The organism is Scytonema sp. PCC 10023, assembly GCF_963920835.1.
Classification (GTDB): Bacteria; Cyanobacteriota; Cyanobacteriia; order Cyanobacteriales; family Nostocaceae; genus Kalymmatonema.
On sequence record NZ_CAWUDP010000005.1, the window covers coordinates 1 to 115343 of the forward strand.

General features: G+C 43.9%; 82 protein-coding genes, 1 tRNA gene, 3 pseudogenes and 1 CRISPR repeat array (1 of these 87 running past the window's edge). Of the genes and pseudogenes, 42 read left to right on the plus strand and 44 right to left on the minus strand.

The annotated features are described in order from the left end of the window. Positions 1 to 346: 346 nt before the first annotated feature. The 3 genes from ACM0OZ_RS04585 (at position 347) to ACM0OZ_RS04595 (ending at position 9603) form a co-directional block, all read left to right on the plus strand. Complete coding sequence (locus ACM0OZ_RS04585; RefSeq protein WP_414581639.1) at positions 347 to 1210, plus strand: NYN domain-containing protein; 864 nt, start codon at positions 347 to 349, stop codon at positions 1208 to 1210. A 263-nt stretch (positions 1211 to 1473) separates the two neighbouring features. Further along, positions 1474 to 2055, plus strand: a complete 582-nt coding sequence (locus ACM0OZ_RS04590; protein ID WP_414581640.1) for a hypothetical protein — start codon at positions 1474 to 1476, stop codon at positions 2053 to 2055. 333 nt (positions 2056 to 2388) lie between these two features. Continuing rightward, positions 2389 to 9381: a CRISPR direct-repeat array (repeat unit 36 nt; unit sequence GTTTCCAACTAATCCGATTTAACCCAATCGGTAGGG). A 75-nt stretch (positions 9382 to 9456) separates the two neighbouring features. Continuing rightward, complete coding sequence (locus tag ACM0OZ_RS04595; protein ID WP_414581641.1) at positions 9457 to 9603, plus strand: hypothetical protein; 147 nt, start codon at positions 9457 to 9459, stop codon at positions 9601 to 9603. On the opposite strand, the gene cas2 is transcribed toward ACM0OZ_RS04595, so the two are convergent. From cas2 to ACM0OZ_RS04635, 8 genes are all read right to left on the minus strand, one after another. Next, entirely contained in the window at positions 9600 to 9875 is a 276-nt protein-coding gene (gene cas2 / locus ACM0OZ_RS04600; RefSeq protein ID WP_414581642.1) for a CRISPR-associated endonuclease Cas2, read from the minus strand. The genes ACM0OZ_RS04595 and cas2 overlap by 4 nt on opposite strands. Beyond that, entirely contained in the window at positions 9876 to 10994 is a 1119-nt protein-coding gene (gene cas1 / locus ACM0OZ_RS04605) for a CRISPR-associated endonuclease Cas1 (protein WP_414581643.1), read from the minus strand. A 203-nt stretch (positions 10995 to 11197) separates the two neighbouring features. Further along, positions 11198 to 12166 (minus strand): group II intron reverse transcriptase/maturase, encoded by a 969-nt coding sequence (gene ltrA, locus ACM0OZ_RS04610; protein ID WP_414581644.1) that lies wholly within the window; start codon positions 12164 to 12166, stop codon positions 11198 to 11200. Further along, the gene (locus ACM0OZ_RS04615; RefSeq protein WP_414581645.1) at positions 12159 to 12758 is read right to left on the minus strand and encodes an HD domain-containing protein; all 600 of its coding nucleotides are present in this window, start codon (positions 12756 to 12758) and stop codon (positions 12159 to 12161) included. Before ACM0OZ_RS04615 ends, ltrA begins: the two co-directional genes overlap by 8 nt. A gap of 32 nt (positions 12759 to 12790) precedes the next feature. Further along, the gene (locus tag ACM0OZ_RS04620) at positions 12791 to 14299 is read right to left on the minus strand and encodes a TIGR03985 family CRISPR-associated protein (RefSeq protein WP_414581646.1); all 1509 of its coding nucleotides are present in this window, start codon (positions 14297 to 14299) and stop codon (positions 12791 to 12793) included. A gap of 305 nt (positions 14300 to 14604) precedes the next feature. Then, the gene (locus ACM0OZ_RS04625; RefSeq protein WP_414581647.1) at positions 14605 to 14796 is read right to left on the minus strand and encodes a hypothetical protein; all 192 of its coding nucleotides are present in this window, start codon (positions 14794 to 14796) and stop codon (positions 14605 to 14607) included. A 42-nt stretch (positions 14797 to 14838) separates the two neighbouring features. Further along, positions 14839 to 15273 carry a hypothetical protein gene (locus tag ACM0OZ_RS04630; RefSeq protein WP_414581648.1) on the minus strand — a complete coding sequence of 145 codons (435 nt, stop codon included), beginning with the start codon at positions 15271 to 15273 and terminating at the stop codon, positions 14839 to 14841. Between the two features lie 92 nt (positions 15274 to 15365). Beyond that, positions 15366 to 15503, minus strand: a complete 138-nt coding sequence (locus ACM0OZ_RS04635; protein WP_414581649.1) for a hypothetical protein — start codon at positions 15501 to 15503, stop codon at positions 15366 to 15368. Positions 15504 to 15597: 94 nt separating this feature from the next. Here ACM0OZ_RS04635 and ACM0OZ_RS04640 point away from each other — a divergent pair, with 94 nt between their 5' ends. Next, positions 15598 to 17232, plus strand: coding sequence for an alpha-D-glucose phosphate-specific phosphoglucomutase (locus ACM0OZ_RS04640; RefSeq protein WP_414581650.1), 1635 nt, complete (start codon positions 15598 to 15600; stop codon positions 17230 to 17232). 682 nt (positions 17233 to 17914) lie between these two features. On the opposite strand, the gene ACM0OZ_RS04645 is transcribed toward ACM0OZ_RS04640, so the two are convergent. Beyond that, positions 17915 to 18535 (minus strand): tetratricopeptide repeat protein, encoded by a 621-nt coding sequence (locus ACM0OZ_RS04645; RefSeq protein ID WP_414581651.1) that lies wholly within the window; start codon positions 18533 to 18535, stop codon positions 17915 to 17917. 119 nt (positions 18536 to 18654) lie between these two features. Between ACM0OZ_RS04645 and ACM0OZ_RS04650 the strand changes: the two genes are divergently transcribed. Both ACM0OZ_RS04650 and ACM0OZ_RS04655 read left to right on the plus strand, forming a co-directional pair. Continuing rightward, a complete protein-coding gene (locus ACM0OZ_RS04650; RefSeq protein WP_414581652.1) occupies positions 18655 to 19473 on the plus strand; it encodes an SDR family NAD(P)-dependent oxidoreductase in 819 nt (272 codons plus the stop codon). A gap of 636 nt (positions 19474 to 20109) precedes the next feature. After that, positions 20110 to 21330, plus strand: a complete 1221-nt coding sequence (locus ACM0OZ_RS04655) for an acetate kinase (protein ID WP_414581653.1) — start codon at positions 20110 to 20112, stop codon at positions 21328 to 21330. A 187-nt stretch (positions 21331 to 21517) separates the two neighbouring features. Here ACM0OZ_RS04655 and ACM0OZ_RS04660 read toward each other — a convergent pair whose 3' ends face one another. The 7 genes and pseudogenes from ACM0OZ_RS04660 to ACM0OZ_RS04690 form a co-directional block, all read right to left on the minus strand. After that, the gene (locus ACM0OZ_RS04660; RefSeq protein WP_414581654.1) at positions 21518 to 21955 is read right to left on the minus strand and encodes a DUF6918 family protein; all 438 of its coding nucleotides are present in this window, start codon (positions 21953 to 21955) and stop codon (positions 21518 to 21520) included. Positions 21956 to 22660: 705 nt separating this feature from the next. After that, positions 22661 to 22786, minus strand: a complete 126-nt coding sequence (locus tag ACM0OZ_RS04665; protein ID WP_414581655.1) for a helix-turn-helix domain-containing protein — start codon at positions 22784 to 22786, stop codon at positions 22661 to 22663. A 136-nt stretch (positions 22787 to 22922) separates the two neighbouring features. Further along, positions 22923 to 27077 carry a non-ribosomal peptide synthetase gene (locus ACM0OZ_RS04670; RefSeq protein WP_414581656.1) on the minus strand — a complete coding sequence of 1385 codons (4155 nt, stop codon included), beginning with the start codon at positions 27075 to 27077 and terminating at the stop codon, positions 22923 to 22925. Positions 27078 to 27207: 130 nt separating this feature from the next. After that, positions 27208 to 33120: pseudogene (locus ACM0OZ_RS04675) on the minus strand (amino acid adenylation domain-containing protein); the annotation flags it as partial. 194 nt (positions 33121 to 33314) lie between these two features. Beyond that, positions 33315 to 34022 (minus strand): DUF6875 domain-containing protein, encoded by a 708-nt coding sequence (locus ACM0OZ_RS04680; RefSeq protein ID WP_414581657.1) that lies wholly within the window; start codon positions 34020 to 34022, stop codon positions 33315 to 33317. Between the two features lie 1225 nt (positions 34023 to 35247). Further along, a complete protein-coding gene (locus ACM0OZ_RS04685; RefSeq protein ID WP_414581658.1) occupies positions 35248 to 36351 on the minus strand; it encodes an RNA-guided endonuclease InsQ/TnpB family protein in 1104 nt (367 codons plus the stop codon). Between the two features lie 13 nt (positions 36352 to 36364). Further along, on the minus strand, positions 36365 to 37024 hold the full coding sequence (locus ACM0OZ_RS04690) for an IS607 family transposase (protein WP_414581659.1): 660 nt from the start codon (positions 37022 to 37024) through the stop codon (positions 36365 to 36367). A 511-nt stretch (positions 37025 to 37535) separates the two neighbouring features. Between ACM0OZ_RS04690 and glgP the strand changes: the two genes are divergently transcribed. Continuing rightward, the gene (gene glgP / locus ACM0OZ_RS04695; protein WP_414581660.1) at positions 37536 to 39749 is read left to right on the plus strand and encodes an alpha-glucan family phosphorylase; all 2214 of its coding nucleotides are present in this window, start codon (positions 37536 to 37538) and stop codon (positions 39747 to 39749) included. Between the two features lie 244 nt (positions 39750 to 39993). Beyond that, entirely contained in the window at positions 39994 to 43263 is a 3270-nt protein-coding gene (locus ACM0OZ_RS04700; protein ID WP_414581661.1) for a thioester reductase domain-containing protein, read from the plus strand. Between the two features lie 44 nt (positions 43264 to 43307). Here the strand turns inward: ACM0OZ_RS04700 and ACM0OZ_RS04705 are convergent, their stop codons facing one another. The 7 genes and pseudogenes from ACM0OZ_RS04705 to ruvB form a co-directional block, all read right to left on the minus strand. After that, a complete protein-coding gene (locus ACM0OZ_RS04705; RefSeq protein ID WP_414581662.1) occupies positions 43308 to 43613 on the minus strand; it encodes an FkbM family methyltransferase in 306 nt (101 codons plus the stop codon). Positions 43614 to 43627: 14 nt separating this feature from the next. Next, positions 43628 to 44167, minus strand: coding sequence for an FkbM family methyltransferase (locus tag ACM0OZ_RS04710; protein ID WP_414581663.1), 540 nt, complete (start codon positions 44165 to 44167; stop codon positions 43628 to 43630). A 41-nt stretch (positions 44168 to 44208) separates the two neighbouring features. Then, positions 44209 to 44556, minus strand: a pseudogene (locus tag ACM0OZ_RS04715) (glycosyltransferase); the annotation flags it as partial. Continuing rightward, positions 44555 to 44671: pseudogene (locus ACM0OZ_RS04720) on the minus strand (tetratricopeptide repeat protein); the annotation flags it as partial. The pseudogenes ACM0OZ_RS04720 and ACM0OZ_RS04715, both read right to left, overlap by 2 nt. An 81-nt stretch (positions 44672 to 44752) precedes the next feature. Further along, positions 44753 to 46144: a cytochrome P450 gene (locus ACM0OZ_RS04725; RefSeq protein WP_414581664.1), complete on the minus strand. Its 1392-nt coding sequence runs from the start codon at positions 46142 to 46144 to the stop codon at positions 44753 to 44755. An 11-nt stretch (positions 46145 to 46155) separates the two neighbouring features. Next, positions 46156 to 46959 carry a tetratricopeptide repeat protein gene (locus ACM0OZ_RS04730; protein ID WP_414581665.1) on the minus strand — a complete coding sequence of 268 codons (804 nt, stop codon included), beginning with the start codon at positions 46957 to 46959 and terminating at the stop codon, positions 46156 to 46158. A gap of 114 nt (positions 46960 to 47073) precedes the next feature. Then, positions 47074 to 48174: a Holliday junction branch migration DNA helicase RuvB gene (gene ruvB / locus ACM0OZ_RS04735; protein ID WP_414581666.1), complete on the minus strand. Its 1101-nt coding sequence runs from the start codon at positions 48172 to 48174 to the stop codon at positions 47074 to 47076. Positions 48175 to 48437: 263 nt separating this feature from the next. Here ruvB and hisF point away from each other — a divergent pair, with 263 nt between their 5' ends. The 4 genes from hisF (at position 48438) to ACM0OZ_RS04755 (ending at position 50763) form a co-directional block, all read left to right on the plus strand. Continuing rightward, on the plus strand, positions 48438 to 49205 hold the full coding sequence (gene hisF, locus ACM0OZ_RS04740) for an imidazole glycerol phosphate synthase subunit HisF (protein ID WP_414581667.1): 768 nt from the start codon (positions 48438 to 48440) through the stop codon (positions 49203 to 49205). 115 nt (positions 49206 to 49320) lie between these two features. After that, entirely contained in the window at positions 49321 to 49512 is a 192-nt protein-coding gene (locus ACM0OZ_RS04745; protein ID WP_069347226.1) for a hypothetical protein, read from the plus strand. Between the two features lie 125 nt (positions 49513 to 49637). Then, positions 49638 to 49710, plus strand: a tRNA-Ala gene (locus tag ACM0OZ_RS04750). Between the two features lie 399 nt (positions 49711 to 50109). Further along, the gene (locus tag ACM0OZ_RS04755) at positions 50110 to 50763 is read left to right on the plus strand and encodes a nuclease-related domain-containing protein (protein WP_414581668.1); all 654 of its coding nucleotides are present in this window, start codon (positions 50110 to 50112) and stop codon (positions 50761 to 50763) included. A 13-nt stretch (positions 50764 to 50776) separates the two neighbouring features. Here the strand turns inward: ACM0OZ_RS04755 and ACM0OZ_RS04760 are convergent, their stop codons facing one another. Then, entirely contained in the window at positions 50777 to 52720 is a 1944-nt protein-coding gene (locus ACM0OZ_RS04760; RefSeq protein ID WP_414581669.1) for an NACHT domain-containing protein, read from the minus strand. Between the two features lie 185 nt (positions 52721 to 52905). Between ACM0OZ_RS04760 and ACM0OZ_RS04765 the strand changes: the two genes are divergently transcribed. The 10 genes from ACM0OZ_RS04765 to ACM0OZ_RS04810 all read left to right on the plus strand — a co-directional run bounded on the left by ACM0OZ_RS04765 (position 52906) and on the right by ACM0OZ_RS04810 (position 63126). After that, the gene (locus tag ACM0OZ_RS04765; RefSeq protein WP_414581670.1) at positions 52906 to 53598 is read left to right on the plus strand and encodes a hypothetical protein; all 693 of its coding nucleotides are present in this window, start codon (positions 52906 to 52908) and stop codon (positions 53596 to 53598) included. 61 nt (positions 53599 to 53659) lie between these two features. Continuing rightward, a complete protein-coding gene (locus tag ACM0OZ_RS04770; RefSeq protein ID WP_414581671.1) occupies positions 53660 to 53836 on the plus strand; it encodes a hypothetical protein in 177 nt (58 codons plus the stop codon). Positions 53837 to 53881: 45 nt separating this feature from the next. Continuing rightward, positions 53882 to 54841: a caspase family protein gene (locus tag ACM0OZ_RS04775; RefSeq protein WP_414581672.1), complete on the plus strand. Its 960-nt coding sequence runs from the start codon at positions 53882 to 53884 to the stop codon at positions 54839 to 54841. A 27-nt stretch (positions 54842 to 54868) separates the two neighbouring features. Continuing rightward, entirely contained in the window at positions 54869 to 57352 is a 2484-nt protein-coding gene (locus ACM0OZ_RS04780) for an NACHT domain-containing protein (protein WP_414581673.1), read from the plus strand. 109 nt (positions 57353 to 57461) lie between these two features. Next, complete coding sequence (locus ACM0OZ_RS04785) at positions 57462 to 57770, plus strand: hypothetical protein (protein WP_414581674.1); 309 nt, start codon at positions 57462 to 57464, stop codon at positions 57768 to 57770. Continuing rightward, the gene (locus tag ACM0OZ_RS04790) at positions 57767 to 58177 is read left to right on the plus strand and encodes a type II toxin-antitoxin system VapC family toxin (RefSeq protein ID WP_414581675.1); all 411 of its coding nucleotides are present in this window, start codon (positions 57767 to 57769) and stop codon (positions 58175 to 58177) included. Before ACM0OZ_RS04785 ends, ACM0OZ_RS04790 begins: the two co-directional genes overlap by 4 nt. Before the next feature lie 179 nt (positions 58178 to 58356). After that, the gene (locus tag ACM0OZ_RS04795) at positions 58357 to 58683 is read left to right on the plus strand and encodes a DUF433 domain-containing protein (protein ID WP_414581676.1); all 327 of its coding nucleotides are present in this window, start codon (positions 58357 to 58359) and stop codon (positions 58681 to 58683) included. Then, entirely contained in the window at positions 58683 to 59024 is a 342-nt protein-coding gene (locus tag ACM0OZ_RS04800) for a DUF5615 family PIN-like protein (protein WP_414581677.1), read from the plus strand. Before ACM0OZ_RS04795 ends, ACM0OZ_RS04800 begins: the two co-directional genes overlap by 1 nt. Positions 59025 to 59051: 27 nt before the next feature. Next, complete coding sequence (locus tag ACM0OZ_RS04805; protein ID WP_414581678.1) at positions 59052 to 59279, plus strand: hypothetical protein; 228 nt, start codon at positions 59052 to 59054, stop codon at positions 59277 to 59279. Positions 59280 to 59769: 490 nt separating this feature from the next. Further along, positions 59770 to 63126, plus strand: coding sequence for an AAA domain-containing protein (locus tag ACM0OZ_RS04810; RefSeq protein WP_414581679.1), 3357 nt, complete (start codon positions 59770 to 59772; stop codon positions 63124 to 63126). A gap of 62 nt (positions 63127 to 63188) precedes the next feature. Here the strand turns inward: ACM0OZ_RS04810 and ACM0OZ_RS04815 are convergent, their stop codons facing one another. Beyond that, on the minus strand, positions 63189 to 64424 hold the full coding sequence (locus ACM0OZ_RS04815) for an SUMF1/EgtB/PvdO family nonheme iron enzyme (RefSeq protein WP_414581680.1): 1236 nt from the start codon (positions 64422 to 64424) through the stop codon (positions 63189 to 63191). Positions 64425 to 64939: 515 nt separating this feature from the next. Between ACM0OZ_RS04815 and ACM0OZ_RS04820 the strand changes: the two genes are divergently transcribed. After that, entirely contained in the window at positions 64940 to 67579 is a 2640-nt protein-coding gene (locus tag ACM0OZ_RS04820; RefSeq protein ID WP_414581681.1) for an EAL domain-containing protein, read from the plus strand. A gap of 151 nt (positions 67580 to 67730) precedes the next feature. On the opposite strand, the gene ACM0OZ_RS04825 is transcribed toward ACM0OZ_RS04820, so the two are convergent. From ACM0OZ_RS04825 to ACM0OZ_RS04860, 8 genes are all read right to left on the minus strand, one after another. Then, positions 67731 to 68183 (minus strand): zinc ribbon domain-containing protein, encoded by a 453-nt coding sequence (locus ACM0OZ_RS04825; RefSeq protein ID WP_414581682.1) that lies wholly within the window; start codon positions 68181 to 68183, stop codon positions 67731 to 67733. Positions 68184 to 68212: 29 nt separating this feature from the next. Next, positions 68213 to 68749, minus strand: coding sequence for an RNA-guided endonuclease InsQ/TnpB family protein (locus ACM0OZ_RS04830; protein WP_414581784.1), 537 nt, complete (start codon positions 68747 to 68749; stop codon positions 68213 to 68215). Between the two features lie 233 nt (positions 68750 to 68982). Next, positions 68983 to 69477, minus strand: coding sequence for a pentapeptide repeat-containing protein (locus ACM0OZ_RS04835; RefSeq protein WP_414581683.1), 495 nt, complete (start codon positions 69475 to 69477; stop codon positions 68983 to 68985). A gap of 83 nt (positions 69478 to 69560) precedes the next feature. After that, positions 69561 to 71948 carry a hypothetical protein gene (locus tag ACM0OZ_RS04840; protein ID WP_414581684.1) on the minus strand — a complete coding sequence of 796 codons (2388 nt, stop codon included), beginning with the start codon at positions 71946 to 71948 and terminating at the stop codon, positions 69561 to 69563. A gap of 4 nt (positions 71949 to 71952) precedes the next feature. After that, positions 71953 to 73095: a substrate-binding domain-containing protein gene (locus ACM0OZ_RS04845; RefSeq protein WP_414581685.1), complete on the minus strand. Its 1143-nt coding sequence runs from the start codon at positions 73093 to 73095 to the stop codon at positions 71953 to 71955. Between the two features lie 562 nt (positions 73096 to 73657). Then, positions 73658 to 74524, minus strand: coding sequence for a sulfate ABC transporter permease subunit CysW (gene cysW, locus ACM0OZ_RS04850; protein WP_414581686.1), 867 nt, complete (start codon positions 74522 to 74524; stop codon positions 73658 to 73660). Beyond that, positions 74514 to 75386, minus strand: a complete 873-nt coding sequence (gene cysT / locus ACM0OZ_RS04855; protein WP_414581687.1) for a sulfate ABC transporter permease subunit CysT — start codon at positions 75384 to 75386, stop codon at positions 74514 to 74516. Before cysT ends, cysW begins: the two co-directional genes overlap by 11 nt. Before the next feature lie 5 nt (positions 75387 to 75391). Beyond that, positions 75392 to 76462, minus strand: coding sequence for a sulfate ABC transporter substrate-binding protein (locus ACM0OZ_RS04860; protein ID WP_414581688.1), 1071 nt, complete (start codon positions 76460 to 76462; stop codon positions 75392 to 75394). Positions 76463 to 76693: 231 nt separating this feature from the next. Between ACM0OZ_RS04860 and gcvT the strand changes: the two genes are divergently transcribed. The 4 genes from gcvT to ACM0OZ_RS04880 all read left to right on the plus strand — a co-directional run bounded on the left by gcvT (position 76694) and on the right by ACM0OZ_RS04880 (position 83366). Beyond that, on the plus strand, positions 76694 to 77830 hold the full coding sequence (gene gcvT, locus ACM0OZ_RS04865) for a glycine cleavage system aminomethyltransferase GcvT (RefSeq protein ID WP_414581689.1): 1137 nt from the start codon (positions 76694 to 76696) through the stop codon (positions 77828 to 77830). Between the two features lie 206 nt (positions 77831 to 78036). Beyond that, entirely contained in the window at positions 78037 to 78423 is a 387-nt protein-coding gene (gcvH, locus tag ACM0OZ_RS04870) for a glycine cleavage system protein GcvH (protein ID WP_414581690.1), read from the plus strand. Positions 78424 to 78761: 338 nt separating this feature from the next. Next, a complete protein-coding gene (gene gcvP / locus ACM0OZ_RS04875; protein ID WP_414581691.1) occupies positions 78762 to 81674 on the plus strand; it encodes an aminomethyl-transferring glycine dehydrogenase in 2913 nt (970 codons plus the stop codon). 171 nt (positions 81675 to 81845) lie between these two features. Beyond that, positions 81846 to 83366, plus strand: coding sequence for a flavin monoamine oxidase family protein (locus tag ACM0OZ_RS04880; protein ID WP_414581692.1), 1521 nt, complete (start codon positions 81846 to 81848; stop codon positions 83364 to 83366). Between the two features lie 236 nt (positions 83367 to 83602). Here the strand turns inward: ACM0OZ_RS04880 and ACM0OZ_RS04885 are convergent, their stop codons facing one another. The 6 genes from ACM0OZ_RS04885 to ACM0OZ_RS04910 form a co-directional block, all read right to left on the minus strand. After that, a complete protein-coding gene (locus ACM0OZ_RS04885; protein ID WP_414581693.1) occupies positions 83603 to 83878 on the minus strand; it encodes a hypothetical protein in 276 nt (91 codons plus the stop codon). 113 nt (positions 83879 to 83991) lie between these two features. Then, entirely contained in the window at positions 83992 to 84972 is a 981-nt protein-coding gene (locus ACM0OZ_RS04890) for a transposase (protein ID WP_414581694.1), read from the minus strand. A gap of 366 nt (positions 84973 to 85338) precedes the next feature. After that, entirely contained in the window at positions 85339 to 85521 is a 183-nt protein-coding gene (locus tag ACM0OZ_RS04895) for a PCP reductase family protein (RefSeq protein WP_414581695.1), read from the minus strand. Between the two features lie 207 nt (positions 85522 to 85728). Further along, on the minus strand, positions 85729 to 87114 hold the full coding sequence (psbC, locus tag ACM0OZ_RS04900) for a photosystem II reaction center protein CP43 (RefSeq protein ID WP_414581696.1): 1386 nt from the start codon (positions 87112 to 87114) through the stop codon (positions 85729 to 85731). Continuing rightward, positions 87098 to 88156: a photosystem II D2 protein (photosystem q(a) protein) gene (psbD, locus tag ACM0OZ_RS04905; RefSeq protein WP_041036223.1), complete on the minus strand. Its 1059-nt coding sequence runs from the start codon at positions 88154 to 88156 to the stop codon at positions 87098 to 87100. Before psbD ends, psbC begins: the two co-directional genes overlap by 17 nt. A 322-nt stretch (positions 88157 to 88478) precedes the next feature. Next, a complete protein-coding gene (locus ACM0OZ_RS04910) occupies positions 88479 to 88643 on the minus strand; it encodes a hypothetical protein (protein WP_414581697.1) in 165 nt (54 codons plus the stop codon). On the opposite strand from ACM0OZ_RS04910, the gene ACM0OZ_RS04915 reads away from it, so the two are divergent. Then, positions 88642 to 89238: a photosystem I assembly protein Ycf4 gene (locus ACM0OZ_RS04915; RefSeq protein WP_414581698.1), complete on the plus strand. Its 597-nt coding sequence runs from the start codon at positions 88642 to 88644 to the stop codon at positions 89236 to 89238. The genes ACM0OZ_RS04910 and ACM0OZ_RS04915 overlap by 2 nt on opposite strands. Positions 89239 to 89273: 35 nt before the next feature. Continuing rightward, positions 89274 to 90098: a peptidylprolyl isomerase gene (locus ACM0OZ_RS04920; protein ID WP_414581699.1), complete on the plus strand. Its 825-nt coding sequence runs from the start codon at positions 89274 to 89276 to the stop codon at positions 90096 to 90098. Here ACM0OZ_RS04920 and ACM0OZ_RS04925 read toward each other — a convergent pair. Further along, positions 90061 to 90207, minus strand: coding sequence for a hypothetical protein (locus ACM0OZ_RS04925; protein ID WP_414581700.1), 147 nt, complete (start codon positions 90205 to 90207; stop codon positions 90061 to 90063). The genes ACM0OZ_RS04920 and ACM0OZ_RS04925 overlap by 38 nt on opposite strands. Positions 90208 to 90250: 43 nt before the next feature. Between ACM0OZ_RS04925 and ACM0OZ_RS04930 the strand changes: the two genes are divergently transcribed. From ACM0OZ_RS04930 to aqpZ, 5 genes are all read left to right on the plus strand, one after another. Then, positions 90251 to 91420 carry a beta-ketoacyl-ACP synthase gene (locus ACM0OZ_RS04930; RefSeq protein WP_414581701.1) on the plus strand — a complete coding sequence of 390 codons (1170 nt, stop codon included), beginning with the start codon at positions 90251 to 90253 and terminating at the stop codon, positions 91418 to 91420. Positions 91421 to 91508: 88 nt separating this feature from the next. Further along, positions 91509 to 92954, plus strand: a complete 1446-nt coding sequence (locus tag ACM0OZ_RS04935; RefSeq protein ID WP_414581702.1) for a folate/biopterin family MFS transporter — start codon at positions 91509 to 91511, stop codon at positions 92952 to 92954. Between the two features lie 171 nt (positions 92955 to 93125). Next, a complete protein-coding gene (locus ACM0OZ_RS04940) occupies positions 93126 to 94619 on the plus strand; it encodes a carotenoid oxygenase family protein (RefSeq protein ID WP_414581703.1) in 1494 nt (497 codons plus the stop codon). Positions 94620 to 94807: 188 nt separating this feature from the next. After that, on the plus strand, positions 94808 to 95677 hold the full coding sequence (locus ACM0OZ_RS04945; protein ID WP_414581704.1) for a hypothetical protein: 870 nt from the start codon (positions 94808 to 94810) through the stop codon (positions 95675 to 95677). Between the two features lie 105 nt (positions 95678 to 95782). After that, positions 95783 to 96484: an aquaporin Z gene (gene aqpZ, locus ACM0OZ_RS04950; RefSeq protein ID WP_414581705.1), complete on the plus strand. Its 702-nt coding sequence runs from the start codon at positions 95783 to 95785 to the stop codon at positions 96482 to 96484. Between the two features lie 21 nt (positions 96485 to 96505). On the opposite strand, the gene ACM0OZ_RS04955 is transcribed toward aqpZ, so the two are convergent. Then, positions 96506 to 100312, minus strand: coding sequence for an ATP-binding protein (locus ACM0OZ_RS04955; RefSeq protein WP_414581706.1), 3807 nt, complete (start codon positions 100310 to 100312; stop codon positions 96506 to 96508). Further along, entirely contained in the window at positions 100309 to 100479 is a 171-nt protein-coding gene (locus ACM0OZ_RS04960) for a ribbon-helix-helix domain-containing protein (protein ID WP_414581707.1), read from the minus strand. Before ACM0OZ_RS04960 ends, ACM0OZ_RS04955 begins: the two co-directional genes overlap by 4 nt. Before the next feature lie 93 nt (positions 100480 to 100572). On the opposite strand from ACM0OZ_RS04960, the gene ACM0OZ_RS04965 reads away from it, so the two are divergent. Beyond that, positions 100573 to 100716, plus strand: a complete 144-nt coding sequence (locus ACM0OZ_RS04965) for a hypothetical protein (protein ID WP_414581708.1) — start codon at positions 100573 to 100575, stop codon at positions 100714 to 100716. 462 nt (positions 100717 to 101178) lie between these two features. Further along, entirely contained in the window at positions 101179 to 101613 is a 435-nt protein-coding gene (locus ACM0OZ_RS04970; protein WP_414581709.1) for a hypothetical protein, read from the plus strand. A gap of 85 nt (positions 101614 to 101698) precedes the next feature. Here the strand turns inward: ACM0OZ_RS04970 and ACM0OZ_RS04975 are convergent, their stop codons facing one another. After that, the gene (locus ACM0OZ_RS04975; protein WP_414581710.1) at positions 101699 to 102532 is read right to left on the minus strand and encodes a hypothetical protein; all 834 of its coding nucleotides are present in this window, start codon (positions 102530 to 102532) and stop codon (positions 101699 to 101701) included. A 650-nt stretch (positions 102533 to 103182) separates the two neighbouring features. On the opposite strand from ACM0OZ_RS04975, the gene ACM0OZ_RS04980 reads away from it, so the two are divergent. Beyond that, positions 103183 to 105627, plus strand: coding sequence for a PhoX family protein (locus ACM0OZ_RS04980; RefSeq protein ID WP_414581711.1), 2445 nt, complete (start codon positions 103183 to 103185; stop codon positions 105625 to 105627). Between the two features lie 124 nt (positions 105628 to 105751). On the opposite strand, the gene ACM0OZ_RS04985 is transcribed toward ACM0OZ_RS04980, so the two are convergent. Then, a complete protein-coding gene (locus ACM0OZ_RS04985) occupies positions 105752 to 107113 on the minus strand; it encodes a cytochrome P450 (protein ID WP_414581712.1) in 1362 nt (453 codons plus the stop codon). A gap of 251 nt (positions 107114 to 107364) precedes the next feature. Here ACM0OZ_RS04985 and ACM0OZ_RS04990 point away from each other — a divergent pair, with 251 nt between their 5' ends. The 5 genes from ACM0OZ_RS04990 to ACM0OZ_RS05010 all read left to right on the plus strand — a co-directional run. Next, positions 107365 to 108654 (plus strand): Glu/Leu/Phe/Val family dehydrogenase, encoded by a 1290-nt coding sequence (locus ACM0OZ_RS04990; RefSeq protein WP_414581713.1) that lies wholly within the window; start codon positions 107365 to 107367, stop codon positions 108652 to 108654. Between the two features lie 365 nt (positions 108655 to 109019). Next, positions 109020 to 109355, plus strand: a complete 336-nt coding sequence (locus ACM0OZ_RS04995; protein WP_414581714.1) for a hypothetical protein — start codon at positions 109020 to 109022, stop codon at positions 109353 to 109355. Positions 109356 to 109531: 176 nt separating this feature from the next. Continuing rightward, positions 109532 to 109921: a hypothetical protein gene (locus ACM0OZ_RS05000; protein WP_414581715.1), complete on the plus strand. Its 390-nt coding sequence runs from the start codon at positions 109532 to 109534 to the stop codon at positions 109919 to 109921. A 266-nt stretch (positions 109922 to 110187) separates the two neighbouring features. Further along, positions 110188 to 112608, plus strand: a complete 2421-nt coding sequence (locus ACM0OZ_RS05005) for a filamentous hemagglutinin N-terminal domain-containing protein (protein WP_414581716.1) — start codon at positions 110188 to 110190, stop codon at positions 112606 to 112608. A 758-nt stretch (positions 112609 to 113366) separates the two neighbouring features. Then, positions 113367 to 115343: the 5' portion of a RecQ family ATP-dependent DNA helicase gene (locus tag ACM0OZ_RS05010; protein WP_414581717.1), read on the plus strand. It continues 123 nt past the right edge of the window; 1977 of the gene's 2100 nt are visible here — the first part of the coding sequence; the start codon lies at positions 113367 to 113369; the stop codon falls past the right edge of the window.

Consider the following 115343-nt stretch of genomic DNA (forward strand, 5'->3'; position numbering starts at 1 on the left):
TATTGAGGCTCTGCCTCAAGTTATGCATTCCTTGCCAGAGACAAGGAACGAGAAACGAGAAACAGGATGATTTTTGGAAATTTGACATTGGAAATTTCACACTTGTCTTGACGTTGTATGCAACGTCAAGACAAAAGTTACCGTTCTTGAAAATTATCTTATCTGAACCGTATTGTCCCCATAACTGGAAATATCACTTTCCACCAACTCACTAAATTAAATACATCAAAGTCAAATATTAGTGAGTCACATTATGAAACTTACTCAATTATTCCCAATCACATTGGTTGTATCTATGGCGTGCATCTTCACTGGAACTACTAGCAAACAACCTCTACTGCGAGTATTGGGTGAAATCACTGCATTGGGAGCTATTTCTAGAGAAATACTAGTCAAACAGCACCAATTAGATGCCAATAAACAAAAGCAATTAACCCTATTAACCAAAGAAAATACCTGCCTGCAAGCTAAACTCTGTGACGCACAGTGTGAATTCAAGAAACTTGAGAAAAAAGTCAAAACTCAAGATACCTGTCAGCGTCTTTATCTTTCTAAAATAGATAAATTACAGCATCAACAAAAAGTCATCTTAGGAAATATTGCTCAACTGCAAAAGTCAGGCAATCAAACTGCTCCTAAATCTGAAAATCATCAACCAATTTCTCAAAAACCATCAGTGAAATTCCTTCCTGATACTCAAACATCAGTAACTCGTGTTTATATTGATGGCAATAATTTAAGTTTTGCTCTCGATAGCTTGCACATTGAGCTTGATTATAATGCTTTACGGGTAGAACTTTCTCAAAATGCAACTGTTACCACTTTTAAATATTACACTGGTGTTCATTCACCCATGACTGAAGGACAAAAGGGTTTTATTAGTTATTTAGAACATTTGCGTTATGAAGTCATTGGACTTCCTATTTTACCTCGACCAGATAGCAATACTGTCAAAACTGTTGGTGATGATGTAAAAATTGCTGTTGATATGTTGGGAGAAGTGAAACAGCAAGATAAGGTGATTCTGGTGAGCGGTGATGGTGATTTTATTCCTGTAATAGCCGAAATTCAACGACGCGGTGCAGAGGTAACTGTTGTTGCCAAGAAGAGTATGTTAAGCCAGCAGCTTTTGAAAGTAGCTGATGATGTAATTTTTTTAGATGACATTCAATATCAAATTGCTAAGTATATAAAGTTAAGTGTAGCCTGAGTACTTTTTAGCGATGTTATTAGCACCTAGGGATTGTTTTCAAACCCAACATTTGCTTCGTTGCGCTGCGCTTAACCCAACCTACTTTCCGAGTTGGAAAACACGCTCTTGTCTTGCTACAAGTTAGGGAACCCGCTTAATGCAGTGAGTTGGATATACAAATTCAGCCCGCCTGCAAATACCTGGAAATGTCGTTTTCCAGTAACTCATTAAATTAAATACATCAACGTCAGATTTAGGGAATATTCAACAGTTAGAAACTTATGAAAAAAGAACCCATGCAAACAAGCCAAATTTTTTCAGGACTAATCGCTGCGGAGACGGCAGTATATGAGGAGTTAGTCTCTTTGATAGGTGACGATGCGAAGAAAGCTGTAGAAACTATTAGACAACACTCCTATATTTCTGCTACCTGTGGCGTTCTTGTGATAGCTCCAGGAGTAGATATATTAGCCTTTGTAGCTAATACTTGGACAATGTATGCCCGAATAAATAGCGCACTTGGCATTTCACTGAGCAAAAACATTTTAAAATCAGTTGCATCGGCAATAGGAACAAATGTATTGTCAATTATTCCAGGAATGATACTGGGATCAGTTGGAGGCTCTATTTTAAAAATATTCCCAGTTTTGGGAACAGCTGGAGGAATGGCAGTCACAGGTGCTACTTTCTATGCTATTTCGACTGTAATGGGTTGGACTTACTTGAAAGCAATCATGTTTCTTGTTTCCTCAAATGTGCCCATTAATGAAAAGAATTTAAAAGTTGCGACAAAGGAAGTTGCTAAAGACAAGGATTTTATCAGGGAAATATACAATTCAGCAAAATCTGATTTCAAGGAATAAAAGCACGATTTTCACTGTGCTAGTGATAGCTAAATTTATCGACTTTCTCACTTGTCATTTTTTGACTATTGCCTTTATTCTGGCAAAAACATCCATAGTGGTTGATGTGAGTTGGTAGTGCTTCTCTCATCTTCCGTCGGGAGATGCTTGTTTTAACACAGGCATCTCCTTAATTGTTTATACCTTTTACCCAGTCTGCTGCCACCGTGTAGCGATCGCCTGTTTTAGTCTAAACTCCAGTTTTTGAAACTTCTTATTTAACTTAGCGCAAAATTCTCCATTCTACTTGGTTTGAAGATGGGAAGTTTAATCTGCTGTTTTCTATAGATTTGTGTTTCCAACTAATCCGATTTAACCCAATCGGTAGGGTACAGGAACTGGCGGTGCTGGCGGAAGTTCTAGTGTTTCCAACTAATCCGATTTAACCCAATCGGTAGGGATGACTTGGCATCTCTCTTGTTTGCAAATCACAATGAGTTTCCAACTAATCCGATTTAACCCAATCGGTAGGGTGCAAGAAAGCGAAATTTTCGCAAAAGAAGGAAATGTTTCCAACTAATCCGATTTAACCCAATCGGTAGGGCTTGAATTGGGCAGAACAAGAAACAGAAAAGGAGTTTCCAACTAATCCGATTTAACCCAATCGGTAGGGTTCTTTCCTCATGAGGTTTACGTGTGAATCGTAAAGTTTCCAACTAATCCGATTTAACCCAATCGGTAGGGCTGGAAGGACGCCATCACCGGGGATCTGATCGTTTCCAACTAATCCGATTTAACCCAATCGGTAGGGCATACTCTTCTCGGAAGCCGGACTTGATCTTGAAGTAGCGTTTCCAACTAATCCGATTTAACCCAATCGGTAGGGTCGACTGCGAGAACCCGGTTGCTGATATTGTCGATGGTTTCCAACTAATCCGATTTAACCCAATCGGTAGGGTCTCTGAAGAGTCCTCAACCCAAGAAACTGCTAAGGTTTCCAACTAATCCGATTTAACCCAATCGGTAGGGTTACAATTGGAGGAAAAAGGGCTTTCGTTTATCCTATTACGTTTCCAACTAATCCGATTTAACCCAATCGGTAGGGGTGATGTGCAGCAGGGAGTCATTACATTTGCCAGCAAGTTTCCAACTAATCCGATTTAACCCAATCGGTAGGGCCTAAGTACCCTTGCAGTAGGCCTCATTTCTGCTCCTATGTTTCCAACTAATCCGATTTAACCCAATCGGTAGGGTTTTAATAAGAAGCCGCCTAACCTTTATTGTCAAGCCCAGGTTTCCAACTAATCCGATTTAACCCAATCGGTAGGGGTTAGAGAACGCACTAATATGCCAGCCTCTCATGTGAGGTTTCCAACTAATCCGATTTAACCCAATCGGTAGGGCGACTATGCCTTGTAATAAAAAGACCACCTCACAAGGTTTCCAACTAATCCGATTTAACCCAATCGGTAGGGGATTGCACAGTTTTCTGACACAAAGTACTCAACGACTGTTTCCAACTAATCCGATTTAACCCAATCGGTAGGGCCGTTACGGTCCATGGAGGCAGCTGCTAGCGCCCTATTGTTTCCAACTAATCCGATTTAACCCAATCGGTAGGGTAGAAATTTCCAAGTTATACTCAAACTTTTTCTTAGCGTTTCCAACTAATCCGATTTAACCCAATCGGTAGGGTGGATACGTAGAGGGCGAAAAAAAATTTACGAAAGTGGTTAAGTTTCCAACTAATCCGATTTAACCCAATCGGTAGGGGTGCCATTTTGGAGGCAAAATGCCCGAGAAATGGTAGTTTCCAACTAATCCGATTTAACCCAATCGGTAGGGCTTATTTTAGCCTCTAAAATAGGATAAACTTTTGGCAGTTTCCAACTAATCCGATTTAACCCAATCGGTAGGGCTTGGGAGCAATCACGTAGTAACCGGCGCATAAAGTTTCCAACTAATCCGATTTAACCCAATCGGTAGGGTCTACTACTGGATTATGCTTAATCTGCCAATTTATGGGGTTTCCAACTAATCCGATTTAACCCAATCGGTAGGGTTTTTTTTTGATGTTGAAAACCCGGTTTCCGGGCTCGTGTTTCCAACTAATCCGATTTAACCCAATCGGTAGGGGTTTCGAGGTGTGCCTATGGACAATCAAGAAGACATAGGTTTCCAACTAATCCGATTTAACCCAATCGGTAGGGGCAAGTGGGAGTGTTGTTATTATCAGAGATGCAGCAGTTTCCAACTAATCCGATTTAACCCAATCGGTAGGGGCAGCGATAAGGATAAAGCCCATGAATGAGCAGGCTGTTGTTTCCAACTAATCCGATTTAACCCAATCGGTAGGGGTATTTTTTCTGATTCTACATTTACATACGACATAGTAAAGTTTCCAACTAATCCGATTTAACCCAATCGGTAGGGTGGCTTTGCGAGGGTCAATAGAAGCAATTCTACCGTTTCGTTTCCAACTAATCCGATTTAACCCAATCGGTAGGGACAATCAATTCATGCTGTAAGATTAAGGATTTTTGGTTTCCAACTAATCCGATTTAACCCAATCGGTAGGGGATTTAGCAAAAAAATGCGAAGTTTTAAAAATTTGTAATGGTTTCCAACTAATCCGATTTAACCCAATCGGTAGGGGTTGCTAGAGTAGATGGAAGAACCTCTCCAGTGTTTCCAACTAATCCGATTTAACCCAATCGGTAGGGGGTTTCTCCAAGTTGGGAAAGCGTTCATGCTAATAGTTTCCAACTAATCCGATTTAACCCAATCGGTAGGGGTGAGAGCAGAACTGGCAACAGTGATTGAATTTACCGTTTCCAACTAATCCGATTTAACCCAATCGGTAGGGCAAATAATACAATCACTAGAATCTACATTAATGGTTTCCAACTAATCCGATTTAACCCAATCGGTAGGGATACACAAAAAATTAGGGCTTAATTCCGTTTGTTTCCAACTAATCCGATTTAACCCAATCGGTAGGGCTCTCTAACTACTATATGTTTTTTGAAAACAACAAAGATGCGTTTCCAACTAATCCGATTTAACCCAATCGGTAGGGTGCACCCATGCAGCTTGCTCAGCAAGAAAAAAATGGTTTCCAACTAATCCGATTTAACCCAATCGGTAGGGGAAAATGATACCAAAGAACTGCGTGAGGTTCAGGGCAAACGTTTCCAACTAATCCGATTTAACCCAATCGGTAGGGGCTTTCACCCAAAGTGCCGGAAAAAGAATTTATTGTTTCCAACTAATCCGATTTAACCCAATCGGTAGGGGTTTTTTAAAAAAAATAGAAAGTCACCATTCATCAACACGTTTCCAACTAATCCGATTTAACCCAATCGGTAGGGTATTCTATGGGAACAGCTAAAAATCCGAATGAATATTCGTTTCCAACTAATCCGATTTAACCCAATCGGTAGGGGCGATGTTCGAGCGCATGTCGTCGACGTTCGAGTTTCCAACTAATCCGATTTAACCCAATCGGTAGGGATTGAAGAAAAACCTTGCAATATTTTAGATACACAAATAGTTTCCAACTAATCCGATTTAACCCAATCGGTAGGGCTTGTGACGTTCAACATTTTGACCTACCACTCAATATAAAGTTTCCAACTAATCCGATTTAACCCAATCGGTAGGGTTTTTTTTTTGAAAAAGCTAGCTAAAAAATTATTAGTGTTTCCAACTAATCCGATTTAACCCAATCGGTAGGGTAATATAGATCAAGTACACTCACTAAAAAGTGGTTTCCAACTAATCCGATTTAACCCAATCGGTAGGGGATATAGATAATATAACCGAAAGATTACTCGTTAAAAAAATAGTTTCCAACTAATCCGATTTAACCCAATCGGTAGGGAAAGCATTGGACCAAGTACAGGAGCTTGGCCTTTCGTTTCCAACTAATCCGATTTAACCCAATCGGTAGGGCATTTTTTCTTATTTGTTGTATCAGCAAAACAGAACGAACGTTTCCAACTAATCCGATTTAACCCAATCGGTAGGGAGGCAAACCCATTTTATTACAGGAACGATTTCCCTACGTTTCCAACTAATCCGATTTAACCCAATCGGTAGGGGAGAGACCATTTTGGTTGTTACAGATGGCGAGCCTGATGGTTTCCAACTAATCCGATTTAACCCAATCGGTAGGGCTTGTTAGTATGTTCACCATGCTTCCAAGAGGTTTCCAACTAATCCGATTTAACCCAATCGGTAGGGCCACAAGTGACTGTGGAACCGGATGCAACCATTTCCGTTTCCAACTAATCCGATTTAACCCAATCGGTAGGGTTATCAGAATAAACTGATCCAGTAGGATTAGTATGTTTCCAACTAATCCGATTTAACCCAATCGGTAGGGCACTATTGGTAGAGTAATAAGGCAACAATATGTCGGAGTTTCCAACTAATCCGATTTAACCCAATCGGTAGGGGTTACAACTAGCAAAAATAGAGTTGAAGCTAACTATCGGTTTCCAACTAATCCGATTTAACCCAATCGGTAGGGTTTCTTGGTGAACAAGCCCAAAACTTCGTTACGGGAGAGTTTCCAACTAATCCGATTTAACCCAATCGGTAGGGGGAACTAAGCCATTTGGAGTAACCAAAAATACTTGTTTCCAACTAATCCGATTTAACCCAATCGGTAGGGGGTACAGCGAGCTGATCGAAGATGTAAAGTACTTATGTTTCCAACTAATCCGATTTAACCCAATCGGTAGGGTACGAAGCTACTTTTTCCTCAAAAAAAATGGAGAAAGGTTTCCAACTAATCCGATTTAACCCAATCGGTAGGGCAGCCATTGGAAAAGATCCTAAGACCTCTGCTACTAGCGTTTCCAACTAATCCGATTTAACCCAATCGGTAGGGTATCTTCCTTACAAGGGAGAGCCTCAAACTTACAAGTTTGAGTTTCCAACTAATCCGATTTAACCCAATCGGTAGGGCCACAATAAGACCTGCAACATTACAGGACTGGACAGTTTCCAACTAATCCGATTTAACCCAATCGGTAGGGCTGGTTCGAGATCCAGACTTCAAAAAACTCTCACGGTTTCCAACTAATCCGATTTAACCCAATCGGTAGGGCGGTATTTTACCAATTGAACTTCCAGAGCTTTCTGAGAAAGTTTCCAACTAATCCGATTTAACCCAATCGGTAGGGGAGTCACAAGCTACTCAACAGCCGCAGCAACCTATTTGTTTCCAACTAATCCGATTTAACCCAATCGGTAGGGTATTCTGATGGCTCACGAAACATTCTCCCAGTTTCCAACTAATCCGATTTAACCCAATCGGTAGGGTCAAACAAAAGTGACAACAAAGAATTTGTTGTCGTTTCCAACTAATCCGATTTAACCCAATCGGTAGGGCACAAGGAAACTCAGATACTTCTAAGCCTGGCGATCGTTTCCAACTAATCCGATTTAACCCAATCGGTAGGGTTCAGCGAGACACACTTCTTCGAAGAAGTAGGCCAAAAGTTTCCAACTAATCCGATTTAACCCAATCGGTAGGGTTTTTTTTTAAAGTAATTTTATTTTTTACAGAGGTTTAGTTTCCAACTAATCCGATTTAACCCAATCGGTAGGGTGTTAGTTTTTAAAAACTACTCATAAACTCATAGAGTTTCCAACTAATCCGATTTAACCCAATCGGTAGGGTAATGATTAATCCAAATGCTGAGGACAGTGTAGAAAAGTTTCCAACTAATCCGATTTAACCCAATCGGTAGGGATGATGACAGTTAATGGAAAAGAGTTAGCAAAGTTTCCAACTAATCCGATTTAACCCAATCGGTAGGGTGGAAACGCTGGTAAGACAGCTGAGTAGGGTGTTAGTGTTTCCAACTAATCCGATTTAACCCAATCGGTAGGGGCAGGTAGTGAAAAAGCTACAACGACAACTTCTGGTTTCCAACTAATCCGATTTAACCCAATCGGTAGGGTAGGAGAACCCATTTCTCCAGTATTATACAATGGTTTCCAACTAATCCGATTTAACCCAATCGGTAGGGGCCGAAGAAGTTGTTAAAGTCAAAGATCAACCAGTTCAAGTTTCCAACTAATCCGATTTAACCCAATCGGTAGGGTAGATGAAATACTAGAAATCTTCTTTTTAGAGTTTCCAACTAATCCGATTTAACCCAATCGGTAGGGCATGGTATCCTGTAAAGCCTCCAGATGCAATATCTGATGTTTCCAACTAATCCGATTTAACCCAATCGGTAGGGTTATAATGAATCTCCTCGGCTTGCTTGTGTTTTGGTTTCCAACTAATCCGATTTAACCCAATCGGTAGGGAGGGTATATAATCTTATATACCCTGTAAATCATCAAAAGTTTCCAACTAATCCGATTTAACCCAATCGGTAGGGAACCAAAAAGTTTTTGCGAAAGCAAAATCCTACTGTTTCCAACTAATCCGATTTAACCCAATCGGTAGGGTGTATCGACCATTAATGGCTAGCCACAAGGTAGTCGTTTCCAACTAATCCGATTTAACCCAATCGGTAGGGATTTATGTGTTTCGCAACCACCCAAACCCTTGATGTTTCCAACTAATCCGATTTAACCCAATCGGTAGGGGAGAAATTACTCTTCCTGACATTGACACTTATGGAAAGTTTCCAACTAATCCGATTTAACCCAATCGGTAGGGCAACCAACAAACTACTCAATGGAGAAATTCATGTTTAGGTTTCCAACTAATCCGATTTAACCCAATCGGTAGGGTATTTTAACTTTAAGGGAACACAAAAAATAATAAGGTTTCCAACTAATCCGATTTAACCCAATCGGTAGGGGACTTCAGGGATGTTGCTAATAGTGCAACGACATCAGGTTTCCAACTAATCCGATTTAACCCAATCGGTAGGGCGCAAGATAAACTTAATGCCGTAGCGAAAAGCTTGGAAATGGTTTCCAACTAATCCGATTTAACCCAATCGGTAGGGGTAGAAATAATAACAAGTACTGCTACCCATGTTACGTGTTTCCAACTAATCCGATTTAACCCAATCGGTAGGGGAGACTTCGTTTATAATAGTACCACAGGACAACTATTTTGTTTCCAACTAATCCGATTTAACCCAATCGGTAGGGTAGCGGAGGAGGTAGGTTTTCCGAAGTTTATTCAGAGTTTCCAACTAATCCGATTTAACCCAATCGGTAGGGTAAGAGGGAAAGAGGGAAGAAAAGAACTGTACGAATGTTTCCAACTAATCCGATTTAACCCAATCGGTAGGGTTGCGGACTACAGTAATCCAGCATCAACTCTTTACCGTTTCCAACTAATCCGATTTAACCCAATCGGTAGGGAGTTCGTCTAGCAGCCCTTACCCAGTAAGGATTTCAGCCGCCAAATCGACACCACTCTAAAAAACATTATATATATTGTACGAAATAGAACAACAGACATACCTCAAACCCTTGCCCTACAAGCAATCGACACCACTCAACGAAAAATATAGGGTTTCGGCGATTTGGCGAGTGGTGTCGATGCACGACCTAAAAACCACCCCTAATCTTGCCCAAACCTAGATAACATAATACTTTGGCGGTGGTTGGGGAGACTCACCACCAATAGTCAGCACCCTCGAAACTGCTTCCTGCGATATCCAATAAAACCGCACATTATCCTCCACAGGTTTAACTAACTTTTTCACCTTTTCATGAAGTTCTCGCATTTCCTCCAAACTTAAAAAACATTCAAACACAGAAAGTTGGACTCTTCGCCCATATCCCTCTAGGAAATTAGATAACTTTGTACGCCTTTTATCATCAGTAATATCATACACAACAAGCACCAGCATTTACACGGCTCTTAAAAAAGGTTCATAGGGAACCCCCGATAACAAACACCGTTTATATCGCCTCACTTGCAATTGAATTGCATGGCGATAGGTTATTTGAGATTGCAAATCTGGATGAGATACCTCTTCATTCATCCGATTTTCAAAATATTTGAGAAATACCCGTCTAGCTGTCTGATTTAAATAAACTCCTCCTGTACTAGGAATTATGTCAAAATCTTGCGGTTTGAGTAAAGAATGATTAACAATGTTTAAAATCAAGCTATCAACAATAACCGACCTCATTTCCTCCATTAAATCGAAAGCTAAATATGGCTTTTGCTTTTCCCCATAGTGAAAATTCCCCAAATAAGGAGAAAGCCCCTCAGCGATAATAAAACTTAAAACATTATTAAATAACAGCGTGTAACCAAAACTCAATAAAGAATTTATTGGATCGGTGGGTGGTTGACGGTTACGCAGAGAAAATTCAAACTTAGAATTAGTAATTAACTTCCCAAAAGCCGGAAAATATCTGGCAGCAGCTATTCCTTCATAACCGCGTAACGAATCTAAATTATCTACTAAATCCAGCGAGTCGATATCTTGACTGATGCCAAAAATAGCTTTTTCCACTTCTGCGACTTTGCGCTTGCGATTAAATCGCAACAATAGCTGCTTGGAATTCATCAATTTACCGAAAGCGATCGCTTTCGAGACCTGAAATTGAAAGTCGCCATGATTGCGTCTCTCAATCTGGATTAATTGATTCTCTAAATTCGTTGATTCTTCACTCCATAAATGACCGTGATATTGACCATTTTGACTGAGAAATAATACTGGTATTTGTTCTTGTAAACAAGCTTGAATCACGGGAGTTGATAGTTGAATATTGCCAAAAACGAGAATTTGCTGCACTTCTCGAATGGGGACTTCAAGTTTAGGTTTTTCTGAGACATGAATAATAAAGCGTTGGTAGTCTTTATAGATATTTGTGCCTTGTTCAATGAGATAGATAGCTGCCATTTCTCTCTGCCAAATATTTTTTTGAAAAAAGCTGTTATCCTCTTCGGTTTGAGGAGGTAATTCTGTCTCTATTTCTGCAAGAAAGGGTTGATGTAGAGTTGCAATATTTCTCAAATACGTGATATCCTCGTTCCCAGGCTCCAGGCTAGGAACGATTTCAGAGATGCTCTGCTTCTCGTTATCTGGAGGTAGAACCTCGTTGACTGCATTCCCATGCAGAGCATGGGAACGAGGTGAGCTTGGCTTCGCAGACCCGACATAAGTCCGCGTAGGCGGACTTGGTTTGTCTAGCAGCGAATTCCATTCGCCATATGTTTCTACGATATTTTCCTTAGTTTCCTGGCTTGGTTCCCCAGATTTAGAACTTTTTTTTTACTGCTATTTTGAGCTTTATTTTGTTTTTCTATAGCAGATTTCAGCTTTCCCTCGTCAACATTCACAGGAAAAATTGCATTCTCTAAAAAACCATGACCTAAAAACCGAAACCCACGCCCAAAATGAGTAATTTGGCTTTTTTCTGCATTCATCATCAATCCCATCAAATCCAACAGATTCATGATTTCTGACTTTGCTTGCAAAATCCGCTCTTGAGTACGTGATAAAACCAGAAAATCATCTGCATAACGCACCAGTTTTAAATCAGTTGCACTCACCCATTCATCAAATTCATGTAGATAAATGTTCGCCAAAATCGGGGAAATCACCGCACCTTGAGGAATGCCTTTTTGTGGTAGAACTAACCCCTCTGCAGTTAACACCCCAACTGATATCCAAGATTTAATCAAACATAAAATTCCCGGATTATCTATATGTAGCCTGACTTCTTTTAATAACCTGTTATGGTCGATATTATCAAAAAACTTGACTATATCCGCATCTAACACCCAATGATATCCCATATCTCGCCAATCAGCGATTTTTTCTACTGCATTGAGATAGGATAAATTGGGACGATAAGCAAAACTAGCAGGCGAAAATTTCTCCTCCATTAACGGATACAGTATATTTAATAAAGCCTGCTGCACAATTCTGTCTCGTACAGTTGGTATTTTTAACTCTCTTTGAGTGCCGTTTTTTTTAGGGATAATCACCTGCTTGCAAGGAGAAGGTTGATAAGTACTATTAGCGACAGCATTGAGTAATTGATAAATATTAACGGTTTGATTGCGGGCAAAACTATCAATCGTTTCTCCATCGACTCCTGCACAACCGTGATTTTCCGCTACCTTTTGCCAAGCATTTTGAAAATTCTTAATATCGAGAAACTTGCTAGCAATATCAATCATCTTTCACCTTTTCCCACTCACCAACAATGCGATTTAATTCCTTTACTAACCCGGAAGTAGCATCACTTTCTAAAAAGAATGCCAGCAAAGTGCGGTAATACCATAAAGTCCCATCTTTACCACCTTGAAACTTTTGCCAGGTTGCTTCCCCTTCTTTATGTAAATCACTCAAAATACAACGCGCATTATGCAATTTATCCGCTAGCGCTACCCTGCGAATTGAAGCTGAAGCATGGCGCAATTTTTCAATATATTGCTGTTTGCGTTCTTGCCAAGGTGGCTTTGGTATTGTATCTGCATCAGTGCAACCATCAACTATTTCACAAACTCTTTCACCAAACATATTTAAAATGACTTGGCGGGTTGCTTCCCCTCCTTGGTCTTCGATCGCATCATGTAATAATGCTGCTATGGCTTCGTCTTCGTCGCCACCATCTTCTAATACCAACGCTGCGACACTTAATAGGTGACTAATGTAAGGTACGTTACCTCCTCCTTTTCTAGTTTGTTTGGCGTGAAGTCTAGTAGCGTAAACCAAAGCTTGTTCAAAACGATGGGTTAATTTTGATGTTTCTGTTGCGTTTAAGTTCATGGTATAATTTCCCTGATTATTTATAAAGTTTGTTATTTATAAAGCTTGTAAGTAGCTTCCATATCTCTTGCCATGCGCTCTCGAAAATGCCAAGGTAAAATAACCTCTACATTCGGTCCCCAAGCCCGCAAACGCATGACGATGTTATTATCATTGGCGCGATAATCCACTTTACAGTAATTATCGTTTGGTGAACGAGATTGTAAGGTTGAAAGCAGATATTTTTGTTCTGCTGATGCTACTAAAGTGTAAGATTTCACCAATCTTTCAACTTGTTGGCGAGAGATTTTTGTAAACATTTGATCCCGTTCTGTTCCTGTAATGTAATTAGCATAGAAATACTGGTCAAATCTCAACACAAGTAATTCCTGCGGTTTGTAGATATCAAATCCCCAAGCAACTGACATTTTTTCTTTAATATCATCAGGAGTTGGTGGATATTTGCCTTGACATTTATCTACAAAGTGTTTGGGAATATTTGCATCATCTAGATTTTTTGGCAATTCATCTAATTTGAGAATTCGGTCAAGGCGGTAATCATACCAATCGATTTTGCTCCAACGATTTTCGTCATCTTGCTTGGGAGTTTGACCGTAAGCAAATAGATAAGGTGCGCGTTGGTAGTAGTAAATGCAAACCGGATAAACAATACAATCGACAGTATCATGATATAGTTTGGCACTCCGATAAGTTAACTTCACCAACGGTATACTATCTTGTGCCCAAATATTTTTAAGGTGCTTTTGCAGTAACTCAACGCGGTTATATAACTGGGGATGAACTATGTACTCTGCGTGAATAAAAAATCGCTGAATACCATTAATTGGTTGAGACAAGGAATTATTAAAAGCAGATAATTCCTCATTTGTAAACTGTTCAGAAGGAATTTCTGCCTCTTGAAGACGAGCCAAGAAACACTCAGGAAAGCTATCTACTTTCAAGTATTTCACTTGATTGACTTTTTCTTGATGACTTGCTTTTTTTAACCATCCCAGATTGACTAATGATTGAAAATCGTGTTCTTTCAAATTTCGACTGGTGACAGCAAATAAACGCCCGTTAGATAAAGATTTAGAAAAGCGGTGATTTTGGCTATTGCTAGTAGTAACTTCGTTATCTGGTTGACTATTTTTTCGGTAATTAGTAATGACTCCCGTCAATAGTAAACTTTCTAATTCATCAAATTGAATGGAATAATATTTTTGGAATGACTGAAACCATTTACTTTTATCAATGCTTAAAGGTGATGTAAACAGCCAGTCAGTTAATTTGGTGGCGCAGCGACATTCTTCGTTATGTAAAATTGGAGCTTTATCGCGTGAATGTTGCTTTGTCGCATCAAGAAAAAATAAGTCGCGCCATTCAAGGAAAGTAAATTCCTCTTGTAATTCTAATTTAACTTCATCAACATCATCTCCATAGATAGAACGTAAAATAACCCATAATCTTACCGCTTTCGCCAAGTTTTGTTTTAAGGAACCTGGCGTTAACAACTTTAAGACTTCCACGCTGGGAGGATAGTTAAAAACTTCTCTCTTCATGGTGCGTGCTGCTGCTTGTGGATGTATGTTTCCAGGTTAGCAGCAGGTGGAAAACGCTATTTCCATTTCATACACACAAACTGGGTTTGTAGTAAGCGCTGTCTTCAGTTTAATAGAGCGAAGACAGCGCTTACTACATTAGGGATTTCCAACAAATAAATTATCCAATATGAGTGGGGTGGGCTTCTAGCCATACGTGTCAACTTAAGCCCCGGCGAATAGAATATGCGCGAAGGCGCACGCTACGCGAACGCGGCTACACAGGCAAAGTCTGCGGAGGCAGACTAACAGAAAATTAAGGTTTTTTAACCCACGGAGGTGGGTTTTGTTTGTGTAGGCGCGGTTTCTAACCGCCCGTTTTGCGTTAAGTTGACACCAATGGCTTCTAGCCCGCCCAGTTTATAGGACGGGAGTGGAGAAATCCCTTCAGATAAGCCGACTCGTGGAACCAGAAAGCCCAAGGCGCAAGTCTTGGAATCCCCCGGCTTTTTGTTCAAATGAGCGCTCTGCGCGATATTTGAACAGCCGTGGGGAGGATGTCAACGTACATACACCCGCTGACCCCTGTATCTGTTGTATCGTCTGACTGGTGCATAGACTCGTTGAACTCGATTTCGCCTGACTGGTTGATAGACTCGTTGAACTCGATTTCGCCCGACTGGTCGTACACGAACTCGTCGAACTTGATTTCGCCTGACTGGTCCGCCAATGATTATTCTGCGAACTCGGGATCTCCTGTCGTATCTTCTAGCGACGACGAATGGTTGAGGTTGATCACCAAGTGGGTTCACTCCTGGCTGTAAACTCCGCATTCCAAAAGTATTGTTGAAATCGTTCTTATTTGAGTCAGCCGCTTGAGCAAATGAAGACGGATAAACTATGGCAAACAGCAATATCGCTGTGGCAAATAACTTCTGTATGCCTTGTGAGTGGGAAATAGCAAGGTTTAGCTGGAAAAATTTGTGATTAGCCATTGGCAATCTCCTTAAGATTCAACCTGAGGAAGGAAATTAGAATTTTACAGCAGGTTGTTGCGACAACATCTGCTTAAGTAGTGTTAGGACTATCAACTGGTGAGGTCACTGTTCTCCCCACCAACGAGTACGTATGGTGGGGGAGGAATACCGCACTGTTTCTGGGTACTGGGGACGGTTGTTGGGGGAAATGCTCCCGACTTGGTTTCGGTCAATATTTCTCCGGACATAATTTTTCGGCTTTATTACCCAATCCCCAATCCCTAATCCCCAATCCCTAGTCCCCTTGACGCAATTTTTGTTGTGAATGCCTCAAATATCGCTATGGTTAGCAAAACTATACAAACCCAACCGTTTACCGACCAGAAACCAGGTACTTCTGGACTCAGAAAGAAAGTTTCTGTCTTTCAAAAGCCTCATTACTTAGAAAACTTTGTGCAGTCCATCTTTGATAGTCTGCAAGGATATCAAGGTCAGACTCTGGTTTTGGGAGGCGATGGTCGCTACTACAATCGTCAGGCAATTCAAATTATCCTGAAAATGGCAGCCGCTAATCGCTTTGGTCGAGTGCTGGTCGGTCAAGGTGGGATTCTTTCTACCCCGGCTACTTCTGCTATTATTCGCAAGTATCACACCTTTGGTGGTATAATCCTTTCGGCAAGCCATAACCCTGGTGGTCCAGACGGTGATTTTGGAATAAAATACAACATTGATAATGGTGGACCAGCCCCAGAAAAAGTGACGGAAGCCATCTATCAACGTAGTAAAGAGATTGATAGCTACAAAATATTGGAAGCTCCTGATGTCAGTCTTGATACATTAGGAGAGTTCAAGATAGGCGATATGGCGGTGGAAGTCATTGATTCTGTTGCAGACTACGCAGAGTTGATGCAGTCGCTGTTTGATTTTGAGCGCATCCGCGAATTGGTGACAAACGGACAGTTCCGTATGTGCATCGACTCTTTGCATGCTGTGACTGGTCCTTATGCTCACAAGATTTTTGAGGAGCGTTTGGGTGCACCACAAGGGACTGTCACGAATGGCACAGCCCTAGAGGACTTTGGCGGTGGACATCCCGACCCCAACCTCGTTTACGCTCATGATCTGGTGGAAATTCTGTTCGGGGAAAATGCTCCTGATTTCGGTGCTGCTTCTGATGGAGATGGCGATCGCAACATGATTCTGGGTAGCCGATTTTTCGTCACTCCCAGCGATAGCTTAGCAATACTGGCAGCAAATGCTAAATTAGTTCCTGGGTATAGTTCTGGTCTTGCTGGAATTGCCCGCTCTATGCCCACCAGTCAAGCAGCAGACCGTGTGGCGAAACAACTTGGGATTGAGTGTTATGAAACTCCCACAGGCTGGAAATTCTTTGGCAATTTGCTAGATGCAGGTAGAGCAACCCTCTGCGGCGAAGAGAGTTTCGGCACAGGTTCCAACCATATCCGCGAGAAAGATGGACTCTGGGCAGTGCTGTTCTGGCTAAATATATTAGCAGTACGGCAACAGTCAGTAGAGCAGATTGTCACAGAACATTGGCAAACCTACGGGCGCAATTATTACTCTCGCCATGACTATGAAGAAGTAGATAGCGATCGCGCGAACAACTTAATCACAAGTCTCCGTGCTATTGCGCCAAACCTCAAAGGAAAGCGGTATGGTTCCTACGAGGTTGACTACGGTGATGACTTCAGTTATACCGACCCGATTGATGGTAGCATCAGTCAGAAGCAAGGAGTTCGTATTGGCTTCACCGATGGTTCGCGGATTGTCTTCCGGCTATCTGGTACAGGCACACAAGGCGCGACATTAAGGCTTTATTTAGAAAGCTACGAACCCGATCCGGCAAAGCAGAATCTTGATCCCCAGGAAGCATTGGCAGAACTTATCACCATTGCAGATGAGATTGCCCAAATTCGTACTTTAACTGGAATGGACAAGCCAACTGTGATTACCTGATATCTAGAACACCAATTCAGTATTCAGACTTGGAGCTAAAAAACCGATTTTTTTGTAGAGACGCTTCAAACAGCGCGTCTCTACAGCCAACGAAAAATTAATCTTTTCAGGAACAGAAACCGGGTTTTTGGGATTAGTGAATCGGTGTTCTAGGGGTGGGCATTGAGGAATAGATAACTAGCCATTCTCAAAGGAACCCTAACCCCTTTTTAACAGTTACCAGTTATCAGTTATCAGTTCTCAGTTTCATCCTTTGCATGTTTCAGTCCCCCACCAAGAGCACCAGAGAGCGTTGGTGGCGGGTTTAAATCCCCCACCAGCCCGAGAAAGCGTCACTGCGGCTGGTACTGTTCACTGTTTTAAGGGCAGGTTTTTCGTGTTGAAGATTTTATCGGATTTTGAACTGGACAGTTAAACTTCAGGTGCTTATTGAAAAACAAAGTGGAAACTTTTCATACCAAGTTGCGTTCAAACAGAGAATTTCCTGAATGAACCGCTCCAGGACGCAGAGGAGGACACTTCGTGCGGTGAGACCAGTGCTGCAGGAGGGTTTCCCGACAGCAGGCAACTGGCTCTCCCGTTGGGGGGTTCCCCCCGTTGAAGAAAGTGTCCCTGACACACAGAGGAAAAAAGAAAGTTTCCTGTATGAATGCAGCTTAGTATCAGTAGGCAAGATGAGCACCTAATCCCACCCTCGCAATTTTTGGTGTATGGCAGCCACGTGCCACATATAATCGTCAATCTCGTATTCGTTGAATGCTTGAGTCATGTAGTGTCGCGCTTCGTCTGTTCGGTTCTCTGCTTCAAAATACAATCCTACGTAAAGATAAGCGTAAAACTTGGCACGCTTGTCGTTGTTCGTGCCAACAGCCAGGACATCATCTGTTGAACAATGTCCTGCATACAAATCGTATACGCGCCGCATTACAAGTCGGGGGTCATTTTTTACTGGTAACAAAGACTGACGTGCTTTGGCAGCACCGTAAAGGCGGGCGATGCAAAGATAGCGCCATATTGTTTCTTCCACATCTTGAGAGTTGACGCTCAAGTCCACCTCAAATTGTTTGGCACCATCAGCAAATTTTTCAGCGTAGTAGTATGATAACCCCCGCTGCCACAAGTATGGTGTTAAACGAGAGTCCAGTTGTTCTGCAATGTCGAAGTCAGCAATAGACTCATCGATGTTACCTAGCTTAAAATGAACCATCCCCCGGTGTATGTAAGCTCTGGGCTCATGAGTACGGGTAGAAATAATATCATTCCATCGGGCAAGTTCTTTTTCGAGTAAATTGCTTAAGTTCATCTTTTCTTTGTTGTTGGTAATATTATTTATGAGTTATAAATAATCGGCAAAAGTCCTGAAAACCGATCATGTTTTGCCTACTGCCGTTCAGTCAGAAAAAATGATAGCTTACATATCCCATGCCTAACACTGTCATCATCACAGGTGCATCGCAAGGAATCGGCAAAGCCACCGCCTTAGAATTTGCTCATCATGGATATGACGTTGTTTTAGCAGCACGACAACTTGATCGCTTAGAAGCTGCGGCTTCTGAAGTACGATCGCTTGGACGAAAGGCACTTGCCATTTCTGTCGATGTTCGAGATCCAGTTCAGGTGAAGCATTTGGTTGATGCTGCAATCAATGAATTTGGTCATATCGATGTGCTGGTGAATGATGCCTCAATTTACACATTAGGACCTGTGGAGGAATTCTCGTTAAACGATTGGCAACAGGTGATTGACACCAATCTTTGGGGCTACATTCATATGATTCATGCACTGCTACCGCATTTTCTAGAGCGAAGCAGCGGAGCGATCGTCAACATCAGTTCTATAGGAGGGCTAGATCCAATTCCTTATCAGGTGCCTTACACCACAAGCAAGTTTGCTGTCACCGGATTAACAAAGGCATTACGCGCAGAATTATCACCCAAAGGAATTCACGTATGCGGTATTTATCCCAGTTTTATCCGGACTCAATTGATGGAGCGAGGAATTTTTCGGGGAAAAGATGAGAGCATGGCTCATGCACGATATGAACTCGTGGATAAGGCACTTCATAGCCGTGTACTGGAAACCCCTGAAGATGTAGCAAAAGCAATCTGGAATGGCGTTCAGCATCGGCGAGCAGATGTGATTGTTGGCACAGCAAAACTCTGGACGGCGATGTTTCACCTGTTTCCTGGTTTGATGAAGTCGATAACCCGTCGCGTGTTTGGTATGAAAGAACGTCTTTGACGTCTCATTCCAGTTTGTTATTATACAAAATCTCATGGCAGCTAGGCGCTACCCTGTTCAATCAATAGAAAAGATATGTATCGAAGCGTTAAAAATATTTAAAACACGGCACATTAGACAGATGTTCGTCGAGTGATATCATCTCATAATTGTTAGTGCCATACCCACTCTGAAAATCAGTTTCTGCTGACTGTCAACACCCCTGCCCTACGGTGAGGGGGCGATCATCGCCTCAAACCTAAGCGGATTAGTTGACCAGACTCAGTGCCTTCGGGTACTACGTTAACGGTAAGTGTTCAAACTCCTACCTTGGAGGAGAGTGCTAGTTCCAAGCTCTAGAACCGAAAGATTAAACAGGTTTAGAGGGTTAAGCCAGTGTATGAATGGATAGTACCGCCCGTTTAACATTGTCGTTGCAAGAGCGTGTGCGAAGCACTCAGCTAACTTTACTCCCTTTCGGGAAGGCTCTACGGAGCAAAACCATTATGCGTACAGAGGGAAAGATTTCAGTTTGTAATTGCCCTTTCCGATAGTAGATTGCAAAACTACACGGGATTCAGTACCTCCAAGGCGGTAATGGTTCGCAAAAAATATAAAGCCGTCAAACGAAGGACGGGGTTTCTACCCAAATTTTCGATGAAAATACTGGTACTGAATGCCGGATCTAGCAGTCAAAAGAGTTGTGTGTACGAAATTACGGGTGATACTCTCCCGGAAGAACCTCTCAAACCGCTTTGGGAAGCGAAAGTAGACTGGACTCACCAACAAGGCTTTGCAGAAATCGAGGTCAAAACAGCCAAGGGTGAATTGCAAGAGAAAATCCCAGCAGACTCCCGAGATCAAGTCATGGCTCGTATACTTGATACACTGTGCAACGGTTCCACTCAGGTGATTACTCAGCCATCAGAAATTGATGTGGTGGGGCATCGCGTGGTACATGGTGGACAAGATTACCGTGAAAGTGTAGAAATTACTGAGGATGTGAAAAAGGCGATCGCTCATCTTGCAACCCTTGCCCCTGCCCATAATCCAGCAAATCTGGAAGGAATAGAAGCGATTGAGCAACATTGGGGATCTGTTCCTCAAATTGCAGTATTTGATACCGCCTTTCATTCTCATCTCCCTGATGCAGCAGCCATCTATCCTGGTCCCTATGAGTGGGTAGAGCAAGGTATCCGTCGCTACGGCTTTCATGGCATCAGTCATCAGTACTGCGCTGCGCGTGCGGCTCGCATCCTCGGTCGAGAATTAGCATCTCTACGGTTAATTACTTGTCATTTGGGCAACGGTTGCTCTTTAGCCGCGATACAAAACGGTCGCAGCGTTGACACGACTATGGGATTTACGCCCCTAGATGGATTGATGATGGGCGCTCGTTCTGGTGCGGTTGATCCAGGGATTCTGATTCACCTGTTGCGCGAATCTGATGAGTCGGTTGATCATCTCGACAATGTCCTAAATCGCGCTTCTGGCTTACGTGGAATTTCTGGCGTCTCTAATGATATGCGACAGATTAGGGAGGCAATTTCTCAAGGTAATTTCCGTGCTCAACTGGCGTGGGATATCTACGTGCATCGCCTACGGTCTTATATTGGTGCGATGCTCGCTAGCTTAGGGGGATTAGATGCATTGGTATTTACCGCAGGTGTAGGTGAAAATACTCCTGACATTCGCGCCGCCGCTTGCGAAGCTTTTGCATTTTTAGGGCTAAAAGTTGACCAGGAAAAAAATGCACACAAACCTGTTGATATCGATATTGCCACCCCTGACTCAGCAGTGCGGGTATTGGTGATTCACACTGAAGAAGATTGGGAAATTGCTTGTGAATGTTGGCGACTTTTAAGGCGTTCTTCTTGAGCGACAAATAAAGCGACAAATAATTTGACCGTCGGCACTTTTTAGGCGATCGCCTAAACAAATTGTCTTTAACAACGTATTTGAACTGGCGTAATTATATTTACTATATCAAGTTGCATTCAAACAGGTAACTTGAGACTGTTGAGTGTTACCACTCAGCAGTCAACAGCTATCACCAAATACGCGCTCAGCTCTTGGTGTAGTTATCAATGATCTTGGCTAAGCCCGGTACCGCGTCCTCGACGTGCTTCTTAGCTGAGTTGCGGAGTTTGTTATATACCCCTTTCACGGTTGTGTTTTTGCTTTTCTCGATCTTTGTGTCAGTGATGCTCAGCAACGCGTCCGCCGTGCGAGAGCGGTTCTGGATCAGGTGTTCTGCCGGGTTGCCCGTTTGTATGCCCTCACTCCAAATCGGATCGAGTGCCGTGAAAGAGTCCGGCAAAAGACGCTCGATGGCTTCGCCACAATAACTAGGCGCGATCCCTTTTACAGCCGCGTAGCCGGCTTTCAATGCGAGACCAGAAACTCCTCCCATTGAAGCAACCTGCGTGTCTAACAACTTTGTGCAGTCAGCCACCACCATATTCTTTTTATTTGGATCTGACAGACCATTGCTAAGTCCCATTTCGATTCTCCTTAATATCAAAGCCCTTCATTCTATTCAATTAATTTTAATAGTGAACAGGAAACAACAGAAAATAATATGAGATATGGAGGATGTTCATCAAAATTTTAAGAAGTTCTTCATAAAATTTTTAATATGAGTTTTACAGAAAAAGTGAGCAAAAAGAAAACTATAGCAGTCCGATTTGACTTGTGAAACCCACAGTCTGGGTCGTCAAACCTCAAGTTCTCACTTGTCAAAACTGATTCTGGACTCAAGACTTGCTTAACAATAAGTTCACAATTCCTCTATGCATTGCTCTAGTAAGGATTTAAGTGGCTATTGAGATTTTTTATAATGACGTATTGTATGGGAATCCTCCGCTTTCTTTGTGAGAATTGAGAGTCACAGATCCCCGACTTCGTAAAAGTTGTCGGGGATCTTGTTTCTCACGAATGATTTAGGATTGCTATATGATGTTCTTAGAGCTCCAGCCTTGCTAATTTTTCATGAAATGAAAAATTGTCAAAGATATAAATATCTTTGACATAGTGAATTACCCACACTTATCTTCCTTGTAACTGTGGGCTTCCGGCTTGATTGACAGATGCCCCTTTCCCTTGCAAAATTAATGAGTAACAGTCTTGCTTTAGCGAAGGATTCTCAACTTTTAGTTGAGGCAAAAAAGCTTTCTATACACTGATTTTTAACGACTTTCCTGTTTGTTTATAGTGTTGAATGCAAGCATTTAAGGCATAATTCCAGTACCTGGAGCGCACAACCAAACGACTTAGCTAGGGCTCTTTCTTGTTCAGTTGTTGGGTATAGCCTGATCTTAATTGCTTTCAACACTTTTAATCACGTCCTTATGGAAAAATTATCGCGTTCCTCCCACCCCCTAGCCCGCAAAGTTAATAGGGAAGGGGCTACGGTAAAAGCCTCTCCCCTTGCAACGTGAGTTCGATCAATTTAATTTGACCATTACCAATTACAAATTACGCTGCGCCTTTTCCAAGCAATCGTTCAATTTCTCTGCTAGTACCTGTACATTGGGTTCCTCGAACAGTGTAAAGTGAGAACCGGGAATGTAATGAACATCTATTCCTCCAGTGACTAGCTTATCCCAACCCAGGAGGGGCTCGGATTTAACGCCAACAGCATGGTCTTGTGAATCATCGCTGTTCTCGTCAACCCGTAAAAGAGTGATTTGCTCTGAGTAAGGTTGGTAAGTATATTCGCTCCAAGCCAGCATATTAGCGTCTATAATATCCCAGTGCTTGTCATCCTGAGGTAGAGGCTCCTTTATTCCTAAAAAATGCATATATTTTGCTTGGAGATGGTAGTTGCCCCACTTAGTCCAGCCTATAAGCTTTTTCCTCAGGTAGGAAGGACCTCGTTGTAACAAATTATTTATGTGCATGAAAATTCGCGAAATGAATGGCAATCGTGTGGCAGCACCTGGAATACCGCTATCAAACATAGCTAGAAGAGCCACTTTCTGACCTTGCCTGTTAAGTTGATGAGCTATTTCGTATGCAATGATACCTCCCATCGAGTACCCACCGAGAAAATAAGGACCATTGGGTTGAATGGTCTGAATTTCTTTAATGTAGAGCGCTGCCATTTCTTCAATTCGGGTTAAGGGAAGCTGTTTTCCATCTAATCCTTGTGGTTGTAGCCCATAAAGTGGTTGCTCCTGTCCTAAATGCAGTGACAAATTGCGGTAACACAGAGTTTCTCCACCAAGCGGGTGGATACAGAACAAAGGCGGCTTGGAACCCTTGGTTTGAATTGGAACCAGGCATGACCAACTAGCTTCTGATGTGTGCTCATGTGCCCCTGTCAAAACTTGATTATCAAGTGCTTTTTCTTTTGGAGAAAGCAATTGGGCAAGGGCTTCCACAGTAGCTGATTGGAAGAGGGTAGCCAGGGGAAGTTTTTTGGCGAATTTCTTCTCGATTTGGGCGAATAACTTGACTGCAAGCAAAGAATGTCCGCCGAGATCAAAGAAGTTGTCCCTGACGCCAATGGGTTGGATGCCCAAAATTTCTGCCCAAATTTGGGTTAGCTGATGTTCTGTATCATTACGGGGGGCAACATAACTTGCTTCTTTTTCTAGTTTTGTGATGTCAGGCGCTGGTAGAGAGCGGCGATTTACTTTGCCACTAGGAGTCAGGGGCAGCACATCCAACAATACAAAAGCCGAAGGAACCATGTACTCTGGTAGCTTTTCCTTGAGGAAATGACGTAATTCACCTGTTGTAGGTACTGAGTCTTGATTCGGCACAACATAGGCTACCAAGCGTTTATCACCGGGAACGTCTTGACGGACAATAACGACAGCTTGGTGTACAGCTGGGTGTTGGCTCAGAACAGCTTCTAGCTCTCCCAATTCAATACGAAATCCTCGTATTTTTACTTGATTGTCGCAACGTCCAAGGTACTCAATATTACCATTTTTCAAGTAACGAGCCAAGTCCCCTGTTTTGTACATATATGCCTTTTCTTTCTGGCTGAAGGGGTCGCGGATAAATTTTTCCGCAGTCAACTCCGGACGATTGAGATAACCTCGCGCTAGCGCAACACCACCGATATACAGTTCTCCAGGTACACCAATAGGTACTGGTTGTAGATTTGAGTCGAGAATATAGATAGAAGTGTTGGCAATGGGGCGACCAATCGGTGGTAGAGCAGCCCAACTCTGTACAGAATCAGCCAAGGTAAAGGCGGTGACTACATGGCTTTCTGATGGTCCATAATGATTGTGTAAAGTACAACCAGGTAACTTGCTGAACAAGTTAGTTAGGGCAGGTGTAATCTGCAACTGTTCGCCTGCGGTAATGATTTCTTGCAAATCGATTGGTACTGATTCTGAACCAACAGCAACTTCAGCAAGCTGCTGTAAAGCAACAAACGGTAGGAATAGTCTGTTTATTGCTTTATAGTTGAGAAAATCTAATAAAGCCGTTGCATCGCGTCGCAAGTCGTCTGTGATTAATATCAATGTTCCACCGGAACACCAGGTAGAAAATATTTCTTGGAACGAGACATCAAAGCTGATGGGAGAAAATTGCACAGTTCTTGCCCCAGTAGAAACTGTGCTATTTTCAAGTTGCCACGAGATGAGATTGGAAAGGGGAAGTTGTTTCATTGCTACCCCCTTGGGCATCCCTGTAGAACCTGAGGTATAAATGACGTAAGCTAGGTTTTCTGCCTGAACCCCATTGACCAAATTCTCTTCGCTTGCCTGAGCAATAGCATGCCAGTGTGTATCTAAGCAAACTACGTGCGCGTCATGTTCGGGTAACACGGTGACTAAATTCTCGCAGGTTAACAGCACCGCTACCTGTGAATCTGACAGCATGAAACTGAGTCGCTCTTGAGGATACGCTGGATCTAAAGGTACATAAGCCCCGCCTGCTTTGAGAATTCCCAACACTCCTACGACCATTTCTAAGGAACGTTGCACACAGATACCAACCGACACATCTGGTCCCACTCCAAAATCCCTTAGATAGTGCGCCAACTGGTTTGCACGATTATTCAACTCCCGGTAGGTTAATTGCTGGTTTTCAAACACCACTGCTACTGCATCCGGGGTCAGGTTTACCTGTTGTTCAAACAACTCATGGATGCATTTGTGCGGATAGTCTGTTTGGGTATTGTTCCACTCAAACAGTAACTGGTGCTGTTGATCTGCTGTAAGCAGTGGCAATTTGCTAATGTGCTGTTGTGGGTTAGCAACAATTCCCTCAAGTAATGTCTGGAAATGTCCACTCATCTGGCTTATAGTCGAAGCATCAAACAGATCAGTGTTGTATTCCCATATTTCCTCTAGTCCCTGTTCCGTCTCCACAATAAACAACGTCAGATCAAATTTCGATGTTAATGTATCTATATATGTGGAAGTAATGGTCAGTCCTGACAACTCAAATGTTTGCTGAGGTGTATTTTGAAAAGCAAACATGACTTGGAACAAGGGATTGTAACTCAAGGAGCGCTCTGGTTGCAGTTCTTCAACCAGCTTTTCAAACGGCAAATCTTGGTTAACGTATGCGGACATTGCCATCGCTCGTACTCTTTGCAACAGTTCCCGGAAGCTGGGGTTGCCAGACATATCGGTGCGAAGCACTAAGGTATTGACAAAAAATCCAATTAACCTTTCTATTTCTGGGTGATTTCGCCCTGCGATCGGAGACCCAACTAGAATATCTTCTTGTCCACTATAACGGTGTAGTAGGATCTGGAATGCCGCCAAAAACGTCATGAACAAGGTTACACCTTCTTGGCGTGACAATGTTGACAGCGCTTGATACAAAGTCTGGGGTAGTACAACGAAGTGCTTTGCACCTCGGTAAGTTTGTACTGGTGGTCGTTGTTTATCTGTGGGCAATTCCAGTACCGGACTTGCACCCGCCAACTGGTGTTTCCAGTAGTTGAGTTGGTTTTCAAGCACCTCACCTGAGAGCCATTGGCGTTGCCATACTGCATAGTCAGCATATTGAATCGGCAGTTTTGGCAATGGATTGGGCAAACCGTCCTTGAAGGCTTGATACAGAGTTGTCAACTGCTCAAATAAAATACTTCTTGACCAGGCGTCAGAGGCGATGTGGTGCATGACTAACACTAGGATATGCTCTTGCGGCTCTAGCTGCAGCAAGCAAGCACGAAACATTAAATCTGATGTTAAATCGAAAGGTCGTTGCGACTCATTTTGTAACAGATGTTGTACTTGAGTGGAACGTTCGGTGAGCGGGCAATCCTTCAGGTCAATCACCTTAAGTTCCACAGACCTAGGCTCACCAATGATCTGTATTGGGTCACCATCTTGTGCAATAAAGTTGGTTCGTAATACCTCGTGATCAGCAACAATCGCATCTAATGACTGTTGCAAGACATTCACATTCAGGTCGCCTTGTAACCTTAAAACCTCTGCAATATGATATAATGGGCTGTTGGGCTCTAGTTGCTCCAAAAACCACAGTCGCTGTTGTGCAAACGATAAAACAACAGTTGATTCATGAGTTCTTTTTGGAATCGTCTGGTGTTTTTTGACGTCAGTAGTTTTGTTCTTAAGTTTTAACTCTAGTAACGCTCTTTTGGCTGGTGAAAGAGCGGCAATTTTTTGGCTGATATTATCCATACTTATTAATCCTTGTTTAAATTGCAGATACAGATGAAACCAAACTTTTTGATACAAATTGATACAAATCTGATTGGCTGAGGGGTGTTGGGAATGGTGAGGAATTTTTCCCTACCTCCCCTACACCCTGTTAGTCAGGTTGCTGCATAAGTTGCGCTAAAAGGCTTTCCGCTTGCTCATCCGATAGCTCTTCCAACTCATTTAACAGGCGACTGATTTCGTCATCCTCTGTCTTATCCGCCTGGATCTGAACAATTGCTTCAGCTAAACCTGCGATCGTTGGTGTCTCAAAAAGCAACTGCAACGGAATTTCTAAACCTAAAGTTTGGCGTACCCGAGAAATCATTTGCGTTGCTAGCAGTGAATGTCCTCCTAATTCAAAGAAGTTATCGTAGATGCCTACTTGCTCCAAACCCAAAACTTGCGTCCAAGTAGCGACTAATACCTCTTCGGTGGGGGTACGAGGTGCCACAAAGCTGTTGACACCGCTCAAATCTGCTGTATCCGGTATAGGTAAAGCCCGCCGGTCTACTTTGCCATTGGGGTTTAATGGTATCACATCCAAGAAAACGAAGGCTTTTGGCACCATGTACTCGGGTAGCTTACCCTGCAAAAAGCCACGTAATTCACTTGAAGTTGGGGCAACTTGTTCTGGATGTACCACCACATATGCCACAAGGCGCTTGTCACCAGGAACATCCTCTGTGACGATGACTAAATTCTGTTCTACTGCAGGATGCTGACTTAAGGTGGCTTCAATTTCTCCCAACTCAATACGGAAGCCACGAATCTTGACTTGGTGGTCTATACGACCGAGGAACTCTATGTTCCCGTCGCTTAAGTAACGCGCCAAGTCCCCAGTTTTATAAAGACGTGCGCCCGGTACGCTACTAAAGGGGTTGCGAATAAACTTTTCTGCAGTCAGTTCCGGACGGTTGAGATAGCCTCGCGCCAAACCGACACCGCCAATGTGCAGTTCACCCGATTGACCAACAGGTACAGGCTGTAAATTTTCATCCAATATATAAACTTGTACATTGGCAGTCGGGCGACCAATTGGAGCAATGGTGTAATTCGTCCCGGGCTGGCAAGTCCAGGAAGTTACATCGATGCAACCTTCTGTTGGACCATAGCAATTGAGCAAAACATTGTGCAAATTTAAACGCTCAACAAAGCGATCGATGAATTCGACTCCTAAACCTTCACCGCCACTGGTGACGTGCCGCAAGCGAGTACAATTCTCAATTCCCTTTTCCTCAAGTAAAACGCGGATAATCGATGGTACTAACCCAGCTATAGTAATTTGCTGTTCGGTAATCACCTTCACCAGGTAGCTAGGATCTTGATGTCCGCCAGGACGAGCCAAAATCAGCTGTCCACCAAACGACAACGTCCAGAATATCTGCCAGACTGAGGGGTCGAAATTCAAAGAAAAGGTCTGTAAGACTTTATCTTGTTCAGTTAATTGAAACGTTGCTTGCCGCCAGTACAGGTGATTGGAAACTCCACGGTGAGCAATCATGACACCCTTAGGTTTACCTGTAGAACCAGAGGTGTAGATGATGTAAACTAAATTATCAATTGTTACCTCAGACACAGGGTTCTCTTCGCTGTGCTGGGCAATGAGTTCCCACTCAGAATCCAAACAAATGACTTGCGCTTTATGAGTTGGTAAGCTGTTGACCAATTTCTCTTGGGTGAGCAACACTGGTGTCTGGGTGTCCTCCAGCATGAACTCTAAGCGCTCTTGTGGATACTCTGGGTCGAGAGGCACATAAGCACCACCTGCCTTGAGAATTCCCAGTAGTCCTACCACCATCTCTAGGGAACGCTCGATATAAATCCCAACAAGTACATCCGGTCCTACGCCCAGAGTTTGTAGATAGCGTGCCAATTGATTGGCGCGGTTATTCAACTGTTGGTAAGTAAGTTGCTTGTCCTCAAAAACCACCGCCACAGCATCAGGCGTCTTTTCCACCTGCTGCTCAAACAACTTATGAATACACTGCTGTTGATAGTCTGCCTGGGTATTGTTCCACTCAACAAGTAACTGCTGTCGTTCATTTGGAGTGAGCAGTGGCAATTGGGTAACGTGCTGTTGTGGGTCACTTACAATTGCTTCGAGCAATGTCTGGAAATGCTGGCTCATCCGCTCGATAGTGCTGCCATCAAACAAGTCAGTGTTGTATTCCCATAACCCGCGTAGTCCCTGTTGTGTTTCCTCAATTGATAAAGTGATATCAAATTGGGATGCCAAGTGATCCACGTCTACGGCAGTGATGCTCAGTTCTGGCAACTCTAATGTTTGCTTGGGAACATTCTGCAGAACAAACATCACTTGGAACAGAGGGTGGTAACTCAATGAACGCTCTGGTTGCAGTTCTTCCACCAGCTTTTCAAACGGCAAGTCTTGGTGAGCATAGGCGGACATTGCCGTTGAGCGCACCCTTTGCAACAGTTCCCTAAAGTTGGGGTTGCCAGACATATCGGTGCGCAAAACCAGGGTATTGACAAAAAATCCAATTAACGCTTCTATTTCCTCACGATTTCGCCCGGCAATCGGAGACCCGACTAAAATATCTTCTTGTCTGCTGTAACGATACAGCAAGGTCTGGAACGCCGCTAACAATGTCATGAACAAGGTCACACCTTCTTGCCGTGACAATCCATGCAGTGCTTGCGATAAACTCTGGGGTAATACAAAAAATTGCCTGGCACCTCGGTAAGACTGGACTGGTGGTCGTGGTCTATCTGTGGGTAGTTCCAGGACTGGGGTTGCACCCGTCAACTCCTGTTTCCAATAGTTGAGTTGCTTTTGCAGCACTTCACCAGAAAGCCATTCGCGTTGCCAAACTGCAAAGTCAGCATACTGAATCGGTAACTCTGGTAATGGCTTAGATAAGCCGTCCTTGAACGCTTGATAAAGCGTTGTCAATTCCTCATATAAAATGCTCATCGACCAACCATCGGTGGCGATGTGGTGCATGACCAACAGCAAGATATTCTCTTGTGGCGATTGCCGCTTGCGGCACTGGGCTTTGCCCAATCGCTGTATCAAACACGCACGCACCATCAAGTCTGATGTTAAATTGAAGGGGCGCAGGGCTTCATTTTGTAGCAGTTTTTGTACAACATCGGTGTCTTCAGTTAGCGACTCATCACTTAGGTTGATCACCTTCAGTTCCACTGACCGAGGAGCGCCGATAATCTGCACAGGATTGCCATCTTCAGCAATATACGTGGTCCGCAGGATTTCGTGGTGAGCAACAATTGCATCTAATGACTGTTGCAATGCATCTATGTTGAGGTCCCCTTGCAACTGCATTGCCTCAACAATGTTATATGCTGCACTGTCTGGTTCCAACTGTGCTAAAAACCACAGTTGCTGCTGCACATACGATAAGGGGGCTGATTGTCGATTGGCAACTCGGGTAATAGTCTGGTGTTCCTCTATACCCTGGTTTTGATTTTGGGTAATGGCAGTTGCTAAATCGGCGATCGTTGGTGTTTCAAACAGTAGCTGTATCGGAATTTCTACACCTAAGGCTTGGCGTATCCGAGAAATCACTTGCGTTGCCAGCAGCGAATGTCCGCCCAATTCAAAAAAGTTATCGTGGATGCCTACGCGTTCCAGACCCAATACTTGCGCCCAAATAGCGGCTAAAACCTCTTCCGTAGAATTACGAGGTGCAACAAAGTTGTTGTCACTAATGAAATCGGATGTATCTGGTGCTCTTAATGCACGACGGTCAGCTTTACCATTCGAGTTTAATGGCATCACATCCAACAAGACAAACGCTGCTGGCACCATGTACTCGGGTAACTTATCTTGCAAAAAGCCGCGCAGTTCACTCAGTTTAGGAGGGGCTTGATCCGGGTCTACCACTATATATGCCACCAGCCGCTTGTCGCCAGGAACATCCTCTCTTGCCATGACTAAAGTTTGCTGCACTGCTAGATATGTACCCAGTGTGGCTTCAATTTCTCCCAATTCAATGCGGAACCCCCGAATTTTTACCTGATGGTCAATGCGTCCAAGGTACTCAATGTTGCCATCTGGTAAATAACGGGCTAAGTCCCCAGTCTTGTACAAACGTGCCCCTTCTTCTTCACTAAAGGGGTTGGAGATGAATTTTTCCTGTGTCAACTCTGGGCGATTGAGATAGCCTCGCGCTAGTCCGACACCTCCAATGTGCAGTTCGCCTGCCACACCCACTGGTACTGGTTGCAGATCAGCGTCAAGCAGATAAATTTGTGTGTTTGCAATTGCCCGACCAATAGGTACAGTTTTCAGCTGACTTTGTCTTTGGCATTGCCAAAATGTGACATCAACTGCTGCTTCTGTAGGACCGTAGAGGTTATGCAGTTCGCACCCCAAACGCTGGAAGAATTTTTCTTGCAGATCGAGATTGAGAGCTTCACCGCTACAGATAACTCTCCGTAAGCTGTGGCATTGTTCTAAATTGCTTGTTTCCAGGAACACTTGCAACATCGAGGGAACAAAATGCAAGGTAGTAATCTGCTTTTGAGCGATCAGATTAACTAAGTAATGACTATCTCGATGTCCACCTGGCTTGGCGATCACTAGACAAGCGCCAGTTAACAAAGTCCAGAAAAACTCCCAAACGGAAACATCGAAACTAAACGGAGTTTTTTGCAACACCCTGTCTGCGGGTGTCAACTGGTATGCTTGTTGCATCCACAGCAAACGATTGCAAATTCCCAGGTGGGTGTTCATTGCACCCTTTGGTTTTCCTGTAGAACCAGAAGTATAAATCACATATGCCAGGTTCTCCAGTTGCACACTTGTGGCTGGATTCGTTGTTTGTTCCTCAGAAATTCTTTCCCACTGAGCATCCAAACAAATAACCCGCGCCTCATGCTTGGGTAGTCCAGCAACTAGTTTTTCTTGAGTTAACAGCACTGGCACTTGGGAATCTGCCAGCATATAAGCTAAACGCTCATGGGGATACTCTGGGTCAATCGGTACGTAAGCTCCCCCGGCTTTGAGAATTCCCAAAAGCCCCACAACCATTTCCAGGGAGCGTTCCATACAGATGCCAACAAGTACATCCGGTCCTACACCTAAAGTTCTTAGATAGTGTGCCAATTGATTAGCACGACTATTCAATTCCCTATATGTGAGCTGTTGGTCTACAAACACCACCGCGACATCATCCGGTGCTTGCTCCACCTGCTGCTCAAATAACTTATGAATACACTGCTGTTGATACTCTACTTGAGTATTGTTCCACTCAACAAGTAACTGGTGTCGTTCATCTGGGGTAAGCAGTGGCAATTGGCAGATATGCTGTTCTGGATTCGCCACAATACCCTCCAGCAATGTCTGGAAGTTCCCATTCATCCGGGTAATTGTGGCATCATCAAACAAATCAGCGTTGTATTCCCACTCTCCTTTGAATCCTTGTTCTGTCTCTTCCATTGACAAGGTCAAATCTAACTTGGATGTCACCTTATCTAATTCAGAGGGTGTGATGGTTAATCCGGATAAATCCAATGTTTGTTTGGGCTGATTCTGCAAAACAAACATCACCTGGAACAAACGGTGATAACTGAGCTGCTCTGGTTGCAGTTCTTCCACCAGCTTCTCAAACGGCAAATCTTGGTGAGCTTTGGCTTGCAAAACAACTGAGCGAACTTTTTGCAACAGTTCCTGAAAACTGGGGTTACCCGATATATCAGTGCGTAGCACAAGGGTATTCGCTTTCAGCTCATTTAGCCTTTCATTCTCCACCACTATCGGAGAACCCACCAGAATGTCTTGTTGTCCACTGTAGCGGTGCAGTAGGGTTTTGAATGCCGCTAACAATGTCATGAACAGTGTCACATCCTGTTGCTGTGACAATGTATCCAACGCTGCAGATAAACTCTGCGGTAGTACGAAAGATTGCTTTGCACTTTGGTAAGTTGGCACTGGTAGCCGTGGTTTATCCGTAGGCAGTTCCAGTACTGGTGTTGCATTTGCCAACTGCTGTTTCCAATACTTGAGTTGCTTTTCTAACTGAATATTTGATTGAAGGTGTAAACTTTTATTTGTTAAGCGCATAGATACCTTGTCAAGAAAACCACTTTGTTAATCAATCGCCTCAGTTACCAACTTTCATCTCTTGGATACTAGTGATGCAAATTTACAGAGGTAATTTTACTCTTCTAAGTTCAGTTGGTGAATCAGTAATTTCTCTAGTGAAGCAATTTTGCTTATGAATGAGCAACTTCTCAATGTACTAAATTTTCTTCTTGCAAGTTTTCTTCTTGCAGTTCCTTGTATGCTAACTCCAGCACTTCCTGAGCAATCTTTATCTTGTTCTGATCTTTAATTTTCTGCTCAAATTGTTGTGTATAAGCAGATTCAAGATTGTGTAAATAAGCTTCGACATACTTAATACGTAAGCGTGGATCTTGATCCTGAAGAAACAGAATATCTGATTCACCCATGTAGCGAATCACAAACATGGGAACGGGGCTTTGAAATGGACGGAAGTTTGGGTTGTGTGCACCTGGAACTTGATTATGCTTGTGAAATTCCCCTATCATCAATCCTGATTCAACAAAGAAACGCTTAATTTTTTGGTGGGTTCCATCAATGATTTTAGGAGCATCCTCCAGAGAGATATCAGGAACAATGATTAATAATGTTTTTCTCAGCCCAGCAGCTCCCTTGTGTGGCTCTAGATTAAGGAAGACATCTCGGTACCCTAAAACAGTTTCTGCAATTTGATCCATATCCAAATTTTTGGCACGCAGAACTGCTAACCACATCTTATTTGACCTAATTGAGTGAGGTACAAAAGGGCAAACAGGACCGTTTCTACCTAAATCAGGGTGAGCTTTGCCTACAAAGTTTTGAACCCACTGCATTGTTTCAATTAAGGAAGGAAGGTCTTGTTGGAGTTGCTCAAGATCAATCGGTGTATAAAGTTGCATGGTTAGTAGAGTGATAAGGGATAATGATGAAGTTTTTTTCAGGATTCATCTAAAGTTATGCACAATGAAGCTAATCATTCCTAGAACATCAATTCAGTAGAGAGCACCCAGTAAATTTTTGAAAACAGCACGTCAAAACTCGCATTTTCTCATTACCACTCCGATTACTGAATCGATGTTCTAGGCACAGAGAAACTGCGTTTATTTCTGATAGGATAGTTTCTCGTAAGATCCTGTCTATCCAAAATACAGAAAACAACACTGCAACAACAATTCTTGATTTGATACACTTCTACCAAATATCAGCGCGTGAGGCTGACTGGTATTACAGCAGCAATATTGGCCAGTCGTCAGAAGTCAGAAGTAAAATTTGCTCTATATCTAGTTTCTAGACATCATAACTGTACTTGACTTACTTACAATCTGCTGTAATTTCCTAGATGTAGTAGGTATTTTCAGAAAAATAATCAAAGGTCTTCCTTTAAATATTTTTACTGAAACAATGATGATTTTTTTACTCCACCCTAAGACTGAACTTTACTACCCACATAACTATTATTAGTATTCTGCTCAACAAAATTATAAAGGTGGGGTTTAAATACTTATTTAAATTGTGAATTTTCAATATAGGAACCAAATCATTAGGGTTGCCAAAAATAGGCATTGTTATACCTCTTCATATCTTTTGAATCAAAAAACTATTTATTTATTTAGGTCATTTTAGTAGATATAAATGTGACCAATAAGTATTTTTGTATTTAGATATGATGAAGTATGGTAAAGATTTCATTATGAAAACATTATCATAATTTTTTTTAAATTTTAGCAAATATCAGTAAAATTACTGACAATAATAAAATCTATAAAAAAAATAATAAATATAATTTTATACTAAAAAATAGTATGGAACAGTTACTATTGCTTACCTCTGCCTGCAAGTTTAGAAAGGGGGGCTCCCGCAGGGTAGCAAGTGCCGTCCCGTTGTAAACGCTCAGCGCGTAGATGCGTATCCTTCACGGGACGCTTTGCCCTCAGCGGCTTCTCGTTTGTCGTTATGCGTTCCGTTGGCGCAGCCTCTCCGATAGGAGAAGGAAAGGGTAGACAGCGCTTACTACAAACTGCTTCTAACTCTCAATCACTGTTATGTGGAAGACCTGCTATTCAAACCTTAGACAACATATGTCAATCGGGTTTAATTGACACTTCAACCGGAGCATGGGAGCGGTTATCCGTCAGTGTCCAGGCACGGCTTAGCCTTCCGCGCATAGTTTTCAAGATTTAGAGCCGCGTTGAAATCTCGATCTAACGCCAAGCCACATTGATCACAGGAATATATCCGCTCCGATAGGTTCATCGGTTTTTTGTGCCCACAGCAAGAACATAGTTGAGTTGATGGAAACCATCTATCAACGAGCACAACATCTGAACCATATCTTAATGCTTTATATTCAATCTGCCTTCTGAACTCGTAGAAATTAGAATCAGCAACGGCACCAGCCAGCTTGCGATTTGACATCATTCCAGACGCATTTAAATCCTCAATCCCAATCACTGCGTGGTTTTTGCATATGTAAGTGGTTGCTTTATGAGTCGCATCTTTCCTGACATTCGACACTCGCTTATGTGCCTTGGCAATTCTTAATTTTTGTCTGTTTCTCCTGTGAGAATCTTTTTTCTTACGTTCGAGTTGACGCTGTAATCTTTTTAGTTTATTTTGCGCTTTTTTCAAAGCTTTTGGATTAGCAAATACCGCTCCTGTTGAAAGAATTGCTAATTCTTTTATTCCTAAATCGACCCCCACATAATCAATTTCTTTTTGAGTTATATCTTGTTCTATTTCATAGGAACAAGATATATACCAATCAAGGGCATATCTAGAAATTGTGAAGGATTTTACGGTTGTATGTGGAAGTCCTTCATAGGTTGAAACCCATCCTATTGTTGGAAGCTTAATTTTTGTTCCACCAATAGGTATTGGTTTCCCCCCAGCATTAATTGTAAAGCTATCCCCCTTACCTTTTTTCTTAAAGGTTGGGTACTTTGACCGACCCTCGAAAAAGTTCTTAAAAGCTTTTCCTAGATTTTCAAAGGCGAATTCTGTTACTTTCTGACAGACTCCTTTTTCTTTTATCCAAGGTAAAACAGGCTTAACTTCATTGTTAAAGAATTTCTTGAGTAGGAGATGATTTGGTTTCAACCCATCCTTGTACAGAGATTCCCACGTCGCCAAGCCCCAATTGTAGGTAAACCTAGCAATACCAGCACTTTTCGCCATCAGGATTCTTTGTTCCTTTGACAGTTTTAACTTCGTCTTTACGGATGTCAGCAACCGAATAACTTCCTTAGCATTGAATTTCTTTTCCTTGTGATTCTAAGACATTTTGTGGAGGGTTGTCTAGAGTTGCCACAAGTTTTTCTTTAATTTCCTTAGAATAATTGCGAAGACCATAGAGACGGCAGGAGAAGCAGTGAATAATCGCCATTAAATCTTCGACTAATTCTTGTTGTGGAGAGAGAGATTCAAGGTTCGCAACAATAATTTCACAATCTGAAGAATCAGCAAGCTGTTCAATAAAGTCAAAAGCAAACCGACATAACCTATCCTTGTGAGCGACGACAAGAGTTGAAATTTCACCTTTGAGGATAGACATGACTAAAGCTATGAATTTTTTTCTCTTAAAATTTAAACTCCCACCAATTTCAGTGATAGTTTCAGTTACAGCTATTCCTTTTGCTAAGCAGAAATTCTCCATAGCCAAAACCTGATTTTTTAGTTCAGGTTTTTGATTATTTGAAGACACACGACAATAAATAATTGTTTTTCTGTCTGATTCTAATGGTTTTAAGCCAAGAGCAATTCGATAATCGTCATCTGTGTAATATCTGTAATTTGACAATGTTCGTTTCGCAGGCAGTCTTCCTGATTTATCCCATCGTTGCAAAGTCCTGACAGTAATTCCTAATTTTTTGGCAAACTCGTGAGGCTTGTACATAGCAGTCATCTTGATAGTTGACTATTATTGTACATACTTGTGTACAGTTACTCCTACTAAGGACGAACTCTCTCCTACAACAAGAGAGGCTTTGATTTTTCCCCCCCTTCCCTACTAGGCAACTCGGGGTTCCCACAGGGAGTAGAGATTAGGGTCAGGGGGGTAGGGGGTTAGGTTTCTCGTGGATCTTTCCACATGGCGTGAAAAGTCAGGGTCAAAATTGGCTAATTATCGCTCCAATTGTGGTGGATGCAGAGAAATTATTCATAAAATCTTACAAGACAAAAACTAAATTAAAACAATGTCAATTAATTTGATGTAGAAAAGCTGTCAAAATCGGCAAAAAAGAAGGATGATTTGGAATAAGTCTGGAAAAAATAAAAACCGTCGAAAAACTGCTCCACCTATAAGAGGATAATTCCCAGACGCAGAAGAAAGCGCAAAAACCGAAAAGGAGCAATTGTTTTGCAAGCAGATTTTGACGGTAAAAGAGAAAAACTAACCGAGAACGTAAAATATTATGAACATCAGCAGTGCAAACACCGCAGCTTTGGCGCTGCGTGAGAAATTACCTTTTCCACTCAAGCGGTTAGCAGATTTGGCTTATAACTATTGGTGGAGTTGGACGAGCGATCGCATTACGCTGTTCCAAACCATTGATCCCCAGGCATGGGAACGCTGCGGGCACAATCCAGTAGAAATCTTAAACTCAGCGACACACGAACGCCTCACACAGCTTGCAGAAGACCCCTTTTACCTCAAGCAGATCGGGGCGTTGGTGCGTGAGTTTGACGAATATATCACCACAAAAGACACTTGGGTGAGTCGCGTAGCACCGCAAATTACCCAAGAACACCCGATTGCTTACTTTTGCGCCGAATTTGGTATTCATGAATCTCTGCCTGTGTATTCTGGCGGTTTGGGCATTCTCGCAGGGGATCACCTGAAATCAGCATCCGATTTGGGAGTCCCAATGGTCGGTGTGGGCTTGCTGTATCGCCAAGGTTACTTTAGGCAGCGGTTGAACCGCAACGGTTGGCAAGAAGATTATTATGTTGACAACGCGTTCCCCCAGATGCCTTTGGAGTTAATCAAAAATGAGCAAGGGGAACCAATCACGATAGAAGTAGAAGTTCGCCAACGATTGGTGAAAGTGCAGATTTGGCGAGTACAAGTAGGGCGCGTCAGTCTGTATTTATTGGATAGTGATCGCCACGACAACGATCCCATCGACCGCTGGCTGACTGGACACCTTTACGGCGGTAACCAAGAAACTCGCATTGCCCAAGAAGTCGTCTTAGGAATTGGCGGAGTCAAAGCCTTGACTGCCTTGGGAATTCAACCTTCTGTCCATCACCTTAACGAAGGTCACGCGGCATTCTGTACCCTAGAAATTGCCAGGGAAGAAATTGAGCGCACTGGCAGATCCTTCTACGACATTGAAGCCAGTGTACGAAATCGTTGCGTGTTCACCACCCACACACCCGTTCCCGCAGGGCACGATGTCTTCTCGCCTGATTTGATAGACTCCTTCTTTGCCCATTACTGGACTCAGTTACGCCTATCCCGCGAGCAATTCCTTGCCTTGGGCGCACGGCGACTGGGCGATCCTTGGGAACCCTTTGGCATGACAGTTTTGGCACTGCGGATGTGTCGTGCTGCCAATGGCGTGAGTGAATTGCACGGTCAGGTTTCTCGCAAAATGTGGACGATTCTTTATCCAGAACGTTCTGAAGACAAAGTCCCTATCGGTTATATTACCAATGGTGTGCATGCGCCCACTTGGACTGCTCCCTTGTTAGCAGAGTTGTACGCTCAATACTTAGGCGCAGACTGGAAAACTCGTGTCATTGATCCCAAGACGTGGGAGAAAATTGACGAAATTCCAAATGAGGAACTGTGGTGGCGGCACCTAGTCCTCAAAGAGCGACTCATTGCTCACACCCGCTATAAAATTAAGAAAGCACGGGAACAGCGCGGTGAAGAATACGAAAAAATTCAGGCAACAGAAACACTGCTTGATCCCAACGTGTTAACTATTGGATTTGCCCGACGCTTCAGCCCATACAAGCGGGGTCATCTGCTTTTACGCGACGCCGAACGGGCGCTAAGAATTTTTGGTAATGCCCAACGTCCCGTACAAATTATCTTTGCAGGTAAAGCTCACCCAGCCGATGAAGAAGGCAAACGGATTATTCAACGCTTGATGGAGTGGTGTCAACATTCAGCAATTCAGCATCGAGTTGCATTCATTGAAGACTACGATATTTACGTTGGTCAAAAACTCGTGCAGGGCGTTGATGTTTGGTTAAACAATCCCCGTCGCCCCTTGGAGGCATCTGGGACAAGTGGGCAAAAAGTCTGCTTTAATGGTGGCATCAATTGCAGCGTCCTAGATGGCTGGTGGTGCGAAGGATACAAAACAGATGCCAATGGTCAAGGGATAAATGGTTGGGCAATTGGTGAGGATGCTCACACCAGCGATCAGGATTTACAAGATAGGATAGATTCGGAATCACTTTATAAGCTCTTGGAAGAGCAAATAGTGCCTTTGTACTATGACCAGGATGCTAACGGCACTCCTCACCGCTGGGTGCAGATGATGAAGGCATCAATCAAGACGAATGCACCGCTGTTCAACACAGATAGGATGATTGCTGACTACGTGTCGCAGGTTTACGTTCCAGAAATCGCCACTCGTGTTGGACCGATTTTAGCGAAGGTTCTGGTTTAAAGAATTTTAAGTTTTCTGGTTCAGCATCCGGGCAGGTTATTAACCTGCCCTTTTCTTATGTTATGAGCAGTAGAATATGGTAGTAGAAACAAATCCCTATATTTCTTTGGGCAAGCATTTTTAAAATATATTCTGGATAACAAATTTAGTTGTGTATGAATGACAGGTTTAGCTTAGTCTTACTCTAAAGAGCGTATCTGTGAATGAGTGAAAATTTTATATTTTAAGGGGACGGCAAAGAGCGATGAAATTTTCTAATTTGGTAGACCTGCTGCACTACCGATCGCAAAATCAGCCTGATCAAAAAACTTATACCTTTCTCCAGGACGGTGAAACAGCAAGTATCAGTCTGACTTATCAAGAATTAGAACGACAAGCACGGGCGATCGCTGCCTATCTCCAGTCCCTAAATGCTACAGGGGAACGGGTATTGTTACTGTACCCACCAGGTCTGGAATTCATTGCCGGTTTCTTTGGGTGTTTGTATGCCGGGGCGATCGCCATTCCTGCTTATCCACCCCGCCCCAATCAATCACTTTCCAGACTCGAAGCGATCGCCACAGATGCTGAAGTAAAAGTAGCTTTCACAACTTCTTCTCTGCTCGCATACTTAGAAAACCGCTTTGCCGAAAATCCAGAATTAGCAAGGATACATTTGGTTGCTACCGATAATATTGCCAATGACTTGGGAGCAGACTGGCAAAAACCGACACTCAGCAGCGATACTCTGGCTTTTCTCCAATACACTTCCGGGTCTACGGGGACACCGAAGGGGGTGATGATCGCTCATAGCAACTTGATGCACAATTTGGCTATGAGCCATACGTCAGGAGAGTTTACCTCCAATAGCCGGACAGTAACTTGGTTGCCATTCGGTCACAATACAGGGTTAATCGTTGGAGCCATACAGCCTCTTTACAGTGATTTCCCTGTTACGATCATGTCGCCATTGGACTTCCTACAAAAGCCTTTGCGTTGGCTGATGGCGATTTCCCGTTACAAAGGGACTCAAAGCCTTGCCCCCAATTTTGCTTATGACATGGCTTGTTTCCAGACAACTGCCGAACAACGGGCAATGCTTGACTTGAGCAGTTGGGAATTAGCTCTTAGCGGTGCTGAACCAGTTCGTGCAGAAACTATTGAGCGGTTCGTCGCCACCTTTACCGAGTGTGGCTTTCGGCGAGAGGCATTTAATGTCGGCTACGGTATGGCTGAGAGCGTTGTCGGTATTTCTGTAGGTTTAAAAAAACAGCCACCTGTTATCCAAAACATTGAGAAGGCAGCATTTGAGCAAAACCGAGTGGTCGTAGCGCTTGGTGAAAGCGAAAGTACCCAAAAAATCGTGGGTTGTGGTCGCACTTGGTTAGACCAGAAAATCCTGATCGTTAACCCTGAATCGTTAATCGAATGTCCACCCCAAGAAGTGGGAGAGATTTGGGTGTCAAGTCCAAGTGTTGCTCAAGGTTACTGGAATCGACCTGACGCAACCAAGGAAACCTTTCACGGTTACTTAGCAGATACCAATGTTAGCGAAGCGGGACGAAGTCCAGGACCATTTTTGCGTACTGGCGATTTGGGATTTTTGCTTGATAAAGAGTTGTTTGTTACGGGTCGTCTCAAAGACCTGATCATTATTCGGGGTCGCAACCATTATCCCCAGGACATTGAGTTGACCGTAGAAAAAAGTCATCCCGCACTGCAACCTAGCTGTAGTGCAGCATTTTCAGTGGAAGTGGAGAGTGAGGAGCGATTAGTTATTGCTTGTGAAGTTAAGGAGACTTATCTAGAGAAGCTGAATGTGGATGAGGTGGTTGCAGCCATCCGTCAGGCGGTGTCGCAGCAGCATGATTTACAAGTTTATGCTGTCCTGCTGCTGAATACTGCAAGTATTCCGAAGACTGGCAGTAATAAGATTCAGCGCCATGCTTGTCGGGTGGGGTTTTTGGATGGCAGCCTGGATGTGGTGGATCAGTGGCAACACAGCCTTACAGAAAGCAAGTTGTATCCCCTCCCAGAAGGGGAAAATTCTGACAAGCAGGAATTTTTTGAACAAAAATCTCAAACAGCAGAAACTATTCAAGCCTGGTTGGTTGAAAAGATTTCCCAGCAGATCAAACTTAATCTACAGGATATAGATATTCAGGAACCCTTAACCCGCTATGCTCTGGATTCAGTGCAAGCTGTGAACATTTCAGGTGAGTTGGAGAATTGGCTGGGACGTAAACTGTCTCCGAGTTTGTTATGGGATTATCCCACAATTGAGCAACTGACTCAGCACTTAGTTGGGCAATCTAAGCCCTCTCAAGAACACTCAAGAACGGATTGGAACGCGGAAGTTGTCCTAGATGCTACAATCAGTCCTGGTACTGCACTCTTTGAGCTAGTGACCGAACCTGCTGCTATCTTCATAACTGGTGCAACTGGCTTTTTAGGAGCCTTTTTACTCCATGAACTCCTTGAGCAGACTCAGGCGGATATTTATTGTCTGGTGCGTTCTGCCAACGAGCAGTCAGGCAAGATCAGGATTCAAAAGAATCTGGAAACCTATGGACTGTGGAATCAAGATTTCAGTTTCAGAATCATCCCAGTTTTGGGTGACGTGTCTCAACCCCAGTTGGGTCTTTCGGCTGAACAGTTTCAAAGGATAGCCAGCCAGATTGATATCATCTATCACAGTGCGGCTTTACTCAACTATGTGTATCCCTATGAAAGGTTTAAGCCGATAAACGTTCTGGGAACCCAAGAAGTGCTGAGATTGGCAAGTCAAATTAAGGTTAAGCCGGTTCATTACATTTCTAGTGTCGCTGTTTTTGAGTCATCTGCTTATTACCGAAAGGTGGTGAGCGAATCAGATCAGCTTCTTCATAGTGAAGATATGTACCTTGGGTACTCTCAGAGTAAATGGGTGGCAGAAAAATTAGTGATGATGGCGCGTGATCGAGGGCTTCCGGTTTGTATCTATAGACCACCTTTTATTTCCGGGCATAGTCAAACAGGCGTGTGGAATACAGATGACATTATCTGCCGCGTCATTAAAGGTTATATCCAAATGGGATGCATGGCAGACTTGGATTCTCTGTTAGATTTATCTCCTGTAGACTATGTCAGCCGAGCCATTGTTTATTTATCAAGACAAAAGGAGTCTTTGGGTAAGGCTTTTCACTTGAATAATCCCCAATCCATTCACTGGAGACAGGTCGGTGATTTGCTCAGGTCTTTTGGCTATTCAATTAAGAAAGTTTCCTACAAAGATTGGCTTTCCCAGCTAAATAATACTGTGCGATCGCCGTCCAATCCTTTATATCCTCTTTTGCCTTTCTTTGTTAAAAAGTGGTCCCAAGAGCAATTGACTATTACTGAGCTGTTTCAGCAATCTAGAAGACCCCAGATTAGCTGTCACCAGACACTTGCTGCCCTTACGGGTACTGACATTGTTTGTCCTCCTGTAGAGGGTGAATTGCTGAATACCTATTTCTCGTACTTCATCCGTAGTGGTTTTCTGGATGCACCATAATTGCAATATTAGGCAATATTGGTTGAAGTCTTGGAGAATTTCTCCTAAGACTTCTGCCGCAACGCATACAGATTGAAATTCTCGTAACCCTTTAAAAAGGGTTCCTGCTCTACTGTAATCTCGTTCAACCCATGTTCTTTAAGTAAAGCCGTAACCTTTTCAACTCGACCATCCAAATTGTAGACTTCCATAACAACTTGCTTAATCTTTTGCCAATCTTGTTCTTCAATACCTAAAAGCACATTTAGCTCACTTCTTTCCACATCCACTTTCAGCAAGTCAATCTGCTGAACATCATGCTCGTGTATAATTTCTGATACAGTTCTCAACTGGCAAGTGACTTGCTCCATTTGAAAAGCTTTTTCTATTTTGTTGTCGAGAACAAGCGATTGCGCTCCGCGCATTGCCCAAAGGGCAATTGCACGAACGGAGGAAGCCAACGAAGCCAACGAATGAAGCAAGGCGCATCTTTGAGATTGTCAAGAACCACCTTCTTTATAGAGTTTCGCTGCTCCTTTGAATCATCCGGGTATATGGTAGACCAAGCAGTAGAGTTGGGATAGAAAGCAAAGGTTATGGTCTTAGAATTTTGCGAGAGTCCACAGGGGAACGCCTTTATTTTCCCTGGATTAAAGCGTTGGACATTGCGCTGGAGGACTTCAAAAGTTGCTGGGATAGGTTCAAAGGCATAGATGTTGGCATTGTTATTACAGAACTGACATACGAATAGTGTGAATAACCCAATGTTAGCCCCCACATCAAACACGGTATTGCCTTCATGTAACTCGATTCCATTTTTGAAGTACAAGGGCATTTCTTCGTATAAAAAATCCACTTCCTCTTTATTTTTGTAAAAGATTTTCACTCCATTAGGAAGCGTGATTTCTGGAATTAACGCTGACATAAATATATGACCAATACAACAAAAATAAAGAGAAAAATCACTCAAAGGTTCTCTGAACCGTTGGCATGAGAAAGAACAGGCTTCCCTGTAGATACGACCTGTTCGATAATATCAACCGCTCGACTCACCCCACCTGCTCGCTGAATCGCTTCTTGTAGTCTCAAGGCATTTTTGTTGTAAGAATCTTCTCTTAACACCTGTTTAACAGCCTTTTGTAGCCTTTCTACACTCAATTTACCTAGAGGCACAACCTCCACAGCGCCAGTCCAAGCCAAACGTGCTGCAATTCCTGGCTGTTCATTGGCAATCGGAATCGCTACCAACGGTACACCACTGCTCAAAGCTCCGAGCACAGTATTCATGCCGGCATGGGTAATGGTGAGGGATGCTCAAATTTGGAGCAACTTCAGCGGATTTTTTGTAGTTGGCGATCGCCTCTTGCCATTTCCTCAAACCAGCATTGGCATTTCCCCGATTGTTGTATACCATTGCATCTTCGGGGTTCTGATAGAACCAGCAGAGGGTGTGCGGATGGTAGTGGGGATGCGTTCTCAAAATCAGCGCATACTCCACACAGGCTCTAGTTCAATTTAGCATTGAACTACCAACAGGCTGACTTGGGTGCTTTTGACGCACGCGCCTACCCATGTTCACCATCTTGAACCCAGCAGCAGGGGCGAGAAAGAAGCCTCGGCGCTGTGGTTTCACTGGTCGGCTATCAGCCAAAGCTAGTTGATAATTTGATACGATTGTCGCTACTACCAGTTTCATTTCAAACATCGCCAATGCCGCACCAACACAGCGACGATTGCCTCCACCAAAAGCAAAAAACTCAAATGGCGAGTATTGCCGTTCTAAAAATCGTTCCGGTTTAAACTGTTTGGGTTGTGGATAAAGATCCTCTCGCTGGTGAGTCAGATAAATAGAAGGAAGCAGCACTGTATCAGTATCAAAGTGATAGTCTCCCAGCTTTAAGGGAGCTTTCAAAATCCTAGGCCAAGTCAGGAATAATGGTGGATAAATACGCAGTGTTTCTTGGCACACAGCGGTTAGATAGGGCAGACGAACAATGTCTGTAGGGTTAGGATTTTCACTGAGGCTACTGAGTTCTTGGAGTAGTTTGTCTTGTACCTGTGGCTGGTAGTGAATCCAGTATAAAGCCCAACATAAAGAACTGGCTGTCGTTTCGTGACCAGCTAACAGCAGAGTTATCAGTTCATCGTGCAACTCTTCATCTGTCATCCCCTCACCCTGCTCATCGCGAGCTGAAATCATTAAGGAGAGGATGTCAGTGCGTTTACGGTCGTTTTGTCTACGCCTGTCGTGAATTTCGGCGTAGAGGAGCCGATCAATTTGCTGCTGGCGACGCCGAAAGCTTCCCCACGGACTCCAAGCCCCTAAATCCTTTTGTAAGAACTTAAAGAACAGCATAGACGCCCGTAAAGGAGAAACTGTCATATCCATCATCTCTGCTAGCAGTTGTCTGAGTTCCTCATAACGCGGTCCTTCATTGAGACCAAAAACAGCTTGCAATATGACTCGCAGACTTATTTCTTGCATCGATTCCCTGACAGAGAAGGGCTTGCCAATTGTCCAGTGACTGCTGACTTGTTTGGCGAGGGTGCAAATCAAACCGCTATAGGCTTGCATCCGTTCGCCATGAAAAGGAGGAGTTAAAAGCCGTCGCCGACGCTGGTGGGTTGATCCATCCAACAAAAGCATGGAGTGTTCTCCTACCACGACTTTTCCCACTTGATTGCCTCGACCAGAGTCAAACAGTTTAGGATCAGCGGTGAAAATTTCTTGAATTGCTTGCGGATTACTGATGAACACCGCTTCCGGGTAGAGATTTGCCCAGCGGGCGGTAAAGAAATCTCCGTACCGTTGGAAAGACGTTTCCATATAACCTAAAGGGTCAGCAACCCACTGTAATAGTTGCAACCAAGGGGGGGTTTTAGGTCCATCAGGTAATTTCATAGTAAATACCCCTATTTCAATGTCAAAAATTTCTTCAAAGCTGTTACCATACTGGGAGGCCAACGCCGAACATTTGCCACCCACTTAATATCTTTATAGCGTTGATCAAGTCCGACTGCTGAGACCCAGTTACTCTCGGCTTCACCTTGTTTTCCCTGTACCCAATAGGCGGCGGTGATGGCGGCGCGCACATCGGCAAAGTTAGGATATTTCCGGAGAATATTGCGCATTTCGCGAATTGCTTCGTCTACTTTACCAGTTTCATACAAAGCAAGGGCGTAGTTAGCACGGGCAAAGGCAAAATTTGGGGTAACTTCAGCGGATTTTTTGTAGTCGGCGATCGCCTCCTCCCATTTCCCCAAACCAGCATTGGCATTGCCCCGATTGTTATATGCCATTGCATCTTTGGGGTCAAGTTCTAGAACATGATTATAATCTGCGATCGCCTCTTCCCATTTTCCCAAACCCTCCAACGCTGTACCGCGATTCAAGTAAGGGTCAGTCACATTCGGCGCAAGTTCTATAGCCTTATTATAATCTGCCAGCGCTTCTTGCAACTTATTTTGGCTAACTCTAGAATTTCCCCGGTTACTCAAAGCCGCTGCATTATCTGGGGATTGCTCGATAATTTGCGTCCAGTAACGTTCAGCTGTCGCAAAATCACCTTTATCTGTAGCCGCAAAAGCCTTTGTCGCTAACTCATCGCGTTGCTGTAATTGTTCTTGACTTAAATTGGGAGATTGAGTTTGTGCCATGACAGCCTCACCCCACCCAAACACAAGCAACAGACTTAGAAAAATAACGATTAATCTCATTTTAGTGGTTAGTGGTTAGTAGTGAGTAATTAGTGGGTAGTGGGTAGTAGAAATTTTTAACAACTATCAAATGTAGAGACGCGCCATGGCGCGTCTCTACAACTACCTACAAACTTAAGGCAACAATGACAATTGTTCGTTTGGGGGTTTAAAACCCAAATGTTTGTAAGCTGCTGGTGTTGCCACCCTACCACGCGTTGTCCGGCTTAAATAGCCAATCTGCATGAGATAAGGTTCGTATACTTCCTCAATGGTTTGTGTATCTTCACCCGTCGCTGCGGCGATTGTTTCCAATCCCACTGGACCACCGTTAAAATTTTCAATGATCACACTTAACATCCGCCGATCTGTCCAATCTAAACCGCAGGGATCGACTTGAAACAGTTGCAATGCTTCTGCTGCCACTTTTTCGTTAATTTCCCCAGATAATTTGACTTGGGCATAATCACGGACGCGTTTAAGTAATCTATTGGCAATACGCGGTGTTCCCCGCGCCCGACGGGCAATTTCTGCTGCACCATCTTCTGTAATGGCTGTTTGGAGTAATTCGGCGCTGCGGAGGACAATTTTACTCAGTTCATCGACTTCATAAAATCTCAGTTTTTGAATTAAGCCAAAGCGATCGCGCAACGGAGATGTCAGCGCCCCAACACGAGTTGTTGCCCCAACTAAGGTATACTTTGATAAAGGTATGCTCCGAGTCTTAGCGCTGGAACCTTTACCAATAGTAATATCTAGGCGATAATCTTCCATTGCTGGGTATAAAATTTCTTCGCTCATCCGCGACAGGCGATGAATTTCATCGATAAACAGAACATCTCCTGGCTTCAGATTTACCAGTAGCCCGACAATATCCCTGGGACGTTCTAAAGCTGGCGCACTAGTAATTTTGCAGTTTACTCCCATCTCGGCTGCTAATATCATAGCCATTGTGGTTTTCCCCAATCCCGGAGGACCGTATAACAGCAGGTGATCCAGCACCTCGCCCCTAGACTTCGCGGCTTTAATGGCAATTTCTAGCACGTCCTTTAAATCTTTTTGCCCGATGTAGTCAGCAAATCGGTGCGGTCGTATACTTTCTTCTTGCTTACCTTCATCAACAGCTGCTTCAGGTTGCAAAAGATTTTCCTTTGGAGGAACTTTCGCCACCTCCCGACGCTGCTTTGGTTGTCCGTTGGGTTCTGGGGGCTGTTTTTTCGAGGAGATAATCGCCATAGTTGCTGCTGTTAATCAGTATACGATTGCACCAGGAGTCTTTGGGGATAGGGGGTAAGGGTGTAAGCGAACAAAAGTGCAATTGACTCTTAAGAGTTGACAATGCGAAATTTCTCAGCACTTACACGCCCATTTTCCTACACCTCTACACCCTTATTTTCTCCTGCCCCCTTACTCACGTACGAAAATTTTGTTTCTGTAATACTCTTGTCAATTTAAAATTTAGATTCCGGGTAATCACAACAGGAGTGTAAAACGAAGGAATGCTAGCTAAAAGAATCTTACCGTGCCTGGATGTGAAGGCGGGACGAGTTGTCAAAGGAGTTAACTTTGTTAACTTGAAGGATGCAGGCGATCCGGTAGAACTAGCAAAGGTTTACAACGATGCAGGTGCAGATGAGTTAGTGTTTCTAGATATTACAGCCACTCATGAAGACCGGGGCATTATCATCGACGTAGTGTACCGAACTGCTGAGCAGGTCTTTATTCCTCTGACTGTAGGTGGTGGCATTCAATCCTTAGAAAATGTTAAAAATCTTTTACGAGCAGGAGCAGACAAGGTTAGTATTAATTCTGCGGCGGTACGTGAGCCAGATTTTATTAATCGAGCAAGCGATCGCTTTGGCAACCAATGTATAGTCGTTGCGATTGATGCCAGACGACGACTAGACCCCAATAACCCAGGTTGGGATGTATATGTCCGTGGTGGAAGAGAAAATACTGGCATTGATGCCCTATTTTGGGCGCAAGAAGTTGAAAAACGTGGCGCAGGAGAACTCTTAGTCACAAGTATGGATGCTGATGGCACTCAAGCAGGTTATGACACAGAGTTAACTCGGGCAATTGCTGAAGCCGTACAAATTCCAGTGATCGCATCTGGTGGTGCAGGTAATTGCGAACACATCTATACCGCCCTTACAGAAGGTCAAGCAGAAGCAGCATTACTTGCCTCGCTTTTACATTACGGACAATTAAGCGTCGCTGAGATTAAAACTTATCTGCGCGATCGCCAAGTTCCAGTGAGAATGTAATGCCCATTAGCAAATCTTTATTCAACGAAAAATAGACCAAAACTAGAGTCTTTCAACACAGATCTTGAAAATGATGTTAATATAAATTAACTAGATTTAAGAAATATTAAGAAATATGTTGATACCTATTTTAGTCTTTGATGTGGCGCTAGTAGCCTGGTCGCTGCACCTGATGGAAAAGGCATATGAAAATAAAGAATTTTCCTTAATGTTAGCTGGTACGCTGGTTGCCTTAGCGGCAGCTGCCATGCTAGTGGTTTACTTCCTGATGGGACATTGTATGAGCTACTTGTTGCAACTATCTTGAATTGACAATTGCGATCGGCTAGTGGCTAATAGCAGTAATTAGCAATTAGCAAATAGGCAGTCTTCGATTAGGGGTGTTGACAAATAGTAAATTTCTAAACTAAAATGCATAATGCACAATAGTGCGGGGTTATAGCTCAGTTGGTAGAGCACCTCAATGGCATTGAGGGGGTCAGCGGTTCGAATCCGCTTAGCTCCATATAGGCTGATATTATGATGTTTTTTGGCAACAGCAAGTATTAGTTGCCAAGAATGGTCATATATTGCCTTTAAGTATTACTTTATTTTGTCAGCGTTAAGGGATTTCCAAGAAATAAATTATCCATCTTGTGGGGGAGCCAGCGCTGCAGGAGGGTTTCCCTCCGTAGGCGACTGGCGTTGGGCATCCTGCCCGCCCTGAATACAAAGGACGGGTGGGGACACCCATCCCACAAGAAAATTTGGGATATTTTTTTATTTGGAAGTCCCTAAAAGGTTTACTGCTTGCTCTGGGTTAGGGTTGCACTTGACGTGGTGGTAGTCGCTTCCTTAATTTTTAGAGTCCCAACAACTGTAAGCTTCAGAAAGAAGCAAATTTAATACCATTAACCACAGAAAATTGTTACCAGAAAAACAGCCAGGAGAGTATATCCGTAAATTGGGTGAGGAGCGACGCCAATCTGCAATTCTGCGTTATGCTCTTGCAGTGGGTGTTCTTATTGGGACAGTGCTTTTATTCAGTATCTTAAGTATTTCTTCTTTGGGAGTGTTGCTCTCGCTAGGGGGATTAGTAGGCTCATACTACCTATACCGCAATGGGCAACACTTGATGAAACGAGCTGGTGATGCTCAACGTGGTACTAAAGCCGAAACCGAAGTAGCTGCATTATTGCGCCCCCTGGAACGTCAAGGATGGCAAGTAGAATACAACCTACGAATTAGAAGATGGGGAGATGCGGATGTGGTATTGCACTCTCCCAAAGGCAATTGGTACGTAGTCGATGTCAAATCTCACGGTGGTACCAAAGTTTATGAAAGCGATCGCCTGCGAAAGCGTTACGGCAGAAACACCTATGATTTTAAAGAGGGCGATTTGATTGAAAAAGTCAAAGGTCAAGCAAAGGAAGTGAGGCGCTTAAAAGGTGCGCGGTGGGTGACTGCACTACTGTGCTTTACAAAGGGTAACGTTGATATTCCTGGCAATGATGCTGATGGTGTTTATGTTGTAACTGCTGCTGATTTAGTCAGTACTTTGTTGCAGTTGGATAGATAACTATAAGTAGTATTTAGTTTGTCTTTCTATTTCCTACACCCTCCAATGGCATGGCTGCAAAATGTTCTTGCAGTAGCTTGTGGATGAAGCGATAGCGTCCGCCGACGCGCTGGAGGAAGAGGCGTTCGGTGCAGTAGTCGAGGAAGCGGGCATAGTTCCAGGGGATGTATCCAATGCAGTAGAGCAGAAGGCGGAGGGTGAGGTGTTGGATGCAGGCTAAACCACCAAAGATCATTCCCACAGTTAGTCCGCAAAATAGGCTAATCATGACTCCAGATTGGATCGGTTTAGCAGAAATTACAATTACATCGTTGATGCGTCCCAGCATCCAAAGTATTCCAACAATCGCTCCGGTAACTAAAGTAGAGGCTAAAGCATTCCGTAAGGAGGACCAGATGCCTTTGTTTGGATACGTTCTATCTTCTAAGTTAATTTCAAGAATCCATCCACAAAAAAATGCATCAACCAGTACACCACCCAAGACGCTGATGCCGATTGGCACTAAACTAACTTGTACCATTTTGGGTCGAGAAACAAATTCTTTAAATGCTCTACGCCAAGACCACTTTAATTGTTCCACTGGTCTTACTTTCTGTACTAATACCAAGCTAATGAAATTAAATAGACCAAATTGAAGAGTTATGTTTTCTAAGAACTTTATCAATGCTTGAATTTCACTTGGGAACCAATTTGGTTGTATCTTTTCAATCAAAAACTCAGTTTCCGACTTTTGTTGTAACTGCTGTGCTAAATAAACCAACCACTTTAGCATTTGCCTTTTACTAGGTATTTTGTGTCTTCCATACGCCTTACTCTCAAGCTTCCGATGCAGCATCCGGCGCACATAGGCATTCAACAAATGCTCCAAGCGCGCTTGCGTAGACGACAACTGCTGCCAATCTTCTACCAACAACTCCTGCGTTGACAGCACTGTAATACTCAGCAACAGTGGCTTTCTTACCAAATCCAATAGCGTTCCATCTTGCCGTAGCGTTTGCCAAAGTTGTCCTCGCCCCACTGCTGTCAAATATTCCTGAATCTGTGCATCATTCAGTTCTCGTAAGTAAATCGCCCCATTCAGTTGCAGCCTGGTTTCGTAGTTACCGTACTCCTCCCGACGGCTACACACCACCAGATATTGCGGACGACAATCACTTTGCAACAGTTCGTTAATCTTGTGCACACAGAGTTCCTGACGGACTGACTCCAGTTCATCAAGACCATCCAGAATTGGGAGTAATTTAGCATTATCTACCCAGTTAGCACCAATATCCTTCCGCACCCCATACTTCGACTTAAGTTCCGCCACCAGCCAGTCCCGCATCGACTGTCTATCGTCTTTCCAAGATGAGAGGTTGAACAACACCGGAATTGGGTAATCAGCTTCTTCCTCTGCCCGTGCAATCAATGGCTTAGCAAGGTCTAGCATTGTAGTGGTTTTGCCAGCACCAGGATTACCCAAAATTAGCAGCCTACCTGCAATTTCCTCCTGGTTAAAAACTTCCAAGATGCTGATGGTATCGGGAATAGGTTCACTTGGCTTATCCCCAATCTTGATGTCTGAACTCCAAGGATACTTAACTTGTTCCGGCTGCGCTTCCTTCCCCAGGTTAATCAACACCGCATTATGCAACGACTGCTTCAGTCGGGCAACAACTTCATTTTTCACCGCTTGCAGCAACAGACGCTCATTGCGGGGGCGTTCAGCTTTTCGCTTCTCTTGCAATACTGATCGCAGCGCTTGCTTAATGGCTTCAGCATCATTGCCATAGTAAGTGCGATCGCCAATCTGAATATCCCTACCCTCAGCAATATTGACAATGTTGCTGCCCACCTGCACTATATTTTGACCGTCACGGGCACGCAGCAGTTGCCGCAGGGTTTGCATATCGCCCTCAGTTTCTTCTCCATTGGTAATACGGTCAAAAATAGCGCTTAAGTCTTTATAGGAACTCATTTGCGTCTACGCTGGTCAGGTTTATTGCTGAATAGAAGTAGATGCTAGAAATCTTAAGGAAATACAGTAGATAATTCGTCTTGATTATTACACATACTACAATTTTTCAGTTAGCTAACCGTAGAAACCCTCAGATAAAACAATTTGTGCTAGTAAAAATTTATATTTCTCAATAGGAGAGCAAAGTGCCCAGTAGTGTATTCGATGACATCAAGGTTATTGGCGAATCCGAAGACCCTGAATGGATAGCTGCAAAGCTGCAACAGATGAAAGACCCGGATGTGGAAAGCGATGTTGTGGGAGATACTAATCCCGAACAGGGTGACAAAGGGATTTTAGAGTTTTTAAACTTAGTCCAAGACCAACCCTGGATGTATGCAACGCATAAATTTGGCTACATTGCTCCTCGTAAATCAGGTTCAATGAAGTCTCAACCCATCGAACATCCCAGCGCAATTGAACCCGATAATACTCTCAAAAACAGCCGCATCAACATTCGTCTCGACCGCTTGCATATTGAAAAGTATCCTGGCGGAGGAACACACAATGTTATGGTAACATTTGCAGCCCGAAACCAAGTAGCCGACACGCAAGAGTCAGTCAGCTTTAGCCAAACTTATCGCGTACAAGAAGGACAGTCTGCTGGTATTTCTGGCTACCCTGTGTTTATTGGTTTGAATGTAGGTTCCCAAGGAGTAGCTTTTGAATGCTCAACAGTGAACGTTAAAAATGAAGAAGACAAGACAATATTAGCAGCTTTAGAATCTTCACCTTTTCAAAGTGGACTCAAACTTTTGACAACAGCCCAACCAGCGATCGCACCTTTTACAGAAATTACTTTGGGAGTAGTCAAGTTACTGGCTAAAGTTACTGGCTAAACGCAATGAAAATGTTGCTGTACAGAAATTTTACCTGGGATTAGACTTTGAAAATTCCGCTATGGGGTGTCGTTTAGCCGAGGGTAATTATATTGCGGTACAGGTTGATGACGAAATAGCGATTGATTGGAAGCGATGGGTTTACAAACCAGACATGGGTGCAATTGTCAATAGAGATAATAGTTACACGCTTCCTTACAACTATGTAATTTTTCGCGTAAGTCGCTACGAAGAATAAAAATAGCCTTGCCACAACCAAGAAATTTGATGGAGTAAGAAGAAAATGAGCGATAAATTTACTCATGGTTATGCACTATTAATTGGCGTTGGCGAGTCAGCTTATCGTGACTTGTCTCTACCAGTAACAGTAAAAGATACTCAGGCAATTTATGCTGCTTTAATTGACTCAGAACTATGTGCCTATCCTGATGATAAAGAGCATATTCGAGTGCTAAATAATCAGGAGGCAACTAAGGCAGCTATTCTAGATGGATTGAATTGGTTAAAAGGAAAAGCAGAATCCGACCCAAATGCAACCGTATTTGTTTACTACTCAGGACATGGCTGGGTAGATAAAAAAACAAAGCTTTATTATTTACTACAACATGATATTAAGCCTACTAAAATGGCTAGTTCTGCATTAGCAGCAGAAACTTTCACAGATGCATTACGACAAATTCAAGCTGAACGTTTGTTAGTTGTCGTTGATAGCTGTCATGCAGCAGGTATGGCGACTTCTAAAGAGGCAGACTTGGAACTAGAAGAAGAATTTGATGATTTTATTAGAATTGCCCCATCCAAAGGGTTGATTGAGGAGTTGAAACAAGGTAAAGGTAGAGTCGTTTTCACATCTTCTGAAGGAGAACAAAAATCTTTGTGGATTAAAGATAATAGCATCTATACTTATCATTTTCTGGAAGCTTTACAAGGTGCTGGGAATAAACCCGGTGATACAGAAGTGCGGCTTTCTAATTTGATGGATCATTTGACTACATCTGTACCTGAAAGTGCGAGAAAGTTAGATCAAGAGCAAACTCCTCAATTTGATATGACAGGAGGAAATTTTGTAATTGCCAAGCTTCGCGGTGGTAAAGGTTTACCTGATAAGGGATGGGATGAGGTTAAACCTCAAGCAACGCAAAAGATTAATAAAATTGCTGAGACTATAAACCAATATGGGAAATTTATCACTAATATCAATGAAGCCAGTAATTTTCATATTGGTGATGTTTACAACAAATGACTGCGGGACAGGGATAAGGAATGACTGATGGCTACGCCAGATGAACTGAAGGTTATTATTGAAAAACTAGCAGCAGGCACTGCAACAGACGAGGAAATTGAAGCCTTTCGCCAAGCATGTGAGGGTAGTGACAAAATAACAGTGCAAGTTGCTAAGTACATCAATAATGTTAACCAGGCGCAAGATAGTCAGTTTGGCGATGCTCCAAAGGAGCCGCAACGCGATCGCCTTTCCCAAAATGCAGATACAGAAGCAAGCCAAGCTGCAAAGTTAGAGCAAAACAAGCTTTCAGTTGATGAACTTGTGCAAAAGGTGCGATCGCGTTTTCACGACGACATCCAACGCTTACATGGCACGATGCCGCTTTTAGGCGTTGACCATTGGGTAGATTTAGGCAAGTTATTTGTCGATGTTAATATCCTCGAAGAAATCAGCAGTAGTCGCAAATCAGAACTAGACGACCTTTGGCAAGATTTTAGCGCTGGTGTTGGAGAATATTCCAGTTACCTGAGTTTAGATCGTATTGGGTTAGGTAAGCAGCAAAAAAGAATGCCTGGGTTAACAGTGCTGGCAAAAAATATCAATTTGATGGTTTTGGGAAAGCCGGGTTCGGGGAAAACAACTTTTCTACAGCGTATCGTCACCGAATGTAATAAAGGAAAACTGCAACCGCATCGAATTCCGGTGTTGATTAAGCTGCGGGAATTTGTTGATGACGGTCGTAATTTTGAATATAGTCTTGAGCGTTATTTAACTCAGCAATGGCGATTATCTGAAGTTGAGACGGAGTTAGTGCTGAGTCAAGGCAGAGCATTGATTTTGCTTGATGGTTTAGATGAAGTAACAGGGGAAAATGGACGGAAAATTTCCAAGAAAATTAAACAATTTGTCCGTAGCTACCCGCAGAATCAGTTGGTAATAACTTGTCGAACACAAAGCCAAGAATCGCGCTTTGAGCGTTTTGATTATGTGGAAGTTACAGACTTTAATGAGGCGCAAGTGAACGCATTTGCAAAACACTGGTTTAAGGTAGTTTGTTCTAATACACAGGAAAGAAAAGCAAAGGCAAGACAATTTTTAGACAAGCTCTATTTAGAAGAAAATAAGACTATTCGTGAATTAGCAATTACACCTATATTGCTAAGTTTAACCTGTGCGGTGTTCCAAGCGCAGGGGAAGTTTTACTCAAAGCGGTCGAAATTGTATGAGGAGGGATTAGAGTTACTGCTGGAGAAGTGGGACAAGTCGCGCTCAATTGAGCGGGATGAAATCTATCGAGACTTATCGGTGGAGCGAAAGCAGGAACTTTTGAGTTATTTGGCGGTGAAGAAGTTTGAACAACGGCAATATGTGCTGTTTGAGCAGGAGGAGATTGAAGGGTATATTGCAGAGTTTTTGGAGATTTCCCGGCGGGATAGTCGGGTGGTGTTAAGGGCGATTGAGGCGCAGCATGGGTTGTTGATTGAGCGATCGCAGAAAGTTTGGTCTTTTTCGCACCTGACGTTTCAAGAGTATTTTGTGGCGAAGTGGTTTTGCGATCGGGCTAGATGGCAGGAACTAGCCATAAACGTTACTCAAACAAAATGGCGAGAAGTATTTTTATTAGTATCTCAAAGTCAATTGGAACTTGATAGTTTGTTACGAATGATGAAAAAACAAATTGATCTGGTTTTGATTGAAGATAAAAACTTACAAGAATTTCTAGAATGGATCAGGCTAAAATCAAACTTAGTTAAAGCACCTTATAAGCTAGCAGCAATTCGTGCTTTCTACTTCACTCTTGTAACTGCACATACATACACATTCGATACTATTTTACCTAATAAATTGGCTACTTCTCTTTTCTTAGACTTTAATTTGATTCGCGCCTATGTACCTAAGGGTAATATTTACTCAGATTTTTCTCTAGCTGGCGCTCTTGATTCAAATCTTGAATCAGCGATTGGTATCGTTCATGGTCATGGACATAATTTTCATGATGAATTGGAGTTACCGCGTGAAGATGCTATAACTGACATACTCAAGCGCTTACATAACTCAAGGTTTAGCTACCCCATTGATTCCGCTCAAGGTTTTAAGTTTTCTATGGCATTAGCTAACGACTGTGTGTTGCCTCCTACTTTCTATCACGCCTTACAACACTTAAAGGCGGAGTTGCATAGCCTAACGCAAAACTACATACAACTCTACCATCAACATTGGGAAGTTTATAGCACTAGAAATGAGCAACTAGAAAGTCTAGTAGAGAAGTGTAAGAAGTGGTGGCAAGTCACTGGAAAAGAATGGCATGAAAAACTGAGATTATTAATAGCCGCCTACCGATACATAGAGATTGGCTGGAAAGTTAATGAAAATCAGCAAATGTTTTTGCAGCTATACTATGATGCAAACAAGGTTATAATAGATTGTTTGAATGCTACTGATAGAGTCAGTAATGAGGTAAAGGACGAGATTGAGGAAACTTTATTATTACCAATTGCCGAAATCGAAAAGCGTAACCGTGAAAAATGAGTGGGTGTGATTTCTGCGATAATCTTGCTGCCGTGATGTTGTTGAGGGTAGAGCGATACGTGCTTTGCACAGGCTCACGCCGCCAATTTTGAGAAAAGGAGACAAAAGAATGAACGCAAAAATTAGTATCCAAATTGAAAAAAGTCAATCAGGTTATTCTGCCTACAGCCCTGAAATAGAAGGGAGTCAAGTACAAGGTGATTCTCTTGAAAGCGTTGTTGATGCTCTCAAGACAATTCTTAGCACTTACCTGAAAAAACAAGAACATCAAATAGATTCTGGAACTGATAGACCTATCTGGGAAATCGCTCAAGAAATCACCCAAGATATGACCGAAGAAGAAATTCGTCAACTGCGATCAGATGGTGCCGAGCAACATGATCATTACATCTATGGCATTCCTAAACGGAAATCATGAAGACGCTATTTGCAGATACTTTCTACTGGGTTGCTTTAATCAATCCAGGAGATGATTGGTACAATCAAGTTCTTAATACCAGCAATTCACTGGGGCAAATCCAAATTGTGACTACAGATGAAGTGTTGACAGAAGTGCTCACCTTTTACTCAGAAGCAGGCACTCGAATGCGGCAACGTACTGTGGATTTGGTGGACAACATCCTCAATAATACCAAAATTCAAGTGATTGAACAGACTCACGCATCTTTTCTGGCTGGTTTGGAGCTATATCGTAGCCGTTTTGATAAGGGTTATAGCCTAACTGACTGTATCTCCATGAATATTATGCGGCAACTGGGCATCACAGAAGTCCTAACCCATGACCAGCACTTTGCTCAAGAAGGCTTTGTCATCTTGTTCAGGTAGGGGATTGAGGAGAGGTTGTTGTGAGCGATCGCCAAAATCGAAAAGTGCTTTCCTTGAAAGATGAGTGTGCGTCATTTCTGCGATAATCTTGCCGCAGTGATTTTGTTGAGGGTAGAGCGAAGCTGGCTTCCGTTAAAATATATAGATCCAGTTTTTTCTCATGCGACGGTGGAAATACTATGACGCTTCAAAAGTTGGAACCGGAACTACTTGCCTTAACACCAAACGAGAAAGCACAAGCGATTCAGATACTTGCCCAGAGCTTAGGCAACCCTTGGCGTGGGATTGAGAAAACTCCCGGTGTGTGTGGCGGCGATGCATGTATTGCTGGAACCCGTATCCCTGTATGGGTGTTAGTCAACGCTCGTCGGTTAGGCATCAGCGAAGCTCAACTTTTGAAAGACTATCCTACCCTATCTGCAACTGACTTAACTAACGCTTGGGTTTATGCAACAGTATACCCAGAAGAAATCGAAACTGCTATTCAAGAAAATGAAGAAGACTAATGGTTCGTCTGTATGCTGATGAACAGTTTCCGTTTCAAGTTGTGGAATGCCTGCGCGAATTGGCACATGATGTTCTTACAGTCCAGGAAGCAGGACTCGCTAATCAAAGGATTCCCGATGATGAAGTTCTCGCCTTTGCCAGCAGCAACGAGCGAGCTGTTTTAACGCTCAATCGAAACGACTTTAAACGCTTACATCGTTTACAACCAGAACATGCTGGTATTATTGTTTGCACTGACGATTCAGATAGAAGCCAGTTTGCGGAAAGAATTCACACAGCGATTTCAGCTCAGGAGTCCTTAAGAGGTAAACTAATTCGAGTTGTACGTCCATCAAAATAACTTGTCCCTGAAGAACTGCTGGAATTAATGAAGCTAGCAGATAGACTGCCACCTGAAGAGCAATTGCGCTTGGCTTCCTATCTCCTAGAGAAAATTATTCATTGCGAGATAAAACCCATGCCTCGCCACAATGTCAAAGAATTTCGTGGCATTGCTCCTAATCATTTGGGCGGAATGGATGCTCAAGAGTATGTCAATCGTATAAGACGAGGAGAATTCCCAGAATTGGAAATTGAATCGAGGAATGAAGTTTAAGAAGAACGCAGAACACAGAACACTAGTTACAGAATATCCCCAAAGGATTTATCCGGGGGTATAGCAATGCGGAAAACTTTCTTTTTTCTCCACTGGATTTATCCGGGAGCGCGCCTACCAATACTCAGGAACAGAACTCTTAATCTATACCCATTCCGAAGGTGTTTAATATTCTGACGAATGATTCTGACGGATGATTCTTTCTTGGTGAATATTGAATATAGATTACGTAGTGTAAAGCGTCTTGTTTTGGCACGACAAGCGTATTCCCATTCAGCTTTGCTGGGTAAGCGATATTTTCTTCCTGTTTTAGGCTAGAGATGCAACATAGGCAAGCTTTTACACGTCCGTGAATCACCTTCTTATTTGAGTACAGCACATAATCTGTGCAAATAAAAAAAAATATAATTTAGCGCCAACTTTCCGGATTATCCCGGAAAACAGTTGTATATAAGGAAGCTGAAGCCAGTACAACAACCAGGAGATAGTTTTGAACGCAGCTAGCAAGGTAGACACAATTCTCAACGCATGGTTTGATTATATAGCCTTAGAGGATTACAGTAACGCCAAGATTGAAGCCAATAGCGATGCAATAAAACAGCGCGGTGTCAGCATAGTACGCGACCATGTATTAATTGAGCAAGCTACCTTTTCAGAACTACGACAAAAAGTTACCCAAGGGCAAAAAGGTCAACAGGAAGCAGTGTGGGCTTTGTCCTTTCCGCAAGTTTTAGATGTAGAAAAGGGAAAATCTTATCTTTGTCCTTTGTTTAGCTTGGATATTACACCCATCCTTAAAGGAGAGCATCAAGAACAAGGGTGGAATCTAAATGACCTGAAACTCATGGAAGCAGGAGATAACTTAGCCACCTTCCTTGGACTCGATGATGAACAACGGGAGCAATTGATTACCCAAGATGGGCTGCGACCATTTCTCGAAACAACCTTTGAGCTAGAATTTGGAACTTATGAGGAGTGCGTGCAGCGGCTCATTATACCTCGTCGCTCTTCTAACCAGATTAAACGGCAGCCATACTTGTTTGAGTTTAAGGGAGGCAGATTTTCTAGCAATCTCAAGCAAGACCTGAAAGAAATCAAGTCAGGCTCAAAAAATTGGTCAAAAGGACATCCAGCTTATGAATATCTGTTCGGTGTACCTCAGCCTCCAGAACATCAAGTGACTTACATGGGTGCTTTCCCAACCCATCCACCGACTAACTCGCAACTGACAGCACTGAAACACGCCCAAACTGAACCGATAACGGCTGTGCAAGGACCACCTGGTTCTGGAAAAACTACCCTCATCCTTCATCTTATTGCCCAACAGGTAGCCCAACGTACACTTAGATTGATTGAAAAAGGCGAGGATATTAATAATCTTATAGTTATTAGCAGTACCAACAATAAAGCAGTTGAAAACGTTATTGAAAAGGTAGATGAGTGGTTAAAAGATGAATCGTTAAAACATGATTTTCTCTATCTCAGAGGAGGAAGCAAAACTAACATACAATCATCGGGAGGTGCTGCTGAACAGATACAGAAAGCACTTATTTTTTTAGAAAAAAATAGTTTCAATGAGAATATTTTTAATACTTTAAAACAGCAAATAAACCAGATTAAACATGAGTTCATAGCTGCAGAGTCTAATTATTTAGAGCAACGTCGCCAAAAAGCTTTATGTGAAGAGAGACTACCTCAAGTTTTAGAAACAATAGAAACACTTCAACAGAATTTAGAAACAGCAGTATCGACGAGAAGCCAGTATCAGCTACGGTCAAGGCAATTAGCAGAGTATGAACAACTTCCAATAGAAGCTTATCGAAAAATTAAGTTTCGCTTTGATAATGCAGAACGACAGTTACCCGAAGGAACATTACCTTGGTGGATGCGTTTATGGCGCTGGGTGACTAAGAAAACAGAAAAACAGATTATAACAAACGCAGTTTTAGCTTGCGAGTCAGCAATTGAAAATACGTTCAATACTCCTTTTCCTGTAGGAAATCCCAATACTCGCAGCGAATTTATTCAGGAAGCACGGTTGGTTAGAGAACGACTAGAAAAGGCAGATGAGCTAAAAAGTGTACAAGGAAGATTACAAGAAATTTCTGAAAATATAGTTAGTACAGAGCAACAAAGAGATAATGCACACGAGGAATTAACTTCATTAGAAAACCTGCTGGCTACTTCAATACAAGATTTTTACGCTTCTTTTCATCAAAATTTTCATGACAAGCACAAGGAGTTATTTCAGCTATCGCGAGACTTTCTCACTTACCAAGCACTTTGTTATAAAGACCGCGTTAAATATTCTTTAGAACTGTATTCAAGTGTTCTTTCTGGAAATAAGAAAGATATAAATAAGATGGCAGAAAATCTGGAGGAGCATATTAAAAATGTAAGTTTAATGTTTCCTATCATCACGACTACATTACTTTCCATCCGAAATATGCTCCCGTGGGTTTCTGAATGTGTTGACCGCACAATCGTAGACGAAGCCGGTATGATTGACCTGCACAAAACGTTTCCTTTACTGGTGCGATCGCGCAAAGCTATTATTGTTGGAGACCCGCAGCAAATTGAGCCTGTCATCACTCTAAGTGAACAAAGACGAGATAATTATCGTCAAACAGCGTTTCTTGATCAAGGATTAACTGATATTGATTACCATCGTTACAGTCCGGAGGAAGAATACAGCGCCACTACCTATCATCGCGCCGCTGGTGCAAGTGGAGAAGATAATGATAAGGGTCAAGGGATTTGTTTGATTGAACATTACCGCTGTCAACCTAGCATTATTGAGTATTGCAATGTTATTGCAAACTATGGGCTACAAGTAAAAACAAAACCAGCCACTTCATTATTGGAATCAAACTTAATTGCTTATCATGTTGAGGGGAATATCAGCAATAATGTTAATCAGGAAGAAGTTTCTGCTGTATATGATTTAATCAAACATTTGCTTAATAAAGGTTACTCACTAGAAGATATAGGTGTTATTTCTCCCTTTAAGGTTCATGCTGATGCATTGAGAGAGCATTTAGCTAAAAATTTATCTGGATTAGATCCAAAATCTGTTGGGACGGTTCACACTTTTCAGGGTGCTGAGAAAAAGGTAATTATTTTATCTACAAAGGTTTGCCGATCGCAAGATAATGTTAACTGGATTAACCAGCGACCAAACCTTCTTAATGTTGCTGTATCGAGAGCAAAAGAACTATTTATTTTAGTTGGTAATCTTTACAGGCTAGAGAAAGGGACTCTGACCCGTCAGCTTGTTGAACACATTCGATATAATGGAATTATTTTAGAGTACAAACCTGAGATAGAAAACCCGTATCAATCCTCTAGTAGTTCTCTAGTTTTTGATTGTGACCATTTAGATTATTTCAAAAAAGCGATTCAGGAAGTAAAACAGGAACTCATAATAGTTACTCCTTGGCTTCGCGGTGATGAACCAAAACAATTTGCTGACAGTATAATATCAGCCTTGCAAAACGGTGTTCAGGTAAGTGTAATTTATGGATATCTCAGTCATGATCACGAAAATGATGTAAATAATGATGATAATGATGCTCAAGCAGAGAAACAGCTTAAAGATTTATTAGGTTCGCGTCTCATTCGTTCGCGCAGTGGAGGAACAAATCAAAGAATCTTGATTTGCGATAATCAATTTGCAGTCGTAGGAAGTTGGAACTGGCTTTCTCATCCATACCGAGATTTCTGTTATAAATCACTAATTAATCCAACAGTTCAAATACGTAGAGAAACTAGTGTATTTCTTTCTGATTCCTCAAATATTTCATTGTTGATGCAAGATATTACTGAATTCATTCAAGAGGCATTGTAAAGTTAGAATTATTAGGTTCTTGCAACGAAATTACTGGACAAAATAGTCATAAATTATGGAGTTTATATAAAAGAGCAAACAACTCGAAACCCAATTTGGTTGTTGCTGTTGCTTGGGTTATCAAGGGAACGAAATGCAGAACGGCAGATATGAGGATGTGACTTCCACGAACCACCCCGCAAAATTCGAGATTCATGGTTTCCACCATTCACCCACGCACTACCATCTAATGGTGCGCCTTGATAATTTTGGTGTTGATAGTCAGCACACCATTCCCAGACTAACCCATGGATATCGCATAGTCCAAAGGCGTTAGCTGAAAAACTACCAACCTCAGTTGTCTGTTGCCGATAAACTCCTAATGGTTCGTCAGCATAAGTTCCTTTGTACGAACGACGATTAATTTTTTGGTCTTGTCCACAATAGTTAGCTAAATTCGTCGTGATTGTTTTGCCAAAATGAAATGGGGTTGTTGTGTTGGCGCGACAAGCATATTCCCATTGGGCTTCACTGGGTAAGCTATATGTTCGTCCTGTTTTTCTTGACAGTCGCTCACAAAACTCATATGCATCATGCCAAGAAACTTGCTCTACGGGTAAATTATCTCCCTTAAAATAGGATGGATCGGGGTTCAGGTGGCGTTCGATTTTTGGCAGAGTTGCAATAACCCTCCACTGTGCCTGAGTAATGGGATATCTACCTATAAAGAATGGTTGTATGGTAACTATGTGTTGGGGACGTTCATCCTCTTGGGATGCTTCTTCATCTTTGGATGCTCCCATTTGAAATTTACCACCTGGAATGGAAAACATTTCCAGTACAACGCCTTCGCCCAAATTTTCTATAAAATACTCTGCCTGTTTACCGCAAGACTTAGTTTCTCTCCCTTGAGTATCTACAGTTACGACTTCAAACTCAAAAGTACTAAGCTTTGGCGGTGGTGGTGGAGGAATTAGTTGCTTTTGTGAATTACTTGTAACTACAAACTTTTCACTGGTATTTTGAGGAGAGATTTGGGCATTTTCCTGAGTTGATTTTCCAATGTAGAGTCTGTGGAGTGTCTCTTGTAACTGTTGCAGAATTGCCTTCGTTTCTTTATCAATACCCTGGTAGGTGATGCGATCGCCAATATGAATTTCTTTTCCGTCAGCAATATTAACGATATAATTCCCTGACTGCAGCAAATTCTGAGCGCTGCTCGTTTTTAGCCATTGCCGCAGTACGGTAATATCCCTCTCATCTCTGTTACCGTCGAGGATGCGCTCAAGTATCACAATTAACTCATCAGGTGTACTCATTTATCATGCTGAAGTTAAGGCAAGTGACGAGCGAAAAAATACATACTTTATTCTGTCACTTTTAAACTCCTTATTTTATCTCTGATCTACCCTCTACACCCGACGCAAAGTGTATCAAAATTCTTACCCCAATTTGCATAGGTGTGACTCAATTTTTTAAGAGCGTAAGTTAGGGCAAGTATCTAGTTTTACATTTTCTCTATCACCCTATCAAAATAAGCATATCTAACTACTATTAGTCAACAAATCTACCAAGAGACAGTTGTTTGCATTTTTTTCAGTAATTTCCGCAAGCGCTTCCCTAAAAATTTGCAATCCTGATAATCTTTCTCAGATGTATTTCCGTTTTCTCTGAATTCTTTATCACCTCAGCTTAAAAGTTCCGCAAATGTACCCTGTGTCATAGCAGGTATTTGATTTTATTCTAGGTATTTAACCAAGAAAAACAGTGTAGGAAAGTGACCCAACCAAAGTTCGCCAATCGAGTTCGTCACAGGAGAATTTAAGGAAGAGCGATGCCAAAAAATGAGCGGGAAAAAATACGCCACTTGTTGGTTATCAAAGACCTTCAAGGACAGCGAACTATCCCCCTTCAAGAGGCGACTTATTCTCTCGGGCGGGATTCGAGGAATGCTATTGTTCTACGTTCTCGGTCAGTTTCTAGACAACACGCAATTCTATTACGGGTCACTGTTCCAGAGACGGATCAATATGCTTTTCGGATTATTGATGGCAGCTTTAAGGGGAAAAGAAGTACAAATGGCTTATTTGTAAACGGTACAAAATGCTTTTCTCATGACTTGATGCATGGTGATGTCATAGATTTTGGCAACAGCCAAGTTCAGGCTGTATATTATATCATTTATAACATATCAGAACAAGCTTTTTCTGAATCTTGTGAAGCTGAAGACATATCTAGGTTGATATTGGAGCAAACCAATTCAGCTAATGCTTTTGAAACCCTAAGTTTCCCTCCTAATACCGCCCTCGAAGGAGCAGGTGAAATCGCCTTAACTCGTCTAGCCTCTTTTCCTGAACTCATCCCCAATCCGATTATTGAGATCGATTTGGAGGGAAGCGTCACTTATCTCAATCCCGCTGCTGCACGCAAATTTCCCAATCTTAGGGAAGCACGTCAGCAGCATCCCATATTGGCAGGGGTCCTCACCGCAGTTCAAAATGACCAGGAAAGTTCTTTTGTTCGGGAAGTGGAAGTTGGCACAGAAGTTTTTGAACAATCAATTCACTACCTTGCTGAAAGTGATTTAATCAGGACTTTCATTATTAGAGACATTACAGAACAAAAGCAGGCGGAAGCCCAATTACGCCAACGCGATCGCTTACAGCAAGCAGTTGCTGAAGCCACAAATTATTTACTGGCAGAATTGAACTACGAAATAGCTATTGACAAGGCTCTTGCTGTGCTGGGCGAAGCTGCTAAAGTGGATCGCGTCTACGTGTTCGAGAAGCATCCTCATCTCGCAACAGGTGAGATGGCTTTGAGCCTAAAGTTTGAATGGACGAGTTCCGATTATGAACCTTCGCTTCAGTACTGGCAAAACCAGCCTCAGCAGACTTCCGTACTCGCTTGCTGGAACACAGTTCTTGAAAGTGGAAACTCGATCAGCGGACTGACCGGAGAATTTCCGACTGCTGAACGAGAACTTCTCACTCAATGCGGCATTGCGTCTCTGCTTTTAGTACCTCTGCGGTTGGATGAGAAATTCTGGGGTTATCTTGGTTTGGCTGACTGTTCCTCACAGCGTCAATGGTCAAGGCATGAAGAATCAACTCTCTTAACAATGGCAGCCAGTATTAGTGGTGCTAAGCAACGTCAGCAAGTGGAGCAAAAGATTCGCTACCAGGCGCTGCATGACCTGCTGACTGAATTGCCCAATCGCTTGCTATTTGGCGAGCTGCTTTCCGTTGCTTTAGCCAATGCAGATCGCAATGAAGAAAGTTTAGCTGTGATATTTCTCGACTTGGATCGCTTCAAGACCATCAATGACTCTCTTGGACACACGCTGGGAGATCAATTATTAAGAAGCGTTGCTCAAAGATTGCGAGATGCCCTCAGAACAGGGGACACTATTGCCCGTTGGGGAGGAGATGAGTTCACTATTCTACTACCTCGCATTCATCAAGTTGAAGAAGTTGTGCCTGTAGCCCAAAGAATCCTGCAAGCATTTCACGATGCCTTCTATCTTGAAGGAAACGAACTTCACGTCACTGCCAGCCTTGGCATTGCTCTGTTCAATGAGCATAGTCCTGATGCCGAAACTTTAATCAAACATGCGGATGCTGCTTTGTATCAAGCCAAAGATGCCGGCAAGAATAACTATCAGTTCTACACCGCTTCTGTAAGTACCAAAACTCCCAATTTGCTGATTTTAGAGAAGAGCTTACGCTATGCCTTGGAGCGGGAAGAATTCGTCGTATACTACCAACCTCGGGTGAACATTGCAACGGGAAAAATTACTGGTATGGAAGCTCTATTGCGGTGGCAGCACCCTGAGATGGGATTGGTGGCTCCCAATGTTTTCATTCCCCTTGCTGAGGAAAGCGGATTAATTATCCCCATTGGCGAGTGGGTTCTGCGAACAGCTTGCGAACAAAATAAAGCCTGGCAAGAGGCGGGATTTCCTGCTCTGACAATGGCTGTCAATCTTTCTCCCAAGCAGTTTCGCCAACCCAAACTGGTCGAGACAGTGGCAATGATTTTAAACCAAACGGGGCTAGATCCGCACTTTTTAGAGTTAGAAATTACCGAAACCACTGCTATTGAAAATTTAGACTTTACTAAAAATGTGTTGCAAAAGCTGGAGTCTATGGGCGTTTACCTCTCGATTGACGACTTTGGTACGGGTTATTCTTCCCTGTCACGCCTGCAACTATTGCCACTCCATGTTTTAAAAATTGATCGGTCGTTTATCCAAAATTTAACAACAGATTCCAAAGTTGCTCACATTGTCAAGGCGATCGTTGCTTTGGGGAATAGCTTAGGGTTGAAACTCACCGCTGAAGGGGTAGAAACGCAAGAAGAACTGGAGTTCTTAAAATCTATCAACTGCGAGAATGTACAAGGTTTCCTGTTCTATCGACCGCTTCCTGCCCAAAGAGCGACAGAAATCCTCCTAAATGGAGGCGCAACATAGCAGCATGAAGTTTTCCCTTGGAGCAAAGATAAATTTGGTTGACACTCTCCGGGCACCCATCCACGGAGATTCTTAAGATATCGCTACCTTAATATCCTGATTACTCAGGTTAAGCGGCTCACCACGTTTGCTCATAGAGCGTGGTGATTTCTCAAATGCGATTTTTCGGGCGTGTAAGTTCCGAGGAGTCCCCCCGTACTATATTCAATGCTCTATCTCGAATTGTTTTTGCTGCTCCGATGTCAGCATGTTCTATGTGACCACAACTCGTACAAATAAATCGTTCTCTATCACGATTTAGTCTATCTGTGTGACCACAATTTCTACATTCACATGAAGAATGTCGAGGGTTAACTTTAATTACGACTTTTCCACGCTTTGCAGCAAGATACTCAATCTTTAAAGTTAATTCAGTCCATGCAGCATCAGAGATAGAGCGATTTAATGCTTTCTTTCTCGATTGTCCGTTCTTTAGGAACCGTCCTGTTTTTTCATCAATTTTTACCTTGCAACGTCGTAACATCCCAGCAACATTTAAGTCTTCCAAACCAATAGCATCCACCTTACGAGATACTATTTTGTTGGCTACATACCACTGGCACACGCTTGGCGTTTGTCAGTTATTTTTTTGTGCTACTTTCCAACTCTTTGGGCTGCCTTATTACGGTTTTTACTACCCTTCTTCTTGCGGTTAACTCTACGTTGTCTAATCTTTAGAATACGTCTAGTTTTCTTATTAGTGCTAAACCGAGGGTTATCAATTTGATGTTTATCAGAAAGGTGAATAAGCTTGGTTAAACCTAGGTCAATACCAATCACTGATTGAACTTCGTTTAAAGGTCTAGGAATGTAGTCAGGTACAGTTTTATCCTCAATCCTGACTGAAACATACCAGCCATCTTGACGCTTCCTTACGGTACAAGCCTTAATACTAAAACCGTCTGGAATAGGTCTAGAGTTGTGGAACCTCATCCACCCTATTTTGGGCAAATAGATTTTATTGTCTTGAATCTTAACGCCTACAGCAAAAGTGAAAGACGTAAAGTTAGAGCGGTTCTTGAATGTTGGGAAACCTCTACCTTCTCCTGACGGAGACGCTACGCGAACAAAGAAATTTTTATAAGCAGTATCCAAACGTTTTATGTTTTGCTGTAACATAGTAGAGTCAATTTCAGCACTCCCTTGGTCTAGCTTTCTTTAACTCTGGAAGCGCAGTAATTTGTATATCTCCAGCACTACTAGCCGTCCTTATAAGCGGCAATAAGGCAAATATAGCCCAATACGTTTGGTGATAAGACCAAAACCGTTATCAACGTGAGTTCGATGTATCCTGATTTGACCCCTCTCCAAACCTCTCCCCTTGTAGGGGAGAGGCTTAAAACTCTGATCAAATATCTGGTATTTTATTTACATCCTAAAGAGTCACGGGTGGAAATACCAGTTTTAGAATTCACCCCACTTGCCTTAGCACAAAGTTTTTTCACTTCCAGACGATCTAAAACTGCATTGCTGAAATCAGCACCTGTGACATCAACATTATCAAAAGTGGAACGCAACATCATTGCGTTTGTAAAAATTGCATCGCTTAAATCAGCGCCTTTGAAGACGACCAGGTAGGCTATGCCATCACTAAAATCTACACCATGCAGATTTACTCCCTGCAATACAGAACCGTTAAAAACGCCTCCACGCAAATCAGCATCGCTAAAGTTAGCGTTCTCCAGATTGAGATTAGTATATTCTTCCCCAATCAAGCTTTGACCAGAGAAATCCTGACCTTTGAGTCCATTCCCTGCGGCACGGCTGATACTCGAAGAACTTGCTGCTTCTGCCGACAAGGGAAACAAGAAAAGAACTATAGCTAAGACCAACCCAGCTAGGACTTGCCGATACCTCATAATGCCCACTTAATAAATCTCAATACTGCCACAATTACATTAAACCTTATTAAGAAACCCGATTTCTCGGCAAGTATCCCTGCTTAATTTTCAAACGTGATAAACACAGGACTAGTCCAGACCTTAGAATCATCAACCTGACGACCTGAAATATAGATTGGCAGAAAACCGTGGGGGCTGGACTGAGGTTCTAGTATAAAGCTACCACTAACATCTGTTGGCATAGGAGTTGCACTTAAGCGTTCTACCGCAATGAAAAGCTCTGCTCCTCCCAATTCTTGCCGCAAAATTCCTTTGTTGATCAGGTCTTTGCCGGAAAATTCCCAGCTAAATTCCGGACAATGGATATAAGGATTTCGCCGTAGTGGGCTTCCTACCTTCATGTAACTACCGATTTCAACATGCAGCTGGAAGTGAGCGTGGAGTAAATCAGAAAGTTCGATTTCAATTGCATCAGAGTCTCCGTAGGTATCTGAACTAAACTCTAGTTTCAGTGGTCCATCTCGTCTAACATATTCCTCTGGATGTTCCAAACCATGAGGCTGATAGCTCTGAACTAAAGTATTGGAAAATTCCAAGGTTCCACGCCACTCAGCCCAACGATAGCGGTCTTTAATTCGTGAGCCACCCCAGCGCAGGCGAATTTTATTTGCAGCGTAACCTGCTTCCGATTGGAGGTTGCGATGCCAGAGTAACCCATTGTGAGTGTATGCGGCAATTTCGTCCCAGCCGCTTGTGCCTAACAATCGATAATGAATGGTCACTGCACCGGATGCAGTCAATTCATCTCCTTGAATGTGCGATCCTGACCAAAGCAAAGCAACCAGGCGATCGCCTGTTGTTGCCCAGGTATGACGAGAACGCAGGGCATGATTAATATCTAACTTTGTCAGCGAGGGGGAAATAATTCCCGTTACTCCACCATTGACCCCAAAAACCGCTGTCCCAGGAACGCCACCGCCACAGCGTCCGCGATGTTCATCGCCGTTCGCTGACACCCCAACTTTATATCCTCGACTAATAGCATCCTGATAAAACCAAGGGAAGTGTCCCCAAGCAGAACCAATTTCTATCAGACGTTCGAGTTTGGGGTGATGCCAGTCTAAAATAGCACGCCGTCCGCCGATGTGGGGGATGAGTAGGTGCTGCTCTGGATTGTGAATATATGCAGCATAAAGTTTATCTACAGGCCAAGCTCCAGGAAGCAGTTGTTTGCCTTTCATGTCTTCGTTCCACTCGAAGGAACGAACGAGCTTTCCTTGGCGATCGTAGGGGAATAAGACCTCGTCACCTAAGAAAACGACATTGCGATCGCCCCCCGCAGCGGAATTTCCACACCACTCTGTACCGGGATAACAAAGAAACTCGCCTTCTTGCGTCACCTCCCGACACAGTTTCACATCTTGCTTCCACCGCTCCTCAGTAATATTAAAATCATTTGCCGTATAACCCAAAACATCCAATCCGGCAACATCTCGACCGTAAGCAAAATTATACTCGGTACTATTTGTTCCTACTGTGTTGTTAGAGTGGACATGAAGGTCGGCAAAAAAGGCACGAGGATAAGCCAGGTTGCTATCTGCTGTGATAGGAGTAGGAGCGCTTTGTAACTCAGTTCCTACCAAAGTCGCTTGGAGTATTGTTTCTTCATCTGCATCCAAAGTCAAGGTAGTTTTTGCCACAGCCCAACCTTGCTCTGGCAAATCCAGCAACTGCTCTTGTAGAGTTCTAGATGAACTATGACCTGTTAACTGCAGTTGTCCTCCCAATCCCCAGCAAGTATTTCCCCAAACATCTTCTAACCGTATTATTACAGGCAACGAAACACCTGCCTTGACCAGTCGCGGAGTGACAATTGCAAGTTTGGCAGGTGGTCCTGGCACAATATCAATCACGACATCACCGGGAATTTCGGCAAAGCGAGAGGTGCCAACCGGGTCAATGTAAGCACGGAAGCGAAAGCCTTGCTCTACAAAGGTTTGCACCCTTGTTCCTGGTCCTCCAGCACGGCGATCGCCCAACCGAATCAAAATATGGTCGCCTGGTTTGATGTAACCATCGACAATATCTACAATAATTGCCTTTTGATAAGGACGTTCATGCCCCTTCTGGTCAAACCGAACCTTAAGTGACTGCACTGTTGCGGGACTTTCGCCAGGAAGAGGAGAACGAGCTTGGTATTCTGCTGAAAGATAGTTAGCCGCCTTGGGGTCTTCCGTCTGAAACAGTCCCCAGTCTGAGTAAAACTTGAACGTTACCTTAATCCAAGCACCGTCTGCAATCCCAGAAGCACCGACTTCGTAGTCAAGTAGAATCTCCTGCCAACTTCCAGCCTCAATTTGTCGAGTGGAACAGTGTAGACGACCCAGAAACGGTAAAGTGTTGACATACTCCAGATATCCTTGGGGATGAGTATACTCTCCTAGCAATGAATCAAGGTTTTCGTTTGATATGTAGTTTTCCTGAGTCATTTTCTCAACGTATTGGTACTAAGCCCGCCTTTTGGACAAATTGTTGACCTTCTTTAGACAGCAATAGATTACCATAGGCGACTCCGGCTTGTTCATCAGCTCTACCGTCTCGGCGAATGATGATATACAAGTACCTGGTTATGGGGTAAGTACCATTCTGGAAGGCTTTTATATTCAGCTGCTGATCATCCGTGACAACTGGGATATACTGCTTGCTGTCACCAGAAGCCAAGGCTACAGGGCGAACCGTCTGCTGAGTGGCTACTAGCATCGCTGCGCCGATACCGATGGCTCCTGGGGTAGAGGCTACATCACGAACAAGTACAGTATAGTCTCGGCTGGAGCGTACCTTAGGGCTAACACTGCCAATTTTTGAACCAAGAAGCGTTTTGAGTAAAGCAGTCGTCTTGGTATTTATACTGAAAGTGACAATTGGCAAGTTTGGTCCCCCGACCTCTTTCCAGTTGGTGATTTTGCCTGTGTAAATTGCTTGGAGTTGAGCTACGGAAAGCCCAGGAATAGAAATATCTGGATGCGTGTAGCAGCCAAGCCCATCGATAGCAACAGCGACTTGATCCAATTTAAAACCGCGTTCATTCGCCTTTTTATACTCAATATCCTCAAGAGGACGACCGGATAGAGCAAAGCTAAGTTGACCGTTCAGCAGCATTTCAATTCCTTTACCAGTACCAGGTTGATTGTCAACTGGATCGGTATAACGTAAGATAAAATTCGGGTGAGCCTGGTTAATAGCCTTGTGTGTGCCTTGAGCAACCAGAGATGCAAAAATAAGTGATCCACCAAAGTTGAATGTACCTTCTGGCACTTTCGGGACTTCCTTCATGGAAGTGTAAGATTGAATATCTGAATTGTTGGAAGAAACGTTCTTAGAGTTGACATTTTGTGACGATTGGGTTTGCTGCCAGAAAAAGTAGCTTCCTAGGCCAAAAAGCAGCAACATTATGGCTGATAAACTCAGCCCAGTTGCAAACACTGTATACTTAGTGATTCTGTCTTTAATAGCTACAGAACGGTTCACAAGGGGTTTGCCGCACTTTTGACAATATTTAGCTTCTTTAGGGTTTGCATGATAGCTACACCAGCTACAGATTATGCTTCCCTTAGCATTTGATTCATTCGTATTCATCCAATTCCTCAAGGATGTGCTTTGCAGGTTACGCAATAGTAAAAACAAATTCTTTTTTACCAGTTGTTAGGAATGGGCTTTTGTGGTAGAGACCCAAAGATTTGTTAGACTTACGCCGCAAACACAACACGACTCAACTCCTAAGGACGACTTTGGCTGATGAGTCAATTTATCGCCATCCTATTTTTGTAAAGGGATTGGGGATCCTTGGATTAGGGATTGGGGTAATGGTAATAAAGACCTAAACATAATTTTGGAGCATTTCCCCCAACAACCGTCCCCAGTAGCCAACGCTCGCTCTTCGGCATACAGTCGCCAGTACTGCACTCCTGGTCTCCCTCCGGAGCTATCTGGCGTTCCCCGACCAACTAGTACGTATGGTGGGGGACTCGGAAGCGCGACCAGTTGATTAAGACAATTTTATCCGCAAAGCGTAGCTATAGGGCTTCTCACTTGAATAAAGTACAAATATTTATCGGTGTCCATCTGTGTCCATCTGTGGTTGTTTATTTCTTGATATATTGCACTAATGATGCAAACCCCTATATTTAAACGCGATCGCCTAATTCCTCTTAAAAACTTGCGACAAAGCAAAATTCCGGGGTCTATCTGCTGTACGCAGTAGCTCCTGTCCAATCAGCGTCAGCAATGCTAACAAAGCGAGAAGCGACGCACAGGCAAAAGCAGCGATCGTATCGTATTCGCTATAGACTCGTTCGATATGCAATGTCAGCGTGTTTGTTTCTCCAATCAGTTTGCCTGAAACCACCGAGACGGCTCCAAACTCTCCAATTGCTCTAGATGTACAAAGTATCACCCCATAAAGTAACGCCCAACGAATCGAAGGAAAAGTCACGCGCCAGAAAGTCTGCCAAGAATTTGCTCCTAGTGTTTGAGCTGCTTCTTCTTGTGCTATTTCCATGCTTTGTAGTGTAGGTAGCACCTCTCGAATCACAAACGGGAGTGTGACAAACAAAGTTGTAAAAATCATCCCTGGCAAAGCGAAGATGATTTTGATGTTGGCTGCTTCTAACCAAGAACCAAACAGACCGACAGTTTGACTATAGAGAAGGATGAACATTAAACCCACAACCGTGGGTGAAATGGCTAATGGTAAGTCTATAATTCCTAACACTAAGATCTTACCAGGAAACGAGTATCGTGCGAGAATCCAGGCAATTAAAATTCCAAAACCAGTATTCATAGGAACCGCGACTAAGGCGATCGCCACAGTTAAAAAGATGGCATGACGAGCTTCTGGTGTCGTGATTCCTGTCCAGTAAGCCTCAATGCCATTGGCAAACGCTTGATAAAAAATAGTTACTAAAGGAAGAACAACGACGATGACTAGGAAAGACAGACCCAGAGCAATCAACAAATAGCGTCCCCAAGGCAACGTTTGTGGGTGGGCTTTTGAGCTAATTCTCATACCGCCGACTCCACCATTGCAAGAGATTAGTACAAATCAAAATGACTAGAGAAAACACCAACAGCACGATCGCCACCGCCGTTGCACCGCTATAGTCATATTGTTCCAACCGACGGTAAATGTAGATAGAGCTAATCATCGTTTCATAGGGAATATTACCCGAAATCATCAAAACGACGCCGTACTCCCCAACTGCACGCGCAAAAGCCAGCGTAAACCCTGTCAAGATAGCAGGCAGTAATTGCGGAAAAATGACTCGCCAAAACGTTTGCCAAGCATTTGCTCCCAAGACGTGTGCTGCTTCCTCTACCTCTGGTTCAATTTCCATAAGGACGGGTTGCACAGTTCTCACCACAAAAGGAAGCGTTACGAAGACTTTCGCAAAAACAACTCCCACGACAGATGAGGTCAAGTTCACTTGCTGAATACCCAGCGATCGTAAACTATTTCCTAAGAATGTTCCGGGATCGAGGTACTGTCCAAGGACTCCACCAGAACCATACAGAGACACCAAAGCAATTCCAGCAACCACCGAAGGCATGGCAAAGGGCAAATCCACCAAACCGTCTGCTAGCCGTCTACCAGGAAACTCATAGCGTACCAATATCCAAGCGAGGATAACCCCGAAGACACTGTTAATTAGGGCAGCTAACAAAGCAGCACCAAAGGAAAGCTTATACGCCTCCACAGCAACAGGAGCTGTCACGACCTGCCATAATTCTTGCCAAGAGCGTTTAGAGGTTTCTAAGAAGATAACGCTTAAAGGCAGCAGAACGATAAAGCTAATGTAAGTCAGGGCTAAACCCTGCAAAAGTGACTTATGAAAGCCTTGAGTAGAAAGGGTATCAGAGGTAGCTAACATTAGGGTTATTGGGTTCTGGCTGCTGCTTGAGCAGAATCAAAGAGCGCTCCATCTGCAAAAAGCTTCTGATCTACGGGTTTCCAGCCACCAAAATCAGCTATTTTATAAAGTGTTTTCACAGGCTTGTAAAGCTTGGCTTGTTGCTGGTATGCCTTTTGCTCTATTGGACGGTAGCCTAACTGAGCATAGATTTCTTGTCCTTTAGGTGAAAACAAAAACTTGGTAAACGCTTCTGCCACTTCGCGGGTTCCCCGTTTGTCTACTATCTTGTCAACAACCGTGACTGGAAAATCGACCTGGATATTACTTGCTGGTACTATATAAGGATAATCCTCAGGAATGACGTTGTTGGCAAAGATAATTTCGTTCTCAAATGTGACGAGTGTATCACCGATTTTATTTTTCACAAATGTATCTGTTGCCTCTCGCCCATTACTGACCAAGGTCTTAATGTTTTTGACGAAGCCTTTGAGATAATCTTGTGCCGCCTGTTCTCCTTGAGACTTGAGAATAGAACCGTATCCTGCTATTATACCCCAGCGAGCGTTACCACCGGTTTGAGGGTTGATTGCCACAACTGACACACCATCACGAGCGAGGTCGCTCCAGTTCTGAATTTGCTTAGGATTTTTAGGTCTTGTGACGATAACCATCACCGAACTAGCGGGTGAAGCCTGATTGGGTAATCTTTGGTTCCAATCTTTGCTGACAAAGCCTTTTTCAACCAAAGGGTCTAAATTGCTTTGGAGATTCTGAGCCAGAATGTCGGCTTGCAAACCACCCAAAATTGCTCTAGTTTGCGCTCCAGATCCACCATAGGATTCTTTGAACTTGACATCTTGACCTGTTTTTGCTTTCCACTCTTGCTGAAATGCGGGAATCATTTTGGAGTAAAGCGCTTTAGCCACTCCATAAGCAACCAAAGTGACTTCTACTGCTCCCGAGTTCTTAGTAGCAGTTGCTTGGGTTTGACTACTTGATACCTGGTTTTGAGTAGAGTTCTGCGTTTGAGTGCAGGCAGGAATCATAAACCCCGTAGTAAATAGCAAAGCACGTAAGGCAGAACGCCTTTTCATAGATAGCTCCTGATAACTAATAAGATGCTGTTGTTGTGATGTTAGAACGGGGTTTTTGAAGGAATATTCCTAAATACTGATGAAAAAATCGCGATTAAGAAATAATACCAATTGTCTATGTCTTTGCAAAATATTTAGATTACCTTGTTTTCTTAGCGTCTAGAGCGTAATGCGTGAGGTTTTGAAGACATAATTATACAGTGTTGACCAACGACAACAACAAAAAGACCTGTGGCTAATCAAGAAGAAATTGCCTTATCCTTAGCGCGATCGCCTTTATATGAACTTGCACAAGAACTCAAAGCACGACTCACCAGCTTTGGCGGTTGGGAAATGCCCGTCCAGTTTGTTGGCATTCTTCAGGAACACGAAGCTGTCAGAAATGCAGCAGGAATGTTTGATATTTCCCACATGGGCAAATTTACCCTGCAAGGGAAAAACCTGATTTCGCAACTCCAATATTTAGTTCCTTCAGACTTAAACCGTTTGCAACCTGGGCAAGCGCAATACACTGTATTGTTAAATCCTCAAGCTGGCATCATCGACGACATCATTTTTTACTACCAAGGCGAAGACAGCACTGGTGAACAACGGGGAGTGATGATTGTCAATGCTGCTACCACTCACAAGGATAAAGCATGGCTCTTGCAACACCTTGACCAGAATCAGGTAAGATTCCAAGACATTTCACCAGAAAAAGTCCTAATTGCCGTGCAAGGACCAAAAGCGAGTAGCATCCTTCAGTCCTTTGTGCAAGAAGACTTAACTCCAGTCAAAGCATTTGGACACTTGGAAGCAACAGTACTGGGTAAACCAGGATTTATTGCCCGCACAGGTTACACTGGGGAAGATGGCTTTGAGGTCATGGTAGATCCAGATGTCGGGCTAGAATTATGGCGAAGTCTAGTCAAAGCGGGTGTCATTCCGGCAGGGCTCGGTGCGAGAGACACCTTAAGGCTGGAAGCAGCAATGGCACTTTACGGGCAAGATATCGACGACACGACTACCCCAATGGAAGCTGGTTTAGGTTGGCTGGTTCATCTTGACACGAAAGGTGACTTTATTGGTCGGTCAATCTTGGAACGGCAAAAAGCCGCTGGAGTTCAACGCCGACTAGTCGGTTTGCAACTACAAGGACGCAACATTGCCCGTCACGGCTATCAAGTACTATCACAAGGTGTAGTCGTTGGAGAAGTGACCAGTGGTACACTATCACCAACGCTTGGTTATCCCATTGCCTTAGCCTACGTTCCCACCGAACTAGCAACTGTTAGCCAGCAGCTAGAAGTGGAAATTCGTGGCAAAGCATATCCAGCAGTTGTAGTGAAACGTCCGTTTTATCGGTCAAAAAATCGGATTAATAACTGATAACCGCTCAAGTTGTTGAGGAATAATGTGTTGTCTAGTGACTTAATCTCCTATATGGTTAATTGACCGAACAGTGCTGAATACCCAGTGCTAAGTACTGAGTCATCTACACTTAGGGCTAATTACTTGCAACTGGTGGACTTTCAAACAAATATGGTATTAATCGCTATAAGGGTGTAATTTGTTGATGTGGAAGAGGAAGTGGTATGTCTTTTGAATATCCCGAAGATTTGAGATACCTGGATACTCATGAATACGTGCGTCTTGAGGGCGAAATTGCCACCATTGGCATTACCGCCTTTGCCGTAGATCAATTGGGTGACATTGTGTTTTTGGAACTCCCAGAAATCGGCGACGCTGTCACCAAGGAAGACACTTTTGGCACAATTGAATCGGTGAAAGCTGTGGAAGACCTTAATTCCCCAGTGACTGGCACAGTCATAGAACGCAATGAAGTCTTGCTAGAAGCACCCGAACAATTGGTAGAAGACCCTTATGGGGAAGGCTGGTTGCTGAAAGTACGCGTCAACGACCCTGGTGACATTGATGATGCTTTGACTGCGGGTGAGTATAGTAGCCAAGTAGAAGGGTAAAACAGATGAGGGAGATGAGGGAGAAGTTGATACTGTTGGCGAACAAACGTAACTGACCTCTCCCCTACCCCTCTCCACCTCTCCCTAACCCTCCCCTAAAAGGGGAGGGAAGAGGAGCAGCTTTTATTACTGAGAGAGGATAATTTGCTCCCCCTTGCCTTATAGGAAAGGAGGCTGGGGGGTAAGGTTTTTAATTCGCCAACAGTGTCGAGAAGTTCCTCTCCCCTTCGTCTCCTCCGGAAAAATATCAAAAAATTTAGATAAATTAATCACACATAACCAACGCGGCAAAGATACTTGTTGCAAAATATGAAGTAGTCGCGTCTGGAGAGCAATTTGTGGTACTTAATGTTCCTCGTCCCAAATCAAACCATCAGCAGATGCTGGGGGAAAAAATTCAAATAAGTTCTTTTAGAGAACGGCACATTGGACCATCACCCAATGACATCCAGCAAATGCTTGAGGTATTGGGTTATACTACTGTTGATAAACTTATTGACCAAGCAGTGCCGCAAGCAATCCGGTTATCTCGCCCATTAGAGTTACCAGAAGCACAAAGTGAGTACGCTGCACTTACCAAGCTGAAGGAAATAGCTTCCAAAAATCAAGTTTTCCGTTCGTTTATTGGCATGGGGTACTATGACTGTATCACCCCACCTGTGATTGCACGCAATATTCTCGAAAATCCTGGTTGGTATACCGCATACACTCCCTATCAGCCAGAAATTGCCCAAGGACGACTAGAAGCGCTGTTGAATTTTCAAACCATGATTATTGACCTAACAGGTTTGGAAATTGCCAATGCTTCATTGCTAGATGAAGCCACAGCAGCAGCAGAAGCGATGAGCATGAGCTACGGTGTTTGCAAAAATAAAGCAAATACCTATTTTGTCTCTCGTGAGTGTCATCCCCAAACGATAGACGTGTTGAAAACACGGGCGAAACCTCTGGGGATTGATATCATTGTCGGTGACCATCAAACCTTTGATTTTTCTCAAGCTATTTTTGGGGCGGTTCTCCAATACCCCGCTAGTGATGGCACAATTTACGACTACCGCGCTTTTGTAGAAAAGGCACATGCTGAGGGAGCATTGGTAACGGTAGCAGCAGACCCCTTAAGTCTAACTTTGCTAACACCCCCTGGCGAATTTGGCGCTGATATTGCCGTGGGAAGCACTCAGCGGTTCGGAATTCCCTTAGGCTACGGTGGACCTCACGCAGCTTACTTTGCCACTAAGGAAGAGTATAAGCGGCAGGTTCCAGGGCGGATTGTAGGTGTATCAAAAGATGCTCAAGGTAAACCTGCGTTGCGTCTTGCCTTGCAAACCCGCGAACAGCACATCCGGCGCGAGAAAGCCACCAGTAATATTTGTACAGCACAGGTTTTGCTGGCAGTGATGGCAAGTATGTATGCGGTTTATCACGGTTCTACCGGGTTAAAAAGAATTGCCGAGAATATCCACCAGATGACTGTGATACTAGCGGAAGGATTCAAGCGTCTGGGTTACAGCATCGCTTCGGAACATTTCTTTGATACCCTGGGGGTAGATTTAGGAAAACGCAGTTTAGATAAGCTTTTACAAGCTTGCGAAGCACGTAAAATTAACATACGCATTTTCAATGCCACTACTGTAGGTATATCCCTAGACGAAACCACTACAGAAAAAGACTTAATCGATCTGCTAGAAATTTTCGCTCTTGGTGACGAACTACCCTTTACTTTAGAAGAACTATCTTCTCCCCCTGCTTCTCCTGCTTCCCCTGCTCTTTTATTCCCCCGTACCACCAGCTACCTCACCCACCCCGTCTTCAACCGCTATCACTCAGAAACTGAGTTGTTGCGGTACTTGCACAAGCTGGAAACTAAGGATTTGTCGCTGACGACATCGATGATCCCCTTGGGGTCATGCACGATGAAACTGAATGCAACGTCTGAGATGGTACCAGTAACATGGGCTGAGTTTCGCAAGATACATCCTTTTGCACCACTGTCGCAAACACGCGGTTATCAAATCCTGTTCCAACAGCTTGAGGAATGGTTAGCTGAAATTACAGGGTTTGCAGGAATTTCGCTGCAACCGAATGCTGGTTCTCAAGGTGAATACACGGGGTTATTGGTCATTCGACAGTATCACAAAAGCCGCTCTGAAGCACATCGCAACGTCTGTTTGATTCCTACATCCGCACACGGGACAAACCCTGCAAGCGCTGTGATGTGTGGGATGAAGGTGGTTGCTGTTGCTTGTGACTCTGAGGGTAATGTTGACTTAGATGACCTCAAGGCTAAGGCTCAAAAGCATAGCAAAGAACTTGCAGCTTTAATGGTGACATATCCCTCAACTCACGGTGTGTTCGAGGAGCAAATTCAGGAAATTTGCGCTGTTGTTCATGCCCACGGTGGACAAGTTTACATGGATGGGGCGAATATGAACGCTCAAGTGGGGCTTTGTCGTCCTGGAGATATCGGCGCGGATGTCTGTCACTTGAACCTGCACAAAACCTTCTGCATTCCCCACGGTGGCGGTGGTCCTGGTATGGGACCGATTGGCGTCGCTTCCCATTTGGTGCCTTTTCTCCCCGGACACGCTGTTGTCCAAATGGGCGGTGAACAAAACATTGGTGCGATCGCTGCTGCGCCTTGGGGAAGTGCTAGCATCCTTGTGATTTCTTGGATGTATATTGCCATGATGGGTGCAGATGGTTTGACCGAAGCAACAAAAGTGGCAATTCTTAATGCTAACTACATCGCCAAGAGACTTGAACCTTACTATCCCGTTTTGTATAAAGGGAAAAATGGTTTAGTTGCTCATGAGTGTATTCTGGATTTGCGTTCCCTCAAAAAATCTGCTTCTATCGAAATCGATGATGTTGCCAAACGCTTAATGGATTACGGCTTCCATGCGCCTACCGTCTCCTGGCCCGTGGCAGGTACAATCATGGTAGAACCCACAGAAAGCGAATCTAAAGAAGAGTTAGACCGTTTCTGCGATGCGATGATTGCCATTCGTCAAGAAATCGCGGAAATTGAATCAGGCAAAATGGATGCTGAAAACAACGTCTTGAAGAATGCACCCCATACCGCAGAAAGCCTGATTGTTGGAGAATGGAATCATCCCTATTCTCGGGAACAAGCTGCTTACCCTGCACCGTGGACTCGCGAACATAAATTCTGGCCCAGTGTAGGTCGTATTGACTCCGCTTATGGCGATAGGAATTTTGTTTGCTCTTGTCTGCCAATGGATGCCTATTAAGTAGAAGTGAAGAGTGAGGAATAAAAATTTCTCGCTCTTCCCTCTTTTAGGCATTTGCAAATGAGGTAAGATGGCCAGAGTGCATAAAAATCCAAACTCACCCTTAGGTAATAACAGAAGCGGTTGAAATCAAAACCGCCACCACACAAACAACTAAGGGAAGCTGGAACAATGGACACCAAAATTTTACTTGAGCAATGCCAACTGGTAAACTTTCAAAAAGGCAAGCATATTACAATCCTCGGCGCAGGTATCGCAGGTTTAGTCGCAGCATATGAACTCGAACGCCTAGGACACACAGTAGAAATTCTAGAAGGTAGCCCACGCATCGGTGGACGAGTATGGACACACCGCTTCGGTAACTCAAAGGATGCACCCTATGCAGAACTGGGAGCAATGCGTATTCCCAGTCAACACGAAATGACACTGCACTACGTACGTGAAATGGGTCTTTCTGACAAACTGTGCAAGTTCATGACAGTATTCGAGGAAAGCAATGCAATGATGAACATCAACGGACAAGTGCTGAAAATGAAAGACGCACCCCGTGTATTGCAACAAACAGAAGGTGGTATTTTTTCTGACACATGCTACAGTGAAAAAACCCGTTTGTTTGCTGCTTGGCTAAAAACCATCATCAATACTATTGCTCCTGGTAATCTCCGTTCGGAATTTGAACGCGACTTGCAATCTCACTTAATGGATGAGTTAGAGCGGTTGGATTTAAACCCCTACTTCAGCGAAGATGGTGAAACGATTGATTTGAACTCATTCCTGACTGAAAATCCAAGCTTCCGAGCAAAGTGCTCCCAAGGATTGGACATTTTCCTGGGCGACATCATGACAGAAACCAGCCATGACTTGTTGCAACTCAAAGGTGGGATGGATCAACTCATCCAACGTTTAGCAGCTTCAATTAAAGGTGAAATCAAGTGTAACTCTGAAGTTGTGGCGCTGCACGTGCAAAAAGACCACGTTGAAATCACAACTAAAGAAAACGGTCAGTTGCATACACGTCGTTGCGACTATGTATTATGCACCATCCCCTTCAGTGTATTACGTAAACTAGAGTTGAGCGGCTTTGATGATGATAAGCTTGATTCGATTCACAACACTGTCTACTGTCCCGGTACAAAGGTGGCGTTTCATACTCGTGAATCTTTCTGGCAAAAGGATGGTATCAAAGGTGGTGCTTCTTTCAGTGGTGAGGGTGTGCGTCAAACATACTACCCAAGCGTGAAGTTCAAGCCCGAACATGGTAGCGTGATGTTGGCAAGCTACACCATTGGTGATGATGCTCAACGCATGGGCATGATGTCTGAATCTGAACGTTTTGACTATGTGCAAAATACTGTGAGCAAGATTCATCCTGAACTAAATGCACCTGGTATGATTGTGGACAAAGCGTCTATCGCCTGGGGTAACTACAAGTGGAGTGCTGGTGGATGCACGATTCACTGGGATGATAGCGAATCTAATTACCTTGCAGCACAAAGACCCCAAAACACCCTGTTCTTTGCTGGTGAACATTGTTCGAGATTTCCTGCATGGTTACAAGGTTCTATTGAGTCTGCGGTTGAAGCGGTTTACGATATTGTTAAACATCAGCCGACTGTACAATCTACTGCGATTCCTGTGGCGGCTATCTCTAGTAAGAATCGTCAATTGGCAACAGTTGGAAGTGCTTGGTAGTCGATCGCGATAACTTTACTTGATCACTGATAATTACAGGTAAGTATCAAGAAAATTTAACGCTTTTTGTGTTCATGTTTCATTCAGCTAAACCCTTTGTGTGTGTTATGCCCGCCAAGAGCGGGTTTTTTTTTGTGGTTGTTCCTGAACCCTGGACTTTAGACTAAGGCATGGGAAAAAGACCCAGTGGTACTGAGTTGAAAAAGTTTGCATGAGAAAAAGCAAAATATTAAAATTTAAGCGGGTTTCGTCGCTTGCTTACGGTGCTTTTGAGTACCTTTTTTGACGATAGGATAACGAATTCTACGTTGTCGAGGAAGTCCGGTTTTCCATCCGGGGGATTTTCCACGAGGTTTTGGAGGAACAGCAGGTGTGTCAATCGCCGCGATAATTCCTCCCATTGCTTGGGCTACTCGTCCGGGAGTTAATTTGTCAATTGACTTTTGCCACGGTAGAGGATTATCGGCAACGATATCACGGGCTAACCATAATTCCCAAGTGATCATCGGCATCAAGTCACTCCACCTTTCGCATTGTTTTGGCGTTGAGAGTTTAGGGAGAGTCCCCTGAGCGCGTTGCTTGAGAAACCGATACCAGTGGTCACGGGGTCTAACACGTGAAAAAATCAGGCAGCCTTCGTCTGATTGATCTGTCGGCGTAGTCGGGTACTCGTTGTAATAAGGCTGCCTGATTTTTTAGGGGACAATGCGTCAACAGCAAATCGTCGTAGGTAAAGCCGCCAAATTTCATCTAAGCATGGCATCTGTTGCCCAACCCAAGCTAACCACAAAGGTTTTGAGATTCGTGTTGACCCATCTTGGTTTAAACGTTCAACCAACAGCAGGGAAATTGGGTGTTTAGCAGCACTTTTCAAGTGTAAATCATGCCACACACGAATTCGGATTAATCCCAATTTAAAGTCATTCTCCTCCAGAGTTTGACCAGGTTCAATCCAAGTTTCAGGGTCATTGAGTTTGAACTTGTTGCCATGAATACGAGGTCTTCCTCTACCCGAATATGGTGGCGGCGAACCCCATAGACAAAGATTTGAGCGTAGACGCATTAACTTGTCTGCCTCAATGTCAGCAGTTTTGAGTATAAATGGGGCACATCCATATTCACTATCCCATAAAGAAATTGGTCTTGTGGGTAAATACTTACATACTTGCTTAAGTTGCCATACTGCTTTACTGATTGGACTCTCCCAACCCGTAATTCTTTCGTGTCTCAATGGCATTGCCCAACTTCCAGACTCTTCTGGTATCCAAGCAATAGTACTGTAACCTTCACCTGGAGCAATTGGCTTGTTTGCTGGCATAGTAGTACAATAATGTTCCATTGTACGGTCACACAGAGTATACGCGTTGGGTCTGACCCAAACAGTATGGTCTCCGGCAAGCACAATACGCCCGTGTGTGGGTATTTGTTCTATGTACAGTCGCATCAACTTTTGACGTTGAGGTCTTGTATCTTGCAATGCTTCATAAATACTTGACCACTTGCGCCGAAACACAGGAGAAATAGACAAATCTGCCAAACAGTAGGCTTTGCGTGTCAGGAGAATTGCATCGGTTAGCTCAAATGTTGCATCATGTGCTTTACACAAATGCCTGTATGCAGCACGGGCGTAATGCTTTCAGTCGCGCTAAACGTTCCATAACGGTCGTGAGAGTTGGTGAGACTTCTCTCATCTTCCGTTGGAGGGTGTCTGCCTCAACCGCAGATAACCCTCTATTTTTTTATACCAGTAGATTTCCGCGCTCATTTTAGTACAAAATAACTATTTTTTGCCGAGCGCCTGTTTTTAGTCTAAACACCAGTGAACCGGCAACGAGTGATCATATTGAAGCCGTTACGATAAGGAGCTAACGGCATGGGGCGCTTATCCTATACCGAGTGAGAGCCATGAGAGGAGCGCAAGCAACCTACAACTATTGTGGGTACAAAAAATACGCGACCCTAAAAATTAAATCTACTGTCCAAACTCAACCCTAGCCTGCTCAACCAACTCGGCTGTCACAATCTCTTGCGACCCTTGACGAGCCAGCTGTTCGATTCGTGCTTTAGCTTGGGCGCGCACAAAGAAGGGAATACTCTTCAACTTTGCTTGGGCTTCGTTTGTCCATCGCAAGGTATCTGGAAAATAATCTTCCATAATACACACCCCCATAAAACTTAAATTGCAGTCATTGTAAATTTCTAAGTCATGAAATTAGTATGAACTATAAATATTGCGAATGATAAAAGGTTTTTTATTAATTTATATTTGATTATTCATCCTAATTATTTATCATTAAGAAAAAGCTCCCGCTTTGACACAGGAGCTTTGAGTTATGTGATTGTCAGTGATGAAAGAAATCTATTAGTCGAGTTCCCTCATGGACAACACTGGCTCAGTTTCGCGGTTGATACCTTTCTCGAAACCACCAGCAGCAGCACGGGCGCGACCAGCGTGCCACAAGTGACCAATCAGGAAGAAGAAACCCACGACAAAGTGGAAACATGCCAACCAAGCACGAGGAGATACGTAGTTGAAGGAGTTGATCTCCGTAGCCACGCCACCTACAGAGTTCAAAGAACCCAGAGGAGCGTGAGTCATGTACTCAGCAGCGCGACGAGCTTGCCAAGGCTGAATATCGTTCTTGATTTTATCCAAGTCAAGACCGTTGGGTCCGCGCAGAGGCTCCAACCAAGGACCACGGAAATCCCAGAAGCGCATGGTTTCACCACCGAAGATGATTTCACCTGTGGGGGAGCGCATCAAGTATTTACCTAAGCCTGTGGGACCTTGAGCAGAACCGACGTTAGCACCCAAGCGTTGGTCACGGATCAAGAAGGTCAGAGCTTGAGCTTGAGATGCTTCAGGACCAGTAGGACCGTAAAATTCGCTGGGGTAAGCGGTGTTGTTGTACCAAACAAAGATCGAGGCAATGAAAGCCATCAGGGACACAGCGCCGATGCTGTAGGAGAGGTATGCCTCACCAGACCAGATTAAGGCGCGACGTGCCCAGCCAAAGGGCTTGGTCAGGATGTGGAAAATGCCGCCTGCAATGCAGATGAAGGCAACCCAAATGTGACCGCCGATGATATCTTCCATGTTATCGACGCTGATGATCCAACCTTCGCCACCGAAGGGAGCCTTCAGCAAGTAACCGAAGATAACAGCTGGGTTCAGAGTTGGGTTGGTAATGACGCGAACATCACCACCGCCAGGTGCCCAAGTGTCGTACACACCACCGAAGAACATTGCCTTCAGCACCAACAGCAGCGCACCACATCCCAAAATGATCAGGTGGAAGCCGATGATGGTGGTCATCTTGTTCTTGTCTTTCCAGTCGTAACCAAAGAAAGAGGAGTACTCTTCTAAAGTTTCTGGACCACGGATAGCGTGATAGATACCGCCAAAACCTAGTACAGCTGAGGAAATGAGGTGCAGTACGCCTACAACAAAGTAGGGGAAGGTGTCAATAACTTCACCACCAGGACCAACACCCCAACCGAGAGTTGCTATGTGAGGAAGCAGGATTAAACCCTGCTCGTACATGGGCTTTTCGGGAATGAAGTGAGCGACTTCAAACAAGGTCATCGCTCCAGCCCAAAATACTATCAAACCAGAGTGGGCAACGTGAGCGCCCAAAAGCTTACCGGAAAGATTGATCAGACGAGCGTTACCAGCCCACCACGCAAAACCGGTGGAATCCTGGTCACGACCACCTGCAACAACAGATCTATTAGAGAGCGTTACCACGTGGTAGTACCTCTTCTGGGAATACAAATTTTTCGTGAGGCTGATCTTGAGGAGCCATCCAAGCGCGGATACCCTCGTTCAACAAAATGTTCTTGGTATAGAAAGTTTCAAACTCTGGGTCTTCTGCCGCACGTAATTCTTGCGACACGAAGTCATATGCCCGCAGGTTGAGTGCCAAACCGACAATGCCAACTGCACTCATCCACAAGCCTGTGACTGGTACAAACAACATGAAGAAGTGCAACCAGCGCTTGTTGGAGAAAGCAATCCCGAAGATCTGTGACCAGAAACGGTTTGCCGTCACCATTGAGTAGGTTTCTTCTGCCTGAGTGGGGTTGAAGGCGCGGAAGGTGTTGGCTGCATCGCCGTCTTCAAACAAGGTGTTTTCTACTGTTGCACCGTGGATAGCACACAGCAGCGCTCCACCGAGTACACCCGCTACTCCCATCATGTGGAAGGGGTTGAGTGTCCAGTTGTGGAACCCTTGCAAGAACAACAGGAAGCGGAAGATTGCTGCCACTCCAAAGCTGGGGGCGAAGAACCAGGAAGACTGTCCCAACGGGTACATCAAGAAGACGCTGACGAATACCGCAATCGGTGCAGAAAACGCTATAGCGTTGTAAGGACGAATCCCTACCAAACGTGCGATTTCAAACTGCCGCAGCATGAAGCCAATCAAACCAAAGGCTCCGTGCAGCGCCACGAATGGCCACAACCCGCCTAATTGAAACCAACGGGTGAAGTCCCCTTGTGCTTCTGGTCCCCACAACAGCAACAGCGAGTGTCCCATGCTGTCTGCTGGTGTAGATACGGCTACTGTTAGGAAGTTGCAGCCTTCCAGATACGATGAGGCTAAGCCGTGCGTATACCAGCTCGTCACAAACGTCGTACCGGTCAGCCAACCGCCTAGTGCTAGAAAGGCGCAGGGGAATAGTAATATTCCTGACCAACCTACGAACACGAAACGGTCACGCTTTAACCAGTCGTCTAATACGTCAAACCACCCTCTGCTACTGGGGGCGCGTCCAACTGCGATGGTCATCGGACTAAAATCCTCTTTTTTACTAAAATTGCAACTTTTTTGAGGAATTAACTTCTTTTATGACACTTACAGCTGCTTTAAGGCTGCTGGGCATTATGAGAGCTTACCGCTTTTCAGTCGGCAATTCTCATATCAGTGTCGCAATAGTTTCCACCAGTTGGTAATCCAGCTTGCAGAAACTTAATGATTCTTAACTTATCACATTAGTCGTGCCTTGTGCCTGATTTTCATAAAAAATCAGGTATAAAGCTTGAACCCACTACTTATGATTAATATCAGAATTTTTACAATCTGACATAACTTTTCTCAGAAAAGTTAAAAATTAAAGTTCTGAACCGGAATTCTTCGATTCATTGCTTGGGACTCGGTACTCAAGATCATCTTCGTCGATAGCTGATCGCTTTTTAAATTCGGTAAACTTGCAATACATCTGCTGCAATGGCAGACTTTGTAAAGGGAAGATATCACGCACCAAGGTAGTTCTCATGACGGCATCAACAACCATTAACAGAGGTGAGTCGCCAAACGGCGATCGCTCTGGTTCAAGCGTCTTACATCAGAACGTTCTCGGTTCTCGTCGGTTCAGTAACTACTGGTGGGCAACTGTCGTTTCTATAGGAGCCACGGGCTTTTTGCTTGCTGGTATTTCCAGCTACCTCAAAATCAATTTACTCCTAGTTTCCGACCCAACTCAACTGGCATTCGTCCCACAAGGTTTGGTTATGGGGTTCTACGGTACCGCTGGCTTACTCCTAGCCTCATACCTGTGGCTAACGGTTTTATGGAACGTGGGAGGCGGATACAACGAGTTTGACCGCGAAAGTGGCACAATCAAAATCTTCCGGTGGGGATATCCTGGCAAAAACCGCCGAATTGAGCTTGACTGTCGTATAGAAGATGTGCAATGTGTGCGAGTTGACGCCAGAGAAGGTATTAATCCTCGTCGCTCACTTTACCTACGCACTAAGGGTCGCCGAGACATTCCCCTAACACGGGTTGGTCAACCTTTGTCGTTACAAGAGCTGGAAGTTCAAGGTGCCGAGTTAGCCCGCTTTTTGGGTGTGCCCCTAGAAGGACTTTAGAGGCTAAGATACTGTGGTTGTATCTGTAACTGGCAATGCGGTTAAAAATTCCCCAATTTTTAGTAACTCTGATGATTGTTGGTGCCTTGATGCTGGGGGGCTGTTCCACAAAGCAAGTTGCTTCTAATTCTTCCCCAATATCCACAGCCACCGAAGCAAGCACCAATTCAACCGCCGAGACAACTACTAATACAGCCAACACGGCAACCACAGAGGCGACCTCTGTATCTGAAAATATAAGCGAGAGTATTCCTGGAATGAAAGATTTACCACGACTCGAAGGAAAAGCAACGGTGGTTATGACTGTCAAAGGTTCACCCATCACTATCGAAGTAGACGGTACAAATGCCCCAATTACTGCTGGTAACTTCGTCGATTTAGTCCAAAAGGGTGTATACGATGGCTTAGTTTTTCATAGAGTCGTGCGCCAACCCCAACCTTTTGTGGTTCAAGGAGGCGATCCTCAAAGTAAAGACCCGAAAGTACCAGCAAATAGCTTGGGAACAGGAAGTTTTACCGATCCAAAAACTGGAAAAACTCGTTATATACCTTTAGAGATTAAGCCAAAAGGCGCAGCTCAACCGATTTACAGCAAAACATTAGAAGCGGCTGGTGTGACTCAGCCACCTGTATTGCAGCACAAGCAGGGTGCAGTCGCAATGGCGCGATCGCAAATGCCTGATTCTGCTTCCTCGCAGTTTTACTTCGCTTTAGCGGATTTGGCTTTCCTAGATGGTAGCTATGCTGTTTTTGGCAATGTGACTAACGGATTTGACGTGGTGAACAAAATTCAGCAGGGCGATCGCATTGATTCTGCTAAAGTCACCCAAGGCGCAGAAAATTTAAAAAACGCCGGATAGTAGCAAGTAGAAATGAGGGGGATAAGGGGGATGAGGGGGATGAGGGCGTAGGGGGAGCAGGAGGAGAAATGACTCCCATTAGCTTCTCATCCTCCTTAATATTCTTCATATTTTTTATCTTTCCGAAATCACCTACTCCGTAAACCACGAAATTGGTCGCAGTTGTTGTCACTGGTATTGGTCTAGTTTCCGCTTTGGGCAAAAACCTAGAGGACAGCTGGCAACAGTTAATAGCAGGTCAATCTGGAATAAGATGGCATCAACCATTTCCAGAACTCCAGCCGCGTCCTTTAGGAATGATTGCGAAACAACCAGCACAAATGAGAGTGCTGACTCACTCGCTTGTTACATCTGCTTTGAAAGATGCAGGATTGTTTCCACCTTTGCCAGATTGTGGAGTTGTGATTGGTTCAAGTCGCAGCTATCAGGGATTGTGGGAGCAAATGGCGCAGCAAATGCACAGGGGAGTCGGAAATAAAGGGGATGCGACTCCCTCATGTGTTTCATCTTCTTTAGAGGATTGGTTAGAAACCTTGCCTCATATGAATGCCATTGCAGTAGCACGGCAAATAGGTGCTTGTGGGATAGTTTTGGCACCGATGGCGGCTTGTGCTACCGGAATTTGGGCGATCGCACAAGCAGCTTTACTTATCCAAACTGGGCAATGTCAAAGGGTGATTGCTGGTGCAGTGGAAGCACCGATTACACCCCTTACCATAACTGGGTTCCAGCAAATGGGAGCCTTGGCGAAAACCGGAGCATATCCGTTTGATTTACACCGCGAAGGCTTGGTGTTAGGCGAAGGGGGCGCGGTATTTGTCCTAGAATCAGCCGAGTTGGCACACCAGCGCCAAGCAAGAGTTTATGGTCAAATTCTCGGTTTCTCCTTGACATCTGACGCATATCATGGAAACACTCCAGAACCAGAAGCGAGGAGTGCGATCGCCGCCGTGAAACAATGCCTTGACCGCAGTCATCTGAGTGCAAAGGATATTGATTACATTCATGCTCACGGTACAGCCACTCTCCTGAATGACCGCATTGAGAGTATATTGATACAGCGTTTATTTCCGAAAACCGTCGCAGTGAGTTCTACAAAAGGGGCTACAGGTCATACGCTAGGAGCATCAGGAGCCTTGGGCGTCGCCTTTTCACTGATGGGAATGAAGCAACAAATACTACCACCATGTGTCGGGCTAAGCAATCCGGAATTTGATTTGAATTTGGTGACAGCGCGTCAAAGTAAAATTCAGCGGGTGCTGTGTTTTAGCTTTGGATTTGGAGGGCAGAATGCGGTCATAGCCTTGGCTCAAGAGAGTTGAGACAATTGTGGCTCTCAGAGCCACAGCGTGACTCTGAGAAAATAGCTATGATATATAAAAGTCGATAAATCTTAAAAATTGTTTATCAATGCTGGTTTCCTCCTCTGGCTTGTCCAAGGTCAAAGACTCAGTAAAAGAAAAGATTTTTTTCGGTAACGAACCCACAAGCGAGTTAATCGCGATTCTTACCGTTTATTTTGTTCAAGGCATTTTAAAATTAGCGCGTCTTGCCGTAAGCTTTTTCCTGAAAGATGAACTGGGTTTAACTCCAGCTCAAGTTTCAGTGTTACTAGGCATTGTCGTCCTACCTTGGATAATCAAGCCACTGTATGGTTTTATCTCCGATGGCTTGCCCATATTCGGCTATCGGCGGCGTCCATACCTAGTTTTATCTGGGATACTGGGAGTGATTTCTTGGGTGAGTCTTGCAACAATAGTTCACACACCCATCGGCGCTACACTGGCGATCGCCCTTGGTTCCCTCTCCGTCGCCGTTAGTGATGTGATTGTTGACTCACTCGTTGTCGAAAGGGCAAGATCCGAGTCACAAGCGGAAGCTGGTTCTCTCCAATCATTAACCTGGGGTACTACAGCCTTAGGAGGATTGATCACAGCCTATTTCAGCGGTATGCTTTTAGAGCATTTCACTACCAGGACTGTCTTTTGGATTACCGCCTTATTTCCACTGCTCGTGTCCGCAATGGCGTCTTTTATTTCTGAATCGCCCGTGAGCAAAAACACCAGCGAGGATGGTCATTCAAATTTCCAGTCAGTTAAACATCAGGTACAACAACTACGCGCAGCCATTACTCAAAAAGCAATTTGGTTGCCAACAGTATTTCTCTTCCTTTGGCAAGCCACACCAACAGCTGAATCCGCTTTTTTCTTCTTCACAACCAATGAACTGCACTTTCAACCCGAATTTCTGGGACGAGTGAGTTTGGTGACAAGCGTTGCTGCCCTTGTTGGTATTTGGATTTTTCAACGCTTTCTTAAAACCGTTCCCTTTCGCGTCATTTTTGGTTGGAGTATCCTACTCTCATCAGCACTGGGAATGACCATGCTGCTGTTAGTAACTCATGCTAATCGTGCTTTGGGTATAGATGACCACTGGTTCAGTTTGGGTGATAGCCTGATTCTGACCGTTATGGGGCAAATTGCTTATATGCCGGTGTTGGTATTAGCGGCAAGGCTTTGTCCAAAAGGAATAGAAGCGACATTATTTGCTCTGTTGATGTCCGTCACAAACCTGGCTGGACTGGTTTCCCACCAATTGGGGGCAGGATTGATGTATTTGTTGGGCATCACCTCAACTAACTTTGATTCCCTATGGCTGTTGGTTATCATCACTAATCTCAGCACGTTGCTACCGTTGCTATTCATTAACTGGCTACCTGCTGCTGACTCCCAAACCGAGGCACCAACAACACCAACGTTGCAACCAGCTTCAACAAAGAGTAGGGAACAACCATTGTTACCTGAATTCATATCTAAGTTGATGGTGCGACGACCAGAATCTGAACCAGTTGAATAGCAAATAAACTTGATCCTGCGACGGCCAGAGCCTAAACCAGTTGAATAGCAAATAAACAAATAAATAAATAAGGCAACGGATGTTAAATCATCCGTTGCTACACGATGCGTTTTCCACTGCCGTCATAACTGCTTGTGACCAATACAGCAAAGTCAACACATACACATATATATGCAGACTTTTCAACTTCACAAAGGTGTCTCCACAGTTTCCGAGAAATCTTACACTCGGGAAGATTGGCAGGGAGGATATGAATCCCTAAAGCAGGAGTTTGATTATTGGATTGATGATGTAGAAGGAGAAATTCCGCAGGAACTGCACGGGACTCTGTTTAGAAATGGTCCTGGTTTGTTAGATGTAAATGGGCAAAGAATTCATCATCCATTTGATGGAGATGGCATGATTAGCCGGATCTCCTTCTCGAATGGTCGTGCCCATTTCCGCAACCGCTTTGTCCGCACCGCGGCTTATTTGGAAGAACAAAAAGCCGGGAAAATTCTCTATCGTGGTGTCTTTGGTACACAAAAACCTGGTGGTTTGCTGGCTAATGCCTTCGACTTCAAGCTAAAAAATATAGCCAATACCAATGTGATTTACTGGGGTGGTAAACTGCTTGCACTCTGGGAAGCAGCAGACCCCTATCGTCTCGATCCCTACACTTTAGAAACTTTGGGCAAAGAACACTTCAATGGTGTTTTATCAGAAGGAGAAGCTTTTGGGGCACACCCGCGCTTTGACCCTAGTTGTGCTCAAGATGGCGGTGCGCCTTGCCTTGTCAACTTTTCCACCAAGCCAGGACTATCCACCACAATTACTATTTTTGAGCTAAACACCGAGGGTAAGGTCGTACGACAGCACGCCCATAATGTTCCAGGTTTCGCCTTCATCCACGATTTTGCCATTACCCCCAATTACTGCATATTCTTTCAAAATCCCGTCAGCTTTAATCCCATACCTTTTGTGGTGGGTATGCGTGGTGCAGGGGAATGTATCAAGTTTCAGCCACATCAACCTACTCGCATTGTCATCATTTCCCGCAACCCCAAACAAAAGGGAGTTCAAATTATAGAAACTCACTCTGGGTTTGTCTTCCACCATACCAATGCTTTTGAAGTGGGAAATGAGGTTGTGGTTGACTCAATTTGCTACGAATCTTTACCAGAGGTAGAACCTGAAAGCGATTTTCGGAAAGTGGATTTTGATGCTCTCAAGCCAGGACAAATGTGGCGGTTTCATCTTAATCTGAAGCAAAACACAATATCACGAGATTTGCTAGAACCTCGGTGTTGTGAATTTCCCACTATGCACCCGCAAAAAGTCGGACGCCCATATCGCTACTTTTACATAGGTGCAGCTCATGCAAAAAGTGGTAACGCTCCGTTGCAAGCATTTTTGAAAGTTGATTTAGAATCGGGAGAACGACAACTTTGGAGTGCTGCGCCGCGTGGGTTTGTTAGCGAGCCAGTTTTTGTACCACGTCCCAACTCCCAAAGTGAAGATGATGGCTGGGTGCTGGCTTTGGTTTATGACTCCCAGTACCATCGCTCAGATGTGGTGATTTTGGATGCAAAAGATTTTGATAAGGAACCGATAGCACGGCTGCATCTGAAGCATCATGTTCCCTATGGTTTACATGGGAATTTTACCTCTGAGTGCTTTTTGTGATTTCTTCGTTAGCTGGTAAAGAAAGCAAACGTATAGGAGATTAATGTCTTAATTTTGACATTATAGGCAGCAGCTATTATAGCGGTTCTGGCGGTGCCTACACCACGAGTAGGGGTACAGCAATGCTATTCCCTACAATCCTCGTGCATTGTACTTAATTGAAAAGCGTAATGTAACACATTGAAGAGATGAAATCTGCAAGCAGTTATCTCTTGGCACTGGCAAAACACAATGTTCAGGCTTATATCACTAACCCTAAAGCAAAAGCAGCAATGGTTACAGGTTCTGCTGCTGAAGGGCAGTGTGATTATTACTCAGATATAGACATGAGCATTTATTATGAAGAACTCCCATCTGAAGAAGAACTAGAAATTGCACGTCTGCAAAATCACGGCTCAGAGCGCATCTGGTTTCTCGGTGACAGGAGTTATGGCGCTTTAGTAGAGGCTTATTTTGTCAACGGTGTAGAATGCCAAATTGGTCACACAACTATAGCTACGTGGGAGCAGGATATGGCAACCATTTTGACTGAGCTTGATGTTACCTCCCCCATGCAAAAAGCATTGTCTGGAATTCTCATCTGCATTCCCTTGCACGGGGAAGAATTAATCCAAAAATGGCAGAGCATAGCCGCTAACTACCCAGACGCACTAGCACAGGCGATGGTAGAAAAGCATTTACAGTTTTTCCCTCTTTGGGGTTTGCAACAAGACTATTTTGCAACACGGGATGCTACATTGTGGCAGCATCAGATACTCGTTGAAGCTGCACAAAACATTCTTGGGGTTCTTTCCGGGCTGAACCGATTGTATTACTCAACATTTCAGTTTAAAAGAATGGGCAAATTTATCGAAAAAATGAATATTGTTCCCGATAATTTATCCTTAAGGCTTGAAAGCCTGTTTCATACACCCACATATTCTGCAGCTAATGCACTTCAAGAACTGGTTCGGGAAACAGTGGAATTAGTGGAGTTGCATATGCCACAGGTAGATACATCACAGGTGCGGCGAAAGCTTGACTCTAAGCGTCAAGCGTGGAAACTCTTGACTTACTAAATTTGTATTTGATAACCTGCAACGGCGGGTTAATATGTCCATAACTATCAATCGCGTCGAGCCAGATATGGTGAACTGTAGTAGAAACAGATCTGGACGTCTGTGATGAATCATTACTCGTTAGCAAAACGATGTTTTGTGGAAGCTCTAGGTACACTTTGGTTGGTTCTGATGGGCGTGGGTACTGCGGTTATCTCTGGTGCAGTACCTTGGGTTGGAGTTACTGGGGTGGCGATCGCTTTTGGCTTAAGCTTGTTGACTGCTGCCTATGCTTTTGGTCATATCAGCGGATGTCACATCAACCCCTCAGTCACAATTGGTTTTTGGGTAGCTAATCGGTTTCCTTTGCGAGACGTTTTGCCGTATATCGGGGGTCAGGTTGTCGGCGGAATTTGGGGGTCTACTATCCTGTTTTTGATTTGCTTGGGCAAACCTGAGTTTACAACAGCAGCGAACTTTGGTTCTAATGGGGTTGGCATTCACTCCCCTGGTCAGTATAGCTGGTGGGCTTGTGCATTAGCCGAATTTGTCGTGACCTTTGGCTTTGTGCTGGTCATCTTGAGCGTCACATCTTCTCATTCAAGAAGGCTTTCTGCACCCATCCCCACAGGCTTAGCACTCACAGGAGCGCATCTTATCCTCATTCCCGTGACAAATGCAAGTGTCAATCCCGTGCGTTCGTTAGCTACCGCTATCTTCACTCGCAGTTGGGCGCTGGGTGAACTTTGGATTTTCATCGTGTTCCCAATTTTAGGTGGAGTTTTGGCGGGTATGGTCGCCAGATGGCTGCAAAAACCAGACCTCTAACTTGGGGTAAACATAAATGTATTAGCCATGACGACCAGCCAGAGATGCAACAACCGCAATCAGTTCTGCCGGCTCGATTGGCTTAGCAACGTGCGTTTGGTAACCACAGCGCAAAGCACGAATTCGATCCTCAAAACGAGCAAAAGCGGTGACTGCTGCAGCCGGAATATTTCCTCCCATATCTGATGGAAGCCCTCGTAGTGTGCGGATAAAATCATACCCGTCTTTTCCCGGCATACCAATGTCACTGACTACTACATTAGGTTTGTAACTTTGTACAAGCTCAAGTGCCTCATCTGCCGAGGAAGCCGTAAGCACGTTAGCTCCGCACTCTTCAAGAAGTCTCTTTAGCAACTCTTGAGCATCGACTTCATCATCTACTACGAGAACCTTCGTATATTCAAGGTTCTTTTGGATACATTCGCTTGTCATTAGCGTGTGAGCATCAAAACTTTGTTCAACTGCTTGCTCATCACTCTCGCTTTCTTTTAAAGCAAGCGGAAGCATCACAGTAAACGTTGCTCCTTGTCCCTCTCCAGGGCTTGTTGCTTGTACGCTTCCTCCGTGAAGCTCAACGAGTTGCTTGACAATTGAAAGACCTAACCCCAAACCGCCAAACTTTCGTGTTGTAGAAGAATCTGCTTGCCGAAAACGGTCGAAAACGTATGGCAAAAACTCAGACTTTATGCCCTGACCTGTATCGCTTACCATTAACTCAACATATGAGTTCACCTGTTCAAGCGACACCCGCACTCTTCCACCTTTAGGGGTAAATTTGATGGCATTAGAGAGGAGGTTCCACACGACTTGTTGGAGTCTCCCTGGGTCACCATTTATGGAACCAGGAAGGACATCAAAAACTGTTTGAAGCCGTATGTCCTTCGCTTGCACACTGGGAAGGAGAGATTCGATCGCCGCTTCAATCACTGAGCGAAGATTGACATTCTTAATGTTAAGTTCAAGCTTGCCCGAAATGATTCGGCTCATGTCGAGAAGGTCTTCGATAATCTGTGCTTGCGCTCGAGAGTTTCTCTCAATGGTATCAAGCCCCTTTCTCAATTCCGCAGGACCAAGCGTTTTCTTACGCAAAAGCTGAGACCAACCAAGGATTGCGTTCAGCGGTGTCCTCAGTTCATGGGAAACGGTTGCTAAGAATTCATCCTTCAGACGTGCAATTCGCTCTGCTTCTGCACGAGCTGCTCGCTCGCTTTCCAAAAGCGCCTCGCGTCGCTCCTCCAATTCCTTGCGCTCAGTGATGTTACGGAAGTTAACTGAAAGCCCGTCAGCAGAGGGGTAAGCGTGCACTTCCTGCCATTGATTGGAGAAAGGAGACATGACCTCAAAGTGTACCGCTACCTGGTCGTCCACGGCTCGATTATACTGCTCTTCAAACGGCGAGCCAACTGCCATAGGGAATACTTCCCACACGACTTTCCCCAGCAACTCTTCGCGTGTTTTGCCGAGGTACTCCTCACATCGCCGATTCACATACGTAAATCGCCACTGACGGTCAAGACCATAAAAGGCGTCGGTGACTCGTTCGAGAATGGCTGCCCGTTCCTGAGCCGCTTCAACCTCCACGCGGGAGCGAGCAGCTTCCTGCCGCAGCCGAGCTGTTTCCAAGGTTGCTTTTACACGAGCTAAAAGCTCTCGAGCGCTAAACGGCTTCACCAGGTAGTCATCTGCTCCTGTCTCAAGTCCTTCGACACGCGATTCTTCACCCGCACGAGCCGAAAGAAGCACGATTGGTACAGAACGTGTACGCTCGTCACTGCGAAGCTGGGCAACAAGCCCGAACCCATCGAGTTTCGGCATCATCACATCGCTCAGCACCAAATCTGGCACCTGTTCATCTGCCGCAGCCAGTGCTGCTTCGCCGTCTGCCACAGCAACAACTTCATATTCTGTACTCAGAAGCTTTCGCACATACTCACGCATATCTGCGTTGTCGTCTGCTAGAAGTACCCGAGGTCGCGATCCCTGCATTTCATGGATCTCCGATGGTTCCACGTCGTGCATATCATCGGGTAACCACCGCAGCGCTTCTTCAACGAATGCGTCGGCTCGAATGCCTGTAGGGGTCAGTGTGCGTTCACTTGCAATTCGGTCGCAGGGGAGGTGCTGCTTGCCTCGCTTAATTGAGATCGTAAAAGTACTTCCTTGACCGTAAACGCTTTCTAAGCGTAAACTACCACCGTGAAGTTTGGCAAGTTCTTGCACAAGCGCAAGACCTATCCCAGAGCCTTCATGCGTTCGACCTTGGGTTCCTTCAATGCGATGGAACCGCTTAAACACGTTACCAAGCTCAGACTCAGGAATACCGCTACCTGTGTCTTCGACTTGAAGCTCGATGTTCTCCCCAACCACACGTTGGCGAACCGCAATGTAACCTTGTTGCGTGAATTTGAAAGCGTTTGAGAGTAGGTTAAGGACAATTTTTTCCCACATGTCCTGGTCTACATAAACTGGCTCGTTCAAGGGCGGACAATCTACCACCAATTGTAACCCTGCCTTCTCGATCAGAGACCGAAATACACTTGCAAGATCCGTCGTCAGCGCCGCCAAATCTGTAGGCTCGTACACCGCTTGCATTCGACCGGCTTCGATACGCGAGAAGTCAAGAAGCGTATTGACAAGTTTCAGTAGTCTTAGACTATTGCGGTGAGCAACGGCAATGCGCTCTCGCTGAGGTGATGGTAGTTGCGGGTCGTAAAGCGCGTCTTCCAAAGGACCCAGCATCAAAGTGAGCGGGGTGCGGAACTCATGACTGACGTTGGAAAAAAAGGCGGTTTTTGCCCGGTCAATTTCGGCAAGCATTTCAGCCCGCCGCTTCTCCTCCTCGTACGCCTGTGCATTACGCACAGCAACGGATACTTGAGCCGCAAGCAGTTCATAGAAAGATCTGTAGCCTTCGTCGATCGCTCGGTTAGGACTGACTCCAGCAACCAGAACCCCAAGAGTCGCTGTCTGACTTGATGAAGCGATCGGCATCACAAGAGCAGCACGGGTAGGTTCGTTCCAAGGACCGCCTGGTAGTAAACTATACTGCTCCACACCTTCAACAAAAACAGTTTTACCTGCCGCTGCTTGTGCCAGCGACCATACATCTGTTCCTGGTGCTGTAATATCAAAAGAAACTGGGCTAAGCAATTCTCCTTCCGGCATCTGTACACAAGAGCGGAGTGTGAGAGTTTTTCCATCTGGCTCACGCAGGTAAATCAGCGCAAACGGCACATCAAGCGGGTGTTCTGCGATCGCTCCTGCTACGTCCTGGCACGTCATTTCTACACTCCGCGTCTCGCCTGCTTTCGATGCCAGATCCCGAAGCAGTCGTAACCGCCGCTCGCCCAAAACCTGCTGCGTAACCTCACTGCAAACGCAAAACATACCGACAATTTGCCCCGAATCGTCCTCAGCAGGGGCGTGAGACAGGCTGAAGTAGGACTCTTCACGATATCCTGCTCGTTCCAAGACAAGCATCTGTGCTTCAACCCAGTTCGCTTCGCCGGTTGCCATGACCTCGTCTATCATCGGACCAAGGGTGTCCCACGCCTCGGCGAGCGTAATTCTAATATCGGTACCGAGAGCGGCAGGATGCTTGTCACCGATGAGCTTAGAATAAGCGTCGTTGTAGAACTGAATAAAATTGGAACCCCAGATCAGAATCATCGGGTACCGTGACGCAAGCAGGGTTTTGACGTTACTTTTAAGGCTTTGCGACCACTCCTCCACAGGACCAACTCTTGTACTTGCCCAGTCGAAAGCACGCATACGTGCCCTCATCTCACCTGGTCCAGGAAAGGGGTTTGATTGATGCTCGTCCTTCATAAGTGCCCTTTCTCCTTCAGATCATTCTTGAGCATTTCGCTTATGGGAGTTCGGCACTGTACCTGCGGCTGGAGTAGCCGCAGCCATTCGCGGACGACTTCGCTTGTCAACTTGTACTTGCCTAACCGTACGAGTGAGGCGATAAATTGCTTGGGTTCACGCGTCACTGATACATTAAGTGTAGTGCGTTGGCAAGTCACGTTGCGTTGTTGACCTTAGTGTGGCAAAAATAGCCAATAATTCCCGATTACTATTATGGCATGAAAAATTTGTATCATCTAAGCACATTAGAAGCGGTGGAAAATGGGTATTTGTCTAGCATCATTTGCTACACAACTTTCCCCTTTGATGCTTCGATGATTGATACTTATGGCGGTTTGTATGAGCAGCAAAATATTACTTAACCGCTTCAATTTACTGAACTCACTTTTAGTTAAAAGTTTTTTGGCTCAGTTCTTGTATTTACGGGTAGAAACCCGTAGAAGCGACAAAGATGCGGGATAAAGCTACAAAATTTTTATTGGCTTTTCTCGTTAAATTAAGGACTTTTGCTTTTATACTGAGTATTAAATTTTTATCAATTTTTCTTGGTACAATATATGAGTTGAACAATGAGCGAAGTGACTCGTGTTCGCATTTTGCTTCACAAATTCAAATTAAAGTCATAATTTATACAATTTTTTCGGCGTTTCGTGTCTTGGATGCGGTTAAATCAGCTTGCTCTTCAGGCACTTTATGATACAAAAATGGTCACTCAATGAGTAAAAGCACATCTACACAGCTACGACTGTTTTTAGAATTATCTTGGCGCTTGGTAGTAACTTTGCCGCTTCTGTACCAGTTACCTAATTTGAGGTGAAAAACATATGAACAAGAACGTAATGGTTGCTGCAATTCTAGTAGTTGTGGGGATTGTTGGCATTTCTTCTAACACGTTTGCCAATCCCTCAGAAAACATGAATAAACGCAGAATTTCTCGAATTACTGAGAAAGATTGTAGCGATACTCCATATAAACCAGAAGCTTTCTATGGCTTTGCACAAACCGCCCCTACTAAGTCACAAGCGTTGGAACTCCTGAAAAAAGCTGAAGAATGCTATGTGAAAAAAGGTGATCAAGCGGGAGCCGAGAAGGTTCAGAATCAAATCGCGCACATTGACACGATTAATTTTGCACAAAACAGACGAGAGTTGATAGATGTGTGGAGAATGTTGGCAGAAGATTCCCGTCAGCAAGGAAAATCCGATGAAGCAGCTAAATATGAGGCATGGATAAGAGAGCTTGAGCAAGCTAAAGAGTAGATAGTTTATAAGGATGGCTGAAAAGTCCACCCTTTTAAGCCGGAGATGAAAGCCCCCAGGAACTATCATCGGCTTTGACCAAATGTTACTTGCTGCTTACTCCCCTCTGAACGGATACGTTGAGAGTTTTCCTTCGCCTGCGCTTGAGGACAGAAACTGCTCCTACAGCTCCTACAAGCAGGAAACTCACTGTTGAACTTGTTTCAGGAATAGCTTGCGCCCCAACCCCATCAATAAGTAGCCCTGAAATAACTGTTCGTTCACCGACATCTACAACCCCAATACCTAAAGTGTATTCTCCATCAGTTGGTAAGGTGTAGGAAAAAGTTTTAAATCCCGTTTCTTCAAAAAAGCTGGTATTGGAACCGCTAGCTAAAAATGTTGTGCTGGTATCAGCTAATCGGAAGAATAAGTTTTGAGAGTTATTACTTAGGGTTGCAAAAGCAAAATCATTAAAATCTTGATTAGCATTATTGCCTACCGACTCATTTGTGAGGAAGTTCCAAGAAAATGATAGATTCTGTCCTGCATTTGCTGTGAAGGTTTGCTTGATAGCAGAACCCTCAATTGCTTCTGCTAGAGAGTTATCTCCAAAGAATTGCGATACACCCAAAAATCCTTCTAAGGAATTTTGAGTTATGCCAGTTATGTAAGTGGCTGGAGCTGCATTTCCTCCTCGAATTTCTCTTCCATTTCCATCAACGCCAACAACTTCGTTGAAAGCCGTTGATAGAAAAGCTTGAAAATTTCCTTCTACTGAGCCGCTGCCAAAAGCTGAGGTCTCGACTCTTGATTCACCTAATGTTTGCCAGTTCTCTAAGCCATTTTCAAAGTTACCATTGATAATTGCAGCTTCAGCGGTAGTAGGTAAGGCAAAACTTACCAAGATAGTAACAGCAGTCGAAAAAACTTTCTTCATCGGTAACTCCTTAGTTTTTACTTTAACAAAAGAACTCAGGAGTCAGGAGTCAGGAGTCAGAATGGCTCCTGTACGACTGGCGGATGAGTAAAGGGGTTTAAATCCCCACCGTCTACACGGTGTCTACAATTGGTTGGGGTTTGAATCCCCATCCAATTGATTCTGAATTCTGAATTCTGTCTTCTGACTTCTTCTTCAAACTTTCAATGCTGCTGTTTCCTAGAGTATTTATAAGATTTTTTTGTAAACAATGTCCTTTTTATTTCTATATATCTTAAGTTAAATAACGCTTAGGTTAACAAGAGATTAACTATTTTTTAACAAATAGATAAAAAATAGTAAAAAATAGAATATAGGACTTTTGAAGTAGTTGACAAATATATCTATTGGATGATGTGTAAGAAAAAGCTATACGGACATATTTAGAAATCAAATTGATATTTTTTAGTACAAAAGGGTGATAAACTATCTTTGACTCTACTCATGAATAGGATTTTTTAATGCTGATTAATCTCTGAATATTATTTAATTTATTGGCTAACAAGAGTCGAAATATTGTCATGTTTGCTGCTATGCATCTTGGGCAGATGAATAGCAAAAAAGATTTTGAGGGTATTGATTTTAAGTATTTCTAATAAAGAGGAAATTCAATGTCCAAATTTACACGTAGGCAGCTACTGGCTTTCTTCGGAGCGAGTGCTGGTGCAACTGTGCTAGCTCCTGCTTTTGGGGATAAACTTTTTGGCGGTAATAGGACAATTGCTGCTGATGCAGTTGCACCCCTGAAATTTACGCCAGTGCGTTTGCCTCATCCTTTACCGATTTACACACAGCAAAAAAGTTACTTACCAACAGGAATTGACCAGGGAAGCGTATTAGAACCCTCTGCTAATGCAGGGCTAAGTGACTATAACGTGCTTGATGACGTTGTGGTACCGCCAGAATATGAACGGTATGTGATTGTGCGTTGGGGCGATCGCGTCTTCCCCAACCAAGAAGATTACTTTGGCTACAACAGCGACTACACAAGCTTTATTCCCGTCGATGGCAGAAACCCCAACGACGGCTACCTTTGGAACAATCACGAATACATCTCTTACCCATTTTCTACGACTGTACCTGGTTTCACAACTGATAGTGGTCTAGGAGGATTCCCCACATCCTACCCCCTAATTATTGGACGAAATTTACCAGAAGACAGAACGAGTATCGAACTCTTGGGTGAATTTATGTACAACATCGGTGGTTCTGTGGTGAGGATTGCCCGCCCAGACCGCAGTGGACGCTTTGCGGTTGTTCGTGACTCCAAAAACCGACGCATCCACGGGCTTTCCGGTTTAGCAATCAACAGCCAGCGCAGTGATAAATACAAAGATGTCACCTCTTGGGGTTCTAGAAACTACCAGAAAGGAGACGAAAATTATCTCATTGGTACTGGACCAGCTGCTACCCAAGTCTTCAATCTTAGTTCTGATGGACTGGGTAACAGAATCATCGGCACAGGATTCAACTGTTCTGGTGGTACAACTCCTTGGGGAACCATCTTGACTGCTGAGGAAAACTTCCAAGCAAGTACAAGTTCCTTCGTTGGAGTTCAAGAAAATGTCAACCCCAACGGTACCCAGACAAGCTACATCGAAGGCACCACAGGAGCTGCGTTTGGCTTGGTTGGTGAAAAATACGGCTATATGGTGGAACTTGACCCAGCTGATCCTTCTTTCCGCCCTCGCAAACACACTGCTTTGGGTCGCTACCGCCACGAAAATATCGCTGTGCGTGCGGAATCTGGAAGACCATTAGTGGGCTACTTGGGTGATGACCGACGTGGAGGTCATACTTGGAAGTTTGTTAGTTCTGGTACAGTGACTTCTCCCACTGATAAAAACAACAGCCGTTTATTTGAAGACGGTACTTTGTATGTCGCTCGTTACAATGCTGACGGTACGGGTGAATGGATTCCCCTAAACTTAAATACTCCCACCAATCCGATTCCACCATCAACTCTTGCCTCTGTGGAAGTTGCAGCATTGGGCAGGGCTTCTAATGGAGGTAATACCCGTCTACCAAGACGCAGTGGTATTGCAGGACAAACTTCAAATGGCGGGTCAATTACTGTCACAATAACCCAGGTTACTAATCAAACAACTGGGGCTGTGACTTCTTACGGTGAGGCTGAAGCTCTGCCTGCTTACCAAGGTAAGAAGCTATCAGATTTCTACACTAGTCAGGGTGCAGTGCTGGTTGATGCTTTTTTAGCTGCCAATCTAGCCGGAGGAACGCCGACTGCTCGTCCTGAGGATATTGAAATCAACCCCAGAAATCCCAGAGAAGTCTTTATCGCCTACACAGACGGTGCGCCATCAGGAGATGGATATCCTGATTCTCGAATCTTTGTAGTTTCCAAATACAGTGCTGCTGTCAATGCCGCACAACCTTCAGGCGAACTTTTTAAGATTATCGAAGATAGCCAAGATAGCACAGGGACAACCTTCCGTTGGGAGCGATTTGCCAAAGGTGGAGAAGCTGCGGCAGAACCTGGAAATGGCTTTGCTAACGTAGATAACTTGGCATTTGATAGCCAGGGTAATATTTGGGGCGTCACTGATATGTCTACGGAAGCTCACAATGGTTTCACCACAGGTGCTAACCCAGAACCATTACGGATAGACCATAGGGTAGTGGGTGCTAATTCGCCCAGCCAGGATGATTCTAATTTCAATGTTGCGACTTCTAGCCTGATTGGAGTTTTTGGCAATAACTGGCTGTTCTTCATTCCTACTAGTGGTCCTGATGCTGGGGAAGTAGTACCCTTTGCTTATGGACCACCGCGTTGCGAGTTAACCGGACCTACTTTCGTTGGGGATACGCTGATTATTTCTGTACAGCACCCTGGTGAAGAGGTTCCATTCACCCCTCAGCAAACCCTGAGCCGAGAGATTGAAATATTGAACTTGGATGGCACTTTGTTTACTCAACAACGCAGTCTACCGCGTGGCAGTAACTGGCCCAGTAATGTTGAGGGTAATCTTGAGGGACCACCACGTTCAGCAGTGATTGGGATTCGACGCAAAGAGTCTAGTGGTCGGTTTGTCTGATAATACAGCGCTTTTCATTTAGATAAACTACACATGGTAGGGGCACAGCATTGCTGTGCCCCTACTGCATTGACGTGTATTCTTAGTAAGCACATAGCGTGCGTACTAGGAACAATATGTAGTTCTACTTTTGAGAATTCGTAGAAACAGTCGTTCCAGCGGTTCGACTTAACTTCACCCGCAAACCATCGCGGGGATGGGGTGTGGGTATCATAATCATATCCAGGTTTTGTTCAGGCAATAGTTCCCACTCATACTCCCGTATCAACAACGCTGCAAACAGCTTCATCTCTAGCTTGGCAAACTCCTTGCCCAAACATTCTCGTACGCCACCACCAAAGGGTATATGGCTAAAGGGTTTGGCTTTGTCTTCAGATCGTTCTGGGATAAAGCGTTGGGGGTCAAAGCGTTCTGGCTCAGTATATACACTGCTGTCTTTATGTGTCCTACCAACTTGGTAGAGGGCAGACCAACCTTGGGGAATTAAGTAACCATTAAACTCACACGGCTTCAGGACTTCCCGAAAGCCACCACCAACCGGGGGAATAACTCGCAAGACTTCCTTAAGGACTTGCTCCAAATAAGTCATTTGCTTCAAGTGTTCCAGCGTCAACAGTTCTTCAAACCCCAGTTGCTGTTGTTCTGCACGGGCATTTGCTAGAACTTCCGGATGCTGCGCTAACAGCAGACATAAAGAGGCAAGTGCTGATGTCAAAGTCTCATGACCTGCAAAGAGTAACAGTAGCACTTGGTCTTTCAGCTCTTGCACACTTAAGCTATTCCCATCCTCATCACGCGCTTGCAACAGTAGTTCCAAGGCATCTTGACTGGAAGAAGGCTGCTGTTGACGCTTTAGCACTATCTCCTCAATACGCTTCAGAAGCTGCTGACGACAACGCAGCGCTCGACCGAATTTCGTCCAAGGTAACGGTACAGGAATGGTAAATAGACCCTCACACCACTCCTCAAACAACTCTGCAAAATGGCTATCGGCAGCGGCATCCGTTCCTACAAGTAACTTGCAGGCAACATCAAAGGTATATTTTCTCAGTTCTGGATACCACTTCAACGTCTCTAGGCGCTCCCATTTGTGCAAATAGCTGCGGGTGATGTCCGCCATTGAGGAGACATACCCTGCCAGCGCCCTAGGTTGAAAGGCTTGCGATAGCAGTTTGCGTCGCTTTTGGTGTACATCACCTGTCTGTACCGATAGAGACGCTGGTCCTAGCAAAACCTTGGTGCTATAGGGCCAGCTAATAGAAAAATTCTGGTTCTCGTTGGTTAACAAAAAGCGGTTTGCCTCCGCTCCAAGCATATATACTGTGGGACGCCCAAATACATGGGTTTTGAAAATTGATCCATATCGCTTGTATCGCTTGTCAACAAAGTTTGGATCGCGCAAAAAGCCAATTGTTTCGCCAATCAAGGGCAAACCAAAGCTGCCGGGGGGTAAAGGTAGCGATCGCTTAACATGGGTGGTTGTCATTGCTGTTGTGCCTCACTTAACACAAAACCGACTTATTTTTCAGCTTGCCATGATATTCTCAGCTTTGCATTTTTGGAACACTGGACATGCAAAGCAAAAATAAAACTGTAACGAAATTTACAAAATTACTATCTTTTTTTAGAAAAAAGGTTAGGCTAGGCATACACATCTAGTTCGCGAAGATACCGCGAATAGAAAAACTCTATACTTTCATAGTCTTCGCGCAAAGACCGCGAAGAGAAAAAAATCTTATGCTTTCATCGTCTGTTCGATCGCTGGAGGCTCCAACTCCTGCGCATATTTGCCCATATGACCAAGCCTGTAGTTACCTAGAACAAGCGGCAAAAGAATTGAACCTAGACCAAGGTCTTTTGGAGGTTCTCAGTCACCCGCGCAAGGTGGTCACAGTTTCCATTCCTGTAAAGCGGGATGACGGAGAAGTGCAGGTTTTGGCTGGACATCGGGTACAGCACTGCGATATTTTAGGTCCCTATAAAGGTGGTATTCGATACCACCCGGCGGTGACATTGCGCGAAGTTTCAGCCCTAGCAATGCTGATGACCTGGAAATGTGCGCTCTTGGGTATTCCCTACGGTGGTGCTAAGGGAGGTATTGCTTTAGACCCGAAGCGCTACAGCGTTGGTGAACTAGAACGCATCACTCGTCGATACACCAGCGAGTTGATTAAAGATATCGGTCCTTCGATAGATATTCCAGCACCAGATATGGGGACTTCTGCCCGTGAGATGGCTTGGATGATGGACACTTACTCTGTCAATGTCGGTCATGCTGTGCCTGGGGTTGTCACTGGTAAGCCGATTTCTATAGGTGGTTCGCGGGGACGGGAAATGGCAACCGGACGCGGTGCAATGTTGATTGTCCGCGAGGCGCTGGCAGACCAAGGTAAATCACTGGTGGGAACGAGAATAGCCATCCAAGGTTTCGGGAATGTAGGGAGTGCAGCGGCTTTATTGCTACACCAAGCAGGAGCGAAAGTGATAGCTGTCTCTACTGGTTCTGGGGGAGTCTTTTCTGAAGATGGTCTAGATATCCTAGCTTTGAAAGCTTATGCTGCCGAAAACCGCAAGAGTGTTGTTGGGTTCCCGAAAGCAACCCCAATTAGCAACGCAGACTTACTGACTTTGCCTTGCGATGTCTTGATTCCCGCAGCTTTGGAGAACCAGATCACTGAAGACAATGCGAATCAAGTGCAAGCCGGCATAGTTGCAGAGGCGGCTAATGGTCCAGTGACTCTCTTGGCAAACCAGGCGCTAGAGGCAAGGGGTATAACGGTTTTACCAGACATCTTGGCAAATGCTGGTGGTGTCGTTGTCAGTTATCTGGAGTGGGTACAAGGTCTTTCCTACGTATTTTGGGATGAGGAGCGCGTTAATAAAGAATTAGAATACTTAATGGTGCAAGCATATCGGCAAGTTATTCAACAATCTCAGATTCGGCAAATTCCCCTTAGGTTAGCAGCTTATACGCTAGGGGTTGGTCGTGTTGCTCAAGCGCTGAGCGATCGCGGTCTTTATCCTTGACGACCAGAATCTAGAAAAGTGTAAAAGGAAAAGTGTAAAAGGTTGGACGCAAGCCCCTACACTTATGTATGGGGATAAGTCCGACCTCTCACATCAAGTGTCTTTTCTCTTTAATTATTTTGTTTCGTAAAGAATTTTAGATTGCATAAGTATATTGTGTTTTCATAGAGTAAAATCCCAAGTTTAACTACGGCGTGTCTGCAAAATTGAAACTCTGACACCAAGTTAATCCATTGCGTTCCTTTAACGTATGCGTCTTTGCGTCAGACCTAAATTAGCCTAATTACCGAATTTGCAGACAGACCTTAGCTTTAATCTGCTCTAAACGGTAAAACTACCCAAGCGTTTTAGGGAGACTAAATTGTATGGCTCAAGCTCATCTGCAAAGGTGCTGGAAGTTTAGGTTAGTAAGTGCTTTGGTGATTAGTGGGGCGATCGCCTCTAGTGGGGGGTACACCTTGGCACAAACCCCTTGTCTACCTGGACAACTATGTGTCCTCCAAACACTTTCACATCAGCCTCATAGTCCTAATCCACGGGCTTTTCCTTCGACTCAACGACCAAATCAAAGAATCACAATTCCGACTCAACGACCAAATCAAAGAATCACAATTCCGACTCAACGACCAAATCAAAGAATCAGGACAATGCCAATCAGAAACCAGCTTGGACGATTGCAGAAGCGGCAAAGTGTCAGGTAAGCTTCAAGCAAACCAGCTAGACCAGGGTGTGACGGCAACATAATTATTTTTTTAAATCAAAAATATTGGTTTCTATAAATTTACTATGTTATCACTGAGTATTAACGCGACTTTTAATAAACTTTCATTCGTTTCTAAGTAAAAATACTTAAATATTTGGAGGAGACCAAATTAATATGACTCAAGTTCGTTTGCAAGGGTGGTGGAAATTTAGGCTAGTGGGTGCCTTGATGATTGGTGGGGCGATCGCCTCTAGTGGGGGGTACACCTTGGCACAAACCCCTTGTCTACCTGGAGAAGTATGTTTAATTGAACCACCTGCAATTGGGCCTCATCAACCTCAACCATCAGCGTCTATATGGGAAAAAATACGGGAACTGTGGAGGCTTTATCCACAAGCAATACAGCAACTACAGCAGGACGATCCACAGGCAATACAGAAGCTTCAGCAGCTCGAACCAGAAACACTACAGAAGCTGGAACGGCTGGCTCCAAACTCAACACAGCAACTACAGCTGTATGCTCCAAAGGTAATACAGCGGTACCCTAATCTACCTGCTCAGTGAAAATTACTTGTGGTCAATACTGTTGACATCCTGCTGTCTGCTTTTTGTTGGGGTTCGGGGGTTGAGTGCAATACATCAAGAAATAAGAACCACAGATGGACAATAAATAAAAGTTTTTCCTGTGGTGTCTTCCCCCGTCTTGTAGGGAGAATCAGTGTGAACACTAGTTAATTTGTAGTTCATTCAAACGAAAACCGCTATATTCATCCGAAAAGGTGGCTATACTTCACTGGACTGCTGATTTTTGATAAGAGGTAAATTCTGATATGTCTCAAAGCTGGAACGGTTGTGGTTGGCAAGTGGGGATAGCAATTCGTTTAGCAATTGGTGGGGCAATTGCCTTTGCTTTTGGAGATTGTGCCGTTGCCCAAAGCGTCATCATTCCTGATAATACCCTAGGAACTGAAAGTTCTCGTGTTGAACCGAACTCTTTTAGTGGTTCTACTGAAGTGCTGACAGGTGGGGCACAGCGAGGTAGCAATCTGTTTCACAGTTTTCAGGAACTCAACGTCAGTGAAGGACGAGCAGCTTTTTTCAGGAGTCCCAACAGTAATATTCAGAATATCATAACTAGGGTGACGGGTAGTAACATATCTAAGATTTTGGGCACCCTTGGGACTTTCCAGATTATCGACGGTAATCCTGCTGTTTCTAATGCCAATGTATTTTTGATTAATCCCAATGGCATCGTTTTTGGACCAAATGCCGTATTAAGCTTGGGTGGTTCGTTTGTAGCTAGTACAGCTAGCTCAATCAAGTTTGCCGATGGTACCCAGTTCAGTGCAACTGCTCCCCAAACAACTCCTCTGCTGACGGTCAGTGTCCCGCTTGGTCTGCAATTTGGAAAGACAGGGGGAGACATTCTGATGCAGGGGGCAATAGCGGTACCGCCTGGTAAAACTATAGCTTTGGTAGGGGGCAATGTAACCCTAGAAGGCGGATCGAATAGGCGATTCCTACAAGCTAAAGGTGGTCAAATCGCTCTAGGAGGAATACTTGGAGCAGGAACGGTAGGATTGAACCTTGATAGCAACAACCAACCCTTAAGTTTTCCTAATGACGTAGCGCTAGCAGATGTATCTCTGAGGAATTTAGCTCTAGTCAATGTCAATGGTGAGGGCGGCGGTGATATTCAGGTACACGGAAGGCGCGTCACGCTTACTGATGGGTCAAAACTTGTTGCAGACACTTTAGGAAGTCAAAACGGCAGAGGAATTTCTATCCAAGCAGAGCAGTTAACTATTAAAGATGGCTCACTGGTAAGAGCTTCTACTTTTGCTACAGGGTCTGGGGGAAATTTAACGGTGAGAGCGTCTGACTCTGTGCAATTGAGCGGAACTGATGCAATTGGTAGTCCCAGTGCTTTGTTCACAGAGACTTCTGGTCAAGGCGCAGCCGGCAATTTGACGATTACCACAGGCAAGTTAATTGTCGAGAATGGGGCAAACGTATCAACTACTACTCGTAGTGATAACCGAGGTAAAGGCGGAACATTGCAAGTGACCGCCTCAGATTTTGTAAAACTCAGTGGAACTTCCTCTGTAAATAGTGAGTTTCCTAGCGGCTTGTTTACTCAAACTTTAGGTAAAGGAGATGCGGGTTCTTTGACGATTAACACTCGGCAATTGATTGTCCAAGATGGAGCACAGGTAACAGCTGGTACTGGTAGGGGTAGCCAGGGCAAGGGAGGGACTCTGACAGTAAGCGCCTCAGATTCTGTGGAACTAGTCGGAACAGGACCAAATGGTCAGCCACCGAGTGGCTTGTTTGCTCGAACTCGGGGTAGCGGCGATGCGGGATCTTTGACGATGACCACAGGGCAGTTGACTGTGCGCGATGGAGCGCAAGTCACTGTGGAAAGTTTAGGATCAGGGAATGCAGGCAACCTTCAGATACAAGCCCGTTCTATCCGTTTGGATAATCAAGGAAAACTTTCTGCTGGAACCGCATCTGGTCAAGGTGGAAATATTACACTCCGAGATTTGGACTTATTGCTATTAAGCGGCAACAGTCAGATAACCACTAACGCAGACACCTCAAAGGTAGGTGCAGATGTCGCTGGCGGCAATATCAATATTGACTCTAAATTGATTGTCGCTACTCCAGGAGAAAATAGCGACATCACCGCCAATGCTTTCAAAGGTCGAGGAGGTAATGTTAACATCACGACCCAAGGCATCTTTGGCATCGATCGCCGTGAAGGACAAACCCCCCAGAATGACATGACTAATGATATTACTGCCAGTTCTGAATTGGGGATAAACGGTAGAATACAAATAAACACGCCAAATATTGACCCAAGTCGTGGGTTTGTCGCCTTACCAGCGCAGGTTGTGGAGACTTCACAGCAAATTGTTGCTCAAGGCTGCCCCAGTGAAGGTGGAGAAAGACGCAATCAATTTATTATCACCGGACGCGGCGGTTTACCTCCCAGCCCCTACGAACCCCTCAGTCCTGATGTTGTGTGGTCAGATACTCGCACTTCAGCTACCACATCACAGCAGCAACGTTCACAAGTCTCCGCTGCTAAACCACCATCTAAAGCTGAAGTCATGAAAATTGTCCCTGCTACAGGTTGGGTGTTTAACGGCAAGGGGCAAGTTACTCTCATCTCCCATGCATCCAGTGCCACTCCCTACAGTACTCGTGTTCCCTGCCATGCAGCCCAGAAGTCAATTGTTAAGTAATAAAGTCGTTAAATATGTAAATTATTTTACATTTTAAGAAACGAATGCTGCTTGTTTCTGATGCTAAGGGATTTCCAACAAATAAATTATTTAATAAGTAGGTCAACCTAATTAAACGTAAGACCTCTCTCCAAACCTCTCCCCTACAAGGGAAGAGGCTTTGACTCTCCCCTTGTAGGGAAGGGGGCTGGGGGGTTAGGTTTGTTTTATGTTTTTTAAGGTTGACCTACTTAAAAGTGGGGTGGGCATCCCAGTCCCCCCAGTTTATGGGAGGGACTAGAAGCCCATCTCACAAGAAAAAGTTGCATATTTTTTACAGCGCTTATTCTTATAATTAGACCACAAATCTTCGGGTGGGCATTGCCCGCCAGTATCTCAAGTTCCCATTAGATAAGCTTTTATGGGCAATGCCCACCTTAGCTGAAAACCGCTGTAATTTGGAAGGTCTCTAAGAGGATGTTTGAGAAGTCATATGAATAATTAAAAAACCGCACGCCTACGCTCTTGACGCACCAGACAGCAAGGAGGAATAATTCCGACACAAACGGATTTGATATTAGAGCTATTTGGAACCGCAGATGTACAGCAAAGCACGCAGATAAACACAGATTGGTGCTGATTATTTCTAATAGACCTCTCCAAAAAACAATGTAGACACGTGCCATAGCACGCCTCTACAAGGGTTGTAGACAACGGACAATTAATTTCTGGAGATTTCTAATGATAAAACAGAAGAAACAATCAGGCACTGTGTATCTATGGCAACAAAACTTCAACAACAAGCGCTATTACTTCTACGTCAGGCGCTTGATAACCCAACAGCTGATTTTCGCGTTGGACAATGGGAAGCAATTGAAGAGATAATTGTGAGGCGATCGCGTTTACTTGTCGTTCAACGTACTGGTTGGGGCAAAAGTCTAGTTTATTTTTTAGCAACGCGCTTGTTACGAGACGAAGGAGCTGGTTGTACTCTTTTGATTTCACCATTACTTGCTTTGATGCGAAACCAAATTGCAGCGGCGCAACGAATTGGTGTACAAGCCGCTACAATTAATTCCAGCAATACAAATGAATGGGAACTTGTACAAACACAGTTACTAACAGGAAAAGTAGACATCCTGCTCATTTCTCCAGAAAGATTGGCTAACGACGAATTTCAGAGAAAGATTCTTTTACCGATATCTCAAAGAATAGGTTTGTTTGTTGTTGATGAAGCTCACTGTATATCCGACTGGGGGCATGATTTTCGCCCTGATTATCGGCGGATTGTGAGAATTTTGCAAGCGTTGCCTCAAAATATCCCAGCCCTTGCCACAACTGCTACAGCAAATAATCGAGTGGTTGAAGATATTATGACTCAGTTGGGAGACACATTGCGTGTGTCAAGAGGTGCTTTAACCAGAAAAAGTTTGCATTTGCAAAATATTTCTATACCGAGTCCAGCAGCAAGAATGGCATGGTTAGCAGAACATCTTCCTAAATTACCAGGAAGTGGTATTATTTACGCATTAACTGTTAGAGATGCTGACAGAGTTGCTGAGTGGTTAAGAACTCAAGGTATTAATGCTAAAGCTTACCATAGTGAGTTAGACAGTGATGCTCGTGAGGTATTAGAAGACCAACTTCTCAAAAACCAAATCAAAGCATTAGTGGCAACGACAGCTTTAGGAATGGGTTTTGATAAACCAGATTTAGGATTTGTTATTCATTATCAACGCCCTGGTTCTGTTGTACACTATTATCAACAAGTAGGACGAGCAGGTAGAGCCGTAGACCAAGCATACGGAATTCTTCTAAGCGGTGATGAAGACGATGAAATTAGCAACTACTTTATCAGAACTGCTTTTCCGCCACAAGTCCATACACAGCAGGTTTTAAATGTTCTCAATCAAGCAGAAGATGGTCTTTCTGTCGCACAATTGGAACAAAAACTTAATCTTTCTAGAGGGCAAATTGATAAAGTTTTGAAACTGCTGTCCTTAGAATCACCTGCTCCTGTCATTAAGCAAGATTCAAAATGGTATGCTACAGCAGCCAATTATCAACCCGACACAGAAAAGATTGAAAAAATCATACAAATCCGGCGTCAAGAACAAGCTAGAATGTTGGAATATATGCATAGCCAACAATGCTTGATGTCTTTTTTGGCAGCAGAGTTAGATGATCCAAATCCGAATGCTTGTGGCAAATGCGCCGTGTGTTTAGGCAAACCTTTATTACCTGAAACCTGCTCAATACAGCTTGTCAATCAAGCAATTCAGTATTTACGTCGTAGTGATCAAATCATTGAACCACGCAAAAGATGGGCTGCACAAGCGTTGCCAAATTATGGCTTTTCTGGCAACATTCAGAATAATTTAAAAGCAGAGGAGGGAAGAGCATTATCTCTTTGGGGTGATGCAGGTTGGGGAGAATTAGTTAAGCAGGGGAAATATCAAGATAATCATTTTGATGATGCACTCGTGCAAGGGACTTTTGAAATGATTCAACGTTGGCAACCGCAGCCCTTTCCCTCGTGGGTAACTTGTGTCCCCTCGTTAAATCGTCCAGAACTTGTGCCGAATTTTGCTCAACGCCTAGCTGATAAATTAGGCATACCCTTTATGCCAATTGTGCGAAAAATTCGCGCTACTGAGTTACAAAAAAAGATGAGCAACAGTTACCAACAAGCTAATAATTTGGATAGTGCCTTTGTGGTTGATTCTTGGAAACGAATGAACGGTTCTGTTTTCTTA

Excerpts from the sequence above, each read along its gene's own strand:
- ACM0OZ_RS04590 (WP_414581640.1), top strand. The coding sequence starts at position 1,474 with ATGAAAAAAGAACCCATGCAAACAAGCCAAATTTTTTCAGGACTAATC.
- cas2 (WP_414581642.1), bottom strand. The coding sequence starts at position 9,875 with ATGCTGGTGCTTGTTGTGTATGATATTACTGATGATAAAAGGCGTACA.
- ltrA (WP_414581644.1), bottom strand. The coding sequence starts at position 12,166 with ATGATTGATATTGCTAGCAAGTTTCTCGATATTAAGAATTTTCAAAAT.
- ACM0OZ_RS04615 (WP_414581645.1), bottom strand. The coding sequence starts at position 12,758 with ATGAACTTAAACGCAACAGAAACATCAAAATTAACCCATCGTTTTGAA.
- ACM0OZ_RS04620 (WP_414581646.1), bottom strand. The coding sequence starts at position 14,299 with ATGAAGAGAGAAGTTTTTAACTATCCTCCCAGCGTGGAAGTCTTAAAG.
- ACM0OZ_RS04630 (WP_414581648.1), bottom strand. The coding sequence starts at position 15,273 with ATGGCTAATCACAAATTTTTCCAGCTAAACCTTGCTATTTCCCACTCA.
- ACM0OZ_RS04635 (WP_414581649.1), bottom strand. The coding sequence starts at position 15,503 with ATGTCCGGAGAAATATTGACCGAAACCAAGTCGGGAGCATTTCCCCCA.
- ACM0OZ_RS04640 (WP_414581650.1), top strand. The coding sequence starts at position 15,598 with ATGGTTAGCAAAACTATACAAACCCAACCGTTTACCGACCAGAAACCA.
- ACM0OZ_RS04645 (WP_414581651.1), bottom strand. The coding sequence starts at position 18,535 with ATGAACTTAAGCAATTTACTCGAAAAAGAACTTGCCCGATGGAATGAT.
- ACM0OZ_RS04650 (WP_414581652.1), top strand. The coding sequence starts at position 18,655 with ATGCCTAACACTGTCATCATCACAGGTGCATCGCAAGGAATCGGCAAA.
- ACM0OZ_RS04655 (WP_414581653.1), top strand. The coding sequence starts at position 20,110 with ATGAAAATACTGGTACTGAATGCCGGATCTAGCAGTCAAAAGAGTTGT.
- ACM0OZ_RS04660 (WP_414581654.1), bottom strand. The coding sequence starts at position 21,955 with ATGGGACTTAGCAATGGTCTGTCAGATCCAAATAAAAAGAATATGGTG.
- ACM0OZ_RS04670 (WP_414581656.1), bottom strand. The coding sequence starts at position 27,077 with ATGGATAATATCAGCCAAAAAATTGCCGCTCTTTCACCAGCCAAAAGA.
- ACM0OZ_RS04680 (WP_414581657.1), bottom strand. The coding sequence starts at position 34,022 with ATGCAACTTTATACACCGATTGATCTTGAGCAACTCCAACAAGACCTT.
- ACM0OZ_RS04690 (WP_414581659.1), bottom strand. The coding sequence starts at position 37,024 with ATGACTGCTATGTACAAGCCTCACGAGTTTGCCAAAAAATTAGGAATT.
- glgP (WP_414581660.1), top strand. The coding sequence starts at position 37,536 with ATGAACATCAGCAGTGCAAACACCGCAGCTTTGGCGCTGCGTGAGAAA.
- ACM0OZ_RS04700 (WP_414581661.1), top strand. The coding sequence starts at position 39,994 with ATGAAATTTTCTAATTTGGTAGACCTGCTGCACTACCGATCGCAAAAT.
- ACM0OZ_RS04705 (WP_414581662.1), bottom strand. The coding sequence starts at position 43,613 with ATGGAGCAAGTCACTTGCCAGTTGAGAACTGTATCAGAAATTATACAC.
- ACM0OZ_RS04710 (WP_414581663.1), bottom strand. The coding sequence starts at position 44,167 with ATGTCAGCGTTAATTCCAGAAATCACGCTTCCTAATGGAGTGAAAATC.
- ACM0OZ_RS04725 (WP_414581664.1), bottom strand. The coding sequence starts at position 46,144 with ATGAAATTACCTGATGGACCTAAAACCCCCCCTTGGTTGCAACTATTA.
- ACM0OZ_RS04730 (WP_414581665.1), bottom strand. The coding sequence starts at position 46,959 with ATGAGATTAATCGTTATTTTTCTAAGTCTGTTGCTTGTGTTTGGGTGG.
- ruvB (WP_414581666.1), bottom strand. The coding sequence starts at position 48,174 with ATGGCGATTATCTCCTCGAAAAAACAGCCCCCAGAACCCAACGGACAA.
- hisF (WP_414581667.1), top strand. The coding sequence starts at position 48,438 with ATGCTAGCTAAAAGAATCTTACCGTGCCTGGATGTGAAGGCGGGACGA.
- ACM0OZ_RS04745 (WP_069347226.1), top strand. The coding sequence starts at position 49,321 with ATGTTGATACCTATTTTAGTCTTTGATGTGGCGCTAGTAGCCTGGTCG.
- ACM0OZ_RS04760 (WP_414581669.1), bottom strand. The coding sequence starts at position 52,720 with ATGAGTTCCTATAAAGACTTAAGCGCTATTTTTGACCGTATTACCAAT.
- ACM0OZ_RS04770 (WP_414581671.1), top strand. The coding sequence starts at position 53,660 with ATGGGGTGTCGTTTAGCCGAGGGTAATTATATTGCGGTACAGGTTGAT.
- ACM0OZ_RS04775 (WP_414581672.1), top strand. The coding sequence starts at position 53,882 with ATGAGCGATAAATTTACTCATGGTTATGCACTATTAATTGGCGTTGGC.
- ACM0OZ_RS04780 (WP_414581673.1), top strand. The coding sequence starts at position 54,869 with ATGGCTACGCCAGATGAACTGAAGGTTATTATTGAAAAACTAGCAGCA.
- ACM0OZ_RS04785 (WP_414581674.1), top strand. The coding sequence starts at position 57,462 with ATGAACGCAAAAATTAGTATCCAAATTGAAAAAAGTCAATCAGGTTAT.
- ACM0OZ_RS04790 (WP_414581675.1), top strand. The coding sequence starts at position 57,767 with ATGAAGACGCTATTTGCAGATACTTTCTACTGGGTTGCTTTAATCAAT.
- ACM0OZ_RS04795 (WP_414581676.1), top strand. The coding sequence starts at position 58,357 with ATGACGCTTCAAAAGTTGGAACCGGAACTACTTGCCTTAACACCAAAC.
- ACM0OZ_RS04800 (WP_414581677.1), top strand. The coding sequence starts at position 58,683 with ATGGTTCGTCTGTATGCTGATGAACAGTTTCCGTTTCAAGTTGTGGAA.
- ACM0OZ_RS04805 (WP_414581678.1), top strand. The coding sequence starts at position 59,052 with ATGAAGCTAGCAGATAGACTGCCACCTGAAGAGCAATTGCGCTTGGCT.
- ACM0OZ_RS04815 (WP_414581680.1), bottom strand. The coding sequence starts at position 64,424 with ATGAGTACACCTGATGAGTTAATTGTGATACTTGAGCGCATCCTCGAC.
- ACM0OZ_RS04820 (WP_414581681.1), top strand. The coding sequence starts at position 64,940 with ATGCCAAAAAATGAGCGGGAAAAAATACGCCACTTGTTGGTTATCAAA.
- ACM0OZ_RS04835 (WP_414581683.1), bottom strand. The coding sequence starts at position 69,477 with ATGAGGTATCGGCAAGTCCTAGCTGGGTTGGTCTTAGCTATAGTTCTT.
- ACM0OZ_RS04840 (WP_414581684.1), bottom strand. The coding sequence starts at position 71,948 with ATGACTCAGGAAAACTACATATCAAACGAAAACCTTGATTCATTGCTA.
- ACM0OZ_RS04845 (WP_414581685.1), bottom strand. The coding sequence starts at position 73,095 with ATGAATACGAATGAATCAAATGCTAAGGGAAGCATAATCTGTAGCTGG.
- cysW (WP_414581686.1), bottom strand. The coding sequence starts at position 74,524 with ATGAGAATTAGCTCAAAAGCCCACCCACAAACGTTGCCTTGGGGACGC.
- cysT (WP_414581687.1), bottom strand. The coding sequence starts at position 75,386 with ATGTTAGCTACCTCTGATACCCTTTCTACTCAAGGCTTTCATAAGTCA.
- ACM0OZ_RS04860 (WP_414581688.1), bottom strand. The coding sequence starts at position 76,462 with ATGAAAAGGCGTTCTGCCTTACGTGCTTTGCTATTTACTACGGGGTTT.
- gcvH (WP_414581690.1), top strand. The coding sequence starts at position 78,037 with ATGTCTTTTGAATATCCCGAAGATTTGAGATACCTGGATACTCATGAA.
- ACM0OZ_RS04880 (WP_414581692.1), top strand. The coding sequence starts at position 81,846 with ATGGACACCAAAATTTTACTTGAGCAATGCCAACTGGTAAACTTTCAA.
- ACM0OZ_RS04885 (WP_414581693.1), bottom strand. The coding sequence starts at position 83,878 with ATGCCGATGATCACTTGGGAATTATGGTTAGCCCGTGATATCGTTGCC.
- ACM0OZ_RS04895 (WP_414581695.1), bottom strand. The coding sequence starts at position 85,521 with ATGGAAGATTATTTTCCAGATACCTTGCGATGGACAAACGAAGCCCAA.
- psbD (WP_041036223.1), bottom strand. The coding sequence starts at position 88,156 with ATGACCATCGCAGTTGGACGCGCCCCCAGTAGCAGAGGGTGGTTTGAC.
- ACM0OZ_RS04915 (WP_414581698.1), top strand. The coding sequence starts at position 88,642 with ATGACGGCATCAACAACCATTAACAGAGGTGAGTCGCCAAACGGCGAT.
- ACM0OZ_RS04910 (WP_414581697.1), bottom strand. The coding sequence starts at position 88,643 with ATGAGAACTACCTTGGTGCGTGATATCTTCCCTTTACAAAGTCTGCCA.
- ACM0OZ_RS04920 (WP_414581699.1), top strand. The coding sequence starts at position 89,274 with ATGCGGTTAAAAATTCCCCAATTTTTAGTAACTCTGATGATTGTTGGT.
- ACM0OZ_RS04925 (WP_414581700.1), bottom strand. The coding sequence starts at position 90,207 with ATGAAGAATATTAAGGAGGATGAGAAGCTAATGGGAGTCATTTCTCCT.
- ACM0OZ_RS04935 (WP_414581702.1), top strand. The coding sequence starts at position 91,509 with ATGCTGGTTTCCTCCTCTGGCTTGTCCAAGGTCAAAGACTCAGTAAAA.
- ACM0OZ_RS04940 (WP_414581703.1), top strand. The coding sequence starts at position 93,126 with ATGCAGACTTTTCAACTTCACAAAGGTGTCTCCACAGTTTCCGAGAAA.
- ACM0OZ_RS04945 (WP_414581704.1), top strand. The coding sequence starts at position 94,808 with ATGAAATCTGCAAGCAGTTATCTCTTGGCACTGGCAAAACACAATGTT.
- aqpZ (WP_414581705.1), top strand. The coding sequence starts at position 95,783 with ATGAATCATTACTCGTTAGCAAAACGATGTTTTGTGGAAGCTCTAGGT.
- ACM0OZ_RS04955 (WP_414581706.1), bottom strand. The coding sequence starts at position 100,312 with ATGAAGGACGAGCATCAATCAAACCCCTTTCCTGGACCAGGTGAGATG.
- ACM0OZ_RS04965 (WP_414581708.1), top strand. The coding sequence starts at position 100,573 with ATGAAAAATTTGTATCATCTAAGCACATTAGAAGCGGTGGAAAATGGG.
- ACM0OZ_RS04970 (WP_414581709.1), top strand. The coding sequence starts at position 101,179 with ATGAACAAGAACGTAATGGTTGCTGCAATTCTAGTAGTTGTGGGGATT.
- ACM0OZ_RS04975 (WP_414581710.1), bottom strand. The coding sequence starts at position 102,532 with ATGAAGAAAGTTTTTTCGACTGCTGTTACTATCTTGGTAAGTTTTGCC.
- ACM0OZ_RS04980 (WP_414581711.1), top strand. The coding sequence starts at position 103,183 with ATGTCCAAATTTACACGTAGGCAGCTACTGGCTTTCTTCGGAGCGAGT.
- ACM0OZ_RS04985 (WP_414581712.1), bottom strand. The coding sequence starts at position 107,113 with ATGACAACCACCCATGTTAAGCGATCGCTACCTTTACCCCCCGGCAGC.
- ACM0OZ_RS04990 (WP_414581713.1), top strand. The coding sequence starts at position 107,365 with ATGCTTTCATCGTCTGTTCGATCGCTGGAGGCTCCAACTCCTGCGCAT.
- ACM0OZ_RS04995 (WP_414581714.1), top strand. The coding sequence starts at position 109,020 with ATGGCTCAAGCTCATCTGCAAAGGTGCTGGAAGTTTAGGTTAGTAAGT.
- ACM0OZ_RS05000 (WP_414581715.1), top strand. The coding sequence starts at position 109,532 with ATGACTCAAGTTCGTTTGCAAGGGTGGTGGAAATTTAGGCTAGTGGGT.
- ACM0OZ_RS05005 (WP_414581716.1), top strand. The coding sequence starts at position 110,188 with ATGTCTCAAAGCTGGAACGGTTGTGGTTGGCAAGTGGGGATAGCAATT.